Below are 98,198 nucleotides of genomic sequence, written 5' to 3'. Positions count from 1 at the left end.
GTCACGGCTGCTGGTTTATCGCATTGCGAGGGCGAACCACACGCAGGCGGCGAGGAGTACGGCGGTGATCACCCAGACGGCGCGGGTGGTGTAGGTGTGTCGCACGGTCGGGCTCCCGGGTCAGACGAAACTGAAGCGTTCGGTGTGAACGCGGTCGGCAGGTATGTCGAGGGCCGCCAAAGCGTCCTCGACCGCGGTGACCATCGGCATCGGCCCGCAGATGAAGTACTGCTGCCGCGAGTGCCGGTCGGGTAGGTGTCGCTGGAGCAGGGTCCGATCGACGAATCCGCTCTCGCCGTCCCAGCCGGGGGCGGGGTCCTGCACGACCGGCACCACGGTGAGGTCCAGGCGCCGGGTCAGCGTCGTGATCTCGTCGGCGAAGGTTCGGTCGGCGGTGGTGCGCATCGCGTAGATCAGGAGGAACGGTCGGCGGTCGCCGCGGTCGGCCATGGTGCGCAGGATCGAGACCATCGGCGTGATGCCGACGCCGCCGGCGATCAGCACGAATCCCGGCCCTTCGTTGCGGTCGGGGGTGAACACTCCGTGCGGACCGTCGAGGTAGGCGCGGGTGCCGGGGGTGATGTCGGCGACGGTGGAGGTGAAATCACCGAGGGCCTTGATCGTGATCTGGACGCGGTCGTGGTCTTCGGCGCTGGAGGAGAACGAGAACGGGTGCGCGGTGACGGCGAAGGGCGACCGATCGACGGTCAGCCACCCGAATTGTCCAGGAGCGAAACGTAATCCGTCGTGACCGACCGGGACCAGGCTCAGGGTCCAGGCGTCACCACGCTCGGCGGTGACCCGGTCGACGCGCCACGGCCGCCGCAACCGCCGGATCGGTGCGACCACTCGCACCCATACCAGCAGACCCACCAGCGCGACCGTCATCACCGACCACAACCAGACCTTCCAAGCCGAGTCGAGGTAGTAGCCGACCAGCGCCATATGGGCCAGCGCCAGCCCGACCACGGCCACCGACAGCACACCGTGTGCCAATTGCCATGTCTCGTAGCGGATCCGCAGTCGTTGCCGCCACACCGAGGTCGCGACGACGATCAGCAGCAACACGGTGGATGCGACGGCGCAGCGGGCACGCCAGGGTGCCTCGGCGAGGTTCAGCAATGCCGCGATGTCGATGCCTCCGATCTGCAGCAGGATCGGATGAGCCAGGATGAATGCCAGTGCCACATAGGAGATCTGGCGGTGGAACTGCACGAGGGCGTCCTCGCCGAAGGGCGCCGCGACAGCGCGGAACCGGGCGACGAGTGCGAATTGCGCACCGAGCATCGACATTCCGACGAATCCCAGCGCCACCGAGAACTCCACCCAGAAACCTCGCCCGCCCGCGACCGGGCCGACCACGGCGAACACCAGGGGTACTACGGCCACTGCCACATACAGGGCGATCCATCCGACGCCACGAACCACCACAGACACCGCTACCTCCCGATCGGTGGGATGTTCGGCTGTGCCCGCAAGGCACCCGGTCCACGCTAATCCACCGCGAACGGCCACTGACGGTCTCGCGCCGGAGTGTCGATCGGCTACCCCTGGGGGCGGCGCCTCACGCATTATGAAAATGATTATCATTAGCGGTATGAAAGCTTCGATAGGTGAGCGTTTGCCGGTGACCGTGTTGTCCGGGTTCCTGGGGGCGGGCAAGACGACGTTGCTGAATCACATCCTGGCCAACCGGGAGGGCAGGAGGGTCGCGGTGATCGTGAACGACATGAGTGAGGTGAACATCGATGCGGCGTTGGTAGCGGGGCAGGGGCATCTGGACCGTACGCAGGAGAAGTTGGTCGAGCTGACCAATGGTTGTATCTGCTGCACGTTGCGAGAGGATCTGATCGAGGCGGTGGGCCGACTCGCCCGGGACGGACGGTTCGATCAGTTGGTGATCGAGTCCAGCGGGATCTCGGAGCCGATGCCGGTGGCGGCGACCTTCGAGTGGGAGTTCGACAACGGTTTCAAGCTCGGGGACTACGCGCGTGTGGACACCATGGTCACCGTGGTCGACGCGAGCACCTTCTTGGCCGAGATCGTGCGCGGCGAGTCGTTGGCGGAGCGAAAACTCCAAGCAGGAGAAGGTGACTCGCGTTCCATCGCCGACCTGCTGGTGGATCAGGTGGAATTCGCCGATGTGGTGATCATCGGCAAGACGGATTTGGTGAGCGCCAATGCTGTGGGCACCGTCGAGGCTACGGTGCGCCGGATGAATCCTTCCGCACGGATCATCCGCGCCCAGCACGGTCGGGTCCAGCTGTCCGAAGTGCTCGACACCGGCCTCTACGATCCGTCCGCGGCCGCTGAAACCGCGGGGTGGGAAGAAGAGCTCGCCGGCGGTCATACTCCCGAAACCGAGGAGTACGGCATCGGCAGTCTCACCTACATCGCCGATCGTCCGTTTCATCCCGAACGTCTGGACGCGGCGTTGAATCAACTCCGAGGGCTTCTGCGCAGCAAGGGTTTCTGCTGGTTCGCCACCCGGCCGGAGCTGGCCGCGATCTGGTCGCAGGCCGGCCCCAACCTGACGTTCGAACCCGCGGCGTGGTGGTCGTCGCTGGACACTCCGCCGGGGCAGGAGATCGTGCTGATCGGCGTGAAGCTCGACCGGGACCGGGTACGGAAGTTGCTGGATGACGCCTTGCTGACCGAGGCCGAATTTGCTGCGGGGCCGCCGATGTGGGCAAGCTACCCCGATCCGTTCCCGTCGTGGGAAGCTGTCCATCGGCACGGGTGATCGTACGAAGCGCAAACCGGTGCGTCAGCACGTGCTGTCCGAAGGCCCCGCTTACCCCTGCTCTCCGGGAACGGAAGGGCTGGGGCTATTTCGGCAGTTCCCGCAGATTCCGTAGATGTCGAAGCGGCATTCGATGTCGGTGTAGCCGAATTGCCGGCCGAGTCGGACGGCCTGTTGGTCGAGAGTTTCGAGCGTGAACCGCTCGGCATGACCGCATCGCCGGCAGACGAGATTGTGGTGGCGTTCTTCGCGACCGCCTATGCGATACAGTAATTCACCGTCTTCGGAGCGCATGGATTCCACCTGCTGCAGCTCATCGAGCTTATGCAGAATGCGGTACACGGTGGACGGTGCTATCGGCACGGTCTCGGTGCGTAGTTCAGCGTAAATCTGCTGGGGCGTCCAGAAGCGGTCCTCGCGGCTCAGGAGTGCCAACACCGTTCGAGTTCGCCTACTCTCCCGGCGGGACGACTCGAATTCGGACTCTCCGGCTGTGGTCGGCACTTCAGTTCTCGCTCGCGTCGGAGTGTCGGGCGAGGTGGTGGTGGGTGCCGACCTCGCGGATCGGCGGCCACTGTGCTCCCCGCCATGCCTGCGCCGAGGATCGCGACATCGTAGGTGGGGTCGGTCTGCGTCGAGTTTCGGCACTCCTGCTCGGCCCTGGATCGCGGTCCTGAGGGCGTGGCCGCGCATTATTGATAATGAAAATCACTGTCAGTTATGATAGGCCGCAGCCGGTGGCTTTCCAACAATGGGGAGAGTTGTCGATAGCGGCATCCGATGTAACCGTCTCGGTCGCACGGTTTCTCGGCGTCGCAGGGGAGTGATGCCCTCGGCGGCTGCTGCTGGGAATTGTGATTACAGAACATGTCGACGCCCCAGCCGTCGACTGCCGGCGGGGGCGGTGTGTGCCAATGGCGCAGCGCGGCGAGGTGGAGCCGACGGGTGCGCTCGTGGTGTGCGGCTTCTTACTCGGATGCTTGCCTGAGATTAGCCGCCTCGGCCCTGGGGCGTGGTCTGTCAGTGTTCGTCGTAGTGACCGTTGTGTGCGGCGTGCCGGTGTCCGTCGTGGACGTAGTCGACGTGGTCGCCGTGCGGGACGGCGACGTGACCGCACCCCTCGCCATGGACATGGTCGTGTTCACCGGTGTGTGCGGCGTGCCCCGAGGGATCGCATTCGTCGACATGGTCGTCGTGGACACGGTGAAGGTGTCCGTCGTGGACGTAGTCGACGTGGTCGCCGTGCGGGACGGCGACATGGCCGCACGCTTCGCCGTGGATGTGCTCGTGGCTCGGATGGGGATTGTGGACGCTGTCCGTCATCGGATTCGTTCCTTCCTGAAGACATCTGTTCCATCCAATAATTCGTATCCTCGCATATCCTCGGTGCGTTGCCTAGAGATTGCTGACCCCGGCCGACCTACCGGTTTCCATGCGATATGTGGCCGGGAATCGGCAATCGTTATCGCTTAAGGTTGTGGGGGCATGGAACCGGTAGGGAGGGGTGGTGATGGTCGACCATCGCGTTCGGCAGTCGATGCGGTCCAGGGTGTCGTCGACGTATGTTCTCGTCGCGGTGGTATGTGCCGGATTGATCGTTCAGGGGTGGCTTACCGCGACCGTCGATCGCCACGTGCGATTGCAGACCGCTACCACGGTGTTCGTCGGCGTCTTTGTTCAGGCTGTGCCGTTTCTGGTGTTCGGTGTGCTGGTCAGCGGCGGTATCGCCGCTTTCGTTTCCCCGGCGCTGCTGCGAAAGATTCTGCCGCGCAACGAATCCGCCGCGATCGGCGTGGCCGGGGTGGCGGGTATGGCCCTGCCGGGGTGCGAGTGCGGTGTGGTGCCGGTGGCCCGGCGTCTGATCGATCAGGGCGCGCCCAGTTCGGTGGCATTGGCGTTCCTGCTGTCGGCGCCGGCCACGAATCCGGTGGTGCTGGTGGCGACGGCGGTAGCGTTCCCCGGTGAGCCCGGCATGGTCGGCGCACGGTTCAGCGGTTCTCTTGCCACCGCTGTCGTGATGGGCTTGCTGTGGTCGCGGATCGGACGCCCGGCGTGGATGCTGCCTACGGTCGATCGCCACGATCACTGCGCCGGCGGGCGAACCAAGTGGGAGGTATTCACCGAAGCCGCACGACATGATCTGCTGCAGGCCGGTTCGTTTCTGGTCCTCGGTGCGGCGGCCGCGGCGGCGCTGCACGTGCTCGTTCCCCCTGGCTGGTACGAGCAGTTGGGCGGGCGCATGGTGGTGGCGATCGTGGTGATGGCTCTGCTGGCCGTCGTCCTTGCGCTCTGCTCGGAGGCCGACGCATTCGTCGCGTCGAGTATGTCGGCTCTGCCGCTGCTGCCGCGGTTGGTGTTCCTGGTCGTGGGGCCTGCGGTCGACGTCAAGCTCTTCGCGATGCAGGCGGGCAGTTTCGGGCGGCGGTTCGCGGTTCGCTTCTCGCCGTTGACTTTTGTGGTGGCGATCGGCTGCGGCACAGTCGCGGGATATCTGTTTCTCGGGGGTGCGCGGTGAAGCGGGAAACCCAGAACCTGTTGTTGGTGCTGGTCGGTGTCGCGATCCTGCGCACCGCGATGGACGGCAGCTACCTCCGTTACGTCAAACCCGGTCTGCATCCGTTTCTGCTCGTCAGTGGAACCGGATTCGTTGTGTTCGCCGTGATCTCGATCGTGCGTGACATCCGGCGCTCCGGACTCTCCCCTGATCACGATCACGGACGCGAGCAGTGGTTGTTGCTCGCACCCGCCGCGGCGCTGTTGTTGATCACCCCGCCCGCGCTGGGGGCGGACGCGGTTGCGACCTCCTCGCGCGTGCAGGTGTCCGCCCCGGTCGCCGATGAACCCGAGTTACGACCGTTTCCGCCGCTACCGGACGAGCCCGCTCCGACCCTCACGATCTACGATCTGGCCAACAGAGCGGTGTACGACTCCACTCATTCGCTCGATGGACGCGAGATCACCATCAGCGGTTTCGTCCTCGCCCCGGAAGGGGAGAGCTCACCGCGCCAGAATGTTTCGACGATCGACCTCGCGCGTGTGCTGATCACCTGCTGTGTGGCCGACGCGCGATACATTTCGGTTCACCTGTCCGGAATCGGCGAACCGATCGCCGCCGACACCTGGCTTCAGGTTCAGGGCACCGTCGAACCCGGCAGTGCCGGCCGCGACCCCGACAAGATCCCCACCCTCCGCGTCACCGATGTCCAGCGCATCCCGGCACCCGACCATGGATACGAACATCCCTACTGAGGGCTGCTGATCGTGTCGCCTATGAACTCCGATCGCCTGGTCCTCGGTGGTGCCCCGAGGGTCAGCGGTATTCCTGGCCTGGATGTTGTTCGGCTTCCTCGTCGGTGACGGTGGGGAAATCCGCGGCGTGGACTGCGGTGGCGAGTTGGAAGACGCCGTCGATGCGACCGACACGGACGTCCTGGAACCCCGCGGAGTCGAGTAACGCGCGTAGCTCGTCGTCGGTGTGGAATCGCAGACGACGCGCGACCGGGGCGGGCATGGTCGTGCGCGGAGGTTGCGGTGCGACGGTGTGGATGACGAGCCGTCCGCCCGGTTCCAGGACTCGCCGCAGCTCGGCGAGAACATTCGCGGCGTCGGTGAAGAAGAGAGTGTTCATTGTTGTGGCGCAGCTGAAATGCGCGTCGGGCAACGGCAGTGTCTCCGCGTCGGCTTCGAGGACCCGCAGGCGGCCCTCGCGCACGGCGTCGGGGTTGGCGGCCGCGGTGAGCGCCACCATGTCGGCGCTGTGGTCCACGGCGGTGACGCGGCATCCGGTGGCAAGGGCCCGGGTGGCGAATGCACCTCCGCCGCAGCCGATTTCGAGCAGCCGGTCGTCGGGGGAGAGGTTCAGGGTGGCGAGGGTATCGGCGAAGATGCTGTGATGGGCCTTCATGTCCTTCCACATGAGGCGTGCGAGGCGGCCGCGGGGGCGGCGCAGCATGCGGTCGGTGAAAGTGTCGGCGAGGGACATCGGAATGCGCTTCCTGTCGGAGGTGGGAGCTGTCAGGCGCTGGTGCGGTGCTGTATCCGCATGTCACCGAACATGCTCTGGCGGGCCATGGGCCGGGTCAGGACGTTGTGGGGATAGCCCGGTGCGGCGGCGGAGACCGTGTCGAGGCGGTGCAGGTGGTCCTCGTCGAGGGTGAGGTTCAGGGCCGCGAGGTTGTCGATGAGCTGCGCGTGGGTGCGGGCGCCGAGAGTGGGAGTGATGACGCCGGGCTGATGGAGGATCCATGCCAGGGCGACCTGGGCGGGGGTGCCGCCGAGTTGCGCTGCGATGTCTCGCACGGTGTCGGCGATGGTCAAGGATCGATCGGTCAGTGAGCCGTTCGCGTGGATCAGGTGCGCACGGGAACTGCCGGTCGCCGGTGTGCGGCCGGTGCCGGGCAGATCGGCGCGGGTGTACTTGCCGGTGAGCACGCCGCCCGCGAGCGGCGACCAGCCGATGACGCCGAGTCCCAGTGTGTCGGCCATGGGGAGCAGGTCGGGTTCGGCGCTGCGTTCGGCCAGATGGTATTCCAGCTGCAGGGCGATGAGCGGGGACCAGCCGCGCAGGTCGGCGATGGTCTGCAGGCGGGCGATCTGCCAGACCGGGGTGTTGGAGATTCCCAGGTAGAGCACCTTGCCGGCGCGCACGAGATCGTCCATGGCACGCAGGATTTCGTCCACCGGCGTCAGGCCGTCCCACATGTGCAGATACAGCAGATCCAGGTAGTCGGTGCGCAACCGCCGCAGGCTCGACTCGACGGAGGCCACCATGCTTTTGCGGTGATTGCCGCCGGAGTTCGGGTCGCCGGGGCGTCGCAGCATGGTGTATTTCGTTGCCAGCACCAGTGATTCGCGGTCGGAGGCGGCGAACTCGCCGAGCCATTCCTCGGCGGTGCCGCCTGCGTACTGGTTGGCGGTGTCGATGAAGTTCCCGCCGCGCGATACGTAGGCGTCGAAGACGCGCCGGGCTTCCGGCTTGTCGGTGCCCCAGCCCCAGTCGTTGCCGAAGGTCATGGTGCCCAATGCCATAGGGGACACGCGCAGCCCCGACCGGCCCAGCAGCCGGTAGTCGTCGAGGTCGAGCGGGCGGTGGTGCGGGACCGCGGATCGCGAGGTGGTCCGCGCCTGGTCGCTCATCGGGCAATGCTCCTCTCACGCTCGATCGCGGTGGCCGCCGTCGAGCGCTTATTGAAAACCGTTGTCAATATCGTTTACTGTAGGCGCGTTGGTACTGCCGAGCAAGGGCTGGAGATGGCGACAACAGCAGAAGAGGTCCGGCGTTGTGTCGGAACGGTTCTCGGCATCACGCCGGGCGAACTGGTAGCAGACCGCCGATTGCAGGAAGTGGGCCTGGATTCGTTCCTCGCCGTGCGCCTGCATCTGCGACTGGCCGAGCGCACCGGCATTCGCGTGCCCATGGAGTCGTTCGTCGGCGCGACCCTGGCGACGCTGCTCTCCGAGGTCGAGAAGCGCAGCGGTACAACGGAATCCGAATCGGAAGCGCGCACGCACGCCGCAGCGCCGTCCGCGCCGCCGGTGCTGGAGGAGGAGTTGACGCCGATCCAGGCGTCGTATTGGGTCGGGCGGGAGCCCGGCATGCCGCTGGGCGGCGTGTCGACCTTCTACTACTTCGAATTCGACCGTGCCGCAGCGCTGTTCGCACACTCCGATCCGCTGGCCGAAGTGCGGGCGCTGGAGGTGGCGTGGAACCGGGTGGTCGATCGGCACGACATGTTGCGCGCGACGATCACCGACGAGGGCCGCCAGCGGGTGCATCCGCCCGGACAGCGGTATTCGATCGGCATCACCGACCTGCGTGAGCGCCCCGACGCCGAGGCCGTGCTGGCAGAGCTGCGGGAACGGAAATCGCACCAGGTCCTCGACGCCGCGACCTGGCCGTTGTTCGATATTCACGCCGCACTGCTGCCCGAGGGCGGACTGCGGCTGTTCGCGGGCTTCGACATCATCGTGCTGGATATGGCCGGCTGGATCCAGCTCATGCGGGAATGGGGCCGGTTCGTCGCCGATCCCGCCGCCGACCTGCCGGCGCCGAGGTCGTCGTTCCTGCGCATCCTCCGCGATCGGCGCACTGCCGAGAGCGAACGCCGCGAGACCGACCGGGCCTACTGGCAAACCCGCGCGACGACCTTGCCGCCGGGCCCCCGGTTGCCGTATGCCGTTGTCCCGGAGAAGATTCCGGCGGCCAGATTTCACCGCCATCAAGACCGGCTCACCCCGGCCGAGTGGTCGGCGCTGGCCCGTCGGGCTGCGGCGCGCGGTCTCAGCCCGACGGCCGTCCTGCTGGGGGCCTTCGCGGTGACGCTGTCGCGCTGGGGTGCGACCGACCCGTTCTGCCTCAACACGACGCTGTTCGACCGCCCCGATGCCGAAGCCGACGGTGTCATCGGTGATTTCAGCACCACGGCACTGGTCGAACTGCCCGCCCTGGACCCGCTGGCATGGCGCGGATTCACCGACTTCGCGACCCGGGTCAACACCCGCTTCTGGGCTGATCTCGAACACCGCTCCTACAGCGGGGTGGAAGTCCAGCGCGACCGAGTCGGCGACCTGACTCCGCGCTATCCGGTCGTCTTCACCAGCGGTATCGGCCTCGGCCAGGCCGAGGCGGGCGCGGCGGCATGGCTGGGCGTAGAGGCCTTCGGCGTCTCGCAGACGCCGCAGGTGGCGCTGGACCATATCGTCTGGGACGAAGACGGCGGCTTGCGCCTGGCCTGGGATGCCGTCGAGCAGGCGTTCCCGGCCGGATTCGTGGCGCACATGCTCGGCGCGCACATGCGGCTGCTGCGCACCCTCGCCGACGACGACACGGCATGGGACAGCCCGGAATTGGGCTGGAACCCGCATTTCGAGTCGATAGCCGAACTGCCCGCCGGTCGTCGAGGCCACGGCGAACTGCTCATCGACCCACAGCGCCGGGCGGCGCGATCACATCCCGACGCACCTGCCGTCTTCGCCTTCTGGGGCATGCTGACCCACGACGACCTGCAGCGGCGCGCGCGGGCGCTGGCGGCCAAGCTCACCGCGGCGGGCATCGGCCCGAAGGATCGCGTGGCCGTCGTGCTGCCCAAATCGGCTGACCAGGTCATCGCGGCGTACGGAATCCTCTGGGCCGGAGCGGCTTTCGTGCCGATCGAGCCGGATTGGCCGGAACCGCGGATCGCATCGGTGTGCCGACGCGCCGAGATCGCCCACGCGGTGACCTCCACGACCGCCGCCGCGCGCCTGCCCGGCACCGTCACCACGCATCACCTCGGCGCCGGATCGGAAGCCGACCGTGCCCCCGACGCGGGCGAGGTGCCCGACAATGCCGTCGACGATCTCGCCTACGTGATCTTCACCTCGGGATCGACCGGTGAGCCGAAGGGCGTGGCCATCGAGCATCGAGCCGCACGGACCACCCTCGACGACATCAACGACCGCTTCGCCATCGGGCCGCGGGATCGCGTTCTGGCATTGTCGGCGTTGAGTTTCGACCTGTCGATCTACGACCTGTTCGGTGTGCTCGGCGTCGGCGGCGGTGTGGTCGTGCCCGACGCCGACCGGCTGCGCGATCCCGGGCACTGGTGCGATCTGGTTGCGGCGCACCAGGTCACCGTGTGGAACACCGCACCGGCGCTGGCGGAGATGCTCGTCGAATACGCCGAATCCGACCCGGTGGCGGCCGCGAAACTGCGCTCGCTGCGGCTGATGCTGCTGTCGGGCGACTGGATTCCGCTGTCGCTGCCCGACCGGCTGCGCGCGGTGATCGGCGATGTCCGTGTGATCGGTCTCGGCGGCGCGACCGAGGCCGCGATCTGGTCCATTGCCCATCCCATCGACGGCGTCGACCCCCAGTGGACCAGCATTCCCTACGGTCGGGCGCTGCGGGAGCAGCAGTTCCTCGTGCTCGACGACGACGGCCGGCCCTGTCCGGTCGGCGAGCCCGGGGAGCTGTACATCGGCGGGGCGGGGCTGGCGCGTGGCTACGTCGGCGACGAGGAGCAGACTGCGCAACGCTTCGCCTGGAACGCCCGCCTGGGCCGCAGGCTCTACCGCACGGGGGATCTGGGGCGTTGGCGTCCCGACGGTGAGATCGAGTTCCTCGGTCGCGTCGACCGACAGGTCAAGATTCGCGGTCACCGTATCGAATTGGGCGAGATCGAGACCGTGATCGCGCGATTTCCGGGCGTGCGGCGCGGTGTCGCCGCAGCGGTGCCGGGCGCGGATGAGCGACCACGTCTGGTGGCCTATCTCGTCACCGGTGAGGCCGCCCTCGACACCACCGAACTCGCCGCCCACGCGGCGCGGCATCTGCCGCCCTACATGGTGCCGACGAGATGGCTGACCGTCGATTCGATCCCGCTGACGCCGAACGGCAAGGTCGACCACGCTCGCCTGCCGAATCCGTTTCGCCGCAGCGGCATCGACGCTGCCGTGCCCGAAGCGGATGACGGCGAAGCGGTGAACCCCGCTGCCGAGGATGTGTCCGCGGGCTGGCTGGTCGAGGCGGCACGCCATGCCGCCGACCGCGGGCTCGCACTCACGGTGCGAGTCGAACCGGCCGACTCGCACGCGGCGGATCCCGCCACCGGAGCGGAATGGCTGGCCCTGCTGCGCGACAACGCGCGAGCACACGGGTTGACGGTGACCGCGTCCGAGGGCGCGCCGGAACTGACCATCACCCCACCGGCCCCGGTTGCGGGGCGGCAGCACATCGAATCCCTTGTGGCGCAGGTATTCACCGAACTGCTCGGTCCGTCCGTCACCCCGATCACCCCCTTCTACGACCTCGGCGCGACCTCTCTCACGCTGGTGCGCGCCCACCGCAGGCTGCGGCACCTGACCCCGGCGCTGACGGTCCCCGACCTCTTCCGGCACGGCACCGTCCGCCGCCTGGCGGCCTGGATCGCCGCGAACACCGACTCCGCCGATGCCGCGCCCGCGCACCGACCGCCCGGCGTGCGCATCGACCTCACAGCGGCCGTCGCCCGCGGACAACGCCGGCGCGGCCACCGATCGAAAGAGAGGCTCACAGCGCATGGCGCTCACTGACACCGTGCACCGGCTGCGCGCCGCCCTGCTGCGCGGCACCGAACGCCGCCGGCGGTTCGCCGCTCACACTCGGCATCGGCCCGGAACGGCCACCGAAATGAGCGTGCGCGTCGGCGGCCACCGGTTCACCGTCGATGAACCGGTCGCCGCCGGAGGCGGGGACGCCGGTCCCGATCCGATCGGGCTCGCGCTCGCCGCGCTGGGCACCTGCCAGGCGGTCACCTACCGATTCCACGCCGCCCGTCTGGGGATCGCCATCGACACGCTCGCCGTGGACGTGACCGCGGACCTGGACCTGGGGCCGATCTTCGGCGTCGGCGACCCCGTCCAGCCCGGCCGGATCCCGGTGCGCGCGAACCTGAACGGGCCTGCCGCGCCCGCCCGTTACGAGGAACTGCGGCGTCTGGTCGAGCAGTCATGTCCCGTGCTGGCCATGCTGCGCGGACAGGTGGCCATCGAGTCGGAAATGGAGATCGCGGCGTGACCGACGACAACGCCATCGCCATCGTCGGCATGGCCTGCCGCTTCCCGGGCGCACCGGACCTGGCGTCGTTCTGGGAACTGCTCTCATCCGGCCGCGAGGGTCTGACCCACTTCGACGACGCCCACCTGGCGGCCCGCGGCGTCCCGGAAGACGTTCGCCGCCATCGCCATTATGTGCCCGTCGGCGCGATCATCGCCGGACAGGAGCAGTTCGACCCGGCCCACTTCGGTCTGACGGGCCACGATGCCGCCCTGCTGGATCCGCAGCTGCGACTCCTGCTGGAATGCGCCTGGGATGCTCTCGGCGACGCCGGCCACCGCGCCGGTGGTGGTCTCGGTGAGATCGGCGTGTTCACCGGTGCCTCGCACAGCGACTATCGAGAAGCCAACCTCGCCGCGTATCGCCGAGGCGCGCAACAAGATCCGCTGGGCCTGCTGCAGGCCGACATGGGAACACTCACCGACTATTTCCCGCAACAGATCTCCTACCGGCTGAACCTGACCGGTCCCGCGGTGGCCGTACAGGCCACCTGCGCGACCTCCCTGGTCGCGGTGCACATGGCCGTGCAGTCGCTGCTGCACGAGGAATGTGACGCCGCCCTCGCCGGCGGCGCATCTCTGATCGTGCCGCAGGGGCGCGGCTATCTGCATGTGCCGGAGGCCATCTTCTCCGCCGACGGGCACACCCGCTCATTCGCCGCCGACGGCACCGGGATGGTGCACAGCCAGGGTGCGGGCATCGTGGTGCTGCGGCGGCTCGCCGACGCCCTGGCCGACGACGATCCGATCTACGCGGTGATCCGCGGGACGGCGGTCAACCACGACGGCGCCGGGAAGGCCGGATTCACCGCGCCCTCGGCGGCCGGGCAGGCGCGGGTGATCGCCGAAGCCCTTGCCGTCGCCGATATCGACGCGGACGCCGTCGACCTCATCGAGGCTCACGGCACCGCGACGGTACTCGGTGATCAGATCGAATTGGCGGCGCTGGCAGCCGTTTTCGGCGAGCGCACGGTGCCCGATCCGATCCAGGTGGGGTCGGTCAAGAGCAACATCGGCCACACCAACAGCGCCGCCGGCATCGCCTCGCTCATCAAGACCGCCCTGGCACTACACCACCGATGCATCCCCGCCACCCTGCACGCCGACACCGCGCACCCCGAACTGGACAGACATCAGGGAGTGTTCGAGCTGCCCGCACATACCCGAGAATGGCCGGAGCGCAAGGGGACTCGCATCGCAGGAGTGAGCTCGTTCGGCATCGGCGGCACCAATTGCCATGCGGTGCTGGAGCAAGCGCCCACAGCCGTCCCCCGCGAGGCGACGGACGCCGCCGCGCAGCTGCTGCTGGTGTCGGCGGCCTCGGAATCCAGTTGTCGTGCCCAGCTGGACATCTCCCTCCCCGACGGTAGCCACGCCGACTACGCCTTCACCGCCGGCGGTGGACCGCACGCCGAAAGCGGCTGGCGCGCTGCGGCTCTGCTGCGCACCGGCGACGCCGCTGCGCGTGTGATCACCCTGCGGGAAGTACCGCGAGAACGCTCACGAATCGTCTTCGCCTTCCCGGGAGCGGGGGCGCAATACGACGGTATGGGGGCCGGGCTCTACCGCGACGAACCGGTGTTCGCCGGTGTCGTCGACGAATGCGCGAAAATACTGGAACCCCTGCTCGGCTACGACATTCGCGACATCGTGTCCGGCCACGCGGCCCCCGGTGAGGTCGACGACATCCGGCTCGGCCAACCCGCACTGTTCGCCGTCTCCCTCGCGACGGCGAGCACCCTGCGCGCACACGGCGTCGAACCCGACGCCGTTCTCGGCCACAGCCTCGGCGAATACGCCGCGGCCGTCGTCGCGGGCATGCTGACCCTGCCCGACGCCGCCCGGCTGGTCGCGGTACGCTCGCGGGCCCTGGCCGCCACGGCGCCCGGCGGCATGCTCGCCGTCGAGCTCAGCGAAGCCGATACCCAGCGGGAACTCACCACCCATCCGGACCTGACCCTCGCCGCGGTGAACGCCGCAGACTCCTGCGTGGTCTCCGGCCCGGAACCCGCGCTCGACGCCCTGGCCGCACGCCTGACCAGCACGGGAATCCGGACCAGCCGACTCCGCGTGACGGCCGCCCTGCATTCACCGAGCGTCGCCGCCGCGGCGGCACCCCTACGCGCGGCCGCGACCGACATCCCCACCGTCCCCGGCGCTCTGCCGCTCTACAGCACGCTCACCGGCGGGGCCGTGCGAACTCTCGATACCGACCACTGGGCACGGCACCTGGTCGAGCCCGTCCGCTTCAGCGCGGCACTATCGGCCGCCACCGCCGAACCGACCACCATCGTCCAGGTCGGACCCGGCAGCACACTGGCCACGATCGCGCGCCGTGTTCCGTCCGCGCGCCCGATCACAGCCCTCACCACCCTGCCGGACGCCGCCGAATCCGCCGCGGCCGGGGACCGCGAATCCGGCGAAGACCGCTCCACTCTGCTCACCACGCTCGGCGAATTCTGGTGCGGCGGTGTGGATATCGACGTCGAGGCACTGTTCGGGCGGCGTCGCCGGGTCCGCCTGCCCGGCTACCCGTTCGACCGCCGCCGGACGTGGATCGATCCGCCCGGCGAACCCCTTACCCCACCGGCCACCTCGATCCCGGAGCGGGCAGTCGCCACGACCTCGACTGCAGCGGCCGTCGAATCGGTGGCCGCTCCGACCGCGGAGCAACTCTTTCCGGCCACGGACTCGGAGCGGATCGTCGTGACGCTGTGGGAAGAGTTGCTGGGGGAGAGGGTGATGGGGTCGGAGGCCGACTTCTTCGCGCTCGGCGGCACCTCGATGACCGCGACGCGGATGCTCGAGCTGGTCAACGAGAAGGCAGACACCGATCTGCGGATGCGTGAACTGCTCTCGCATTCCACGGTTTCGGCGTTCGCGGCCCTGCTGGACAGTCGCCGCGGCGCGTCCCGTTCGGGCGCGGCCAGGGAGGTGCCGGACGCGGTGTTCCCGGCGGGTACGACGCCGGCGGATTCGGCACCGGCGTCGCCGGCATCGGAATCCCTGGGACCTGCCACCCCGGCCGGTGTGGCGTCGCCGGCCGATTCCGCGCCGTTTCCGCTGACCAGGGTGCAGCACGCGTACTGGGTCGGCCGGTCGGGAGCCTTCGGTCTCAGCGACGTCGCCTGCCACATCTATCTCGAATACGACTGCACCGACCTGGATCTCGACCGATACGAGCGCGCCTGGAACGCGGTGATCGGGCGGCACGACATGCTGCGGGCCGTGATCACCGAAGACGGGTACAACCAGGTGCTCGCGCAGGTGCCCGACTACCGGATACGGCGGCACGATCTGGCGACGATGTCGGCCGACCAGCGGGAGCAGACGCTGGCCGATCTGAGACGCAGGCTTTCCCACCGGGTCCACCGCCCGGACCGATGGCCGCTGTTCGACGTACGGGCCGCGAAGCTCGACGAGCACACGACGCGGCTGTTCGTCGGCATCGACGCACTGATCTGCGACGCGGGCAGCTTCGTGATCCTCGACCGCGATCTGCGCGACCACTACCTGAACCCGGCCGCCGAGAAGGCACCGGTGCGGATTCGGTTCGCCGACTACGTGGCACACGCCGGCAGCCGGGCCGACAGCATGGAATCCCTGCGCGCGCTGAACTATTGGCAGCAGCGGTTGCCCGAACTACCCGCGCCGCCGAACCTGCCGACCCGGACTCGGACCCAGACGCAGCCCTGGTTCGCCCGTCGCGCCGACCGGCTCGTGCCCGGCGAATGGCAGGCCCTGCGGCAGAGGGCAGCCGCTCACGGCGTCACCCCGTCGGCGGTGCTGCTCACCGCCTACGCCGATGTGCTGGCGGCCTGGTCCGGAGACGACCGGTTCACGCTGTCGCTGACCCTGGTGGACCGCCCGGCGGCGCTGCCCGGAATCGAGGATGTGGTGGGTGATTTCACCACCCTGCTCGCTCACGAGGTGGACCGCGCGGGCGGGGGTTCGTTCGCCGAGCGGGTGGCGCGCACCCAGCGGCAACTCTTCGACGACATCGACCACCGTGCCTATTCCGCGCTCGACGTGCTCGCCGACCTGTCCAGCCGCACCGGGCAGCGGCAGCTGCTGCCGGTGGTGTTCACCAGCGCTCTGGATGTGGCCGAGCTGGTCGGCGGTGACCCCGATCTGGAGTGGGCGGGCCGAATCACCCACGGTGTCAGCCAGACTCCGCAAGTGTGGCTCGACCATCAGGCCTTCGTCCAGGCCGGGGGATTGCAGGTGCAGTGGGATGTGCTCGAGACCGTCCTCGACCCGCAGGCCGCCGACGCCGCTTTCGCCGCCTATGTGGCCCGGCTACGCCGGCTGGCCGGCGAGCCCGACGCCTGGACCGCACAAGAAGGCCCGGGATCCGGTGCCGCCGACGACATCTCCGAGGGTGTGAGGCAGATTTGGGAGCGGGTGCTGTCGCTCGAACCCGGAGTGCTACAGCCTGACTCGACCTTCATCGGTTTGGGGGGCGACTCGGTGCTGGCGGTGCGGATGGCGACGCTGGTGCGCGGCCGGTTCGGCGTGGCCGTGCCGGTGGTCGACCTGGTCGGCGATATCACCGTCGCCGACCTGATCGCGGTCGTCACCGAGCGTCGCTCCGAATCCGCGCTGCCCGCCGTCGAATTGGCGCGCCAGGCTGATCCGGACGCCCCGTTCCCACTGACCCCCTTGCAGCAGGCCTACTGGGTGGGTCAGCAGCACGGCTACGCGCTGAGCTACGACTCCGCCCACAACTACGTCGACTTCCGGCTGCGCGGGATCGATCCGGGCGCGGTCGAGCAGGCGGTGCGGCGGCAGGTGGAACGCCAGCCCATGCTGCGCGCGATCTTCCTGCCCGACGGTACCCAGCAGGTACTCGCCGTCACCGATCCACGACTGACGGCCCTGCCCGTCACCACCATCGACCTGCGCTCGGCGCCGGAGGAGGTCCCGCGCGTGCTCGCCGGCATCCGCACCGAGATGCAGCTTGCAGGACCGGGGATGGACCCGTGGCCGTTCCGCATCACCGCGGTCCAGCTGCCCGGCGACGAACTCGGCCTGCACATCGTGTGCAGCCTGCTCGTCGCCGACGGCTGGTCGGTACAGCTCATGTTCACCGAGTTGTTCACCTACCTCGACGATCCCAACACCGTGCTGCCGCCCCTGACCGCCCACTTCGGCGACTATGTGGAAACCATCAACCGCCAGCGCCTCGAACCCGAATGGCAGGCGCAGCGTGACTGGTGGTGGGACCGCCTCGACGAACTGCCCACCGCACCGGCCCTGCCCTCGACGGTCTCGTTCGACACGGTGCGCCCGGACACCCTCGAGCGCAGGGAGTTCCGGGTCACCGGGGACCGGATGGCGATGCTGCGCGCACACTGCGCGTCGTACAACATCACTCCCACGACCGCGTTCGCCACCTGCTACGCCCTGGCGCTGGCCGAGCTGGCCGGGCATCGGCGGTTCCTGCTGAACGTGCTCTACCTCAACCGCCTGCACCTGCCCCGCGACCTCGACTACGCCATCGGCCCGTACGCGGGCACCGTGCTGCTGGATGTGGCGCTGCCCCGGGAGGCCACCTTCGCCGCCATGGCTCAGCACCTGCAGGCGGCCATGGCGACCATGCTCGACCACGGTCAGGTGACGGGCGTGGAGGTGGTGCGCGAGCTGAGCCGTCGGCGTCGCGACACCGCGCCCCAGGCGCCGGTCGTCTTCCACAGCACGCTGGGCCTGCACCCACCGGGCGGCACCCCGGAGACGGTGGATGTGCGCGACTTCTACCAGCGCGTGCGCACACCACAGGTGGCGCTGGATATGCAAGTGTTCCAATGGGATTGGGACGACTCGGTGGCGGTCAACCTCGACGCGGTCGCCGAACTGTTCCCACCGGGCGTCCTCGATGAACTGTTCGCCTCGGTCTGCGACCGCGTCACCGATCTGGTCCACCGCCCCGAGGCATGGACCCGGACCCTCGTGTTGCCGACCGCCGAACAACCGGCCGGGCGCATCGACGCACCGGTGCGCGTCACAGCCGACGGCCCGCCGGTAACCCACACCGAGAAGGCGATCGCCCAGCTGTGGGCTCGGCTGCTGGAACCGGTCACCGAGATCGACCGCGGCACCGACTTCTTCAGCGCCGGCGGCGATTCGGTGATGGCGATCCGGATGCTCGGCCGGTTGCGCGCGGAATTCGGGCTGACGCTCACCGCGCGGGAATTCCTCGCCGATCCCACTCTCGCCGCCGTCGCCGCGGCCGCCGAGCACGTTGTCGCCGAGAGCCCGCGTGACTGTCTGGTGCCGCTGCGCGACGGTACGGGGCGGCCGTTGTTCCTGGTGCACCCGACCGGCGGTGATGTGCTGTGCTACCTCGATCTGGCTCGCGCCCTCACCACCGGCGGACCCGTGATCGGCATCCAGGATCCCGAATTGGCCGGGGTCGCCGGGCCGCAGACCATCGCCGGGCTGGCCGAGGTCTACGAGCGGGTCGTGCGCGAGCGGCAGCCTTCGGGGCCGTATCGCCTCGGCGGCTGGTCCATGGGCGGCATCATCGCCCATGAACTGGCCCGACGGCTGCGCGCGGCCGGGGAAACGGTCGAGTTGCTCGTCCTGGTGGACGCCAACATCGCCGATCGCATCCACCATGTCGACGGCGGTGCGTTCTGGTCGCGGTATCTCGGGTCGCTGGAAGCCTTCCTCGATATCGACCTCGGCACCGATTCGCTCGGCATCGATGTCGACTCCCTCTCCGAAACGGAGCAGCGCGCCGAAGCCGAGTCTCGCTTGGCGGCGGCCGGACTCGCCGAGCGTGGCACGCCGGAGGATGCGCGCCTGCGGGAGAACATCTTCCGTCGCCATTTGCGCGCGCTGGGCGAGCACGCCACCGGCCCGCTCGACGGAGACGGGCTCGAGGTCCTCCTGATCCGCGCCGAACTGCCGGCACCGCGTAATTCCGGTGTCGGAATGGGTGTCGACGACTGCGCCGACCTGCAGGATCTGGGGTGGGCGGCCTACACCGGCGCCGCCATCGACTCGCGGCCGATCGCGGCGCACCATTACGCGCTGCTGCGGCCACCGGCGGTCGGCCTTGTCGCGCAGGCGATGTCGGAGCTGCTGGCACGGGTGAGCGGGGCGGTGAGGTGAGCGAGGAGTACGCGGCCGCCGCCGAGTTCTACGACCTGATGGCCACCCCGTACGTGGCGAGCGTGGAGCCCGCGCTCGCCGCGCTGCTGGCCGAGGTGGACACCATCGCCGGGCCCGTGCTCGACATCGGTGCGGGCACCGGTCTGTCCACCATGCTGGTGGCCGACGCCGTGCCCGACGCGCGGATCATCGCGGTGGAACCGGCCCCGGCCATGCGCGCGGTGCTGCTGTCCCGGCTGGCCGCCCGCAAGGATTTGCGCGAGCGAATCACGGTGCTGCCCAGTGGATTCCTCGACACCGAGCTGCCGGCACAGTGCTCTGCTGTGGTGGGGCTGGGGGTGATCGGCCACTTCGACGCCGCCACCCGGCCCCGGGTCTGGCATGCCCTGGCCACCGCGCTGGTACCCGACGGCACGGCCGTCGTGGAAATACAGCGGCCCGGACGAGTCGAGGTCTCACCCGATCGCCGCTACACCACCGCGCGCGCCGGACTGCTGCGCTATGAGGGCTGGAGCCGGGCCGAGCCGGTGGACGCCGAATCCCTGGTCTGGCACATGACCTACCGCACCTATCGCGACGACCGCCTGCTGCAGGAAGTCACCGCCCGACACCGCGTGTGGCCCGCCGGCGCCGACCGGCTCGCCGGCGAAGCCCGCGCCGCGGGCCTGACCCTGGCGTCCGCCGACTCCGCGACCGGGCTGCTGCGATTCACCAAACATCCCTGAGACGAAGGAATTTCGCCATGTCCGAGACCCATGCCGGTGTCACCGATCACCCGGCAACCGTGCCCGGCGGAGCTGTCGCGTCGGCCGCCGGCAGCGCCACTGTGCTCGCCGCCCTGCGCGCGGTGCTGCCCGCGCTGCGCGAACGCGCGGCCGGAACCGAGCAGGCGCGCCGGATTCCGGTGGAGTCCATCGACGAACTGACCGAAACCGGCATCCTGCGGCTGCTGCAACCCCGCCGTCACGGCGGATACGAGGCGCACCCGGCCGAGTTCTACACCGCCGTCGCGGAAGTGGCCGAGGCGTGTGGTTCCACCGGCTGGGTGGCCGCCGTGCTCGGCATCTCACCGTGGAATCTCGCGCTGTTCGACGCCGCGGCCCAGGACGAGGTGTGGGGCAGCGATCGGGACGCTCGCCTCTGCTCGTCCTACGCCCTGACCGGCACCGCCACACCGGTCGAGGGCGGGTACCGGCTCAGCGGCCGTTGGGGTTTCGCCTCCGGCTGCGACCACGCACAGTGGGCCCTGCTGGGCGCACGCGTCATGGACGGCGACACCGCCGCCGACTCCTGCACCTTCCTGGTCCCGGCCGCGGACTACACCGTTGTCGACGTGTGGCAGGCCGTCGGTCTGCGCGGCACCGGCAGCAACGACATCGTGGCCGAGGACGTGTTCGTCCCCGCCCACCGGGTGCTGGACTCCGGCTCGGTCGGCGCGTGTGAGACTCCTGGGAACGCGGTCAACGACGGCCCGCTGTATCGAATCCCGTTCGGCTGCGTCCACACCAGCGCCATCACCGCCGCCATCATCGGCATGGCCCGCGGCGGCTACCACGCCCACCTCGACCAACAGCGCGATCGGATCCGGGTCGCGCTGCCGGGCGACGCCACCAAGGACAGCGGCTTCACCGGCAGCGCCTTCCGTGAGGACCCGGCCACCCTCACCCGCATCGCCGAAGCCGCCGGTGAGCTCGATGCCGCATGGGTGCTGCTCACCCATAACATCGGCCGCCTCCACCACCTCGCCACGACGGGCGCGCCGATCCCGCCACCGGAACGACTGCGGCTGCGCCGCGACCAGGTGCGCGGCACCGAACGCGCCGTCTACGCGATGGACCGGCTGTTCGAGAACTCCGGCGGCCGGGCCTTGCGCCCGGACAGCGTGATCCAGCGCTGCTGGCGCGACGCCCACGCCGGACGGGCCCACGCCGCCAACGACCCGGAGCGGGTGTACCGCATGTTCGGCTCCGCGGAACTGGGCGCCGCGCTACCGGCTCCGACGGCTGCTTCGCCGGCAGATGCCGCTTCCGAGGCGAAGGCGCGGCGCTCGTGACCGCCCACCTGGCTTCTCTTGCCGCCGCGCATCCGTGGGTTCGGTCCGCCCACTGGGACCCGAACCGGGAGGCGATCATCGTGTATCCGGCCGACAGTGCGCTCGCGGTGCGGCCCGCGCCCGGGCCGCTGCTGAGCGAGCATCTCGAACATTGGCGCCACGTCTACTCCTACGTGTACGCCGCCGCCGAGCAGCGCTACGGCGACAACCTGGACCTGTCCGGGTGGCGCGCCTCCGACACCGGTGCGCCGTTCGATCGTGCGCACATGCTCGAATGGATCGATCACGCGGTGCGGCTCGTGCTGCGGGGCGAACCCGCGACGGTGCTCGAAGTCGGTTGTGGCAGTGGGTTGCTCGCGCATCGCATTCATCCGCGCACCCGAGGCTATGTGGGACTCGATCCGGCCGAGCCCGCGGTGGAGCGGCTGCGTGCACAGGCGCTGCCGGGGGTGCGGGTGGTGCACGCCGCCGCACATCAGCTCACCACCGCACCCGTGGTGGAGGCGCTGCGCTCGGTGGGGGCGACCGCGCCGGACCGCATCGTGTTCAACAGTGTCACCCAGTGCTTTCCCGACTCCGCGTATCTCACGGCGGTGCTCGAGGACGCACTCGATGTGGTGGCTCCCGGCGGAGCGGTCGTCGTGGGGGATATCCGCAATCTGGCGAGCGCTGCCGCGTTCGCGCACTGGATCGAAGCCGCCCGGCATCCCGAGTCCACCGCGGCAGACCTGGCACGGCGGGCCGCGGCGCGCCTCGCGGCGGAAGAGGAATTGCTCTGCGATCCACGGTTCTTCGCGCGCCTGGCCGACAAACACGCTCGGGCGGTTCGCGTCGCCTGCCATGCGAAACCCATCGGCGCGGACACCGAGCTCACCCGATATCGCTATGACGTCGTCATGACCGTGGACGGGCCCGCCCCGGCGACGACCCGCACCGTGGTGTGGGACCAACTGCCCGGCAGCGCGAGCGGGACGTGGCCGACCGCGCTGGCTACCGCCCTGCGCGACCCCGCTGTCCTGGTCACGGGCATCCCGAACGCCCTGCTGGACACACAGAATCCGGCGGCGGTGACGCCCGCGCAACTCGTCACGGCGCTACCGCCCGAGGCGGCAGTGCTCCTCGACTCCGCGGATGCGCGGGTCCTCGCCGCCGGCCGGCCGGAACAGCACGCCGGTGTCGAAGCCGTGAACGACAGCGGAGCCGTCGAGCTGTGCACCGACCCGCTCGCCCGGTTCGTACGTCTGCGCCTGCCCGAAGTCCTGGCCGACCATCTGGAGCAGCAGTCGCGGAACGCGTCGGTGCCCGCCATCGTCGTCGCCGAGGAGTCCGTCACCCGATGACCACCACATCCGATCTCGACATGCTGTCCGCGCTGCGCGCCGCCTGCCGAGGCCCGGTCCACGTACCGGGCGATCCAAGTTACGACAGCGCGCGCCGCCGCTGGAACACGGCCGTGGACCAGCATCCCGCAGCCGTCGTCGGCTGTACCGGGGTGCCCGATATCCGTGCGGCCGTGGCGCTCGCGCACAGGCACGGCGTGGCGGTCTCGGTGCGCGGCGGCGGTCACGAGGTCGCCAACCATGCCACCGCCGACGGCTCTCTGCTGCTGGACCTGTCGGCGTTGCGCACGGTGACCGTCGACCCAGCCGCCCGCCGGGCTGTCGTCTCGGCCGGAGTGACCTGGTCGGAGTTCGACGAAGTATGTCACCGGCACGGGCTCGCGGTGACCGGGGCCGACGTGTCCACCGTCGGGGTGATCGGCACCGCGGTCTGCGGCGGCACCGGCTGGCTGCAACGATCGTTCGGATTCACCTGCGACAACGTGTGTTCGGCACAGGTGGTGCTCGCTGACGGTCGCCTGGTGCACGCCACTGCCGATCACCACGCCGAGCTGTTGTGGGCGCTGCGCGGCGGCAACGGCAACTTCGGAATCGTGGTCGCCCTCGAACTCCAGCTGCACCCGATCACCACCCTGCACGCCGGAACGTTGCTGTTCCGGCTCGACCAGGCGCGCGATGTCTTTCGGCGCTTCCGGGAACTGTGCGCGGAGTCTCCCGACGAGCTGGCGTTGCGCGCCACCTTGCTGCACTGGCCGCCCACCGCGCCCGAGGGCCCGCCCATGGCGGCGATCACCGCCGCCTACCTCGGCCCCCAACGGCAGGCACGCGACGTGCTGGGACGTCTGCGCCGGATCGGCGAGCCGGAACTGGATCTCATCCGGCCGTTGGAATATCCCGAGCTGCAACGCAATACCGAACAGGCATTCCACGACGGGCACGGCACCGCGACGGGCTCGGAGTGGCTGAGCGCCTTCGACGACACCGCCATCGACGCGCTGGTCGATCTGGCCGCACGCATGCCCACCCGGTACTCGCTGATCTCGGTACACCAACTCGGCGGAGCGATTCGGCGAATGCCCGCGCACGCCACGGCCTTCGGGTTCCACGACGCGTCCTATCACATGGTGCTGTTCTCCGGCGGACCGCCGGGCACCGACCTGCGCGCCTCACGGCAGTGGATCACCGAGGTCACCGCGGCCGTGCAACAGTGCTCGGCGGGCGGCCCCTACATCGGAATTCTCGACGACGCCGCGTCGCCGGATCGAGTGCGCAGCGCCTATCCGCCCGCCACCTACGAGCGGCTGCGCCGGATCAAAGCCGAATACGACCCGGACAACGCCTTCCGCTGCAATCACAACATCCCGCCCGCCGACCCGAACGACACTGCGACTGCGTCGACCCCGACGGGCTCGGATCAGCCAGGGCGGCAGTTGCTCTCCGCACGCGACGATCTCGATCTGTTCGGCCTGCGCGCCATGACCGCGGTAGTGAGCTCGGCACTGCCGGAGGGCACGGCCCGCACGGAGGAGCAGATCGTGACCGCGTTGGGCGTCCACCCGCGCCACCGCTGGCTGGTGCGCCGCTGGCTGGCCGAGCTCACCGACCGCCGATGGATCCGTCACGATCCCGCGAGCGGCTACACCGCACTGCGCGAAGCCGACACCCCCGAACGCGCAACCCTCGCTCAGGTCTGCGCGGACTTCGGCTTCCCCGCGCGACTGGCACGGTTCTTCGACGAGGCGAACCGGCGGCTGCCCGAACTGCTGCAGGACCGAATCCTGGCTCAGGAATTGCTGTTCCCCGATGCCGATCTGCTCACCGCCGACGCGGCTTACCGGGACAATCCGATCAACCGCCACTTGAACAACATTGCGGCCGAGCTGATTTCGCGTGCCGTCGACCGGCTGGCGCACCACCGGCAGCCGATCCGGATCCTGGAACTCGGTGCAGGCGTGGGCGGTACGACCGCCGACCTGCTCCCGGTTCTGGACGGCCGGGGCGTCGACTACCACTTCACCGACGTCTCGTCGTTCTTTCTCGCCGCTGCCCGCGATCGCTTCGGTGCCTACCCGTGGGTGCGCTACGGCGAAGTCGATCTCAACAGCGAGCTGTCCGCCCAGCCGCCCTACGACGTCATCGTCGCCGCGAACGTCCTACACAACGCCCACGACTGCGCCCGGACGCTGCGGCAGCTGCACGACCTCCTGAACCCCGGCGGCGAGCTGGTCTTCATCGAGTCCTGTCGCGAACATGCCCAACTCTTGACCTCGATGCACTTCCTCATGTCCGCGCGCCCCGGCCGGACCCGCGCGGGAGAGAATGATTTCCGCGCGGGAACGAACCGGATTTTCCTCACCGAATCAGAATGGCGGCAGCAGCTCACCGCCGCGGGACTGCCGCCCCACGCGGTCTTCCCCGAGCCGAACGAGGCGCCGGCCGTACACGGCCAGCGCGTGTTCGCGGCCGGGAAACCGTCATGACGCACGAGGAGACGATGCGCCCGCCCCCGACGATCGGGCACATCTTCCGCAGCCGCGATCACTATGAGGTCGGGCGCGAGAAGATCCGCGAATTCGCCCGCGCGGTACAGGATTTCCACCCGGCGCACTGGGACGACGCGGACACGCTCGGCTATCCCGGGCTGATCGCGCCGGTCACCTTCGCCTCCGCGACCATATCTGCAGTACAGCGGGATCTGTTGCGCATGGCATTGGGTGGCTACGATCCGGCCCGGCTGGTGCAGGTGGAGCAGGAGATCCACTGCCACCGCCCGGTCGTCGCCGGCGACCGGCTCACCCACGAGGTCACCGTGGACTCGTGGCGGACCGTCGCCGGCGGTGACATCATCGCGCTCACCACCGTGATCGGCGATCTCGGCACCGGACCGGTGCAGACCGTGCACACCACTCTTGCCGGACGCGGCGGAATCGAAGGTCGCCGAGTCGGTGGGATCGCGAAAAACATTGCCTTGCAGGAGCTTCCGATACCGCAGCGGGAGCCACGCCACACCTCGCCGGGCAATCGGCCCTTCCCGGCGAGCCCGGCGAGTGGATTGTCGGGCAAGACCCCTGCGGGATATCGCTTCCCGTCACGGACCTTTCGGCTGACGCGCGGCGAGCTCGTCAACTACGCGGGCGTGTGCGGCGACCTCAACCCGATCCACTGGAGCGACGACATCGCCCGCGTCACAGGGGCTCCCGGCGTCGTGACCCATGGCATGCTCACCATGGGCCTGGGCGCCGCCGCCCTGACCTCCTGGGTAGGCCATCCCGCGGCGATACTCGACTTCTCCACGGTTTTCACCCACCCCGTCCATGTCGTCACCGGCCGGGCCGCAGAGATCGAATTCACCGGAACGGTCACGGCCGTCGATCTCGACGCGTGCCGTGCGACGGTAGCGCTGGCCGCGCAGTGCGACGGGACATCGGTAATCGGCCGGGCCGCAGCCACAGTGGCTCTGGATGATCAGTCCATCATGGTCTGAATACGGAAACTTCGGAACTGTGTGCCGCTGTTGCCCTCGAGGGAGCGGCGGGAGGCGTCACGGCGCGCGGTGTCGAGCGGCGTATCAATGGGATTCCAGTGGAAATTGGTTGCCAATTGGAAACCTGGTCGCATATGGTCGGACCATGCACGATCCGCAGACGCCGCAGCAGGCACTGGCCATCGCTACCGCTACTACCCGGCAGGCGCATGCGGCCGCCGCGCTGCCCCGGTGGCATCCTGTCGCCGCCGCCGTGACGGGAGCTCTGGCTGCGTTGCTGCTGTGCACGGTGATCAGCGACGGTGTCGGCGGCCCAGTCGGTTGGATCGTTCTGCTCGGTGGAATCGGCTCGGGCTGTGTGTATTTCAGACTCGTGCAGCAACAGCGCGGTATCCAGCGCGCCCGCGGCGTCGTCGCCCTTCCGATGGCGGAGTGGAAGGAGTTCGCGGCGCTGCTGGCCGTGCTTCTGGTGGTGCCGTTGGTCGGCTACGCGGTTTCCGGCTCGGACGGATGGGTTCGTGTCGTGTCCAGCGTCGTCATGGGCGGGTGGATCTGGTTCGCGCAGGCACGGCCGCGCATCCTGTCCCGGGAATGGCGACCGTGGAAGCGCTGAACGAGCTGTTCGCGTCCCTGCCGCGCCTGAAACTCGTCGCCTTTCTCGACGGTTGCGGCGAAGCGGAATTTCTCGTCGTCGCCGAGATGTGCGACCTCAGCAAACCCACCCTGTCCAAAGCGGTGACAACGCTGGAGAACGCGGGATATCTGGACGTCACCAAGGGTTATGTAGGCCGCAGACCGAGAACGTGGCTCGCTCTCAACCGGCGGGGCCGCGCGGCCTACCACGATCATCTCGCCGCCCTCGCCGCGCTCACTCGAAAAAGCATGGAGATTGCCCGCGAGTCCTGACCGAAAATTCCCAGTGCGGTTGCCCCTGCCGTCGCGTGAGGGCGGCACTCGAGGAGTCATGTTCGGCATCGGAGATTTCCCCAGGCACGGACATATTTCTGTCCGCATGCTCCGGCGCGACGACGCCATCGGTCTGCCGCCGCCCGGTGGCAGCCTATTCTTTGGCGTCTTCGATGCGGAAACCGACTTTCATGGTGACCTGGTAGTAGGCGACGGTTCCTTCCTCGAGGTAGCCGCGGATCGACTGGACCTCGAACCAGTCGAGGTGGTGTGTTGTCTGCGCGGCGCGCGACAGGCCGCTGCGGATGGCGGCATCGACGCCATCGGGGGAGGTGCCGACGATTTCGATTACTCGGTAGGTGTGATCGGTCATGTCGATGCCTTCCGGTGCAGCGGAGGTGGACGGTTCGACTATGCCACCGGTGCAATCGTCGACGGCGTAATCGAGGCCGGGAGAGTGGCGTCGAGCTCGCTACCGTTACTGCTTGGTTAAATGGTGCTCACGGACCGTTTCACACACCTGTGAGATCGGTAGTCTCAGGTCCGGATGCCACCCGACTTAGGGCACCCCATCCGTCCGATCGATGACTCGCGGAGTTCCGAGGGGCGGTTCGACTTCAGCTTTACGGCGGGAGGGCACCGATACCGACACGATTCGGCCTGCCCGCAAGGAAGACCCGCACGATGACCGGTTACGCCCCCGCCGACCGTCGAATACCGTCCCGCGATCAGCTACCCGACGAGTTCTTCGCGCAGTTCCTCGACCGGACTCGCACCTACAGTTGCGCGTACTGGACTCGCCCGGACGAGACCCTGGAACAGGCCCAGTCCGCCAAGATCGACCTTGCATTGGCCAAATGTGATCTGCGACCGGGGATGACCTTGCTCGACGTCGGCTGCGGCTGGGGTTCGACGATGCTGCGCGCGATGGACACGCACGGTGTCAATGCCATCGGGCTGACGCCGCACCGCAACCAGCACCGGTACGTACGAGACCGCCTCGTCGACCGGCTCGTGCGCGGCTGCCCCTACGGCGGGGTGCGACGGCAAGGCTGGCACCAGTTCGACCGCCCCGTCGACCGCATCGTCTGCATCGGCGTACTCGAACACCTGCCCCCGCAGCGATACCCGGACTTCTTCGACTTCGCCTACCGCGTCATGCCCGACGACGGGGTGCTGCTGGTGCAAACCGTCGTCGCCCACGACCCGCACGCGGCGCAAACGCACCGGGAATCCGGCCCGGCGACCGACACCGACACCGACGTCGCGTTCCTCCGCGGCACCGTCTTCCCGGCCAGCCGGCTCCCGCGTTCAACCGGCCACAATCCCAAGGGAATCACCGAGTACGCGCAGGACGCCGGATTCACCCTCACCCGCATCCAGGAGCTCGGCTCGCACTACACCACCACCCTGGACAGGTGGGCCATCGCTCTGCGTGAGCACCGTGAGCGGGCGATCGAACTGGCCGGGCCACACACCTACGACGCCTACAGCAGCTATCTGACCGAGTCCGCCGACAACTTCCGCCGCGGACACCTCGACGTCATGCAGTTCACCTGCAGCAAACCCGGCGCGGTGCAACCCTCACCGCATTGATCCTGCCAGCACTCGATCGAGTGCCCTTGCCACGCCGGTGTCGATGCGAAAAATTAGCTGTGCCATCATCGCTCTAGCCGCAATTCCTGAAATTCCCTGACATCTGCCCGTCAGTGCCATTGCTGCAAATTTGCCAGACGAATCACCCGCTGTACCCGTGATCCGATCACGACGAGGTGTCCTCGAATCACTACTCCGAGCTATGGGCTCCATGCTCCGCACGTTGCGGGCACGTCCGGCGACGACCGGTCGCGAGGTTCGCATTCGTGGAGTCGCGCAGAGTCCGGTCGCGGTGAGCAGTACGGCCAAGGCTGTGATCGACGAGACGTTCCCCCATTACGTGGGCGTTTACAACGGCGAGGCAAGTGCGCCGTCGACACTCGACGCGATCCAGGCCAGCGCGTGCGGCGTGACCGGGGGCGTAGGCAGGCCATCCACAGCTACATCCGGCCCGGGGATGTGCTCCTGGTCGACAACGGAACCTCCTACGCCCTGTTCGGATTGCAGCTTCCGCCGGGATGCACCTTCGTCGGATCGGTGAATTGGGGTTCGATCGGCTACGCGGTCGCGGCACTGCTCGGCACGCTCACGGCGGCACCGGAGCGGCGTCATCTGCTGTTCGTGGGCGACGGCTCTTTCCAGCTCACCGTCCAGGAGCTGTCCACAATCCTGCGCCGCGATCACAAGCCGGTGATATTCCTGATCAACAACGGGGGATACACCATGCGCCCGGACACCACGGCCCGCTCGTTCGTCGCCGAGACTCCAGCGGACCTGCACAACGCCCTCGCGGCACCCAACGACAGATTGATCTTCGTCGAATCGATCATGGACCGCTTCGATTCCCCCGCCGCGGTCACCTCCAGCAGCAACAGAGGCGCCGAACTCGACTACGGGCCCCGCGGCCCGCAGCACCAGGAAGGCGCCCAACTGCGGCCCGCGTGATCCACGAACGAGCAGTGGGGTTCGAACTGTTTCCTGGCCCGAGGACCACGCTCACGTAGTGGACTACTCGTCTCGGTATGCGGGCCTACCTGTCTTGCGACGATCGCCGCCGGGGCGTGTAATCGATGTGGGTCGGTGGCAAGCACAATGTGGTTGAGCGGGACAGTCCGGCATCGGCGCCGCGGCTGTTCGGACGGCAGATGACCGCTGGGTGCGGTCGAGCCTATGTCATCGGCAGTCGTTCAGATCGGGTCCGCTTCGGTTGGTGTGGGGTTCGCGATCTGGGAACACCTCTGGTCCATATTCGCTGCCATCGGCGTATGTACACCGATCGGCTGAGATAGAGGTTCGTTCCGTAACAAGGGTCGAGAATATGGTGGCGTGGAAGTGGCCGTTGGTCGGAAGGGATGCCGAATTGGCATTCATCTCGGCGGCCATGCGGGACCGAAAGCGTTCGCCACCCGGAGTGGTGATTGCCGGGGCGCCAGGAGTCGGTAAGACCCGGTTGGCGCGCGAGGCCCTGGCCAAGGCCGTCCGCAGCGGTGCCCGGGAGCGTTGGGTGGTCGGCACCAAGTCCGGTCGATCGGTACCGCTCGGCGCGCTGTCCAGACATCTGCAGGAAGACGGCGCGGCGAGTGAATCCGGGCGGCCGGCGATTCCCGCCGCACGCGCACTGGCCGCGCCCATCGATGGTCGCCGCGTAGTGGTCGGCGTCGATGACGCGCATCTGCTCGACGACCAATCCGCCATGGCGGTGCATCAGCTGGTCCTGACGGGCACGACGCCCGTGGTCATGACCGTAGGGGCCACCGACAGCGCTCCGGATGCGATCACGTCGCTGTGGAAGGACGGGTACCTCGAGCGACTCGATCTGCGACCACTCTCGCTGCGGGAGGTCACGGCTCTGCTGGAAACCGCGCTGGGCGGTGAACTGGAGCGTTCGAGCGCCGAGCGCCTGTGGCGACTCGCCGGCGGCACCGTCTTGTTTCTCCGGCTGCTCGTCACCGCCGAACGTGAGGCCGGCCGGCTGCGGCTCGAGTCCGGTGTGTGGCGATGGTTCGGTGACGACATGGGGTTACCCACCACCCTGACCTCGTTGATCGAAGCGCAAATGGGCGCCCTCGACCCGCTCGTCCGCGAGGTCGTCGACATTCTTGCGATCGAGGAACCGCTCACAGTGCGGGCGTTGGAAGAACTCGCGGGACGTCGAGCGATCGAACAGGCCGAGGAACGTGGGCTGGTGACGGTGCAACTCCGGGATGAGCAGGGCATGTCCGTGCGGCTTGCCCATCCGCTGTACGGCGAGGTCCGGCGCGATCGGACGGGGACACTGCATGCCATTCGCCTGCGCGGAAGAATCGCGCGAGCACTCACCCGGCCGCCGTGCACCTCCGCCGCCCGGTTGCGGGCGGCCGTACTGACCATGCAGTCCGACCTCCCACCCGAACCGAGGCTGTTCATGGACGGCGCGCGCATCGCCCTGGGGCGCGGGGATGCGAAACTGTGTGCGCAACTCGCCGGTGCGGCAGCCAACGCGGGAAGCGGTCTTCCGGCGCGATGGTTGCGCGCACACGCGTTGGCGATGAACGGCGACGGCACACAGGCAGAGCACGAGCTGGCGGCGTTGGCGGACGTGGGAGACGACGCTCAGCGGGCGCGGGTCGCGATCGACCGCGTGACGAACATGTTCTGGAGCCTGGGCCGGGTCGGTGACGCGGAGCGGATCCAGGCGCAGGCGCGGTCGTCGATCACCGATCGTGACGCACAGCAGAGCTTGATCGCACTCGGCGCTGTCCTCGATCTGTGCCGTGCCCATCCACGGGTCGCGGCCCGGACGGCGCAAGGTGTTCTCGACAGCGGCTGCGCGGACCCCGTCGCCGTGGCGCCGGCGTGCTATGCCCTCGTCGGCGCACTCGGGGTCCTCGGTAAAACGGACCGGATCGGTCCCTTCGCCGACCGCGGTGCCACCGCAGCGCGCAGTCACGAGACGAGTATTTTGCCGATCGCGGTCCATATGGAGCATGTCCATGCTCTGGTCAACGCCGGATATCTGCATCGCGCCCAGGCATTGGCCGCCGATGTCCGTGCGATGGCCGCCGACGCTCCGGCCCCGATCCGGACCGCGGCGATGTTCGTGGACGGGCGGGTCGCGCTGCGCTGCGGTCGCCTCGCCGAGGCGCTGCGCGCGCTTCGCGAGGCGACCTCCGGCCTGGGTGGGCGCGACGCGTTCGGCATGCGATATGCTTGCCGCGTTGCGCTCGCACAGGCCCTCGCATTCACCGGTGACGCCGAGAAGGCGGCGGAGGCGATGGCGGCAGCGGAGGCCGCCCGGCACCCGGGATTCGCGTTCCTCGACCCCGATTTGATCCGGGTACGGGCATGGGTGGTGGCGACGGGGCAGCGGGCCAGCGCCGAGGCGATCGCCATCGCGCACGAGGCAGCGGACTTGGCCGCGAAGAATGCCCAGCTCTCCCTGGAAGTCCTCGCGCTGCACACCGCAGTCCAGTTCGGCGATGTCTCCTGTGCCGAGCGGCTGTCGCGCCTGGCGTCCTCGGTGGACGGTCCGCGGGCTCCCGCCGCGGCTCATCAGGCCGCGGCGCTCACCGACCGCGACGGGGCCGCGCTGGATGAGGTCGCCGCGGAATTCGAAGGATTCGGCGACCTGCTGGCCGCGGCAGATTGTGCCGCGCAGGCAGCAAGCGCCCACGCGTATCGCGGGATGCGGGTTTCCGCGCTCGCATCGGCGGCACGCGCTCGGCGGATCGCCACCGAGTGCGGGGCGCACACGCCCGCCATCCAGGCGATCACCGCGATCGACGCCCGGCTCACCGAGCGGCAGCGCGAAATCGCGACCCTCATCGGACAGGGCCTGACGAATCAGCAGATCGCGGATCGCCTGATCGTGTCGGTCCGCACCGTGGAAGGCCACATCTATCGCGCCGGGCGGCAACTCGGAGTCAATACCCGTGAGGCGCTCGCCGCGATCGTCTGCGGACGGTGACCGGCCGGCCGGGAAACGGGCGGCTCACGGGCGCGGATCGACGTCGCGTACTCCACTGCCGTCGCTGAGGTAGTCCACTACGTGCGCCATCGTGGTCGGCCGGGCCGAAGATCGATGGTGGCACCCGTGGCGGACGAAGGTCGGGGGATCGGTTCCTCCGCCACCCGCAATGGAGCGCGGGGTCGTCAGCGTCCCCTCGTTCAGCGTCCGGAGTGATCCCCTTGCCCGACAGGTTCATATCGCGTTACCGGTGTGGCTCCTCGCCGCGCTGTGACTCACTGCTGCGCTTCGGCACGAGCGAACTGCGCATGCGTCGTGGTCGGCCGCACGAGCGAACCGAGCGGAATACGGTAGGCGATAGCGAAAGGGATCGGACCGCACAGGCCGCGGCCGGCCGGCAGCCGCAACTCGGTCACCGCGCTGATCGACGGGTTGTGGCGTGGCAGTCGCGCGGCCTGACGGGCCGTCAGGTGGAACGGCATCGGCGGTCGCGGGGAGTCCGTGGCCTGGTGGGAGCGCCTGCGCAACCAGCCCGGAATCGTATCGAAGACCATTTCCCCGCCCGGGAAGGCGTGCGCACACACATCGATCAGGCCGAGCGCCTCCGCGGGCTGCAAATACCCCAGCAGTCCCTGCGCGGTGACCAAGACCCCGTCGTCGGCATCGACGCGCCCGATCCAGCGGGTGTCGACCACCGAGCACCCCATGACCTCGGCCCGAGGGTCCTGCGGCATGACCTGCTCACGGACCCCGATGACGCCGGGCAGATCCACCGACAGCCAGCGCAGCGAATCGGAGTCGCTACGCCAGAATCCGGTTTCGAGTCCGTCGCCCAGCGCCACGACGACACCGCGCGGATGCCGGCGGGCGAAGTCGGCGACGGCACGATCGAAGCACAGCGGCCGAAGCACGTGCGATTGCCGTATGCGCCCGAACTCACCGAAGTCGTAGTCGATTCGCCGATACGCCTCGATCGCCACCGGATCGACGATCAGTGGTCGCGGCCGCATCGCCTCATGTGCGCGGTCGCGCAACGTCCACAGGGTCGTCGCCGAGAGCTGATCGAGTGTCACCGTCACCTTGCGTTCGGACATGAGTTCCTCGCTGGTGCAATCGGGCCGTCGGATATGTCGCGAATTCAGGTGAGACACAACGCCCGGAACAGTGGGGCCCGCGCCGGTACTTCCGTCGGCGTGTTCCGGAGTATTCCACATTCGCTGAACGCGCGACCTCGCGACGGTGCCCGTTCCGACGCGAAGGAATGAGCGCATGACCTGCGAGGATTCGACTGCGAACGCGGTGACCGCATCCGCTCTGCCGCCGGGAGCCTTCGAGCTGTCACCGGCCCAGGCAGGGCTGTGGCATGCCCAGCAACTCCTGCCGTCGGTGCCGCTGTGCGTGGCTCACGTTCTCGATATCGACGCCGAACTCGATGTGGCCCTCCTGCAACGGTGCGCCCTGGTCGCCGGGCACGAACTGGAGTCGCCGTTCCTCACTTTCCTGCGCCACGACGGCCGGGTCGTCCAGCGAGTGGACCACAGCCTGCAGCGCACGATTCAGATCGACGATTTTACCGACCGTCCCGACCCCACGGCAGCCGCCCGGGAATGGATCGACGCCGATCTCCGCGCGCCCATCGACCTCCTCGTCGACGAGCCGGGGTGCTCGCACCTGATCCGAGTCGGCCGCCATCGTTACTGGTGGTATTCGCGTGCCCATCACGTGGGCATCGACGGCATCGGCGCGATGATCTTGTTGCGCCGCACAGATGAGCTGTATTCCGCGGCGTGCACCGGAATCGACGCTCGGCCATCGGGCGCCCTCGCGCTGCCGGACATCGTCGACCGCGAGTGCGCCTACCGTCGCTCCGCACGCGCCGAGCGCGACCGCACCTACTGGCAGGAGTGCCTCACCGGCCTTCGTACGGTGCCCTCGCTCAGCGGCCGGGTGGCCCCGCCGTGCGCCGTCCCGCTCGCCGCGCGCGGCGTACTGCCCCCCGATTCCGTTGCCGCGTTGGCGGCGGCCGCCGGTCGCTTCGATGTGCAGACTCCCGTGCTCATCGTGGCGACGGCGCTGGCGTATCTCGCCCGGATGACGGGGGCGCGCGACGTCGTCGTCTCGCTTCCGGTCGCTGCCCGGACCACCGCGGCATTGCGTCGCTCGGCGGGCATGGTGGCGAATACCGTCCCCCTGCGCGCACACATCGGTTCGGACACGACGGTCGGAGATCTGGTCCGGCAGGTGCGTCTGGCGGTGACCGGGGCACTCCGCCACCAGCACTACCGGCTCGAGGACATCCGGCGCGACCTGGGGCCGGCAGTCGGCGGCCGTGGTGCTCTCGGGCCGGTGATCAACCTGATGCTCGGCGATGAATCGCTGCGGTTCGGTGGCGAGCCCGTCAGTGTGAAGGTGCTGCCTGCAGGTGGTGTCGAAGACGTGGCATTGCATGTCTACCGATTCGGCGCACACGCCCCCTTGGGCATCGACCTGTCGGGGAATCCGGCCCTCTACACCGACGCCGTCGTGACCGACCACCATGCGCGGCTCCTGACCCTGTTGAATGCGGTCGTGGCCGCCGAGCCCGATACGCTGGTGTGCGCCCTGCCGTTGCTGACGCCCACGGACGAGGCGAATCTCCTCGATCGCGCGATCGAGCACGACGAAACATCCTCTGCTGCGGTACTTCCCGACATTCTCGCGGAAGGCGCGGCACACGCACGCGCGACCGCGGTCGAGGAAGACGGGGTCCGGTGCTCCTACGCCGAACTCGATGCCCGGTCCTCGCAATGGGCCCGTGAACTCATCGCCGCGGGGGCGGGCCCCGAAACTGTGGTGGCGGTGCTCATCGATCGGTCGCTCGCTTCGGTGCTCGCGTTCTGGGCCGTCGCCAAGACCGGCGCGACGTGGATGCCGATCGACCCCGCCACCCCGGATGAACGGGTCGCGCGGATGCTCGCCGACGCTCGTCCGGTAGCCGGGCTCACCGTCGGCGACGACGCCGGTAGGCGATCCGGCGGGCTCCGGTGGCTCGTCGTGGACGACCCGGAAACGCGCACCCGGGTAAGCGCGCGTCCGGCCTCGCCGGTTCTCGATTCGGAGCGGACCCGTCCGTTGCACAGCGCACACCCCGCCTACCTGATCTACACATCCGGGACCACCGGCTCGCCCAAAGGCGTGCCGGTCACCCACCGCGGACTGGCGAATCTGACGCGCTACGTGGTGGCGCACTATCGGGTGCGGCCGAGTTCCCGCGTGCTGCTGGCGCACGCTCCCGGCTTCGACGCGGCACTGCTGGAACTGCTCGCCGCGTTCGGCGCCGGTGCCACCATGGTCGTCTGCCCGCCCGGCGTCATCGGCGGCAGCGCGCTCACCCGGCTGCTCTCGGACCGGCGGATAACCCATTACCTGTCCACCCCGGCGGTCCTCGCCACACTGGATCCGGCCGCGCTGCCCGAGTTGGAGACGGTCGTCACCGGCGCCGAAGCGTGCCCGCGAACCATCGCGGCGGCGTGGAGCGCACGCCACCGGCTGATCAACAGCTACGGCCCGACCGAAACCACCGTGATCGCCACCCAGACCGAACCGCTCGGCGTCGAGGGGCCGATCACGATCGGCACCCCGGCCGCCGGTGCGGAAGTGGTCGTGCTGGACCGGCGGCTGCGGCGGCAGCCGCGCGAAGCAAGCGGTGAACTGTATGTGTCCGGTCCGGGCATCGCCCGTGGCTATCACCGCTCCCCGGCCCTGACCGCCATCCATTTCGTCGCCGATCCCTATGGTCCCGCCGGTAGCCGGATGTATCGCACGGGCGATCTGGCACGGCGGCGCCTCGACGGGGCTTTCGACTACCTCGGCCGTGGTGACAGCCAGATCAGCCTGCGGGGTATCCGGGTGGAGCCGCACGAGATCGAATCCGCGTTGGCGGACGATCCCCAGGTCGCCCGCGCGGCGGTGGCGATCCATCCCGGTCCCTCGGGTGACGTGCTCGTCGCCTACCTCGTTCCCGCCGGCGCCGAACTCGCCGCCGATTCGGTGCTCTCGCGCGTACGGCGGGTGTTGCCGCAACCGCTCGTACCGACCACAGCGATCGTGCTGCCGGAACTGCCGCGGACCGCCAACGGCAAACTCGATCGCGCGGCGCTGCCCGCTCCGGCGCTGACCCCGGCGCGCCACCGGGCGCCACAAACCCCCACCGAGGAGGTGGTCGCGTCCACGGTCGCGCAGCTACTCGGCATCGCACGGGCAGGTCTCGACGACGATTTCTTCGCCCTGGGCGGCCACTCACTGGCCGCTACGCAACTCGCGTCCCGGCTGTCCGAATCCACCGGTGCGGTGATCGGGGTGCGTGACGTTTTCGAGCATCCGACCGTCGCTGCCTTGGCACGTCGTATCGATGAGGGATCCGAGGGCTCTGCGCTCGTACAACTCACCCGGCGAGATGATCCACGCCCGGGACGCATCCCGCTCGCGCCCGCGCAGCGACGATTGTGGATCGCCAACCAACTGGATCCGGACAGCCCCGCGTACAACATGCCGTTCGCGGTCCGGCTGGACGGCCCGCTCGACACCGGCGCGCTGACCGATGCGCTGCGCGATGTGCTGGAACGACACGAACCGCTACGAACGGTGTTCCCCGCCGATGCGCACGGGCCGACCCAACGTGTCCTGCCGGTAGACGAGATTCAGCTCGACCTGTCTGCTCAGCCGATCGAACCGGAGGCACTCGACGCACGGCTCGAGGCCCTGGCGTCGGCGGGTTTCCACGCTGACGTCGAGCCGTGTTTCCGGGTCGGGCTGCTGCGGTCGGCGCCCTCCGCGCACGTGCTGGTGCTCGTCCTGCATCACCTGGTGGCCGACGGTTGGTCGATGGGACCGCTGGCCCGCGATCTCTGCGCCGCATACGCCGCTCGCAGTGCCGGGAACCCGCCCGGATGGTCTCCGCTACCGGTCACCTATGCCGACTACGCCCTATGGCACACAGATGTCCTCGGCGATACGGCGAACCCCGATTCCTCTGGCGCGGAGCAGATCCGGGGCTGGCAGCAGCGGCTGGCGGACCTGACCCCGGAGCGCGTGCCGGTGTCCCGTCCCGGGGCGATCCGCCGCACCGCTCGCGGTGATCACATCACGGTCCCGGTGGACCCGGTGTCGTGTCAGCGACTGTGCCGCATCGCGCACGCCGTCGGCGCGACAGATTTCATGGCCTACCAGGCATTGACCGCGGTGTGGCTGCAGCGCCTGTCCGGCGGCGGGGACACCGTCGTGGCCACACCGACCAGCGGTCGTGGCGATCGCCGGCTCGACGCACTGGTGGGCATGTTCGTCAACACGATTCTGTTGCGCGCGCAGGTGAATCCCTCCGATAGTTTTCGCCGAATACTGTCGCGAGTCCGGGATTTCGACGTCGCCGCATTCGCGCAATCCGACGTTCCGTACGAACAAGTCGTCGCGGCGATCGGCGCGTCCGATGTGCCGCCGGCGCAGACGATGCTGATCGTGGAAACGGCCGTCGGCGAGCACCCCACGCTTCCCGGGCTGCGGCTCACGGAGGTTCCCCTCGAATTGTCCGTCGCGCGGTTCGACCTCGACGTCACCCTGACCCAGCGGCGCGACTCCGCCGGGACTCTCATCGGCGTCGACGCCCGATTCGGCTACGCCACAGACCTTTTCAGCCGACGCACCGCCGAGGCGTACGCCCGTGTGTTCTCGACGCTGGCCACGACGCTGGCCGAAGACCCGGACACGGAGCTCAGCCACCTCGCACCGGCCGCGCCGCCGGTCACACCACCCGATCCGCCGCCTCCCGTCCGAACGCTGCCCGAACTGCTCGCCGCCGGCGCCCACCGAAACCCCGACGGACTCGCGATTCGAGATGGCGACCGCGCTCTGTCCTACCGCGCCCTGGAATCGCGGGCAGCCCGCTTGGCGCGCGAGCTGATCGAACTCGGCGTGGGGCCCGAGCAGATCGCCGCCATCGCGATCCCCCGCAGCCTCGAATCGGTCCTCGCCTGGTGGGCCGTCACGATGACGGGGGCCGCAACGCTGATGATCGACCCCGGCCAGCCCCGCGGACGGATCGCGACGGTGATGGGCGACGCCCGACCGGTATCCGGGGTCACGTTCGCGCGCCATGCCGCGGTTCTGCCGCAACCCGTCGGCGGCTGGGTGGTTCTCGACGATCCCGAGACCAGCGCGCGTATCGCCGTCCGGTCCTCGGGCGTGGTGACCGACGCCGAACGCACGGTGCCACTGCACGCCGATCATCCCGCCTACGTGACATTCACGTCGGGCACCACCGGACGACCGAAGGGGGTCACCGTCACCCACCGCGGGCTCGCGGCCCTGACCGCACACCTGATCGACCGCTATCGCGTCGGAGCCGAGGCACGGATAGCGCACGCGCACGCACCCGTCTTCGACGCCTCGTTGCTCGAGCTGTTCGCCGGATTCAGTTGCGGCGCAACCCTGATCGTCGTTCCGCCCGGCATGGTCGGCGGCGCCGAGCTGACCCGGCTCCTCGCGCGCGAACGCGTGACCCACTACCTGTCCTCGCCTGTCGTGCTGTCCAGTCTCGACGCCGGACAACTGACAGATCTCCGAACGGTGGTCACCGGCGGCGAGCCGGTCGACACACGGATGATCACCCGGTGGGCACACCCGCGACGCCGACTGATCAACAGCTATGGACCGACGGAAGCGACCGTGGTGTCCACACAGACCGATCCGCTCACACCGGGCGGGCCGGTGTCCATCGGGGCACCCATACCCGGCGTCAGCGTCCTGCCACTGGACAGGTGGCTCGCTCTGCGCCCGCCCGATGTGCCCGGAGAGCTGTATCTGGCCGGCCCCAGCCTCGCCCGCGGCTACCACGGCGACGCCGCCGCCACGGCCGCACGCTTCGTCGCCAATCCCTACGGCCCGCCGGGCAGCCGCATGTATCGAACGGGTGATCTCGTATGCCGGTGGCAGGACGGGAGATTGGAGTACCACGGACGGGTCGACAATCAGATCAACCTGCGCGGGCACCGCATCGAGCCGGGAGAGATCGAATCCCTCCTCGCCGACCACCCGCAGGTTTCGCGCGCGGCGGTCGCGGTGTACCACCAGGGGCTCCCCGACGCGCGAATGGTCGCGTATCTGGTCCCCGAAAACGGCGCGGTCGATACGGACGACGTGCTCGCCCGGGTCCGCGAGTTGCTACCGAGCCACCTCGTTCCCGCCAATGCGTGCGTGGTTTCCGCCTTGCCGACCAATCAGGCCGGCAAATTGGACCGCGCTGCCTTGCCCGCACCCGCACCCGCGTCGGCGCGCCGGCCCGCCGCCGGCGATTCCGAGAAACTTGTCGTGCGGACCGTCACCGAGCTGCTCGGCGTCGACGACGTCGCCGCGAACGACAACCTCTTCGCGCTCGGCTTACATTCGCTCACCGCCGCCGAACTCGCCGGGCGCCTACGCGCGCGAACCGCGACGCCGATCACCGTGCGGGATATCTACACCCATTCCACACCCGAAACGCTTGCCGCACTTCTCGATCGAGGTGTGGCCGCACCGGACGCGACCGACCCGGATGCCGCACTGCGGACCGTCCTGCCGATCCGTGCGACCGGGACACAACCGGCGTTGTGGTGTATCCACTCCGCGATCGGTCTCTCGTGGTCGTTCGCCGGCTTGACCGCTCACCTCGACCCCGAGACACCGATCTACGGACTGCAACTGCCCCACATCGCCGATCCTGCTGCGGAATTCGACTCCATCGAACAGCTCGCCGACCATTATCTGACCGAGATTCGGGCACACCAGCCCCGTGGGCCGTACAGCGTGCTGGGCTGGTCGGTCGGCGGTTCGATAGCCCATGCGATCGCCGTCCGGTTACGGGCCGAGGGCCAACCCGTTGCGCTCCTCGCGATGTTGGACAGTGCGGTGCTGACCGACGAGGCCTTCGCGGACGACGCAGCGGACGCCGCGCGAATACGGCGCCTGCTGAACCGGTTCGCACTACCGGCCGAATCGCTGGATGACCGCCATCGTGCAAGGCTGTGTCGCGCCGGTGTGCGCGCGATCGAGATGGCCCGGCGCTACAGTCCGGCGCGTTTCCCCGGCGATCTTCTGTATTTCGGTGCCGCAAGGGGATCGGACGCAGATCTCGGCGTGAATTCGTGGCGGCCCTTCATCGAAGGAACCATCACCACACTGCGCGTCCCCGCCGACCACGACGAAATGACAAGTGCCGCAGCCTTGGAATTCATCGGGCCGCGGCTACGGATGCACATGCCGCGCCACGCACATCGTCCAGATGGCCTCGACCCCGGGGAGGCACCATGACCACGCCGATCACCACACTGACCGGACCGCGTTCCGGCGCCGAATGGCTCAACCTGTTCGACCCGGAACGGCCGGAGCCCCGCGCGGCGCGGTTGACGCAATGGTCTCGCGAGTATCTCACTCAACCGCACGACGACCTCGGCAGACCGGGCGCCGTGTGCCCGTTCATCAGCCAGGCAATCACCAAGTGCCTGTTATGGGCGACCTTCGTGGACGGTGATGTCGACGCACCGGCACTCGACCTTCTGGTCAACGATATGTACGACCTGTTCGTCCACCTCACCACGATCTCGGATTGGAAGCGCCCGCACGCACTGATCACGGTCGTCGAGGAGCTTTCCGATCACACCGTCATCGACGAGGTCCACGCTGCCCGCAAGACCCAGTTCGTCGAGCAGGGGTTCATGCTGGGGCAGTTCTACCCCGGCTGCACACATCCCGGGCTGTGGAATCACGACTTTCACCCCCTGGACACGCCCTGGCCGATGATCGTGGCCCGCAACATGATGACAACAGATCTGCCATTCCTGATCGCTCGACCCGACTGGCTGCGGGCCTATTTCAAAACCTTCGCCCCCGCGCTGCCCACTGCCCTCCGATGCCGTCTGGCCGATGATCTGTGCGACCGTGGCGACGCGATAGCGGACATCACCGCCAATCACGCCCTTATCGGATCCGAGCACGCCCGCTGACGGTGCGGAGGTCGAGTCCGGCGGTTTCAGGAGAGTCAGGTCCAGTGCCACAACTGTGCGTAGGTGACGAATGATTCGCCGGGAGGTCCGGGGGTAGGCGGGGGTCATGGGTGTCATCGACGAGGACATGCGCTCGATCGTGGACAGCGCCAAACTGGGGTTCGTCGCCACGGTGTGCGCGGACGGATCACCGAACCTTTCCCCGAAGGGGACCGTGCGGGTGTACGACGACGATCATCTGGTGTTCCTGAATCAGGCATCGCCGGGCACGGTCGCCAACTTGCGGCGTGATCCCCGACTGGAGATCAACGTCGTCGACTTCCTCAAACGACGCGGGTACCGGTTCAAGGGAACCGCCGAATTCCACGGTCCCGGCAGCGCGGTGTTCGAGTGGATTCACGACTGGTTGCTCGCCACCCAGGGGCCGGGATATCCCGCGATCGAAGCAGTACTGGTGACCGTCGACCGCGCCCTGCCGGTGGATTCGCCGGCCTACCAGTTCGGGCATGCCACGGAGTCCGAGCTGCGGGCGGCCTGGGCCGCAACATACGGGATCGAGTAAGTCCGGAGGCCGTGACCGGCGTGGCGGCGCCTGATCGGCCGAAAGGAGGCAGGCGCGATGGCCGGGATACCGGAGGTGATGGACGCGGCCTACGTGGAGGCGCTCGGCCCGGCCGATGCGATCCACTACGGACCGTTGCCCGTTCCGCGGATCGGACCCACCGATGTGCTGGTGGCCGTCCACACGGTCACGGTCGACCCGGTGGACACGTACGTGCGGTCGGGGGCGTATGCGACGCCGACACCCTTCCCGTTCATCGTCGGCCGCGACCTGGTCGGCAACGTCGCGGCGGTCGGCGAGGGTGTCGCTGGTCATGTGGTCGGGGACGCGGTGTGGCGCAACAGTCTGGGCCACGGTGGCCGGCAGGGCTCGTTCGCGCAGTACGCGGTTGTCCCGGCCGACCGGCTGTACCCCCTGCCCGACGGGGTGGATCCGGTTCGGGTGGTCGGCGTCGCGCATCCGGCCGCCACTGCATGGCTGGGGCTGTTCCGGCACGCTCGGCTCGGGCTCGGAGACGCCGTATATATCGGCGGCGGCGCCGGAAACGTCGGCGATGCCGCGGTCCGCCTCGCGTGCGCGGCCGGCGCCCGGGTGATCGCGTCCGCCTCCGGGAACGGGCTCGCGCGTGCCCGGGAGGCGGGGGCCGCCGTGGTGGTCGACTACCGGGACCCCGGCATGGTCGAGCAGATCCGGGCGGCGGCGCCCGACGGGCTGGACGTGTACTGGGACACCTCGGGCCACCACGACATCGACGTCGCGGTCGCCTTGCTGGCCCGCGGGGGCCGGCTCCTGCTGACCGCAGCCGGCCCACAGGCGCGGGTGCCGCTCCCCGTCGCCCGCGTCTACACCCACGACGTCACCGTGGCCGGGTTCGCGATCAGCAACGCCGCCGTCACCGACCTGGCCGCCGCCGCGACCGTGCTCAACCAGAAGCTCGCCGACCGAACACTGACCGCACGGATCGCCGACACGATGCCCCTGGCGCGAGCAGCCGAAGCACACCATCGTGTCGAAAAGGGCGGCGTCCGTGGGCGTCTCATCCTGATGCCATGACGACAAACCAGGACGGTGTGGACCTGCGGTGGGCAAGGGGCGGTCGGGCGGCCGCGTCGTTTCCGCGGCACGATGCCACGGTGTCGCCGCAGCCCTGATCGACGACAGCGCCCGCGGTGCCGGCCGTCGTCGCGTTCCACGGGTGGGATCCATGATCCGAGACGGCGTCGAAACACGTTCGCACGAAACGAACCCCACCCGTGGACGGTGTCAAGCGGATTCGGCGATGTGCCGCCGAGTCATTCGGCTGCGCCCGCGGGTGCCATCGACTGCTGGGCTTTGATGATCGAATCCATCAGCGACGGCTTGTCGGTGGCGAAGGCGAGTTTCTCCATTCCGCCGTACGGGTTCTCGAAACTGGCGACTTCCTCGGGGGAGTTGTCCGCGTACACTTCGAGCTCGTTGCCGTCGGGGTCGAGGAAGTAGACGCTCTTGGTCACCCCGTGATTGACCGTGTAGGCGATCTCGACGTTCTCCCGCACCAGGGTTTCATACGCTTCGATCAGATCGGCTTCGTTGCGAAGCTTGAACGCGAAATGCTCCATTCCGACCTGATAGAAGGTCCCGCCGGGAGCTTCGGTGCCGAGTTCGGCGATGCCGAGTTCGTGGTGGTCGCGTCCCGTGGACAGAAAGACGACACTCGGATCGATTCTGCCCATGACCTTCAGCCCGAGGATCCGCGTGTAGAAGTCGAGCGACTTCTCCAGGCTGCGGACCTTGATGACGACGTGCGCGACCCGCTCGATTTTGATCATTCTGGTTGGCCTTTCAACTTCCGGCTTCGCGTATCTGACGATGTGCCGAGGATACTAGATCAATCTATCTAGAGCTAGGGCGGTCCACGTCCGGATCACGCCGACCGGCTTCCGGTGCTTCGGGGTAACAAGGTGCGGCGGCGACAGGAGGTACCCAGCCGCGAAAAACAGGTACGGGTGTAGGTAGATTTCCCGTCGCCGATCGCGCGTTCTCGAACGAGGCTGGGTGGGACAAATCGACCACTACCGCTCGGGGACGCCATGAATGCACAGCAGCGACAGCGCAGTCGTTCCGTCGGGATCCGCGGTGCGCGCGGGTCCCATCCGCCCCAACCGCCGCGAGCGGGGGCCCGGGAGGCGACGTCGCGAGCGAACAGGGATTACGACTCGTTCTGGGTCCGCTCGGCGCTGAGTCAATGGGATTTTCTCGCCTCCGGCCGCGCTATCGGCGCGGATACGAAGGCGACGATCGAATTCGCGATTCGCTGGGCGCCGTTCGGGGGTGCGAGTTCGGAGGATCTTCTCGTGACGTTCGGTGTCGACAGGCGGCGGTTCCTCGAGCTGGTGATCGAAGGGCTGAAGTCCGGACGATCCGGCAACTCGGAGGAGCGCCGGCTCGAGCGGAGGTTGGCGGACGCGCTGTTGTCGGCGTGGCGTGTCGATGGTGACGTCGCGAGCGGGACCGGGCGTTGCTGACCCTCGCCGAGCACCCTCGGCTGTTGCCCCGGGGTGACGTGCATGTGCGAATCTGGTTGGGCAGAACGGCCTTCGACTACCGCGCAACACTCGCGGCGGCGGTCAACTTGATTCATGATTGCCGCCGGAAGCGGTGGTGTGCGGTCGAAGTGTTCCCGCACAGAATCGATGAAGCGCTGCCCGACAAGCGCTTACCGAACGAACGATTGTTCCTGGATCCGCAACCTCTCCGGCGGCAGGCGTAACGGCGGGGCGAGGTCAGAATTCGGGATGTGCGGCGACCCATGTCGCGATCTGCAGACGCGAGGTGAAGCCGAGCTTGGCGAGAATATGTTCCACATGCCCCTCCGCGGTGCGCTGCGAAATGACCAACCGCGCGGCGATCGCCTTGTTGGACAGACCCTGGGCCACGAGTTCGGCGACCTGGATCTCACGTTTGGTCAGGGTTCCGACGCCACGTCGAGGCGTGCGGACCTCGGACTGTTCACGCAGGGCGAAGGCCACGGCCGAATCGAACGTCATCGCAGCGCCTTCGCCGAGCGCAGTCTCGAATGCCCGCTCACCGAGCGCCTCTCGGCTGTCCCGGACGCAATCCGTGCGGTGCGTGAGCAGATCGGGAAAGACGAAAGCTGCGCTGCCGGCCACGCTGACCAGCGAATCGGCGGCGCCCATCAACACGGCGGCGCGCCGGTGATCGTGGTGTTCGCACACCACCCACGCCAAGGTTTCCGTGCAGGCCGCGGAGACGAGGGGGTCCGGAACCAGCCGGGCCGAGCGGATGCCGTCCTCGAGCAAGCGCGTAGCGCGGTCGGGCTCGCCGCCGCGCCACGCGACATATCCCTCGCCCCACAGGGCCCAGGACCGCAGCATCGTCTCGCCGGCCGCTTCGGTGATGGCCACCACCTGTTCGAAGCATTCGGTCGCGAGGCTTGTGGCACCGAGCAGTGCGCACGACCAGCCGAGGGAGATCAGGGCGTCCAACCGCAGGCTCAGCTCACCGAATTCCTCGTAGCGGTCGATGGCCTCGGTCATGAGGTGGTGGGCGCGGTCCAGATCGCCGTCGCTGGTCATGAGCACCATGGCGCCTCGAGCATGCGCGAGAATCGCGTCGACGACGGGGCTGTCGGTCTGTTCGGCAAGGTGCTCGAGCTGCGTCACTTTGTCTGTGGCGTCGCCGAAGTCGCGTTGTATGACGGCGAGCGACCCGGCGGTATAGAGGGCCTTGGCCCGATCGACGGCCGACGCTGCTCCGGCATGGGTGAGTGCGCGAGCGGTCCAGCGGCGCCCCTCGTCGAGCCGGCCACGCATCATCCAGAACAAATGGAGGGCGATGACCATCCGGATGGCGACGTCGGTCGATTCCGACACGGCGAACTCCAGTGCGGTGCGGAGATTCGGCAGTTCTCGCTCCAGCCGGGCAACCCACCGCAGCTGTTGCGGACCGATCCATTCGCGTTCCGCGTGCTGCGCCAGCGCGAGACACCAATCCCGGTGTCGCCGAGCGAAATCGACGTATTCGCCGCTCTCTTCCGCCTCGTGCCGACCGTATTCCTGAACGGTCTCGAGCATCCGGAAGCGGACGGTGTGATCGACGTCCTCCCGGATCAGAATCGATTTGTCCACCAGAACGGACAGCGCATCGAGCAATTGCGGCCGAGTCGGGCCGTCGCCACACACCTGCTCGACGGCGTCGAGCTCGAAACCGCCTGCGAACACGGATAGTCGGGCCCACAGCCGTTGCTCGTCCGGCGTGCACAGGTCATAGCTCCAGCCGATACACCACGCCAGCGTCTGCTGCCGCATCGGTGCACCGCGCCGGCCTCGGGTCAGCAAACCGTAGCGGTCGTCGAGCCCGGACAGAATCTGCTGAGGTGACATCGCGCGCAGCCGCGCGGCAGCGAGTTCGATCGCCAGCGGCAGCCCGTCCAGCCGAGCGCAGATCCGCGTCACGTCGGCCCGGTTGTCCTCGGTGACTTCGAACCCGGGCACCACCGCGGCGCCTCGTTCGGCGAACAACGCCACGGCGTTGTCGTGGACGACGCGCGGTGCCGGCTCGGCCACCGGATCCGGGATCGTCAGCGGCGGTACGGCGAACACCGATTCTCCGCCGACGTCGAGGGGCTCCCGGCTGGTCGCCAGAATCCGTACGCCCGGACATGTTCGCAACAGTGACTCGGTCAGTGCCGTGGCCGCATCGATCACCTGCTCGCAGTTGTCCAGCACCACCAGCAGTTCACGCGTGGACAGATAACCGATCAGGACATCGAGTATCGGTCCGGCGCCCCTGCTGCGCAGACCGAGTGCGTTGGCCACGACGTCGACCAGGAGGGTCGGATCCCGGGTATCGCCCAACTCGACCAGCCACACGCCGTCGGCGAATTCGTCCTTCAGCTTGTGCGCCACCCGCAGCGCCAGCCTCGACTTACCCACACCCCCGATACCGGTCAAGGTCACCAGACGCGACATCGCGAGCAAATTCTTGACCTCCGCCACCTGAACGCGCCGGCCCACGAAACTCGTCAGCTCGGGCGGTAGGTTTCCCTCGCCTGCCGCAGTGGGGGCCGATGTCGCCCATCTCGACAGTGGGGCTTCGAGTTCATCCCGCAGGGGCATCCGGTCCACGAGCAAACCGTGCCCACGTTGGACTTGCCTGAGCCGGTCCCCGAAGACCGCGGCAGTGGGACGCTGGGCCGGATCATGCGACATCGCCTCTTCGATCACCCGGGCTACGTCGTCGGGAATGCCGTTGTCGCGCAGATCCGGAATCGGCTGTTCGGTGATCCGCAGGAACTGGGCGACCACCTGTTCACCGGCGCGGCGCTCATAGGCGGCATGACCGGTCAGCGCGCAGAAGAGTGTGGAGCCCAACCCGTAGACGTCCGAGGCTTCGCTCGGCGCCTCGCCACGAAGCACCTCGGGCGCGGTGAAGGCCGGCGAACCGGTGACGGTGCCGGTGGCGGTTTCGAAGCCACCGGTGATGTGGGCGATGCCGAAATCCGTCAACGCCGGCTCACCGTAGTCGGTCAGTAATATATTCGCCGGCTTGATATCCCGGTGCAGGACGCCCGCACGGTGTGCCGTTTCGAGCGCTCCCGCGATCATCACTCCGATGTGGAGAATCTCCGGCAGTGGCAACGGCCCGTCGCGGAGGATGCGGTCATGCAGTGAACCATGCGAGTGATACGGCATCACCAGATACGGGTGACCGTTGTCGGTGGCGCCGACCTCCAGCATGTCGACGATGTTCGGATGTCCGGTCAAACGCCCCATCGCCCGCTGCTCGCGCAGGAATCGCTCGCGGTTGTCGTCGAATTCCTCAGTGAGCACCTTCACCGCCACCGTGCGTTCCACGCCGATCTGGCGACATCGATACACCTCTCCGAATCCACCCCTGCCGATCTCCTGCGCGTCCTCGAAACCCGCAGTACGCAGCTCCGTGATGACATCGATCCCGACATCACGCTGGGTCTTGCACAGATCGTTCTCGGCCATCGGCTACTCGTGATCCGTCAGCAGGTACCAGCCAGAGTATCCCCGTCCGCGCGCTCGAGCCGGTGAGGTCAGGGCAGGACGGCCGCGCCGGCGGCACAGCCGTTTCCACGGAGATATTCCATGGAACCCTTTTCCTGTCAGCGTTCCAGTGCGCGCCGGAAGAACGCGGTCCGTGTCGAGAACGACGCCCGAGCGACAGCCGCCTGCGGGATGTTCTCGTACCCGTGGAAACCACCTGCCCAGACGTGCAGATCCACACTCACTCCGGCCCGGCTCAGGTTTCTGGCGTAGTCGATGGCTTCGTCGCGAAAGCCTTCCGCGTCACCGACATCGATGAAGGTGCGAGGTAGCCCGGACAGGTCCTTCGCCCGCGCGGGCGCCGCGTAGTAGGAGACGTCATCGGTCCCGCGCCGATCACCGAGTAACGCCGTCCAGCCGTACAGGTTGCCGTTGCGGTCCCAGCTGCCGTCGTTGTCGAGCATGCGGGAGCTGTGGGTTTCGAATCGGTCGTCGAGCATCGGGCACACGAGCACTTGATGGCTCACCTGCGGGAAGCCCATGTCGCGGGCCATGAGGGTGATGCCCGCGGCCAGGCCGCCGCCCGCACTGGTTCCGGTGACGATGATGTGCGAGGGGTCCGCGCGCAGGTGCGCCGCGTTCTCCGCGCACCAGCGCAGACCGTCGTAGCAGTCGGTGACCGGGATGGGATCGGGGTGTTCGGGGGCAAGGCGGTAGTCGAGCGACGCGACGACCGCGGTGCCATCGGCCACGTGCGACAGCAGATCGTCCAGACCCAGGTGGCGTCCGCCGGCGACCATCCCGCCGCCGTGCACGTAGTAGATCAGCGGCCACGGGCCCCGACCTTCGGCGGGAGTGAGCACGGTGAGCGGCAGCTCGGCCGACGGCGTCGCGACGGTGAGTTCGTCGACTCGAACCCGGCCGCCCGCGGTCAGATCGACGGGATCGCGCCCGGGCACGGTGGCGACGGTGATCTCGCGCATCAGTTCCAGTGTTTCGTCACTCAGCGGTGGCGTGGCCGACCGGATGGCCGCGAGGCCGGGAAGCAATTCGGGATCGTAGGGCGGCCGTACCGGCGCTGGGCCGAAGTCGATTGCGTTCTGGGTCATGAGAACCTCCTTCGGCACTCAGTGAACAGGCCGTATGAGGCGGGACACAGCCGCCAAGTCGACGTGACTCGCGCCGTCGTCCCCGACAAACGGCGGTCAGGACCCCGCAGGCAGGTGCCGTCGTGCGTGGCTACCGGTACACCGCGTGGGCGGGCGTGAGGGACGTGTGCCTGCGTTCGGCCGCCATAGCGATCCGCCAGAGCATCAGCGTCGTGCTCGCGCGCGCATAGCCGCCGCCGCTCAGCGGGGTGTACCCGAGCTGGCGTTCGAGCCAGTCGATGCGCTGGCGCATGGTCGAGTGGTGCAGGTTCTGCAGCCGGGCGACTTCGCGAATACTGCTGTGGCTCAACACGGCCTCGAGCGTGGGAGCGACCCACGGCCGCTGTGCCTGCAGTTCGACGACCCGCCGGACATCGGGTGCCTGCGCGGCCGTCTCCGCATCGATGCTCTCGACGATCGTGGCGATGCTGCCGAGCTGGTCGTAGCGCACGTGCGTAGGTGCGCCCGTGGCGAGATCGACCGCGATGCGCAATGCCGTCAGCGCGTACTCCCGGCCCCGGTGCGCCTCGGCACCTGCGCAGACATGGATGCCGGCCGCGATGGTGCGGGGGATGGTCAGCGAGGGGGGTGATCCGGGGAAGAGGTGGATCTGGTGCTCGTCGACGACGAGCCCCGGCGGCATGTGCTCGGCATCGGCCCGATGGGTGGCCACCACGGTGACGGTCGGTCCCAAGCCCAGCCGCCGCAGCGCGTTCTCCCGATCCACCGAGGCGGCGTCGGGGTCGCAGGCGATGCGGATCGCCGCCGCGGTCGGTGAGCTCTCGCGCGTCTTCTTGACCGCATGCAGGCTGCGGGCGAAGCGTTCGAGGATCAGGTGGTCCAGGGGCCACGGCGTGCCGTCGCGATCGAGCCAGACCGTGATCTCCTCGAAGCGCTGTATCTGTCGCGTTCCGATCTTCGTGTCGAGATCTGTCAACGTCCGCCCGGCGGCGTCGACACCGACTCGAAGGCCACGTTCCGGGTCCTCCAGTCCGACACGGCACTCGGCGAGGACCGCGGCCGCACGCAGCATGGCCAATGCCGAGGACCGCTGGTCGACCAGCATGTCGAAATGTTCGATCACCCGCAGCGCCTCGGCCGCGCCACCGTCGATGGTATTGAGCTTGACTATCCACTCGCGCACGAACGAACTCCTCGATCCTCACGCACAGCCGCCGGGGTCGTGCCATCGGTGCCAGAACTTGTGGGGCGCGTGCCGCCGGCCGCCGGAAACAGGCCGGCTACGGCCGCGACGATCGCGGCGCGGCGCGCGGCGGGGGAGGGGTCGCGAACCTGTCCCTCCGCGAGGTGCACGAGATCGGGGCCCGAAGCCCACGCCAGTGCGAGCTGAGTAACCACGACCATGATGTCGATCGGGTCCCACGACGGATCCAGATGCCCGTCCACCTGGGCCTGCCGCAACTGTTCGACGCCGTTGCGCACCGTCTCCCGCACAGAGTCCTGAAAAGGATCGTCGGACGTCTCGGCGCCGACGACATCCAATCGGCCCCATTGCAGCAGGCGCAGGTGGTCGGGGTGGGCCATGAAATGGTCGTGGACGCGGCCGGCGTAGGCGGGGAGATCGGTAGCGTCCAGGTGGGTGGCCTCCGTCATCGCGGCGAGTTCGCGCTCTGCGACGTACCGGTAGAGCTGTTGTTTGCTGCGAAAGTGCGCATACAGCCGTTCCTTGCTCGTCTTCGCCCGGCTGGCGATCCGATCGATGCGAGCGCCCGCGACTCCGTACTGCGCGAACTCGTCCGTCGCGGCGGTGAGTATGCGTTCGCGGGTGCTATCGGCGTCGTAGGAAGTGGCCACGGTCACAGCCTACCAAACCAAACTGTTTGGTGTGGTCAATGAGCGAAAAAATAGCTGAGCATGGTTCGAGGCGGAGCGCGCCTCTGGGGCCCACCGGTCGGTAGGTGGACCCCAGGGCGATCTCTACGCCGACGGGGGCGCGGCGACGAAACCGCTCGGCCGCCGGGTCAGTGGTTCGAATTCGCCGCGTGCGCGGCGGCCCGATCCAGTCGCGGGACCGGCGGCGGCACCACGTCGGCGAGCCGCGAGACCCCGGGGACCTCGCCGAAATCGGGACCGAGGATTTCCTCCATCACCTGCGCGAAAGTCGTGTCCATGTACATGCGTTCGCCGGCGATCTTATCGCCCTCGAACTCCATCACGACGAAATACTGCCCGGTGACGCGTTTGCCGTCCGCAGTGTCGATGTACACGTATGCCTCTCGGCTGAGGCTGTTTTCGGAAATCGCGTGCACTCGCTTATCGGCCCACATGTTCCGTTCATCGCCGCCCCGCAAAAGTCGTTCGTAGGTTTCCCGCACGGCATCTTTTCCCTCGATGTGCCATCCGAGGGCGGGGAGCTCGTACACGGGATTGTCGACGAGTGTTTCGAGCGTGGCATCCAGATCGAGTTCGAACTCCGCCTTTTCGTGAAGGGCGAGCAACTCTTCCATCTGCTCCCGGGTGAATTGAGACATTTTCAGCACCTCTCCATTGAGGTCGGGCCGGACCGGAGGTTCCGGGCCGGTCGGTGGAATCTGTGCCGACGGCGGTGTCGTGTCGGCGATGTGTAATCGGGCGGCGAAGGAGTTTTACAGACGGACGACGGTCCGGCCCCGGATGGCGCCGGCGAGGATGCCGGACGCGACCGTGGGCACACCGTCCAGGCCGACTTCGTGAGAGATGCTCTCCAGCAGGTTCTTCGGTTTGAGGTCCGTCCCGAGACGCAGCCACACCGCAGCGCGCACATCCTCCGGGCACATGACGGAATCGATCCCCAGCAGGTTGACGCCGCGCAGAATGAACGGCAGCACCGTGGTGTTCACCGCCGGACCGCCGGTGAGGCCGCAGTTGGCTACGGAACCGCCGTAGCGCGTGGTGCGCAGCAAGTAGGCGAGGGTGTCGCCACCCACCGGGTCCACCCCGCCGGCCCACAGTTCTGCCTCGATGGGGGCTGGGCTCTGTGCGGAGACTTCCTCGCGCCCGAGGACCTCGGAGGCGCCCAGTTCCCGCAAGTAGTCGTGCTCGTCGGTCTTGCCGGTGCTTGCGACGACTTCGTAGCCGAGACCGGCGAGCATGCTCACCGCGGTACTGCCCACTCCGCCCGTCGCACCGGTCACCAGCACGCGGCCCTTGCTCGGGTCGAGCCCGTTCTGTTCGAGCCGCTGAATCGACAGCGCCGCAGTGAAACCCGCGGTGCCCAGCGCCATGGCCTCTTTCAGCGTCAACCCCTCGGGCAACGGCTCGAGCACGTCGCCGGACAGTCGCGCGTATTCGGCGTATCCGCCGAAGCGATCGGTGCCCAGCCCACGGCCGATGGCCACGACCTCCTGGCCGACGGTGAAGCGCGGGTCGCTCGACTCGGCCACGGTTCCGGCGATGTCGATACCCGGCACCATCGGGTACGCGGTCACCACGGGGCTCTCCGGGAGGCAGGCGAGGCCGTCCTTGTAGTTGACGCTCGAGAACTGGACGCGCACGGTGACGTTACCTGCGGGCAGGTCGTCGAGGGTGAGTTGCTGTACACCGGCGCTGAAGCCGGCCTCGCTCTTGTTGACAACGAAAGCGTTGAAGGACTTGGACATAACACCTTCCTGGATCGGGTCCCGGTCTCGAGTGCCGCGGCCATGGGGCCTGCAGCGGAGGGATGTCGGGCGAGCTCTCCGATGGCTCGGTTCTGCGATGTCAAACCAGATCTATCGCCGGCACGGGAACCCGTTTCGCTGGGGCGCGGGGAGGAGCCGAGCGAGTAGATAGATTGATCTAATAGAGAATAATCACCTGTCCTGCGCCGCGTCAACGGCTGGAAGCGAGAGGCCGCTCCGATCCCGAGGAGATGGACACCGATGGGCCGCACCGAACACCGGTGCCGCCCATCGGTTTTCAGCGGCGAACCCAGGATCGGCCACGCGGACCGTCGAGATGACGGACCGCGTGGCAGTCTCCCGGAGCTATCCGGTCGCGACCGGAACCTCGTAATCGATTGCGGCGTGGTCGAGTACGATCTCGGCGATCCGGTCGCGGTGTTCTTCCACACTGCCCAGCAGAGCGGCATCGGTGAATGCCCGCTTGAAGTACAGGTGCGTCCGGTGTTCCCAGGTGAAGCCGATGCCGCCGTGCACTTGGACCGTATCGGCCGCGATGCGGGTGTAGGCCGCCGAGCAGGTCGCCTGTGCGATCGACGTCGCGAGCGCAGGGTCGTCGGCGCCGTCCTGCAGGGCCCAGGCGGCGTGGTAGGCGGCGGAGCGGGCGTGTTCCTGTTCGACGAGCATGTCGGCGAGCCGGTGTTTGACGGCCTGGAACGAGCCGATGGGCCGGCCGAACTGCAGCCGCTCCTGGGCGTAGGCGACGCTGCGGTCGAGTAGATGCTGGGCCCCGCCGACCTGCTCGGCGGCAAGCAGCACGGTACCGACATGCAGCGCGTGCCGGCAGACTCGCTCCACCTCGTCCGGGCCGGCGAGGAGCCGAGCCGGAGCGTCGTGGAACCGGATCGTGGCCTGCGGCCGTGTCGAATCCATCGTGGACAGCGCGGTACGTTCCACCCCGGACCCGGCGGCGTCGACGACGAACAAGGCCACCCCGTCCGAGCCCTTCGCCGTCAGGAGCAGGTCGTCGGCCGCACCCGCGTCCACGACGCGTTCGATCGTGCCGGATACGGTCCATGCGCCGCCGGATTCGGTGGCCTCCACGGTTACAGCATCGCCGGCGAAGCGTCCGGCCCGGTCCGGCACCGCGAACGCGGCCGTGCGGGCGCCGGTGACCAGCGGACTCAGTACCTCCCGGCGCACCGGCGTGTGGGGTGCGGCGACCAGCGCCGGGATCGACAACGCGATGGTGCCGAAGACGGGTCCGCAGAACAGGGCGGCCCCGAGTTCTTCGACGGCGATCGCGGCATCGACGATGCCGCCGCCCGAGCCGTCGAGCTCCTCGGGCACGCCGAGCCCGAGTACCCCGAGCTCGGAACCCAGTCGCGCCCAGGCCTTTTCGTCGAACGGGGGAGTGGACTCCATCAGTCGCCGGACGGTCGCCTCGTCGGAATTGTCGGCACAGAAGCCACGGACCGCCATGCGCAGTTCCTGCTGCTCCGGCGTGAACGCGAATTCCTCGGTCTTGTCGTCAGCCACGGGGCACCTCACGCCAGGGTCGTCCGGAGTCGGCGCGCAGGTCACCGGGCAGACCCAGGATCCGCTCGCCGAGAATGTTTCGCAGCACCTCGGAGGTGCCGCCTTCGATGGTGTTGGCCCGCGAGCGCAGGAAGCGCTGCTGCACCGGGCCGAGTTCGTCCTCTCCGGCACCGATGTCGCGCATGGTGTAGTCGCCGTAGAGCAGCCCCTCCGGTCCCAGCAGGTCCATGCAGAACTCGTAGACCTGCTTGTTCAATTCGGCGCCGACGAGCTTGCCGATCGAACCCTCCGGGCCGGGGCCACGGACGGTGGCGGTGGCGCGGGAGCGGTCGGCGGTCAGCCGCTGCACCTCCGAGCGCAGCCAGAGCTGAGTGAGGCGGTCACGCAGCACGGGGGTGTGGCGGTCGGGGCGCTGCGCCCACAGTGCTACGGCGTCGGCGATCGTCCCGTCGCCGCGCCGGGTGCCGCTCGCACCGATCGAGCTGCGTTCGTTCATCAGAGTGGTCATCGCCACCTGCCAGCCCGCGCCGACCGCACCCAGCCGGTGGGCGTCGGGAATCCGGACCTGGGTCAGATAGACCTCGTTGAACTCCGCCTGGCCGGTCATCTGGCGCAACGGGCGGGTCTCGACGCCGGGTGCGCGCATGTCGACCACGAAATAGCTGAGGCCCTTGTGTTTCGGCAGGTCGGGATCGGTGCGGGCCAGCAGCAACGCCCAGCTCGCCCGGTGGGCCAGGGTGGTCCACACCTTCTGCCCGTTCACCAGCCAGTCGTCACCGTCGCGGACCGCCGAGGTCGCGAGCCCGGCCAGGTCCGACCCGGCGCCCGGCTCGGAGAACAGCTGGCACCAGATGTTCTCGTTCGTCGCGAGCGGGCGCAGCCAGGCGCGCTTCAGCTCGTCGGTCTGCGCGTGCTCCTGCACCGTCGGCGCGGCCATGCCGTAGCCGATGGGATTGAGGCTGAACGGATTCGGGGCGCCCGCTTCCTGGAAGATCGCGTCCGCGACGGCTTGCAGTCCGCGCGATACGCCCAATCCGCCCTGGCCCTCGGGGAAATGCACCCACGCCAGGCCGGCGTCGTAACTCGCCCCGAAGAACTCGGTCAGGGGAACGGATCGGGGGTCGTGTTCGGCCACGACCGTGCGCGCGGCCTCCGCGACCCGCGCGGCGTCGGCATCAATACTCACCTTCGGCTCCAGTGATCACGGCGCGCCTGCCGGAAAACTGCATCGGGCCTCCTTCGTTGTCGGCAACACGTAGCCCCTGCGAGCCGCGCGCGGGACCTCGGTCGACATCGTCGAGCTCGGGGTGCCGGGAGCGGCGGTGATCGGCCGGGGCATAATAGATCGCTGTAAATAGAACGATCTAATTGTTCGACGGTAAGGTGCGCGTTCCGCCCTGTCAACGCCGAGGCAACTGCGCCGGTTTTCTCCCCGGCGATCACGGCCCTCGATCGGAACGACGGGTGGGTCGCGGCCGGAGTCGATGCCCAAGCGGGGCCACCCTGGTCTGGGGGCGCTACAACGTCACCGTGAACAGCGTGGCGTTCGGGCTGATCAAGACCCGGCTCACCGAGGCTCCCGCGGGCGGTGACGCCACCATCGAGGTCGCCGGCAACCGGGTCGAGGTCGGCGTCAATCCCGATGTGCTGTCGGCCATGGAGAGCGGGATCCCGCTCGGCCGGGCCGGCACTCCGGACGCGGCCGGATCGGTGTACCTGTTGTGCATCCCGGAATCCGACTACGTCAGCGGCCAAACCCTTGTCTGCGGTGGCGGATTCATGATGTGAACGACGCGGGCCGAGGCGGCTGTCTCCGCCTCGGCCCGAGCGACGGATCGGCCGCCAGGTGGATCGGTTCAGGCTGCGCTGCGAACTACGGTGTGATCGGGTTGCCTCCGGCTACCAGCATCTGCGCCGTCCGATCGGGTCCGTGACGGCCGTCGAATTCGGTGAATGCCTGTTCGACCTCGCGATGTACCTCGTCGACGAGCGGTCCCCATTCGCGATGGGTGATGATCAGGAACTGCCCGTCCTGCATCGCTTGGACGACCTGCTCGCCGACGCGGTCGGGATCGGCGCCCTGGGCGAGCATCGCGCCCGACTGTGCTACGGCGGCGGCATCGGGCGCGTGGCCGAGTACCTTCGTCTCCGCTTGTGCGGCAGTCACATTCAGCCGGGTGGCTACGGTGCCGGGGCACAGCAGCGAGACTCCGATGCCGGTGCCGTGAAGCTCTTTCCGCAACACCATGGTGAAGCCGACGCTGGCGAACTTCGACGAGACGTAAGCGCCCACGTTGGCCATCGGCACCAGACCCGCCATGGAGGCCGTGTTCATGATGTGTGCGCGCCCGCCGCGCTCCTTGAACCGGGGGAGGAAGGTCGAGACCCCGACGAACTGGGCCTCGATATTGATCCGCTGGACCCAGCGCCAGGCTTCGAGCGGTGTCTCGTCGATCGCTCCGCCACCGTTGACGCCGGCGTTGTTGCACAGGATCGAGATCGGGCCGAGCGCTTGCTCGGCACGATCGGCGGCGGCGGTCCACTGATCGGCGTCTGGGACGTCGAGTTCGATCGTGGTGACCACCCCGCCGGCGGCGGTCAGTTCCGCGGCGACGTCGGTGAGTCGCGGGCCGTCGATGTCGGCGAGTGCGACTTTCGCTCCCGCCGCGACGAGTGCTCGTGCGATCCCGAGCCCGATGCCGGACGCGGCACCGGTCACGAAGGCTGCTTCACCGGAGGGCCATACCATGATGTGCTCCTGTCTCCGTCGAATGACGGTGGGGTATAAGGGGATTCGACCTGGACTATCGCGAGGGGATTGTGCCCCGGATGGTTTCGAGGACGGTGGGGTCGAGGAGTGTGGAGGTGTCGCCGAGTTCGCGGCCCTCGGCGGCGTCTCTGAGCAGTCGCCGCATGATCTTGCCCGAGCGAGTCTTGGGTAACTCGGGCACGACGGTGATCGCGCTGGGTTTCGCGATCGGGGAGATCTCCAGCGACACCAGGTCGCGCAGCTCGCCGACGAGGTCGTCCCCGGCGAGTGTGGCGCCGGTGCGGAGGACGACGAAGGCGGCGATCGCCTGCCCGGTGGTCGCGTCGGTGGTGCCGACGACCGCTGCTTCGGCGACGACCGGGTGGCCGACCAACGCGGATTCGACTTCGGCCGTGGAGATCCGGTGTCCGGAGACGTTCATGACGTCGTCGATACGCCCGAGGACGTGCAGTGCGTGGTCGCTGTCGTAGCGGGCACCGTCGCCGGCGAAATACCAGCCCCGATCGGCGAACCGTGACCAGTAGGTCTCGCGGTATCGGTCCGGATCACCCCAGATGCCTCGGAGCATGGCCGGCCACGGCTGGTCGAGGACGAGATAGCCCGCTTCTCCGTCGGTCACAGGATCGCCGTGGTCGTCGACGATGGCGGCGCCGATCCCGGGCAGGGGTGCCATCGCGGCGCCCGGCGTGGTCGCGGTGACGCCGGGTAGGGGAGAGATCATGATGGCGCCGGTCTCGGTCTGCCACCAGGTGTCGACGATGGGGCAGCGGCCACCACCGATGACCTCGTGATACCACCGCCACGCCTCGGGATTGATCGGTTCACCGACCGAGCCCAGCAGACGCAACGAGCTCAAATCGTGACCGTCGGGAATCTCGCGGCCCCACTTCATGAAGGTGCGGATCAACGTGGGCGCGATGTAATAGGTTGTGACGCCGTACTTTTCGATGATCTCGAAGTGGCGGTGTTCGTCGGGAGTGTTGGGTGTGCCTTCGTAGACGACCGTGGTGGCGCCGTTGGACAGCGGCCCGTAGACGAGGTAGGAGTGGCCGGTGATCCAGCCGATGTCCGCCCCGCACCAGAAGACGTCGTGACCCTCCTTGTGGTCGAACACGTAATGGAACGTGTACGACGCCTGGGTCAGGTAGCCGCCGGAGGAGTGCACGATGCCCTTGGGTGTGCCCGTAGTACCCGAGGTGTACAGCAGGAACAACGGGTGCTCGGCGCCGAAGGGCGCCGGTTCGTGCGTACTACTCGCCGCTGCCACGGTGTTGTCCCACCAGACGTCGCGGCCCGCAACCCAATTCGCATCCGAGTCATGGCCGGTACGGCGGACGACCAGGACCTTGTCCACGGAGGTGTCGCCGCTGTCCAGTGCGAGGTCGACATTCGCCTTCAACCCGACGGGACGGCCGCGGCGATACTGACCGTCGGTGGTGATGACGAGTTTCGCCCCGGCGTCGTCGATCCGGGAGCGCAGCGCGCCCGCGGAGAAGCCGGCGAACACCACCGAATGGACCAGCCCCAGCCGGGCACAGGCGAGCATCGAGATGATCGCCTCGGGCACCATCGGCATGTAGATCGCGACGCGGTCGCCTGCCGTCAGGCCGAGGGAGGTGAAGTAGTTCGCGGCCCGGCACACGTCGGCGAGCAATTGCCGATAGGTGAGGTCGCGGGTGTCGCCGGGCTCGCCGGCCCAGTGGATCGCGACCCGATCACCCTTGCCGGCGGCGACGTGCCGATCGAGACAGTTGACCGCGACGTTCAGCGTGCCGTCGGCGAACCATGTCGCGAACGGGGCATCCGACCAGTCCAGCACCTCGGTGAAATCGGTGGCCCAGTCCAGGCGCCGGGCCTGTTCGGCCCAGAACCCGAGCCGGTCGGCCGCGGCTCGGTCGTACAGCTCCGCGCGGGCATTCGCCTGCGCGGCAAAATCTTCGGACGGTGGGTACACCGTCGGTGACGAATTGACGGTCATCCTTACCGTTCCAATGCCCGGCGGATGTATTCGTCGCGCGCCGCGAGCGAAGCCTGGGAGACCGCCGGCTGGCTGATGCCGATGTCGAATCCGTGGAAGCCGCCACCCCACATGTGCAGGTCGACGTTGACCCCGGCCTGGCACAGGCGCTGGGCGTAGTCGAGGGCTTCGTCGCGGAAGCTTTCGACCGACCCGATATCGATGAAGGTGCGCGGCAGCCCGGCCAGATCGTCCGCCCGAGCCGGCGCCGCATACGGGCTGACGTCGTCGGTACCGCGGCGGTCACCGAGCAGCGCGGTCCAGGCCCACAGGTTCTCGTTGCGATCCCACATCCCTTCCCTGTCGAGCATCTGGGCGCTGTGGGTCTCCAGGCGGTCGTCGAGCATGGGGCAGCCGAGGATCTGATGGGTGAGCGCCGGGAAGCCGCGATCACGTGCCAGCAGCGAGACACCCGCCGCGAGGTTGCCGCCACCGCTGAACCCGATGGCGATGATGTGGTCGGCGTCGATGTTCAGCAGGTCGGCGTTCTCGGCGGCCCAGCACAGGCCGGCGTAGCAGTCCTCGACCGGTGCTGGATGGGGATGTTCGGGGGCGAGCCGATACTCGATCGAGGCGACCACGGCGCTGCCGTCGGCAACATAGGCCAGCATTTCGGAGAGCGCGCCGTACCGGTTGCCTGCGACGATGCCGCCGCCGTGGATGTAGTAGAGCAGCGGCCACGGGCCGGTCCCGGTCGCCGGTGTCAGCACCGTCAGCTGCAGCTCCTGATCGGGACCGGGGATCGTCCGTTCATCGACACGTACCTTGCCGCCGGCGGTCCAGTCGGGCATGGGCTGGCCGGGGATGCCGGTGGTCGACAGTTCCCGAACCCGGTCGAGGGTCTCGTCGGTGAGCCAGGGCACGAGGGAACGGAACGCCTGCAACACCGGGACCAATTCGGCGTCGAACGGCGGCCGGGCCGGGGTGGTGCTGGTGAACGGGGTTGTTTGCGTCATGGAAACCAGTCAATCCCTCGATCGCGCGGGGGCGTAGCCACCAAACGACGTTATTGCCGAGCGGAACATCCGCCATCTGGCGGTCCGCGCACCGGCCGGTCGACGTCGTCTGTCAGCCTATTGACGCGCTGGAGACGTACCCCTAGTCTCATGTCTAGATCAATCTATCTAGTGCCGTGGATCACTCTGGGTCGCGGCACCGACGAGGGAGCGGCGCATCGTCGTTCTCGCGGCCGAAATGTTGGGAGAGACTCCGTGAAAACACCAGCTCCCGTTTCCGTCATGGCGAGTTCCGCATCCGGTCCGAACGGAGGGTCCACCGCAACGATGATTGCTTTCGAGGCGATGACCGCCGACTCTGTTGTGCTGCGCCGGGCGTTCGGGTGCTTTCCGTCGGGTGTCACCGCGGTGTGCGCGATGGTCGACAACGAGCCGATCGGCATGGCGGCCAGCGCGTTCACCTCGGTCTCGGTCACGCCTCCGTTGGTCTCGGTGTGCTTCCAGACATCCTCGTCCACCTGGCCACGGCTGCGCGGCTGTGCCCGGCTGGGGATCAGCGTCCTGGCGGAGGGCCACGACGAGATCTGTATGAGCCTGTCCCGCAAGAAGTCCGATCGCTTCGCGGATATCGCCTGGGACCGCACTTCCGCGGGAGGTGTTTTCGTGCACGGCGCTACGGCGTGGCTGGATTGTTCGCTCTACAGCGAGGTCCCGGCAGGCGACCATACCGTCGCACTCTTCGAGATCCATGGTCTGCGAGCCGATCCCGAAGCGGCGCCGCTCGTGTTCCACGGCAGCCGGTTCCGCCGCCTCGCAGCCATCTGATCGGTTCACCATGTGATCGGTCCACGCGGGAATTGCCGCCCGCGTGAACGTCATCGGGCCGGGCCGCCATCGCGGTCGCCCGGTCGTCGGCACCAAGGGCGACGGGTCGGTCGCCGTCGACCCGTCGTCGATGCTCGTGGAGCGGACGTAGGGCCATGAATTGTCTTGCAGCACAGGATAAGTCCAGGAGATGGACAAAACAGCCGGGTGCCGAGGTCCGGCTCGCGGACCTCGGCACCCGGCGGGGGGTGTCAGAAAATGGAGTATCCGCCGTCGACGACGATTTCGTCGCCGGTCTGGAATCCGCCGACACCGCCGGCCAGATAGACGGCCAGCCGCGCGAAATCGTTCGGCTCGCCCCAGCGCCGATGCGGCATCCGCTTCATGACAGCCTCCTCCCACGCTTGATTGTTGAGCTCTCGGGAGATCAAGGGCGTCTCGGTCCAGCCGACGATCAGTGAGTGCGCATTGATTCCGTACCGGGCCAGCTCGACCGCGCAGCCCCGGATGATCGCGGACAGTCCGGCCTTGCTCGCCGCGTACGCCTGACCGCGCGGAGTGCCGTGGATCGAGGAGACGCTCGAGGTGCCCACGAGCACGCCACCGCCCCCGCGCTCTACCATGTGCTTGGCCGCCGTGCGCAGTGTGAGGAACGCACCCTCGAGGTTCACCCGGGTGACCGAGCGGAAATCCGCGAGCGTGGTATCGACGAACCGGATATCGGGAGCGTGGGTGCCGGCGTTGGCGAAGCAGGAGTCGACCCTGCCGAAGTAGTCCAGCGTTTCGGTGAAACTCGCCGCGACGGCGTCCTCGTCACCCACGTCGCAGCGGACCGCGCGGACTCGAGTCCCGTGTTTCGAAAGCTCTTGTGCGGCAGCCTCGTTACGCTCGGCATTGGTGCCCCAGATGCACACATCGGCACCGGACTGTGCCAGCCCGTGCGCCATACCGAGCCCGATCCCGGAATTACCCCCGGTCACCAGGGCAACATGCCCGGTCAGGTCGAACAACGAATTCATGCAAAATCCTCCGAATGGCCCGGCGAGGCCGGGGCAGATGTCGAGATGGCCCGGCGCGTCGCCGGGGAAGCCCCGCGAGGGGGCGGCAGCGTGTCAGCGCAGTTCGGAGAAACCCGTGGGGTCGAGGAACATCGATGACGCACTGGCCGTGACCTGTTCGCCGTCGGACCTGGCGGCGAGCCACTCGGGATCCGCCCAGAAGGCCTCCCACGACTTCTTGGCGGCCTCCCGGCTTTCGTGAGCGACGAGATAGACCAGGGTTTCGGTGGGTTTGCCCTCGTCGTCGCTCGCGACCCAGAAACCGATGTTGGTCATTCCGTGCTTCTCGAACAGTGCCGCCGCGTGCTCACGGAACCGCGTCAGAAGTGCGTCGATTTTGCCTGGTACAGCATCGTATGTGCGGAGTTCGAAGACTCGTTGATTATCATCCATTAGATCAATCTATCAAGAATCCGGTGGGGGCAACAGCCCCGCTATGGCTCCGAAAAAGCCGGAGTCCGCCGGGTTTTGTGTGAGAGGATTCGTGGCCGAGGGGGCGGGATCGGGCCGTTGATCGGACGCTTGACCGACATTGATGCCGGAGAGGATCCCACTAGGTCGAAGGTCACATATCGACAGATTGATCTAGTGGCGTAATCTAGACACATGTCACCCACCTCGTCAACCCTCGGTAAGCGGCCTGAAACACGAGAGCGCCTCGTGGAGTCTGCGACGGAGCTGTTCAGCCGTCAGGGCTTCGGGGCTACCGGCATCAAGGCTGTGCTCGCCGCCGCCGAAGCGCCCTACGGGTCGCTTTATCACTTCTTCCCCGGCGGTAAGCAGGAACTCGGCGCCGCCGCTCTGGCTCACGGCGGCGCCCGGTACCGGGAACTGCTGGAATCGGTGTACCCGCCCGGCGCCGACGTTGTCGAGGCGACGGCCGATTCCTTCGTCCAAGCCGCCGGCATGCTGGAGCAAACCGATTACGGCTATGCCTGCCCCATCGCGACGATCGCGTTGGAGGTCGCCAACAACGACGAACTGATGCGGACCGCTGCCGCGGAGGCGTTCGAGTCGTGGCTGGAGGTGTTGCAGGAACGTTTCACCACGGCCGGTATGACCGCCGAACGCGCGCGCGAAGTCGCCGTCGAAATCTTCTGCCTGATCGAAGGATCGGTGCTGCTCGCGCGCACGACACGGTCCTCGGCACCGCTGCACACCGCCGGCCGCGCCGCGACCAACGCCGTGGCGGCGGGTCTGGCCGCCGGGCGCTACGACCGCCCGGCTCGCGGCGGCCGCGACTGATCCGGCGGTTACACCTCCGGTCCCGCCCATACCCCGCGCCCCGCTCGCCTCCAGCAGGCGAGCGGGGCTTTTTCATGCGCCGTTGGTGGCGTGGGTGTGCAGGTCGTCCTCGACCCGGCAATCGGCGGGTAAGAAGCCTCCACCGCCCGATGCTTGGCGGGTACTGGGCTCGGGCCACGCGGAACAGACTTCTCGTATACGTCGAATCGTCCGCGAGGTGACCAGATGACGCACTCGGCCCCTGTTCGCAGAGCTGTCTCCCGGTCGCGCGTCCGGTTCTGGCGGCGACTCGTCCGGTGGGAGTCGTCAGGGAGGTATCCGCCGCCCGGATGTTCTTCCGAGGGTTGACGGGGTCGGAGAAACCCGTCTACTCTGACCGCACTAGATCAATCTATCTAGTACGACGGACCGGCGGTCGACGGCTCTCGGAAGCCGATCGACGTCGAGGCTCCAGCCCACCGATCTTCTCGTTCCCGTATCGAATCCAGAGAGGCTGCAATGAAGCTGCTTGCGCACGACGTGGACAGTCACGAGATGATTCCCAGTCACCTGCTCGAGGACGTCCTGGGGCAGCCCGGGCGAATCATGGGCAAGGTTTTCGAATCGGCCGACCGTCTCCGGCCGGATCCGACCGACACCAATATGCACCAGCTCGACGTGCTGGGCGATACGAAGGAGATCGACCCCGAGGGCATCTGGAAGATCAAGGGCCCCTCGGCTCCGAGCGCGATCGACCTCGGACGGCGCGCGGAGGTCCTCGATGTCATGGGGATCGACCGCCAGCTGGTCTTTCCGACCACGGCGATCGCCGCGATGATCATCGGGGAGATGACGGACCTCGCTTACGAGATGCGCTTCGGCGGTGACCTTTCGGTGTTCGAGGGCGTGTCGCGGCCCGATTTCGCGAAGAGCTACGTGCGGTCCTACAACGAGTGGGTCAAGGCCAATGCGGTCCTGGCCGACGGCCGGATCCGGATGGTGGGGATTCTCAATACGAGTCCCGATGTGAACGAAATGATCGCCACGGCAAAGGATTTGATCGATGCCGGTGTTCGCGCGGTATACCTGCAGGCGGACGTTCCGCCCGGTGGGGTCTCGCCGGCGCACTCGGCGCTCGACCCGCTGTGGCGGCTGCTCGAGGCCAACGATATCGCCGTAACTCTGCATATCGGAACCGAATTCGCGTTCCTGGACCCGGGATGGATGATCGCCGAAACCTTCGCGGATCTGTTCCAGTCCCCGGAGATTCCGAACACCAATATTCAGCTGTTCTCGACCGTCCACATGGCCATCGACAACTACCTGTCCGCCATGGTTCTCGGTGGCGTGTTCGAACGGTTCCCCCGGCTGCGTTTGGGCCTGTTCGAAGTCGGTGCGCATTGGGTCGGGAATGCTGCCCGGCGAATGGATATGTACATCAAGGTTTTTCCGGGATCGGCCGCCGCCAAATTCCCGCTGAAGCCCTCCGAGTACATCGCGCGCAACGTGCGGGTGTCGCCCTTCAATTTCGAGCCGGTCGACCGCTACTTCCAGGACGACCCGGCGCTGGCCGACGTGTTCTGCTATTCGACCGACTATCCGCACGTCGAAGGCACCAAGGACTCGATGAGGAACATGCTCGCGAAGGTCGAGCCCTTGGGCGAGGAGATCACGACGAAGTTCTTCCGGACGAATGCCGAGTGGCTGCTGCCGTGATCGACACAGCGAGCGCCTGCCGGGCGCTCGCTTCCGACCACCCCGGTCTCGGATCGGTTGATTCAGAACACCAGAGGTTGCAATGAAGCTCCTTGCACATGACGTCGACAGCCACGAAATGATCCCCGGTCACCTCCTCGGAGAGGTGTTCGGCCCCGCCGGGCGGATGCTGGGCGATCTTTTCGAGGTCGCGGACCGGCTGCATCCCGATCCGAGCGCCACCAATATGCACCAGCCCGGCGTGCAGGACACGATGGCCGTGGACCCGGACAATATCTGGGACATCAAGGGGCCGCCGGCGCCGAGCGCGATCGATCTCGATCGGCGCGCGGAGGTGCTGGACACGATGGGTATCGACCGCCAGCTGGTCTTTCCGACCTCGGCGCTCGCGGCGCTGCTGGTCGGCGGCATGAGCGATATGGCGTATGCCGGGCGCTTCGGAGGCGACGTGTCGATGTTCGGCGACCTGTCGCGGCCGGAATTCGCCAAGCGCTTCATGCGTGAATACAACGACTGGGCTCTCGACAGCGCACGACCCGACACCGACCGTATCCGCATGGTCGGGGTCGTCCCCACCAGCCAGGATCTCGGCGAAATGCTCGATACCGCCAAGAGGTTGGTCGACGGCGGGGCGCGTGCGGTGTACCTGCAGGCCGACGAGCCGCCGGGCGGTTTCTCGCCGGCGCATTCGGCGCTCGACCCGATGTGGGATCTGTTCGAATCCGCGAATGTGGCGGTGACGCTGCACATCGGCACCGAGTTCTTCTTCCTGGATCCGCGCTGGACTTTCGCCGAGACCTTTTCCGCGCTCTTCCAGTCCGCCGAGATCCCGAACGCCAATCTGCAGATCTTCTCGACGGTCCACATGGCCATCGACAACTACCTGTCGACCATGGTTCTCGGTGGGGTGTTCGAGCGGTTCCCCCGTCTGCGAGTGGGTCTTCTCGAAGTGGGAGCGCATTGGATCGGTAACGCCGCTCGCCGGATGAACATGTATGTGGACGTGTTCCCGGGGGCCGCGGCGGGCAAATTCCCGTTGAAGCCGTCGGAATACATCGCCCGGAACGTGCGGATCTCGCCGTTCAATTTCGAGCCCATCGATCGCTACTTCCGCGACGACCCGGATCTCGCCGACGTCTTCTGCTATTCGACCGATTACCCGCACGTCGAAGGCACGAAAGACTCGATGAACACGATGCTCGCCAAGCTCGAACCGCTGGGCGAGGAAATCACCACCAAGTTCTTCCGCACGAACGCCGAGTGGCTGTTGCCATGAAATCCGTTGTCACAGCTTCCATCCCACACCTCGGCCCGCTGGGAATCTGGTCCTACCAGCTCGATGTGCAGCCGATGTCCCGTGCCCAGGACGCGGCCGCCGAGCTCGATGACATGGGTTTCGGCGCGCTGTGGGTGCCCGAGGCGATTGCCCGGGAGCCGTTCGCCAACGCCGCGCTGCTGTTGTCGGCCACCGCTCGCATGACGGTGGCCACCGGTATCGCCAGCCTGCACGCTCGCACCGCCATGACGATGAATGCGGGCTGGCAGACCCTCGGCGAGGCGTTTCCGGAACGGTTCCTGCTGGGTGTCGGGGTCAGTCATCAGCCGTTGGTCGAAGGGAACCACCACCGCCGCTACGGTGGCAAACCCTTCAGCACGATGGTCGACTACCTCGACAGGATGGATGCCGGCACCTTCTGGGGGGCGCCCGCGCCGGTCGCCCCCCAGCGGGTGTTGGCAGCGCTCGGGCCCCGGATGCTCGGGCTCGCCGCGCAACGCGGCGTGGGCGCGCACACCTACTTCGTTCCGGTCGAGCACACCGCCGCCGCGCGCGAGGCTATCGGGCGCGAACCGCTGCTGGCGCCCGCCCAGACCGTCGTCTTCGACACCGATGTGACCGCGGCCCGCGAGGTCGCCCGCCGGTTCATGCAGCGGTATCTGGCGCTACCGAACTACACCAACAACCTGCGCCGATTGGGTTGGGGTGACGACGATTTGGGCGGTGGCGGAAGCGATCGTCTGGTCGACGCCATCGTCGCCCGTGGTTCGCTCGAGCAGATCGTCGAGCGGATACAGGCCCACCTCGACGCCGGCGCCGATCACGTCTGCGTACAGGTGCTGACCACGGATCTGCAGACCCTGCCGATGACCGAGTGGCGCGAACTGGCGTCGGTCATCCCGTCCCTGCGCGGCCGACCGGCCACCTGATCTCCGTCTCCGCCTCCAACAGAAAGCTTTCCATGCCGCACACCGCTGCTACCCGTTACCTCACCGCACTTGCCGAGCAAGGCATCGAGTGGTTCTTCGTCAACGCGGGGACCGACTTCGCGCCGATCGTCGAGGCCTACGCCGACAACAAGGCCGAAGGCGGCCCGACGCTGCCGACGCCCGTCCTGTGCGCCCACGAGAACCTCGCCGGCGGTATGGCCCACGGCGCCGCCCTCGTGACGGGTCGTCCGCAGGCACTCATGCTGCACGTCAACGTCGGTACGGGTAACGCGGTGTGCTCCGTCGCCAACGCCGCCCGTGACCGGGTGCCGTTGCTGGTCACGGCCGGACGTTCGCCGATCCTCGAATTCGGCGCGACCGGCGCGCGGGACCTGCCGATCCATTGGTCGCAGGAGATGTTCGACCAGGCGAGCATGGTGCGCGAATTCGTCAAGTGGGACTACGAATTACGGGATCCGCGTCAGGTGGAGGCCGTTGTCGACCGCGCCTTGAGCGTCGCCTCCGCGCACCCCCGCGGCCCGGTGTACCTGTCGCTTCCCCGTGAGGTACTCGCCGAGGCGGCCGACGAACCGGTGCACGCGCAACCGCCGATGCCCGTGCCGGCCACCCTGCAGCCCGATCCGGCAGCCATCGACGCGCTCGCCGACCGACTGGTCGCAGCCGAATTCCCGGTGATCGTGGCGGCGGCGGCCGGCGCCGAAACCGAGTCCGTCGCCGTGCTCGCCGACCTCAGCACGCGGTTCGCGGTCGGCGTCGCCGACCCGTGGGCACGCTATCTGAACATCCCCTTCGACCATCCGCACCGCATCGGGGCCGACGTGGCAACTGTGCTCGAGCGGGCCGACGTGGTGGTATTCCTCGAGTGCGACGTGCCGTGGATTCAGGCCCGTACGGCGCCGGCCGCGAACTGCTTCATCACCCAGGTCGGCGTCGACCCGCTGTTCACCAGCTACCCGATGCGATCGCACCGTTCGGACCTCACCATCAGTGCCACGCCGACCGCGTTCCTGGCCCGGTTGGCCGAGGCTCTGGAGGTCCGGGCCGAGCGCATCGATCAGGCCCGCGCCGAGCAGATCCGTACCCTCGCCACAGCGAATCGTGCTGCAGCGGAAGGACTTCGGCAGACCGAACTCGCCCGTGACGACGATGACGTGATCAGCACGGCGGCCATCTCCGCGGTGCTGGGGGATCTGCTCGACGACGACGACATCGTGTTCAACGAGTACGTGTCGTATCCCGACCTGCTCGGCCGGACGAAGCCCGGCACCTACTACTTCCTGCCCGCCTCGGGTGGTCTCGGCTGGGGACTGCCGGCCGCGCTCGGCGCCAAATACGCCGCGCGGGACCGTACCGTGGTCGCCACGCTCGGCGACGGCGCCTACATGTTCGCCAACCCGGCGGCCTGCCACCACGCGGCGGCGAAACACGAACTGCCGGTGCTGACGATCATCGCCAACAACAGCAACTGGACCGCCGTCGACTCGGCGACCTACCTCGTCTATCCCGACGGCACCGCCGCTACCACCGGCGAGGACCGCTTCTCGAACCTCGCCCCCTCACCGGATCTGGCGGCGTACTGCATCGCGTCGGGCGGCCACGGTGCGACGGTGCACCGCCGCAGCGAACTCGAGGGCGCGATCAAGGAGGCGCTGCGAGTCGTGCGCGACGAGGGACGTCAGGCACTGCTCGACATCCGCTGCAAATGACCGCGTCCCCACCCTTGCCGACCGTTCACCTGATGGAGATCTGATGCGTTACAACCACGCCGAGCTGTTCGCCGGTGTCGCCGCGGCGGCACCGGAGCGCGACTGCATCGTGTTCCGGGATCGGCGGCTCACCTACCGCGAGGTGGCGGGTCGGGTCAACCGGCTGGCCAATCTTCTTCTGGCGCACGGGATTACTGTGCATCGCTCGCGTTCCGAGCTGCAGCCGTGGGAGTCGGGTCAGGATCATGTCGCGTTGTACCTGCTCAACGGCAACGAGTACCTGGAGGGGATGCTCGGTGCGGCGGCCGCTCGCGCGGCATCACTGAACGTCAACTATCGCTACGTCGAAGCCGAGCTGACCTATCTGCTCGACGACTCCGCGCCGCGCGCGATCATCTACCACGCCCGCTTCGCGCCGACTCTCGGAGCGGTTCTCGGCTCGCTGCGTAATCCGCCGGCGCTCCTGCTCCAGGTCGCCGACGAATCCGGCAACGCGTTGCTCCCCGGAGCTCTCGACTACGAGATCGCTCTGGCTGCCTCGAGTGCCGAGACGCCCGGGGCGGCGCCGGACCCCGACGACCTCTACATGGTCTACACCGGCGGCACGACCGGAATGCCCAAGGGAACGTTGTGGTCGCAGGCCGCCATCCTCGAAAGTGCTTTGGCCGCTTTCCTTCCCGAGGGGTTCTTCGAGGTGGCCTCGCTCGCGGAGGGCGTCGATCTGGCCGTCGCGAGCGATCGGCGAGTCGTGCTGCCGTTGCCGCCGCTGATGCACGCCGCGGCGCAATGGATCGCGCTGGCCGGGCTGCTCAGCGGAGGTGCTGTGGTGTTCCCCGATGTGGTCGACCGGCTCGACCCCGCTTCGGTGTGGAAGGTGATCGACGGCGAGGGCGTGCAATTGATGAACCTCGTCGGGAATTCGTTCGCGACTCCCTTGTGCGACGAGTTCGAGCGCGGCGGCTACCACGGGCGGTCGCTGCAGCTGGTCGGCACCGGCGGCGCGGTGGCGAGCGCATCGGTCAAGGACCGCATCCTGCGGCTGCTGCCGCATGTCGCCATCGCGGATGTGGCAGGCTCCTCGGAGACCGGTTCCCAGTTGTCGAACCTGAGTACCAGTGCGGCGCCGGCGGTTTCGGGCGTATTCACACCCGCGGCCGGCACCTGCGTGGTGGACGAGGACCATCGCCGGATTCTCGCACCGGGCGATCCGGAGACAGGATGGTTGGGCCGATACGGCGCCATCCCGTTCGGATACCTCGGCGACCGCGCGAAAACCGAACGCACATTCCCCGTCGTCGAGGGCCGGCGCGTGGCGCTGCCCGGCGATCGGGCGCGACACCTGGCCGACGGCAGTATCGAGCTGCTGGGCCGCGACTCGGTGACCATCAACTCCGGCGGCGAAAAGATCTTCGCCGAGGAGGTCGAAGAGGCGCTGATCGTCCACCCCGCGGTCGCCGACGTCATCGTCGTGGGCCGGCCGAGCGAGCGGTGGGGCAACGAGGTCGTCGCGGTCGTGCAGCTGCGTCCCGGATTCGAACCGACCGACGAGGAACTGCTGGCCGACGCCGCGACGCGGCTCGCTCGCTACAAGTTGCCGAAAGCCGTCGTCCGCGTGAGCTCGGTGGTCCGCAGCCCGGCGGGCAAGGTCGACTACCGATGGGCCGGCGAGATCGCCGCGCAGGACGCGTCCGCACAGAAGGAACTGATCAAATGACTCTCACCACCGAATCGATCGTCGACGTCGCCCCCGAGGAATTGCAGCGTCTGCTCGACGCCCAGCGGGCCGCGCAAGCTCTCGATCCGATCCCTGACGCCGCGACTCGGCGCGACCGTATCGACCGCCTCGTCGCCGCGGTCCTGGAACACCGGGACGAACTCGCCGAGGCCCTGAACGCCGATTTCGGCAACCGTCCGGCGACCACCTCGATGGAGGTCGACATCCTCGGCGGCCTGCCGGAGATCGCCGACACCCGGGAGCAGCTCGAGGCGTGGATGGCTCCCACCGACGTGCCCGCGGCGATGGGCGGCGTCATTCCCGCTTTCGTGCAGAACCGCCCGAAAGGCGTTGTGGGAGTTATCGGTCCGTGGAATTTCCCGCTCGTTCTCGTTTTCGTGCCGGCCGTCGAGGCGCTGGCGGCCGGTAACCGGGTGATGATCAAGTTCTCCGATATGACCCCGCGCACCGGTGCGGTCTTCGCCCGTGCGGTGGCGTCGCGGATGAGCCCGGAGGAGGTCACGGTCGTCAACGGCGGGCTGAAGACCGCGGCCGCGTTCTCCGAGCTGCGTTTCGATCACCTCTTCTTCACCGGCTCACCGAAGGTCGGGCGCCTCGTCGCCACGGCCGCGGGCAGGAATCTGGTGCCGGTGACGCTCGAGCTCGGCGGCAAGAACCCGGCGATCGTCGCACCCGATGCGGATGTCGCCGACGCGGCCGGCCGGATCGCGGCCGCGCGGCTGTTCAACAACGGCCAGGTGTGCCTGTCGCCGGACTACGCCTTCGTGCCCGAAGCGAGCCGGGACGCGTTCGTCGCGGCCTACCGCCAGGCGGTCCTGACCCACTTCCCGACCTTCGCCGACAACCCCGACGTCGTGTCGATCGTCAACGACGCGAACTACGCCCGCGTCACCGGGCTCGTGGCGGACGCGAAAGCCAAGGGCGCCACCGAGATCGTGATCGTGCCGGAAGCGGAGCGGGACCGGGTGCCCGACCCGGACACTCGCCGGCTCCCCCCGACGCTGCTGCTCGACACCACCCCCGACGCGGAGATCAACAACGAGGAGATCTTCGGCCCGGTGCTGGTGGTGCACACCTACTCCGACGTCGACGAGGCCATCGCCTACGTCGCGGCCGGTGAACATCCGCTGTCGGCCTATTGGTACGGCGGTGACACCGACGATTTCCGCCGGTTCCTGGTGCGAACCACGTCGGGTGGGGTGTCGCGCAACGACTTCGGTCTGGCGTACAGCAATCCCGCGGTGCCGTTCGGCGGTGTCGGGATGAGCGGTTCGGGCGCCTACCACGGCAAGGCCGGCTTCGACACGTTCTCCCACCAGCGACCCGTCGCCTCCCACGATCTGCCGAGCGGGTTGGCCGGCACGCTCGTCCCGCCGCTGACACCGGAGCGTGTGGAGGCCGTCGCCGCCGCTGCCGCCGCCGCGGCAGCCGAGGTCATCGCCCGGCTGCGTGGTTCCGAGGGGCAGGGCTGATCGTGAGCGAATTCGACACCATCCGCTACGAGCGGCCGGCCGACAAGGTCGCCCGGATCGTCCTCGATCGCCCCGAGGCGAGGAATGCGCAGAGCATGCGCATGCTGTACGAGCTCAACGACGCGTTCGACCGTGCGGCACAGGATGATTCGATCAGCGTGATCGTCCTCGCCGCGAACGGCCCGCACTTCTCCGCCGGCCACGACCTGCGCGAAACCGACGCACTGCAGGTGGTCACCGATCACCGCCGCGTCGGTACCTGGTGCGGATTCGGTTGCGCCGGAGCGGAATCGCAGATGGCGGTCGAGAAGGAGATGTATCTCGGACTGTCGGAGCGGTGGCGCAACCTGCCGAAGCCGACCATCGCGGCGGTACAGGGGAAGGTGATCGCCGGTGGCCTCATGCTCGTGTGGCCCTGCGATCTGATCGTCGCCGCCGACGACGCGCTGTTCCAGGACAACACGGTATCGATGGGTGTTTCCGGCGCCGAATTCTTCAACCACCCGTTCGAGGTCGGTGTGCGCAAGGCCAAGGAAATGTTGTTCACCTCCGATTTCCTCACCGCGGCCGAGGTACATCGGCTCGGCATGGTCAATCACGTCGTGCCGCTCGACGAGCTGGAAGCGTTCACGCTGCAGCTGGCGACGCGCATCGCCGAAAAGCCGCTCTTCGCTTTGAAACTCGCGAAGGAGGCCGTGAACGTCGCCCAGGACAACCAGGGCCGGGCCACTGCGATGCAGACGTCGTTCGCCTACCACCAGCTGTGTCACAGCCACAACCAACAGGTGCACGGCATGCTGATCGATCCGGGATTCATGGAACGGACGTTCACGGCGAAGACCGGGACGGGGGCGTGAACGATGCGCCGATGATCCGCGGGCGCCCGAGCGCCCCGAACGCTGCCCTCGACTGACTCCCAGTCGTCCCCCCAGTGCTGAAGAAGGCCAAGATGACCAGCGTCGTGCTCATCGATGCAGGCCGGTCAGCAGTCATCCCGGATGATCCAGACCTGCCCGAAACGCCCACAGGGCTCACCGAGGACGTGATCGCGGCTCTGCTGCGAAGAACCTGCCTCGACCGATCCGAAATCGCGGAGTTGTTCCTCTCCGACCCCCGCTGCCTGTCGACGGGCTGCACCGCCGACCAGGTCGGCTGGGTCTTCGACACGCCACCCCTCGGCCTGCGGACCACGGTCGGCACGACCAGCGCGACGAGTCTGGCGCAGGCGGTGCGGGCGATCGAGCGAGATCCGGAAGTCGTCGCCGTCGTCGCGGCTGCCGACTTCGGAACCGGTTCGTGGAACGGGGACGGCGGCGCCGAACTCCAGCGGCGACGGCATACCGCACGTGTCGTCGCCGCCTGGTGGGAGATCACCCCGGACGAGATGGCGGACTGGGCGCGCTCGTCGTACACCCGCGCCGCCGAGTGCGCCGCGGCCGGCGACTTCGCAGCCGAAATCGTTTCGACCACGCCCGGATACGTCGACGACTGCTTCCGTAAGCCGGACGCGATCGACTCCTTCAGCGGCAGGGCGCGCGAAGGAGCCGGTAAGGCGCACGGCTTCGTCGACGAGGAAGCGATCATCACAGCCCGCTGCGCCCGCGGTGCGAGCGCGATCATCCTCACCAGTGAGGCGAACGCGGTCGGACTGGGTCTGCGATTCCGCGCCCGTGTCCGGATCACGCCACCCGTCCCTGCGTCCACCGAGTTCGGCATCGCGCCGCTCGGCACACGCGCGATGAACGAACTGCTCGCGCCCTGCGGCTTCGATGCCGACGGTCTCGACCAACTCGAGGTGCCGGAACAGTGTGCCGTGACGCCGCCGGCCTGGATCAAGGAAACGGGAATCAGTGAGTACCTGGTGAATCCGCGCGGCGGTGACCTCGCCTTCGGCCACCTCCCGCGGTCCGGTCAGCTGCGATCGCTGGTCACGATGCTGAATTCGCTCGAGGACACCGGCGGCCGTGCCGGTGCGCTGGTCGCTGCCGATGCCCACCGAACCACCGCTGTCCTGCTCACCCTCGCCGACTCGATCGCACCGAAGGGGTGGAAGGACACCGTCTCTCCGGCTCCGCCGGCCACCGTGAAAAAGGAGAAAATATGAAGGCCGCTCTGTTCTTCGGCAAGGAAGACATTCGTGTCGAAGAGATTCCGGACCCCGGCCGCCCCGGCCCCGGCCAGGTGAAACTACGCAACGCCTACTCCGGCATTTGCGGCTCCGACCTGCATTTCTATTACTACCCCGAGGCATTGCCCTGGGATGTGCATCAGGCGCATCCCCTGACGGGAGCCACGTTGCCCCAGGTGCTCGGCCACGAATTCTCCGGGACCGTCGTCGACATCGGTGCGGGCGTCACGGATGTGAAGATCGGCGACCGCGCCGCGGTATTTCCGCTCGCGGTGTCCTGTGGTGAGTGCGTGGCGTGCCGGCGCGGCCTGCCGTTCTCGTGCCGGATGATGGCCTCGGTCGGTGCGAGTGCGCCCGGCGGTGGCCTGTCGGAATTCACCACGGTCGACGCGTCGGCGCTGCACCTGCTGCCCGACAACGTCGACCTGCGGATGGGCGCACTCGTCGAGCCGATGTCGGTCGGCTGGCACGCTGTCGCGCGGACCGGCGTCGACAGCGGAGGTACTGCTCTCATCGCGGGAGCCGGGCCGATCGGCATCGGGGCATGGTTCGCGTTCAAGGCGCGCGGCGTCGAGAAGGTGCTCGTGTCCGAGCCGAGCGCGGACCGCCGCGCGATCATCACCGCGCTGGGTGCCACCGTCGTGGACCCGGTGAACGAGGATCTGGCCGCCGCCGTCGCCGAATTCACCGGAGGCGCCGGGGTCGACGTCGCCGTGGAGGCTGCTGGAGCCGGGCCCGCGATCACCGCGGCGCTGGCGAGTCTGGCACCCGGCGGCCGTGTCGTGGTGGTCTCCCTGCACGAGCATCCGATGGAATTCAATCCGACTCTCCTCATGATGGGCGAGACCGAGATCGTCGGTGCCGTCGGCTACAAGCCCGAGGAGTTCGATGCCGTTATCGCCGCGATGGCCAACGGCATCTACGACACCACCGGATGGGTCGAGGAGATTCCACTGACCGGCGTTGTCGATGCGATTCACGCGCTGCGCAACGGAACCGGCGCGAAGGTTCTCATCCGCTCGAATTGATTGCGGAGCAACACAACGCCGAGTGCGTTTCACGAAAGGATCGATGACATGGCTGAATTGACCAAGAAGGAAATGGAAGAAATCCTGCTTGCCCACGAGATCGCGGAGCTGGAGCAGGATGTCGAGGCCACCATGGCGACGTTGGCGCCCAACCCGCACTACGAACTCGCGTTCGTCGGGTTGGCGGTCGACGGCGAAGACGCTGTGCGCGAAACGTATCGGCGCATCCTGGGAGGCAACGAGGGCCGCGATGTCGCCGCCGAGCGGCGCGTCCACGGAATCGCCACCAACACGTTGCTGCGTGAGGCACACATGACGTACACCACGCGGCAAGGGGAACGGGTCAACGGCCTGTACCTGGTGGTGATGTCGTTCGACCCCGAAGCCAAGTTGATCTCCGGGGAGCGGATGTACACCGATCCGGTCTTCGGGGAGATGATGATCGAACAGCTCGGCCCCGACTTCGAGAGCCTGCCCGGGGTCACGCGAATTCGGGACAGCGCGCCGACCATCGCCAAGCACGACGCCTTCCAAGTGGCCGCTTCGCGCGGACTGACCATCAACGCACCCAAGTAGGTCCCCGCGACGCGTGCGGTGTTCGGGCCCGTGATGCCGCCGGCGGCGCGCGCCGGCGGCATCGGCCGAATTCACTCGATTGCACTTCTCGACGAAAGCGATTGACATTTCCCATGACTGAAAACGGACCCTCGGTGTGAGTAACGAGGCGTATATCTACGAGGCGATTCGCACACCGCGAGGCAAGAACAAGGGCGGTTCCCTGCACGGGACCAAGCCGATCGATCTGGTGGTCGGGCTGCTCGACGAACTCCTGGCGCGCCACCCCGGTCTCGATCCCGCCGCGATCAACGACATCATCCTGGGCGTGGTCTCGCCGATCGGGGACCAGGGCGGCAATATCGCCCGCGCCGCCGCGATGGGTGCGGGCTTGCCCGACACGGTCGCTGGCGTCCAGCTCAACCGGTTCTGCTCATCCGGTCTCGAAGCGGTCAATCAGGCTGCGGCGCGGGTGCGTTCGGGCTGGGAGAACCTGATCATCGCCGGCGGTGTGGAGTCGATGTCGCGGGTGCCGATGGGCTCCGACGGTGGCCCGATGTTCAACGACCCGGTGCTGACCTACGACAGCTACACCGCGCCGCAGGGCATCGGCGCGGACCTGATCGCGACCATCGAGGGGTTCTCGCGAGAGGATGTCGACCGTTTCGCGGTACGGTCGCAGGACCGGGCCGAGGCCGCGTGGTCGGGCGGATACTTCGCGAAATCCGTTGTGCCCGTGAAGGATATCAACGGGATCACGATCCTCGACCACGACGAGCACCGCCGGCCAGGCAGCACCGTCGAGTCGCTCGGCAAGCTCCGGCCGGCCTTCGCGGGCCTGGGTGATGTGGGTGGTTTCGACGCGGTGGCGCTGCAGAAGTACCACTGGGTCGAGAAGATCGACCACGTGCACACCGGCGGGAACTCCTCCGGCATCGTCGACGGCGCCGCACTGGTGCTGATCGGCAACGAACAGGTCGGTAAGGACCTCGGACTCACCCCGCGTGCCCGCATCACGGCCGCCGCGATCACCGGGTCGGATCCGACGATCATGCTGACCGGTCCCACTCCGGCCACCCGCAAGGTCCTCGATCTCGCCGGTCTGACCACCGACGACATCGATCTCTTCGAGCTCAACGAGGCCTTCGCCTCGGTTGTCATGAAGTGGATGAAGGACCTGAAGCTGCCCGACGAGAAGGTCAACGTCAACGGCGGCGCGATCGCGATGGGGCACCCGCTCGGAGCCACCGGCGCGATGATCCTCGGCACCATGGTCGACGAGCTGGAGCGGCGACAGGCCCGGCGCGCACTGGTGTCGTTGTGCGTGGGCGGCGGCATGGGTATCGCGACGATCATCGAACGGGTGTGAGGGAAATGACCGACACGATTCGCTGGGACCAGGACGCCGACGGCATCGTCGTCCTGACTCTGGACGATCCGAACCAGTCCGCCAACACGATGAACTCCGACTTCCAGGAGTCGTTCGCGAAGGTCGTGGAAAGGCTTGTGGCCGCGAAGGATTCGATCACCGGCGTGGTGATCACCTCCGCCAAGAAGACCTTCTTCGCCGGCGGTGATCTCCGGGATCTGATCCGCGCCCGGCCCGAGCACGCCGAGGTCGTCACCCGCAAGAGCGAGGCGACGAAGGCATCCATGCGCCGCCTGGAAACCCTGGGCAAACCGGTGGTGGCGGCGATCAACGGCGCCGCGCTCGGTGGCGGGCTGGAGATCGCGCTCACGACCCATCACCGCATCGCCGCCGATGTGCCGGGTACTGTCGTCGGGCTGCCCGAGGTGACGCTGGGCCTGCTGCCCGGCGCGGGTGGCGTCGTGCGCACCACACGACTGCTCGGAATCCACAGCGCGCTGCACGATGTGCTGTTGCAGGGGCAGCGGTACGAACCATTGCGGGCCAAGGAAATCGGGCTCGTCGACGAGGTGGTGTCGTCGGTGGACGAACTGCTGCCCAAGGCCAAGGAATGGATCAAAGCCCACCCCGACGCCGTGCAGCCGTGGGATGTCCAGGGCTACCGGATGCCCGGTGGTTCACCCTCGGACCCGGAGTTCGCGGCACTGCTGGGCAGCCTGCCGGCGAATCTGCGCAAGCAGTTGAAGGGCGCGCCGATGCCGGCCCCGCGGGCGATTCTGGCCGCTGCGACCGAAGGCGCACAGGTCGATTTCGATACCGCGATCACGATCGAGACCCGCTACTTCGTCAGCGTCGTCACCAGCCAGGTCGCGAAGAACATGACCAAGGCGTATTTCTTCGACCTGCAGCGGATCAACGCGGGCGGCTCCCGGCCCGATGGGTTCGAGAAGTACACCGCGCGCAAGGTCGGCGTGCTCGGCGCCGGGATGATGGGTGCGGCGATCGCGTACGTGTCGGCCATGGCGGGCATCGACGTGGTGCTGAAGGATGTATCGCTGGAGAATGCCGAGAAGGGCAAGGGTTACGCGGTCGAGCTCGAGCAGAAGGCGCTCGCCCGGGGCGCGACCATGCAGGCGGCCTCGGAGGCGCTGCTTTCCCGGATCACGCCGACGGCCGACCCCGCGGACTTCGCGGGCGTCGACTTCGTGATCGAGGCGGTGTTCGAAAGTCCGGAACTCAAGAACAAAGTCTTCGGCGAAATCGAGAACATCGTCGAACCGGACGCGGTGCTCGGCTCCAACACCTCCACGCTGCCGATCACCGAACTGGCCCAGGGCGTGCGGCGGCAGGAAGACTTCATCGGCATCCACTTCTTCTCGCCGGTGGACAAGATGCCGCTCGTGGAGATCATCCGCGGCGCGAAGACCTCCGATGCGACACTGGCGAAGGTCTTCGACTTCGTGCTGCAGATCCGGAAGACGCCCATCGTCGTCAACGACAGCCGCGGCTTCTTCACCTCGCGCGTGATCAGCACCTTCCTCAACGAGGCCGTGGCCGCGGTCGGGGAGGGCGTCGAGCCGGCGTCGGTCGAGCGGGCCGGTGCGCTGGCGGGCTATCCCGCTCCGCCGCTGCAATTGTGGGACGAGCTGACCCTGACGCTGCCGCGCAAGGTCCGGCAGGAGTCCCGCGCGGCGCTGGAAGCCGCTGGGGGACAGTGGGTCTCGCACAGTTCGGAAGCCGTCATCGACCGGATGCTCGACGAATTCGATCGCCGGGGCCGCTCCACCGGCGGCGGGTTCTACGAATACGTCGACGGCGCACGCACCCGCATCTGGCCGGGGCTTCGCACGGCGTTCCAGAGCGGCAGCAGGCAGATCCCGCTCGAGGATCTGCGCGACCGCATGCTGTTCGCCGAGGCGCTGGAAACGGTCAAATGTTTCGACGAGGGCGTGCTGAACTCCGTGCAGGACGCCAATATCGGCTCGCTGTTCGGGATCGGCTTCCCCGCCTGGACCGGCGGGGTCATTCAGTACATCAACCAGTACGAGGGTGGCTTGGCCGGGTTCGTCGCCCGGGCACGAGAGCTGGCCGAACGCTACGGTGACCACTTCCTGCCGCCGGATTCGTTGGTGGAGAAGGCCGAAAAGGGCGAGATCTACGAGTAGACGCCTGGATACCCCGCAGGCACCACCGGTGTGCCGGGCCCGGCCGCTACCGGCCGGGCCGCGGGGTCTCCATCCCGAATGCGAGGAAACGTGATCATCTCCGGGTTCATCTGGTCCTTCGTCAACAACCGGAGCCGAAGCACCGAGACGCCGGACCAAGTGCCCGCACCGGCGACCGGATGCGGGCCGCGAATTCGTCCGGACGTCGGGCTCCACGAGGCCGCCGGGGGAGCGCGGGCTGTTGCCGATGACCCGCGTAATCCTTTGGGCACGTAGCTATTTCACTGTCGATCGGCACAACCACACGGAGGCACCGCAGGTGGGCCACTACAAGAGCAACGTCCGCGATCTCGAGTTCACTCTGTTCGAGGTCCTGGGTATCGACCGGGTTCTGGACTCGGGAGCGTTCGGTGACCTGGACGCGCCCACGGTGTGCGCGATGCTCGAAGAAGCGGCGCGACTGGCCGAAGGCCCGGTGGCGGAATCGTTCGCCGACGCGGACCGCAACCCGCCGGCCTACGACCCGGCCACACATGCGGTGTCGCTGCCCGCCTCGTTCATTCGGTCGACGCGCGCCTGGCAAGACGCCGGCTGGCACAAGGTCGGCCTGAAAGCGGAAGTCGGCGGCACACCGGCGCCGTCGGTCGTCAAATGGGCGATCTGGGAACTCGTCCTCGGTGCCCAGCCCGCGGCCTTCGTCTACACGAGCGGACCGCAGAACGCGGAGATCCTGCACGACCTCGGTAACCCCACCCAGAAGCGGTGGGCCGAGATCGCGGCCGAGCGCGAGTGGAGCGGAACCATGGTGCTGACCGAGGCCGATGCCGGCTCCGACGTCGGCGCCGCCCGGACCACGGCGATTCCGCAGGCCGACGGCAGCTGGCACCTCGAGGGTGTGAAGCGGTTCATCACCGGCGGTGACTCGAACGTCGCGGAGAACATCCTGCATCTCGTACTGGCCCGTCCGCGGGGTGCTGGACCCGGAACGAAAGGGCTGTCGCTGTTCGTGGTGCCGAAATTCCATTTCGACTCCGCCACAGGTGAACTCGGCTCGCGCAACGGCGTCTTCGTCACCGGCCTGGAGACCAAGATGGGACTCAAGGCCTCGGCGACCTGTGAGCTGACCTTCGGCGGCCACGGCATTCCCGCCGTCGGCTGGCTCGTCGGCGACTCGCACGCCGGCATCACGCAGATGTTCAAGGTCATCGAGTACGCGCGAATGATGGTCGGTACCAAGGCGATTGCCACGTTGTCGACCGGCTACCTCAATGCGCTCGCATATGCGAAGGTCCGTGTCCAAGGCGCCGATATGACGAAGACGGCCGACAAGGACGCGCCTCGGGTGACGATCGTTCACCACCCCGATGTGCGGCGCAGCCTGATGCTGCAGAAGGCCTACGCCGAGGGGCTGCGCGCCTTGTACCTGTACGTCGCCGCGCATCAGGACGCCGAAACCGCCCGGGCCGTCTCGGGCGCCGACGCCGAATTGGCCTTTCGCATCAACCATCTGCTGTTGCCCGTCGTCAAAGGCGTCGGATCCGAACGTGCGTATCAATACCTGAGCGAATCGCTGCAGACATTCGGCGGATCCGGGTTTTTGCAGGACTATCCGGTCGAGCAGTACATCCGCGATACCAGGATCGACTCGATATACGAGGGCACGACAGCCATCCAGGCGCAGGATTTCTTCTTCCGGAAGATCGCCCGTGACGGTGGTGCGACATTCGCGCACATTACAGGCCAGATCTCGAAATTCCTGGCAGACGGTGGCGACCGTTTGACAGTCGAGCGCACTTTACTGGGTGTCGCTCTCGAGGACGTCGAGGCGATGGTCGCGACTCTGAACGGCTATCTTTCCGCCGCGCAGCGGGATCCGGCACAGCTCTACCGCATCGGGCTGGTCTCGGTGCGGTTCCTTCTGGCCGTCGGCGATGTGCTGATCGGCTGGCTGCTGCTGCGCCAAGCCGACATCGCGCTCGCCGCGATCGATGCCCGGGGTAGTACGCCGTTCTACGAGGGAAAAATCGCTGCCGCGTCGTTTTTCGCCAGAAATGTGCTTCCCGAAATCGGTGTGGTACGCAGGGTCGTCGCCGAAATGGATCCGCACATCATGGATCTCGACGAGTCGGCATTGTGAGGGAAATATCGGTCGTCGTACAGATTTGGAATGCGTTCACTTGCGGAACCATTCGACGTGAAATACGCTCGGCGCCATGACAATTCACGAATTTTCCGTCACTACGGCCGACGGTGGACGTCGCTCCCTGGGCACCTACGCGGGCCGGGTGGTGCTCGTTGTCAACGTGGCCAGCAAATGCGGTTTCACGCCCCAGTACGAAGGTCTCGAGGCGCTGTACCAGAAGGGCCGGGATCGAGGACTGGAAATTCTCGGTTTTCCGTGCAACCAATTCGGCGATCAAGAGCCCGGTTCCGACGCCGAGATTCAGGAATTCTGTTCGGCGAACTACGGTGTCACCTTTCCGGTCTTCGGCAAGATCGAGGTCAACGGCCCGAACGCGGACCCACTGTTCACCTACTTGCGTGCGGAGGCGCCGGGTGGCTTCGGGCCCGCCGCGGGTCCTTTGTACGACCACATCAAGGCCACCCGTCCGGAGTCGCTCGGCGCCGATGAGGTGAAGTGGAACTTCACCAAATTCCTCGTCGGCCGCGACGGCACGGTTGTTCGCCGCTTCGAGTCGATGGTGACGCCCGAGCAGATCGAGGCCGAGATCGACGATCTGCTGGACTGACACCTGTTCGCCGAATCCGGTGGCGCTGATGCCCGATGCTCGGGGTGCCGGATGCTCGGGGTGAACGAATGTCGAGCTGACCCGCTTCCGATCGGCTGCCGCAACACCTCGGCGGTGCTGCGGCAGCCCGGCCGACGCGATCAGCGCAGTTGTGCCCGCCCGCGCTCGATCACTGCCTGTGCGTCCGTGGCGACACCGGCGGCCGCGTCGCCGGCCAGCCAGGCCGCTCCGGTCGCGGCCTCGATCGCGGCCTGCGGCGCCGACACATGGTTCTGGATGCGCCGGTAGGAGCCGAGGAGCGTGGCGACCGCGGCCTGGTTGTTGGACGCGATATCGAGGGCGAGCCGCCGCGCCGCCGGAAGTAGCTCGTCGTGCGGTACGACTTCGGTGACCAGTCCGTGCGCGAGCGCGGTGTGGGCATCGATGAAGTTGCCGGACAAACTCATTCGGCGCGCGAACCCGAAACCGACGGCTTCCGGCAGCCGGACGGTCAGCCCCCACAGTGGCATGACGCCGACACGTGCGTGGGTGTCGGCGAAGCGGGCCCTGTCCGAGGCGACGAGTATGTCGCAGGCCAAGGCGAGCTCGAGGCCGCCGGTCACCGTGGCGCCGTTGATCGCACCGATGATCGGCTTACCGATCGGCGTCCACGGGTCTCCGGCCGGAGCGTCACCCGCGCCGCCGCCCCCACCCATGTTGTCCCAGCCACCTTCGGCACCGATCACGCGCAAGTCGACTCCGGCGCAGAAGGCAGGGTCGGCGCCGGTCAGGATGACCACGGAGACGTCGGGATCGGAGTCGGCCGCGGCGATCTGCGCTTGCAGCTCCCTGATCAACTGCGGCGACAACGCGTTTCGCGCTTCGGGTCGATCGAGGGTCAGCGTCAGGACGGAGTCGGCTTTGTCGACGAGGAGCATAGTCGGATAGTAGGCGACGGAAGCGCGGGTGGCTATAGAGCGATCTACTATGCCGGGCTTTCCGGTTGCCGCAGCCCTTCAGCCTTGGGCCACCACGCGGGTCGGGACGAGCCGCAGGACGACACGGTCGCCGCCGGCGGCGGGAAAGGTGTCGGGATCGTGGCCGTAGTGGCGCACGACCCGTTCGAACACGGCCAGGCCGGGATCGGGCTCGGTGGTTGTCGTCGCGCGAATCTCCAGGGTGCGGAACGGGTTTGCGGGGTCGATGATGAACAGGGTTGCCTTCGGGTGCGCGACCACGTTCTTGTACTTCTGGCGATCGGCCGGCACCGAGATGGCGATCGAATTCTCTTCCGCGAGGTACCACAGCGCGGTGACCTGAGGGGTGCCCTCGGCGCCGACGGTGCTCAGCGTCGCGGTGTGCGGGCTGTCGATGAGGTCGCGATGGGTATCGGGGATCGTGTTCATGATTTCCTTCGGGTCGTATTCCCAGCCGACGGGTCGGAGTCTCGGACCGACCAAGCCTAATAGACCGATCTATTGACCTAGATGTGGCTCCGTGAGACTTCTCCGCACTTCGTCAACGGCTGGTTCGGCATCGCAAGCACCGCGGCCGGGCGGTGTGCGGACCGTGAGACCTGGACCGCTACAGCGGCAGCCCCTGCTCGAGGAGGTCGACGGCGTCGAGCAATGTGGCCAAGGCCTGTGGGTCCTTCGGATCGGCGATGTCGTCGGCGAGGTGCATCAGGACGCCGCGGGATGCGGCGACGAAGACGCGCAGACGCGGATTATCCGGTTCGAGTCCGAGATAGTCGGCGAAGAAGGCGACGCCGCCGAAGAGGGCGCGGTCGGATTCGACCTGAAAGGCGGTCAACAGCACGGGTTCTGCCCGGATCAGCCGCAGCCGTGCGGGGTCGGAGGCCCACGGATCGGAACTGCTGATCCGGAACAGTTCGCGCAGCAGCGCCCGCAGCAGATCGAAGTGGCTGAGCCCAGGAGGGAGGGCGGCGATCGCGGCCTCGCGTTCGGCGGCCAGGTCGTCGCTGATGACGACCTGTTCTTTCGAGGTGAAGTAGCGGAAGAAGGTGGTGTGGGAGACGTCGGCCTCCTTGGCGATCTGTTCGACGGTGGTGGGTGTGTAGCCCTGTTCGGCGAACAGTCGCATCGCGGCCTCGCGGATGGCGTTGCGGGTCCGGATCTTGTGCTTTTCGCGTAGACCGACCCGCCGCCCCGGGCTCTCACCCGGGGCGGTCGTCGACGTCATTCCGGCTCCTTCGTTCGATGCCTTCGTCAGCTCCTCGCGCCGACGGCTTCGGCAGCGGGGGTGGCCTCCGCCTCGACGTCGATGCCCCGGTTGCGCACGGCGCCGCCTTCGATGTCGAAGTTGGGCACGAGCCTATCGAGCCATCGCGGCAGGCCCCAGGCACGGTCGCCGAGCAGTGCGATCACCGCCGGCACGACGATCATGCGAATGATGAAGGCGTCGAAGAACACTGCGATCGCCAGCGCGAAGCCGAGCATCTTCGAGGTGGTGTCGGGGGCGAGCATGAATGCCGCGAAGACGCTGATCATGATGACCGCGGCCGAGGTCACCACGCGGGCCCCGTGCCGGTAGCCGGCGATGATGGCGTCGGTGGCGCTCATGCCGTGGATGTATTCCTCGCGCATCCGGGTCACCAGGAATACCTGGTAGTCCATCGCGAGTCCGAATACCACGCCGATGAGGAAGATCGGCAGGAACGACAGGATCGGCTGGGTGTTGTCGATCAGGCCGAGCGCGCCTTCCTGGAAGATCGCGACGGTGACACCGAAGGTGGCCAGTACCGAGAACACGAATCCGACGGTGCCGATCAGCGGAACCCAGATCGACCGGAACACCGCGATCATGATCAGGAACGCCAGGCCGACCACGACGATCAGGTAGGGGAGCAGTGCCTTGTCGAGTTTGGCCGACAGATCCGACATGATCGCCGTCTGCCCGCCGACGTGTAGTTCCGCACCGCCGTGAGCCGCGGTGGGTGCGTAGTCGCGGATCCGTTCCATCAGGTCATGGGTAGCCTGTTCGGCCGGGCCGCTGTTGGGCGTGACCATGATCAACGCGGTGTCCGCGCCGGTATTCGGTTGCTGGGTGCCGTTGCCCATCCAGGTCAACGTGTCGGCGTTTGCTACGTCCGGGAGCGTTTTGATGTGTGTGACGGTGGCCTCGGCGGCTGCACTCACGTCTCCGTGGTCGGTGTGAACCACGGCCAGCAGCGGGCCGTTGACGCCCTTGCCGAATCCGCGCTGCAGCAACGTCATCGCGCGTGCTTCGTCCGGGCTCGACATCGACAGGCCGAGTTCGAGTTTGCTCATCGGCAGCGCGGCGAGCACCAGCACGGCCAGTCCGGCGACGATGAACGGCAGCGGCCGGCGCACCACCGTCCGGCCGAACCGCACGCCGTTGGTGTCGGCGGTCTCGGACTGCTCGGCGTGCCTGATCCACGGGATGCGCGGGGCGAACGCGAACCGTCCGACCGCGCCGAGCAGCGCCGGAATCAGCGTCAGCGCGGCGAGGACCGCGATCGCGACCGCCACGGCCGCGCCGGCGCCCATCTGGGTGATCAGCGGGATCCCGATCACCATCAACGCCACCACGGCGATGATCACGGTCAGTCCGGCGAACACCACCGCCGAACCCGCGGTGCCGACCGCGCGTCCGGCGGCCTCCGCGCGTGTGCCGCCGCGTTTCACCTCACTGCGGTAGCGAGAGACGATGAACAGTGCGTAGTCGATCGAGACGGCGATGCCGAGCATGGTCACGATGCCGGTCGCGGTCTCGTTGACGCTCAGGAATTTCGCGCTCAGGGTGACGAGCAGGATCGTGATCAACACTCCGACCAACCCGGTCACGAGCGGGATGAAGGCGGCTACCAGCGCGCCGAAGGCGACGATCATCACCACGAAAGCGATGGCGAAGCCGATCATTTCGGCCTTGCCGCCGGTCTCCATGACCTGCATCAGCGAGCCGGTCGCCTCCACCTGCAATCCGTGCCCGTTGTGCTTGGCCAGGATGTCCTGCAGCTGGTGTTTCTGATCCGCCTTCAGGTCCATGATCTCGATGTTCTGGCGCACCTGGATCAATCCGACCTTGCCGTTGTCGCCCAGCACCGATGCGGCGATCGCCGGATCGACCTGGGCCGCGAGCACCGGATCGACCACCGTCTGCGGATCCGACACCTTCGGGAGCGTCTTCAAATCGGCCACCAGCGCATCGATCTGGGCCGTGTGGTTGGCGATCCCGTCGTCGGCGGCGACCAGGATGCTGGTCGATGCATGCTTCTGCTGCTCCATGACCTGGGGGAAGTACTTCTCCACCTGGTTGGTCGCCGTGCCCGAATCCGTGCCGGGCAGATCGAAATCCTTCGCGAACTTCGGATTCAGCGCCCCCACCAGCCCGGCCACCGTCACCGCGGCGATCACCCAGGTGGCGATCACCCACCACTTGTGACGAAACGAGAACCGGCCGAGCCGGTACAACCACGCCGCCATCACACACTCCAATCCGTATTCGTCTCATCGAAGGAGGTCATCGAAACTGTTAGTGACTAACAGTTGTTATTCGATAACACGGTATCGCGGGCGAAAAGCATCGGACCAGGGATGTAACGAGGATCGCGGTCCACCGCTCGGAGTGACGTCGGTCATGACGTGTGCGGTCGCCTGCCGCATCGACCGTCTCCGAAACCGGAGAAGGCCGGGCCTCGGGTCGCCTTCGGTGGTCAGGCCGGGACCTGGTCGGCGGCGAGGAAATCGTCGACGAACCTCAGCGCCCGGTCTTCGAAACCGGCATAGTGGGCCTCGCGAACCGCACCGGTGAGCGCATCGTCGAGCAGCAGATTTCCCGCGGCATCCAGGCGCTGTCGCTTTTCCTCCGCGCCCGGCAACAGCCCCACCGACGACTGGGTGAGGCCGCAGTAGTAGGCGATACCGTCGTCGAGTTGCGTGCTGAGCGCCTCCTGCATGGGTTCGACGACCGCGTCGTCGTCTGCTACGCCCGCCAGGCCCAGCCACAGCATCCGCTTGCCTGCGAGTCGCGGTGTGCTTCGACCGTAAGCGAATCCGTAGTTCCATACCCGATCGATCCAGCCCTTGAGAATCGCCGGAACCTGCATCCAGTACACCGGGAACACCGCGACGATCACATCGGCGGCGAGGATGCGTCGCATATGGTCCTCGACTTCGGGTGAGTAGGGCTTCTCGCGGTTGCCCCACTCCGGGAGGTCGGCGGGGGTCATCCGGGGATCGAAGTTCTCGGCGTGCAGGTCCAGCAGGTCGATTCGGTAACCGGCGGCGGTGAGCCGTCGGGTCGCCAGGTCGGCGATATGGGCGGTCAGCGACTCGGGCCGGGGGTGGGCGACGACGACCAGTGCGGTGCGGGCGGTCTCGGTGTCCACGGTCGGGTCGTGCTGCACGGGGTCTCCTGAATGTGGGGTGTTCGACGCTCGGTTGTGCGTTCCGGGATCAATTCCACACCCAGGCCCATGGACGATCTATGGGTAGAAGTCCATATTCGATAGGAGTTCGTCTACGCTCGATCGGGTGGACCCACTGAGCAAACTGCTGGGCGGTATTCGTGCCGAGGGAGCCGTGCTCACCACCGCGGTGCTGGAAGCGCCGTGGCGCATCCGGTTCGCCGACCAGGCGCCGTTGACGATGGTCACCGTGCTGCGGGGTGGGGGCACACTGCTGCTGCCGGACGGTCCCGAACGTCGAATCACGGTGGGGGACACCGCCGTCGTGCGCGGCCCGGAAACGTTCGTCCTCGTCGACACTGGTGATAACGCCGCCCTGCCGCACGAGGAATACGAGGTCGCCTGCTTCGCGCCGGACGCGAAATGCGATCCCGAACTGGACGGCGTTCGCTGGGACGCGGACCCCGCCGACGAGACCGCTCTGATCGTCGGCGCCTACCGGGCGTCCGGCCGTCGCCACGAACGGCTGCTGCGAGCGGTGCCCCCGGTCCTGGTCGTCAACGATGACGTGGAGGTGTGCGCGTGGATGGAGTCGATGGCCGCGGACGCGGCCCGGCGTCCGGCCGGAGCGCAAGCGATGATGGACCGGCTACTCGACTGGGCCCTGGTGTGCACACTGCGTGACTGGTTCGACGGGCTGGACGCGGCCGCGCCGGGGTGGTATCGCGGGCCGGCCGATCCGGTCGTGGGCCCAGCGTTGGAGGCCATGCACGGAAAGCCGGCCGCCGGTTGGACGGTCGCGACTCTGGCTGCCGAGGCCGGGGTCTCGCGGGCGCTGTTCGCGCGACGGTTTTCCGAGGTCATGGGCCAGTCGCCGATGGCGTATCTCACCGAATGCCGCATGGATGAGGCGGACGAACTACTGGCCGACCGAAGTCTCACCGTGGCGCAGGTAGCGAAGGCCGTCGGCTATGCGGACGCTTTCGGTTTCAGCGCGGCGTTCAAGCGCCATCGCGGCATCCGCCCCAGCGATTTCCGCGCCACCGCCGATATCGGAGCGTGAGCCGGTTCCCCGGGTTACCTGGTCTTCACCATTCGGAAGGGCCTTCTGCCGCGGGGAAGAGGATGGGGCTGATCAGGTAGCGGGAGCGTTCCGGGGTGGGCTCGTTGGCCATGTGGGGGAGCAAAGCCTCGCGCAGGTCGCCGATGAGGGTCTCGAGTTCGGCGGGATCGAGCCAGAGGGCGTGTTGGCGGTAGCCGACGGGGTCGTGTGCCGGATCGGCGTCGTCGCGGGACAAGTAGGCGTTGAATTCGGCGATCAAGACGGTCATGGCGGTGGCGAAGACGCGGCGGTGATCGTCGATGGTCGCGGCTGCGGCGGTGTCACCGTCGATGACGGCGCGTTCGGGGCGCAGGCGGTAGTGGCGCTCGACCGCGCCGCGGACCCGCCGTTCGTCGGCGACCTCGAGGACTCCGGCGCCGACGAGAGCGTCGACGTGCCGGTACACCGACGCTTTCGACAGGTCGGGCAGCACGCGGCAGAGGTCGGTGGTGGTCAGCGTGCGGTCGCCACGCAGTGCGTGGATGATCCGGATTCGGGCGGGGTGGGCCAGGACCTCGAGAGTTTCCACTGGTCAATGATCGCACAGGCTGCTACCGTTCTCACCAAACGATAACAATCGCAAAATTAGAGAACGGTAGAGGGCGATGGCGACAGTGACCGATCCGACCCAAGTTGCGACGGCTGTGCTGGAGTTGTTGCGAGAAGACCGATTCGACGAGCTCGCGTCACTGTTCGGTTCCGCGTTGGCGGCGGCGGTATCCGCCGATACCGTTCGCGTCGCGTGGACCGCGGAGACTGCCAAGATCGGCGGGGTCCGGGCGGTCGGGCAGACCGTTCTCGAGCCGGCCGACGAGGGAATGGTGCGGGCCAAGGTGCCGGTCACCGGCAGCGCCGGCGGACTGGTGGTTCGAATGGTCGTCGACTCGAGTGGTCTACTGCAGGGCTTCCGGCTCGCGCCGGCGGAGGAATCGGCGTGGACACCGCCGCGTTATGCCTCCCCGCGCCGCTTCACCGAACGCGAGGTGAGCCTGGAGGCCGGGGCGTACACCCTGCCAGGGACCCTGACCATGCCGAAGGGGCGCGGGAGGAAACCGGCGGTGGTGCTCGTGTCCTCCGGTGCGATGGATCGGGATGTCACGACCGGGCCGAACAAGCCGTTCAAAGATCTCGCGTGGGGATTGGCGAGCCGGGGAATCGCGGTCTTGCGATTCGACAAGGTCAACCACGTGCATCCCGAGGTGAATCACGAACACGGCTTCACCATGGTCGAGGAGTACCTGCCTTCGGCGACGGCCGCGGTGCGGTTGTTGCGGCAGGAGCCGGAGATCGACCCGGAGCGGGTGTATGTCGCCGGGCACAGCGGCGGCGGCAAGGCCGCTCCGCGGATCGCGGCGGCCGAGCCGGGCGTCGCGGGAGTCGTCATCCTCGCCGGCGACACCGTTCCGATGACGCGTGCCGCACTTCGCGTTACCGACTACGTCGCCGGTCTGGACCCGCGGCGGGACTCCAGTGCGCAGGTGGCGGCGGTGTCTCGAGCGGTGGCGATGACCGAGAGCCCCGCGCTCTCGCCGGAGACACCCGCGGCCGCGTTGTTGTTCGGAATGCCGGCGTCGTACTGGCTGGATATGCGCGCCTACGACCAGGTCGCGACGGCCGCGGCGCTGAACAAGCCGATCTTGATCCTGCAGGGCGGGCGCGACTATCAGGTGACCGTCGCCGACGATCTGCCCAAGTGGGAGCAGGGCCTGGCGGGTCGCGCCGATGTCACTATCCGGGTCCTCGACGCCGACGACCACATGTTCTTTCCGGGTACCGGACGGTCGGTGCCGTCGGATGTCGAGCGGCCGAACCATGTCGACGCGGCGGCCGTCGCTGCCATCGCGCAATGGATCGCGCCGGAACACAAGCGCGGCCTGCTGTCCGGACTCCTGAACCGTGGCTGACCCATCCGGCGACTCTTGCGGCCCGGTCCCAGGCGGTGTCGTTAGCGGGCCGGCCGCCGAGAACACACACGTTGCCGCAGCCGACCCGGCCTCGAAACACGGCCCCGCGCCGCGCGCGATCATGTCGACAAGCCTCCATCGGTCCGGCGTGCGGGTCCGGCACCTCTCGCGGACCCGCACGGTGGTCGCTACCGCCCCGCGTGCACGGCCGGACGGCGGCCCGCCCACGGCATGGCGCGCTCGAGATCCCCGGCCAGCGCCAGCAGCGTGGCCTCGTCGCCATGGCGTCCGGCGAACTGGATGCCGATCGGCAGCTCGGCGGCGGATTCGGCCAGCGGCAGGGAGATGGCGGGCATGCCGGTGACGTTGAACAGCGCGGTGAAGCTGCCGTAGTCGAAGATCCGGTCGTACCACTCGCGGGCGCTCAGCGAGGCGTCGTCGGCGTCGAGGTGGCCCAGCGGGATCGGCGGCGCGCTGGTCGTGGGCGTCAGCAGCACGTCGTAGCGGGTGAGGAAGCCCGCGACCGCGCGGGTCGTCTGGTTGAACACCCGGTCGGCGGCGTAGATGTCGAAGGCGGACAGCGTCTTTCCGTATTCGACGCACGCCAGTGTGGTCGCCTCCAGGTACTCCCGGCCGGGCTCCACGCCCAGCTGCGCCGAGGCCCCCAGCACGGCGTCGGCGAGGAAACTGCACCACGCGTCGAGGTTGGCCTTGTCGAAGGCCGCCACATCGAGCTCGGGCGCGGCTTCCTCGACGATGTGCCCCATCTCCGCCAACCGCTCGGCCACCTGGTTCACCGCGGCCACGCACTCCGGGTCGACGACGCGGGCGGCATCCATCGGGGTGGCGGAGAGAGCGATCCGCAGCGGCCGGGATCCGGCGGCGGCGTGCTCGGCGTAGCTGCGCACCGGACCGGGCAGCAGGTAGCGGTCGCCGGGCTCGGCGCCGTGCACCGCGTCGAGCAGTCGCGCGCAGTCGCGCACGGTGCGGGTGACGGCGAATTCGATACCGAGTCCCAGCAGCGGATCGGCGAAGTCCGGGCCGGGTGTGGTCCGCCCACGGCTCGGCTTGAGGCCGACCGCACCGCATGCGGCGGCGGGGATGCGGATCGAGCCGCCGCCGTCGTTGGCGTGCGCCATCGGCAGCGCGCCGCTGGCGACCAGCGCCGCCGAGGCGCCGCTGGAACCGCCGGGGCTGCGGTCGGTGGCCCAGGGGTTGCGGCTCGGTGCGCCGTAGGCGAGGGCTTCGGTGGTCGCGTTGAACCCGAACTCCGGGCTGCGGGTGATCGCGCCGATCGCCAGGCCCGCGCGGCGGAACCGCGCCACCAGATGGGTGTCCTCCGGGTAGGCCACCCCCGCACCGAACAGCCTGCTGCCGCTGCGGCTCGGCACGCCGCCCGCGTGCGCGATGAGGTCCTTGAGCGCGAACGGCACACCGGCGAACGGACCGGACTCGTCGTAGTCGAGCGGCTTGTCGAAGCGCTCGCCCGCCACGGCGGCCAGTTCGGGCTCGACCGCGTCCAGGGCGGTCGCGGCGGCCGTCCACACCTCGGCCGCGCTGACCTGACCGTCGCGGATCAGCTCCGCCAGACCGGTGGCGTCGTGGGCGGCGTATTCGGCGACATCCATGTGATTTCTCCTCGTGCTTCGCGGGCAGATGGGCGAAGGGTAGGAGCGAACATCACGGCGCGTATCGGCAGAATTGCGGAGGCGGAATCGCGGATAAGTCGCTAGCCGCGCACCTACCATGACCGCATGAGCGAGTCGGCGGTACGTGCACGTCTCGCCGCCGCGCTCGAACTCCGGGACGCGGCGGCCGGATCACCCGGCGGCGAACCGCTCAAACAGCAGGCCGCCCGTCTGCTGTTCGCGCTGCGCCGGGTGGTGGCCTACGACCATGCCGCGCTGTCGATCCCGGACCCGGTGACCGGCGAGCACACCACCTACACCAACTTCGGCTACAGCACCCCGACGCTGGATCTGATCAACGACGCCATGCCGGATATGGAGCTGTACGACGAACTCCGCGAGACCAGGCTCCCGGTACTGCTGCACGACGTGGACCGGCGGCGACGGCGCGGTGTCGTCTTCGACATCATCCGGCGCAACGGCTTCCGCGACGGGCTCAGCCACTGCCTCTACTCGCCGCACGGCCGCTACCTCGGCTTGCTGAACCTGAGCACCTACACCCCGCTCGACGAGCACACCCTGCCGCTGGTGACCCTGGTCTCCGACGCACTCGCCGCCGCTATCGACCCGCTGCGCCCGGCCGCCGGCGGCGCCATCGCGATCGGCGCGGGGGAGCAGGCCCTGCTCATCGATCACGACGGCACACCGCGCCCGTTGACCGCGGGCGCCCGCACGGACCTGGCCGCCCTGATCGGTCGCGCCCGGCCTGCAGCGCCGGTGACGGTGATCCACGGCGGGCAGGTGTACGAGGTCCGCGTGGACGAGGTGCGCGGTGGCACCCTCGTGCGGCACCGCCCCGTGCCGCCGCCCGCGGGACTGACACTGCGAGAACTCGAGGTCCTGGAACTGCTTTCGCACGGTGCCGCCAACACCGAGATCGCCCGCACCTTGCGGATCGGCGCGTCGACGGTCGCCACCCACGTGGAGGCGATCCTGCGCCGCACCGGATCGGCCAACCGGACCGCCGCGGCCGTCTACGCGACGCGCCTCGGACTGTGCCGTTCGGCGTGATTCGATGTCCGCGTGGCGATCTCACCTCGGCTTGCATGTGCGAAGGTGGGCGCTGTCACGGCCGAAGTGACGACCGAATCTGAATCTGTTCGGGCGCAGATGTTTTCGATTCACCGCTGGGCAGGCCGCAGTTGCAGGAATGTGGTAGTCGTGCGAGCCTGTTCATCCGTGGAGATCGGACCGCGGCTTCGCCGGCAGACACCGAGGGTAGAGCCGCAATCGAACGCGTCTGCGTCGGTGACGGATGCGCCTGTGGCATGGCACGACGTGATCGGTGCCCTCGATCGCCTCGCGCCCGAAATTGCGGCGACCTGCCGCGCGCGGCAGGTCCCGTCCCTCGAGCGTTCACTGCTGACCGGACGGGGATGGCTGCTCGACTTCTATCCCGGCGCGCGCCTGCAGGTCCGCATCGATTGGACCGGCGGCTGGGCGTTCATGCACCGCCCCATCCCGCAACCCGGCGCATACCGGGCCCTTCCCGGTCACGGCGCGAAGAGGATCTCCAAGAACGACGCTCGTCTCCACTGGGAGAGCCGGGTGGCCCGAGAGCCCAGCGACCGTTCGCAGTTCACGGAAACCGCTCTCCGGGAGAGCTTCCGGAATCAGCTCGCACGTCTGTGACTCGGGTACGAGCGGGTTGCCGCTCGCGAATCAGGGAAGCGACGGGGCGGCTTCGGCGCGGATGACCAGCTCGCCGAACCGGCGGGAGAGGTCGGGGTCCAGGCCGGAATCGGTGATGGCTCCGCTGATTTCGTCGAATCCGGCGACTTTGGCGAGCGCCCGCCTGCCGAATTTCGAGCTGTCGGCGACGACGAGGGCGTGTGCGGCGGCGGCGATCATGGCGCGCTTGAGGGGCACTTCGAGGGTGTTCATGTTGGTGATGCCGGCCTCGAGATCGACCGCGTCGGCGCCGAGGAAGGCCCAGTCGGCGGTGTAGTCGGACAGGAAGGCTATCGCGCGCTCGCCGACGAGGGTGAAAACCGAACCCAGCAGCTCGCCTCCGGTGACCAGCAGGCGCACGCCCGGCGTTTCGGCCATGTATTTGGCGATGCGCAGATCGTTGGTGATCACCGTCAGATCCGTGTGGTTCCGCAGGGCTCGCGCGATCTCGTAGGTCGTGGAACCGCTGTCGAGGATGACGGTCTGGCCGTCGCGCACGCGTGCGGCGGCCGCGATGCCGATCGCGGCCTTCTGATCGAGGTGCTCGCCTTCTTTCATGGCGTAGGGCAGCTTCGCGGTGGCTCCGGGAGCCGGGCGTGCGCCGCCGTGGGTGCGCTGTGCCTGGCCGGCTCGTTCGAGCGCGTCGAGGTCACGGCGGATCGTCGACGCGTCGACGCCGAGCTCGTCGGCGAGCGTCTTGGCCTCGACATAGCCGTCGGTGACCAGCCGGTGCATGATTTCGCGCCGTCGGGTGCTCGCGAGCAACGGTGCCTCCCGGAACTTCTGGTCGGTGCATCGGCGAAGTGTCGTGCGGTTTCTGCATCGTAGTCAAGCATGGTGTTGACTTGTTCGCGCATGCATGTGCATGATTCCGAGCATCAAATGCGCGATTTCGCGCGAACCGAGTTCGAGGGATCGATGAACCTCACACTGAAGCGCTCGACCGACGAGGAGATGCCGGCGAGCCCGTCCGCCTTGCCGGTGTGGCACGAATTGGCAACTCACCGTGCGGAGTTGGCCGCGACCTCGATGAGGGAGCTGTTCGATCGCGATCCCCGGCGCGGAACCGAGTTGTCCGCCGAACACGACGGCGTGGTGCTCGACTATTCGAAGAACCTGGTCACCGACCGCACCATGGGCCTGCTGATGCGTCTGGCTCGCGATCGTGGCCTGGCGGCGGGCATCGAGGCGATGTTCGGTGGCGCGCGGATCAACACGACCGAGGATCGGGCGGTACTGCACACCGTGTTGCGAACGCCCGCAGCGGAATCCGTTCTGCTGGACGGTGCCGATGTCGTCGGTCCGGTGCACGAGGTGCTGGATCGGATGAGTGATCTCGCCGAGGCGATCCGGTCGGGGCGGTGGTGTGGCGCGACCGGTCGCCGTGTGCGCACGGTGGTCAACATCGGTATCGGCGGTTCCGATCTGGGGCCCGCGATGGCCTGCCACGCGTTGCGCGAATTCGCGCAGCCCGGGCTCGAGGCGCGGTTCGTGTCGAACGTCGACGGTCACGACATCGACCGGGTCCTGGATGAGCTGGACGCCGAGACGACCTTGTTCGTCGTCTCGTCGAAGACGTTCACCACGATCGAGACGTTGACCAACGCCCGCACCGCCCGCCGGTGGCTGGTGGATCGCCTCGGCGCCGAAGCGGTGGGAAAGCACTTCGTCGCGGTGTCGACCAATGCCGACGAGGTGGCTGCCTTCGGGATCGATCCGGCCAATATGTTCGAGTTCTGGGACTGGGTCGGCGGGCGGTATTCGCTGCCGTCGGCGATCGGTCTGTCGCTCATGATCGCCATCGGCCCCGGACAATTCCGGGAACTCCTGGCCGGAGCCCACAGCGTAGATCAGCACTTCCGCACGGCCCCGTTCGAGGAGAACCTGCCGGTGCTGCTGGGCCTGTTGGGTATCTGGCACCGAAACTTCTGCGGCGCACAGGCTTTCGCGGTGCTGCCCTACGATCAGCGGCTGGCGTTGCTGCCGGCATATCTGCAGCAGCTCGACATGGAGAGCAACGGCAAATCCGTCGACCGGCACGGACGTCCGGCCGGTGTCGATACCGCGCCGGTTCTGTGGGGCGCGCCGGGCACCAACGGGCAGCACGCGTTCTTTCAGATGCTGCATCAGGGAACGACTGTGGTGCCGAGCGACTTCATCGGTGTGCTCGAGCCCGCCCATACCCATCGGGACCATCACGACCTGCTGATGGCGAATCTGTTCGCCCAGACCCGGGCGCTGGCGTTCGGGGATCTCGAGAGCTCGGGTGAGCGGCCGCCGCATCGTTGGTTCCCGGGCGGTCGGCCGAGCAACACGATCCTGCTGCCGCGTCTGAGTCCCTATACGCTGGGGCAGTTGATCGCGTTGTACGAGCACAAGGTGTTCGTGCAGGGCTGGATCTGGGGAGTGAACTCGTTCGACCAGTGGGGTGTCGAACTCGGCAAGAAGCTCGCGACCGGTATCCATGACGATCTCGAATCCGAGCGTGCGCCCGGCTGGGACAGCTCCACGAACGCGCTGATGATGCGCTACCGACGCGTCCGTCACGCGGGTGGGGCCGACACTGCCACCGCTACTACTGATGAAATGATCTGAAATATGACTTCCTCCTCTGCAATCGCTCAGATCGGTGTGACCGGCCTTGCCGTGATGGGCAGCAACATCGCCCGCAACTTCGCCCGGCACGGCTACACCGTGGCCCTGCACAACCGCAGCGTCGCCAAGACCGATGCGCTGCTCGACGCTCACGGGGACGAGGGTGAGTTCGTCCGCACCGAGACCATCGAGGAATTCGTCGGCGCGTTGGAGAAGCCCCGGCGGGTGCTGATCATGGTCAAGGCGGGCGAGGCCACCGACGCGGTGATCGAGGAACTGGCCGCCGTCATGGAGCCCGGCGACATCATCATCGACGGTGGCAACGCCCTCTACACCGACACCATCCGCCGCGAGGCGGCGATGAAGGCGCGGGGACTGAACTTCGTGGGGGCGGGCATCTCCGGTGGTGAGGAGGGCGCGCTGAACGGTCCGGCGATCATGCCGGGCGGGCCGACGGAGTCCTACGAGTCGCTGGGCCCGTTGCTGGAGTCGATTTCGGCGAAGGTCGACGGCGTTCCGTGCTGCACTCACATCGGCCCCGACGGCTCCGGTCACTTCGTGAAGATGGTGCACAACGGCATCGAGTACGCCGATATGCAGCTCATCGGCGAGGCCTACCACCTGCTGCGCGATGCCCTCGGTTTCGACGCGGCCCGCGTCGCCGGGGTGTTCACCGAATGGAACTCCGGTGACCTCGAGAGCTACCTGGTCGAAATCACCGCGCAGGTGCTCCAGCAGGTCGACGCCACCACCGGCAAGCCGCTCGTCGATGTCATCGTGGATGCCGCCGAGCAGAAGGGCACCGGCCGATGGACGGTCAAGTCCGCGCTCGATCTCGGCGTCCCCGTCACCGGGATCGCCGAGGCCGTCTTCGCCCGCGCCCTGTCCGGATCCCGTGACCAACGCAAGGCGGCACAGGGCCTGGCCTCGGGAACGCTCGCCGAAAAGCCCACCGACGCAGCACAATTCACCGAGGATATCCGCAGGGCTCTGTACGCGTCCAAGATCGTCGCCTACGCGCAGGGCTTCGATCAGATCGCGGCCGGCAGCGCCGAATACGACTGGAACCTGCGCCCCGGTGACCTGGCCACCATCTGGCGCGGGGGCTGCATCATCCGGGCCCGCTTCCTCAACCGCATCAAGGACGCCTACGAGGAGAATCCGGAGCTGCCCAGCCTGATCCTGGCCCCCTACTTCCGCGAGGCGATCGAGCAGGCCGTGGACAGCTGGCGTCGCGTCGTCTCCACCGCGGTCCAGCTGGGGATCCCGGTGCCGGCCTTCGCGTCCTCGCTGTCCTACTACGACGCCCTGCGCGCCGAGCGCCTGCCGGCGGCTCTGACGCAGGCGCAGCGGGACTTCTTCGGCGCCCACACCTACGAGCGTGTCGACGCCGACGGCAAGTACCACACCCTGTGGAGCGGGGACCGCAGGGAAATCTCCGCGTAATTCAGGGCGCGTGCCGAACGTCGCCGCGTGAGACCATGCGGCGAACGCGCGCTGCCTGCATCAACCTCAACTGAAAGGTGTTCGCCCACAGTGG

General features: G+C 67.8%; 72 protein-coding genes and 1 pseudogene. 44 read left to right on the top strand and 29 right to left on the bottom strand.

Annotation, left to right across the window (positions count from 1 at the left end):
• Positions 1 to 120: 120 nt before the first annotated feature.
• Complete coding sequence (locus tag NA3_RS31770) at positions 121 to 1,437, bottom strand: ferredoxin reductase family protein (RefSeq protein WP_062968008.1); 1,317 nt, start codon at positions 1,435 to 1,437, stop codon at positions 121 to 123.
• A gap of 160 nt (positions 1,438 to 1,597) precedes the next feature.
• On the opposite strand from NA3_RS31770, the gene NA3_RS31765 reads away from it, so the two are divergent.
• Positions 1,598 to 2,743 (top strand): GTP-binding protein, encoded by a 1,146-nt coding sequence (locus NA3_RS31765; RefSeq protein ID WP_128145350.1) that lies wholly within the window; start codon positions 1,598 to 1,600, stop codon positions 2,741 to 2,743.
• A 51-nt stretch (positions 2,744 to 2,794) separates the two neighbouring features.
• Here NA3_RS31765 and NA3_RS39375 read toward each other — a convergent pair whose 3' ends face one another.
• Positions 2,795 to 3,181, bottom strand: coding sequence for a Fur family transcriptional regulator (locus NA3_RS39375; protein WP_062968006.1), 387 nt, complete (start codon positions 3,179 to 3,181; stop codon positions 2,795 to 2,797).
• Between the two features lie 582 nt (positions 3,182 to 3,763).
• Positions 3,764 to 4,066 carry a hypothetical protein gene (locus tag NA3_RS31755; RefSeq protein ID WP_062968003.1) on the bottom strand — a complete coding sequence of 101 codons (303 nt, stop codon included), beginning with the start codon at positions 4,064 to 4,066 and terminating at the stop codon, positions 3,764 to 3,766.
• Between the two features lie 187 nt (positions 4,067 to 4,253).
• Between NA3_RS31755 and NA3_RS31750 the strand changes: the two genes are divergently transcribed.
• Both NA3_RS31750 and NA3_RS31745 read left to right on the top strand, forming a co-directional pair.
• On the top strand, positions 4,254 to 5,258 hold the full coding sequence (locus NA3_RS31750) for a permease (RefSeq protein ID WP_062968022.1): 1,005 nt from the start codon (positions 4,254 to 4,256) through the stop codon (positions 5,256 to 5,258).
• Positions 5,255 to 5,992, top strand: a complete 738-nt coding sequence (locus NA3_RS31745) for a TIGR03943 family putative permease subunit (protein ID WP_062968001.1) — start codon at positions 5,255 to 5,257, stop codon at positions 5,990 to 5,992. The genes NA3_RS31750 and NA3_RS31745 overlap by 4 nt, the downstream gene beginning before the upstream one ends.
• A 61-nt stretch (positions 5,993 to 6,053) precedes the next feature.
• Here NA3_RS31745 and NA3_RS31740 read toward each other — a convergent pair whose 3' ends face one another.
• Both NA3_RS31740 and NA3_RS31735 read right to left on the bottom strand, forming a co-directional pair.
• A complete protein-coding gene (locus tag NA3_RS31740; RefSeq protein WP_062967999.1) occupies positions 6,054 to 6,725 on the bottom strand; it encodes a class I SAM-dependent methyltransferase in 672 nt (223 codons plus the stop codon).
• A gap of 32 nt (positions 6,726 to 6,757) precedes the next feature.
• Complete coding sequence (locus tag NA3_RS31735) at positions 6,758 to 7,879, bottom strand: aldo/keto reductase (protein WP_062967997.1); 1,122 nt, start codon at positions 7,877 to 7,879, stop codon at positions 6,758 to 6,760.
• Between the two features lie 30 nt (positions 7,880 to 7,909).
• Between NA3_RS31735 and NA3_RS31730 the strand changes: the two genes are divergently transcribed.
• The 10 genes from NA3_RS31730 to NA3_RS31685 all read left to right on the top strand — a co-directional run bounded on the left by NA3_RS31730 (position 7,910) and on the right by NA3_RS31685 (position 27,215).
• Complete coding sequence (locus NA3_RS31730; protein WP_167355068.1) at positions 7,910 to 11,794, top strand: non-ribosomal peptide synthetase; 3,885 nt, start codon at positions 7,910 to 7,912, stop codon at positions 11,792 to 11,794.
• A complete protein-coding gene (locus tag NA3_RS31725; protein ID WP_062967994.1) occupies positions 11,781 to 12,278 on the top strand; it encodes an OsmC family protein in 498 nt (165 codons plus the stop codon). Before NA3_RS31730 ends, NA3_RS31725 begins: the two co-directional genes overlap by 14 nt.
• Positions 12,275 to 19,432 (top strand): type I polyketide synthase, encoded by a 7,158-nt coding sequence (locus tag NA3_RS31720; protein ID WP_062967992.1) that lies wholly within the window; start codon positions 12,275 to 12,277, stop codon positions 19,430 to 19,432. The genes NA3_RS31725 and NA3_RS31720 overlap by 4 nt, the downstream gene beginning before the upstream one ends.
• Positions 19,429 to 20,157 (top strand): class I SAM-dependent methyltransferase, encoded by a 729-nt coding sequence (locus NA3_RS31715; RefSeq protein ID WP_062967990.1) that lies wholly within the window; start codon positions 19,429 to 19,431, stop codon positions 20,155 to 20,157. The genes NA3_RS31720 and NA3_RS31715 overlap by 4 nt, the downstream gene beginning before the upstream one ends.
• 17 nt (positions 20,158 to 20,174) lie before the next feature.
• Positions 20,175 to 21,485 (top strand): 3-hydroxy-9,10-secoandrosta-1,3,5(10)-triene-9,17-dione monooxygenase oxygenase subunit, encoded by a 1,311-nt coding sequence (hsaA, locus tag NA3_RS31710; protein ID WP_063917839.1) that lies wholly within the window; start codon positions 20,175 to 20,177, stop codon positions 21,483 to 21,485.
• Positions 21,482 to 22,825 carry a class I SAM-dependent methyltransferase gene (locus NA3_RS31705; protein WP_062967988.1) on the top strand — a complete coding sequence of 448 codons (1,344 nt, stop codon included), beginning with the start codon at positions 21,482 to 21,484 and terminating at the stop codon, positions 22,823 to 22,825. Before hsaA ends, NA3_RS31705 begins: the two co-directional genes overlap by 4 nt.
• A complete protein-coding gene (locus tag NA3_RS31700) occupies positions 22,822 to 25,305 on the top strand; it encodes an FAD-binding protein (protein WP_062967987.1) in 2,484 nt (827 codons plus the stop codon). The genes NA3_RS31705 and NA3_RS31700 overlap by 4 nt, the downstream gene beginning before the upstream one ends.
• Positions 25,302 to 26,309, top strand: coding sequence for a fused (3R)-hydroxyacyl-ACP dehydratase subunits HadA/HadB (locus NA3_RS31695; protein WP_062967985.1), 1,008 nt, complete (start codon positions 25,302 to 25,304; stop codon positions 26,307 to 26,309). Before NA3_RS31700 ends, NA3_RS31695 begins: the two co-directional genes overlap by 4 nt.
• Positions 26,310 to 26,454: 145 nt before the next feature.
• Positions 26,455 to 26,922, top strand: a complete 468-nt coding sequence (locus tag NA3_RS31690; RefSeq protein WP_062967983.1) for a hypothetical protein — start codon at positions 26,455 to 26,457, stop codon at positions 26,920 to 26,922.
• Complete coding sequence (locus NA3_RS31685; protein WP_218021928.1) at positions 26,910 to 27,215, top strand: transcriptional regulator; 306 nt, start codon at positions 26,910 to 26,912, stop codon at positions 27,213 to 27,215. Before NA3_RS31690 ends, NA3_RS31685 begins: the two co-directional genes overlap by 13 nt.
• A 154-nt stretch (positions 27,216 to 27,369) precedes the next feature.
• Here NA3_RS31685 and NA3_RS31680 read toward each other — a convergent pair whose 3' ends face one another.
• Entirely contained in the window at positions 27,370 to 27,588 is a 219-nt protein-coding gene (locus tag NA3_RS31680; protein ID WP_062967979.1) for a dodecin, read from the bottom strand.
• A 311-nt stretch (positions 27,589 to 27,899) separates the two neighbouring features.
• Between NA3_RS31680 and NA3_RS31675 the strand changes: the two genes are divergently transcribed.
• The 3 genes from NA3_RS31675 to NA3_RS31665 all read left to right on the top strand — a co-directional run bounded on the left by NA3_RS31675 (position 27,900) and on the right by NA3_RS31665 (position 32,757).
• Positions 27,900 to 28,811, top strand: coding sequence for a class I SAM-dependent methyltransferase (locus tag NA3_RS31675; RefSeq protein ID WP_062967977.1), 912 nt, complete (start codon positions 27,900 to 27,902; stop codon positions 28,809 to 28,811).
• Between the two features lie 402 nt (positions 28,812 to 29,213).
• Positions 29,214 to 29,756, top strand: coding sequence for a thiamine pyrophosphate-dependent enzyme (locus NA3_RS38290; protein ID WP_218021927.1), 543 nt, complete (start codon positions 29,214 to 29,216; stop codon positions 29,754 to 29,756).
• A gap of 373 nt (positions 29,757 to 30,129) precedes the next feature.
• Positions 30,130 to 32,757 carry a LuxR C-terminal-related transcriptional regulator gene (locus NA3_RS31665; RefSeq protein ID WP_062967973.1) on the top strand — a complete coding sequence of 876 codons (2,628 nt, stop codon included), beginning with the start codon at positions 30,130 to 30,132 and terminating at the stop codon, positions 32,755 to 32,757.
• A gap of 275 nt (positions 32,758 to 33,032) precedes the next feature.
• Here the strand turns inward: NA3_RS31665 and NA3_RS31660 are convergent, their stop codons facing one another.
• Positions 33,033 to 33,851 (bottom strand): class I SAM-dependent methyltransferase, encoded by an 819-nt coding sequence (locus NA3_RS31660; protein ID WP_062967971.1) that lies wholly within the window; start codon positions 33,849 to 33,851, stop codon positions 33,033 to 33,035.
• 175 nt (positions 33,852 to 34,026) lie between these two features.
• Between NA3_RS31660 and NA3_RS31655 the strand changes: the two genes are divergently transcribed.
• The 4 genes from NA3_RS31655 (at position 34,027) to NA3_RS31640 (ending at position 43,383) form a co-directional block, all read left to right on the top strand.
• On the top strand, positions 34,027 to 41,076 hold the full coding sequence (locus NA3_RS31655) for a non-ribosomal peptide synthetase (RefSeq protein ID WP_062967969.1): 7,050 nt from the start codon (positions 34,027 to 34,029) through the stop codon (positions 41,074 to 41,076).
• A complete protein-coding gene (locus NA3_RS31650) occupies positions 41,073 to 41,768 on the top strand; it encodes a DUF6875 domain-containing protein (RefSeq protein ID WP_227995061.1) in 696 nt (231 codons plus the stop codon). The genes NA3_RS31655 and NA3_RS31650 overlap by 4 nt, the downstream gene beginning before the upstream one ends.
• 106 nt (positions 41,769 to 41,874) lie before the next feature.
• The gene (locus tag NA3_RS31645; RefSeq protein WP_062967967.1) at positions 41,875 to 42,330 is read left to right on the top strand and encodes a pyridoxamine 5'-phosphate oxidase family protein; all 456 of its coding nucleotides are present in this window, start codon (positions 41,875 to 41,877) and stop codon (positions 42,328 to 42,330) included.
• A gap of 57 nt (positions 42,331 to 42,387) precedes the next feature.
• Positions 42,388 to 43,383: an NADPH:quinone reductase gene (locus NA3_RS31640; protein WP_062967965.1), complete on the top strand. Its 996-nt coding sequence runs from the start codon at positions 42,388 to 42,390 to the stop codon at positions 43,381 to 43,383.
• Positions 43,384 to 43,622: 239 nt separating this feature from the next.
• Here NA3_RS31640 and NA3_RS31635 read toward each other — a convergent pair whose 3' ends face one another.
• Entirely contained in the window at positions 43,623 to 44,138 is a 516-nt protein-coding gene (locus NA3_RS31635; RefSeq protein ID WP_062967964.1) for a VOC family protein, read from the bottom strand.
• 525 nt (positions 44,139 to 44,663) lie between these two features.
• Here NA3_RS31635 and NA3_RS37270 point away from each other — a divergent pair.
• Complete coding sequence (locus NA3_RS37270; RefSeq protein ID WP_157126614.1) at positions 44,664 to 44,834, top strand: hypothetical protein; 171 nt, start codon at positions 44,664 to 44,666, stop codon at positions 44,832 to 44,834.
• A 258-nt stretch (positions 44,835 to 45,092) separates the two neighbouring features.
• Here NA3_RS37270 and NA3_RS31620 read toward each other — a convergent pair whose 3' ends face one another.
• The 8 genes from NA3_RS31620 to NA3_RS31585 all read right to left on the bottom strand — a co-directional run bounded on the left by NA3_RS31620 (position 45,093) and on the right by NA3_RS31585 (position 55,816).
• Positions 45,093 to 48,326: a protein kinase domain-containing protein gene (locus tag NA3_RS31620; RefSeq protein ID WP_062967958.1), complete on the bottom strand. Its 3,234-nt coding sequence runs from the start codon at positions 48,324 to 48,326 to the stop codon at positions 45,093 to 45,095.
• Positions 48,327 to 48,463: 137 nt separating this feature from the next.
• A complete protein-coding gene (locus NA3_RS31615) occupies positions 48,464 to 49,453 on the bottom strand; it encodes an alpha/beta hydrolase (protein ID WP_062967956.1) in 990 nt (329 codons plus the stop codon).
• Between the two features lie 130 nt (positions 49,454 to 49,583).
• The gene (locus NA3_RS31610) at positions 49,584 to 50,636 is read right to left on the bottom strand and encodes a hypothetical protein (protein WP_062967954.1); all 1,053 of its coding nucleotides are present in this window, start codon (positions 50,634 to 50,636) and stop codon (positions 49,584 to 49,586) included.
• Positions 50,621 to 51,307: a TetR family transcriptional regulator gene (locus NA3_RS31605; protein WP_062968018.1), complete on the bottom strand. Its 687-nt coding sequence runs from the start codon at positions 51,305 to 51,307 to the stop codon at positions 50,621 to 50,623. The genes NA3_RS31610 and NA3_RS31605 overlap by 16 nt, the downstream gene beginning before the upstream one ends.
• Before the next feature lie 167 nt (positions 51,308 to 51,474).
• Entirely contained in the window at positions 51,475 to 51,984 is a 510-nt protein-coding gene (locus NA3_RS31600) for a nuclear transport factor 2 family protein (protein WP_084492045.1), read from the bottom strand.
• Between the two features lie 114 nt (positions 51,985 to 52,098).
• A complete protein-coding gene (locus NA3_RS31595; protein WP_062967950.1) occupies positions 52,099 to 53,091 on the bottom strand; it encodes an acrylyl-CoA reductase family protein in 993 nt (330 codons plus the stop codon).
• 366 nt (positions 53,092 to 53,457) lie between these two features.
• On the bottom strand, positions 53,458 to 54,630 hold the full coding sequence (locus NA3_RS31590) for an acyl-CoA dehydrogenase family protein (RefSeq protein ID WP_084492036.1): 1,173 nt from the start codon (positions 54,628 to 54,630) through the stop codon (positions 53,458 to 53,460).
• Positions 54,623 to 55,816 (bottom strand): acyl-CoA dehydrogenase family protein, encoded by a 1,194-nt coding sequence (locus NA3_RS31585; protein ID WP_062967948.1) that lies wholly within the window; start codon positions 55,814 to 55,816, stop codon positions 54,623 to 54,625. The genes NA3_RS31590 and NA3_RS31585 overlap by 8 nt, the downstream gene beginning before the upstream one ends.
• A gap of 323 nt (positions 55,817 to 56,139) precedes the next feature.
• On the opposite strand from NA3_RS31585, the pseudogene NA3_RS31580 reads away from it, so the two are divergent.
• A pseudogene (locus NA3_RS31580) lies at positions 56,140 to 56,418 on the top strand (SDR family oxidoreductase); the annotation flags it as partial.
• Between the two features lie 85 nt (positions 56,419 to 56,503).
• On the opposite strand, the gene NA3_RS31575 reads toward NA3_RS31580, so the two are convergent.
• The 3 genes from NA3_RS31575 to NA3_RS31565 are packed head-to-tail and all read right to left on the bottom strand — an operon-like array spanning position 56,504 to position 60,373.
• Positions 56,504 to 57,379, bottom strand: coding sequence for an SDR family NAD(P)-dependent oxidoreductase (locus NA3_RS31575; RefSeq protein WP_062967946.1), 876 nt, complete (start codon positions 57,377 to 57,379; stop codon positions 56,504 to 56,506).
• Positions 57,380 to 57,434: 55 nt separating this feature from the next.
• Positions 57,435 to 59,378 (bottom strand): acetate--CoA ligase, encoded by a 1,944-nt coding sequence (gene acs / locus NA3_RS31570; RefSeq protein WP_062967944.1) that lies wholly within the window; start codon positions 59,376 to 59,378, stop codon positions 57,435 to 57,437.
• 2 nt (positions 59,379 to 59,380) lie between these two features.
• Positions 59,381 to 60,373, bottom strand: coding sequence for an alpha/beta hydrolase (locus NA3_RS31565; protein WP_062967942.1), 993 nt, complete (start codon positions 60,371 to 60,373; stop codon positions 59,381 to 59,383).
• 327 nt (positions 60,374 to 60,700) lie between these two features.
• On the opposite strand from NA3_RS31565, the gene NA3_RS31560 reads away from it, so the two are divergent.
• Complete coding sequence (locus NA3_RS31560; RefSeq protein WP_062967940.1) at positions 60,701 to 61,198, top strand: flavin reductase family protein; 498 nt, start codon at positions 60,701 to 60,703, stop codon at positions 61,196 to 61,198.
• A gap of 251 nt (positions 61,199 to 61,449) precedes the next feature.
• Here the strand turns inward: NA3_RS31560 and NA3_RS31555 are convergent, their stop codons facing one another.
• Both NA3_RS31555 and NA3_RS31550 read right to left on the bottom strand, forming a co-directional pair.
• Complete coding sequence (locus tag NA3_RS31555; protein WP_062967938.1) at positions 61,450 to 62,217, bottom strand: SDR family NAD(P)-dependent oxidoreductase; 768 nt, start codon at positions 62,215 to 62,217, stop codon at positions 61,450 to 61,452.
• A gap of 93 nt (positions 62,218 to 62,310) precedes the next feature.
• A complete protein-coding gene (locus NA3_RS31550) occupies positions 62,311 to 62,649 on the bottom strand; it encodes an NIPSNAP family protein (RefSeq protein ID WP_062967936.1) in 339 nt (112 codons plus the stop codon).
• Between the two features lie 267 nt (positions 62,650 to 62,916).
• Between NA3_RS31550 and NA3_RS31545 the strand changes: the two genes are divergently transcribed.
• From NA3_RS31545 to NA3_RS31475, 15 genes are all read left to right on the top strand, one after another.
• On the top strand, positions 62,917 to 63,501 hold the full coding sequence (locus NA3_RS31545; protein WP_227995065.1) for a TetR/AcrR family transcriptional regulator: 585 nt from the start codon (positions 62,917 to 62,919) through the stop codon (positions 63,499 to 63,501).
• Between the two features lie 498 nt (positions 63,502 to 63,999).
• Positions 64,000 to 65,196: an amidohydrolase family protein gene (locus tag NA3_RS31540; protein ID WP_062967932.1), complete on the top strand. Its 1,197-nt coding sequence runs from the start codon at positions 64,000 to 64,002 to the stop codon at positions 65,194 to 65,196.
• A gap of 82 nt (positions 65,197 to 65,278) precedes the next feature.
• The gene (locus NA3_RS31535; RefSeq protein ID WP_062967929.1) at positions 65,279 to 66,472 is read left to right on the top strand and encodes an amidohydrolase family protein; all 1,194 of its coding nucleotides are present in this window, start codon (positions 65,279 to 65,281) and stop codon (positions 66,470 to 66,472) included.
• On the top strand, positions 66,469 to 67,401 hold the full coding sequence (locus NA3_RS31530; protein ID WP_062967927.1) for a TIGR03620 family F420-dependent LLM class oxidoreductase: 933 nt from the start codon (positions 66,469 to 66,471) through the stop codon (positions 67,399 to 67,401). The genes NA3_RS31535 and NA3_RS31530 overlap by 4 nt, the downstream gene beginning before the upstream one ends.
• A gap of 32 nt (positions 67,402 to 67,433) precedes the next feature.
• The gene (locus NA3_RS31525) at positions 67,434 to 69,128 is read left to right on the top strand and encodes a thiamine pyrophosphate-requiring protein (RefSeq protein WP_062967925.1); all 1,695 of its coding nucleotides are present in this window, start codon (positions 67,434 to 67,436) and stop codon (positions 69,126 to 69,128) included.
• Positions 69,129 to 69,171: 43 nt separating this feature from the next.
• The gene (locus NA3_RS31520) at positions 69,172 to 70,842 is read left to right on the top strand and encodes an AMP-binding protein (RefSeq protein ID WP_062967923.1); all 1,671 of its coding nucleotides are present in this window, start codon (positions 69,172 to 69,174) and stop codon (positions 70,840 to 70,842) included.
• Complete coding sequence (locus NA3_RS31515) at positions 70,839 to 72,335, top strand: aldehyde dehydrogenase family protein (protein WP_062967921.1); 1,497 nt, start codon at positions 70,839 to 70,841, stop codon at positions 72,333 to 72,335. The genes NA3_RS31520 and NA3_RS31515 overlap by 4 nt, the downstream gene beginning before the upstream one ends.
• A 2-nt stretch (positions 72,336 to 72,337) precedes the next feature.
• Positions 72,338 to 73,192 (top strand): enoyl-CoA hydratase, encoded by an 855-nt coding sequence (locus NA3_RS31510; RefSeq protein WP_062967919.1) that lies wholly within the window; start codon positions 72,338 to 72,340, stop codon positions 73,190 to 73,192.
• Positions 73,193 to 73,284: 92 nt separating this feature from the next.
• Positions 73,285 to 74,439, top strand: a complete 1,155-nt coding sequence (locus NA3_RS31505; protein ID WP_128145347.1) for an acetyl-CoA C-acetyltransferase — start codon at positions 73,285 to 73,287, stop codon at positions 74,437 to 74,439.
• Positions 74,436 to 75,491 (top strand): 2,3-butanediol dehydrogenase, encoded by a 1,056-nt coding sequence (locus tag NA3_RS31500; protein WP_062967916.1) that lies wholly within the window; start codon positions 74,436 to 74,438, stop codon positions 75,489 to 75,491. Before NA3_RS31505 ends, NA3_RS31500 begins: the two co-directional genes overlap by 4 nt.
• 48 nt (positions 75,492 to 75,539) lie before the next feature.
• Positions 75,540 to 76,067: a hypothetical protein gene (locus NA3_RS31495; RefSeq protein ID WP_062967914.1), complete on the top strand. Its 528-nt coding sequence runs from the start codon at positions 75,540 to 75,542 to the stop codon at positions 76,065 to 76,067.
• Between the two features lie 136 nt (positions 76,068 to 76,203).
• Positions 76,204 to 77,415, top strand: a complete 1,212-nt coding sequence (locus NA3_RS31490; RefSeq protein ID WP_062967912.1) for an acetyl-CoA C-acetyltransferase — start codon at positions 76,204 to 76,206, stop codon at positions 77,413 to 77,415.
• 5 nt (positions 77,416 to 77,420) lie between these two features.
• Positions 77,421 to 79,580: a 3-hydroxyacyl-CoA dehydrogenase NAD-binding domain-containing protein gene (locus NA3_RS31485; protein WP_062967910.1), complete on the top strand. Its 2,160-nt coding sequence runs from the start codon at positions 77,421 to 77,423 to the stop codon at positions 79,578 to 79,580.
• Positions 79,581 to 79,899: 319 nt separating this feature from the next.
• Positions 79,900 to 81,717 carry an acyl-CoA dehydrogenase gene (locus NA3_RS31480; protein ID WP_062967908.1) on the top strand — a complete coding sequence of 606 codons (1,818 nt, stop codon included), beginning with the start codon at positions 79,900 to 79,902 and terminating at the stop codon, positions 81,715 to 81,717.
• A gap of 76 nt (positions 81,718 to 81,793) precedes the next feature.
• Positions 81,794 to 82,330: a glutathione peroxidase gene (locus NA3_RS31475; protein ID WP_062967906.1), complete on the top strand. Its 537-nt coding sequence runs from the start codon at positions 81,794 to 81,796 to the stop codon at positions 82,328 to 82,330.
• A gap of 140 nt (positions 82,331 to 82,470) precedes the next feature.
• Here NA3_RS31475 and NA3_RS31470 read toward each other — a convergent pair whose 3' ends face one another.
• The 5 genes from NA3_RS31470 to NA3_RS31450 form a co-directional block, all read right to left on the bottom strand.
• The gene (locus NA3_RS31470; RefSeq protein ID WP_062967904.1) at positions 82,471 to 83,247 is read right to left on the bottom strand and encodes an enoyl-CoA hydratase; all 777 of its coding nucleotides are present in this window, start codon (positions 83,245 to 83,247) and stop codon (positions 82,471 to 82,473) included.
• Positions 83,248 to 83,325: 78 nt separating this feature from the next.
• Positions 83,326 to 83,715 (bottom strand): PPOX class F420-dependent oxidoreductase, encoded by a 390-nt coding sequence (locus tag NA3_RS31465; protein WP_062968014.1) that lies wholly within the window; start codon positions 83,713 to 83,715, stop codon positions 83,326 to 83,328.
• 178 nt (positions 83,716 to 83,893) lie between these two features.
• Entirely contained in the window at positions 83,894 to 84,511 is a 618-nt protein-coding gene (locus tag NA3_RS31460) for a TetR/AcrR family transcriptional regulator (RefSeq protein ID WP_062967902.1), read from the bottom strand.
• Between the two features lie 26 nt (positions 84,512 to 84,537).
• Positions 84,538 to 86,775 (bottom strand): MMPL family transporter, encoded by a 2,238-nt coding sequence (locus tag NA3_RS31455; RefSeq protein ID WP_062967899.1) that lies wholly within the window; start codon positions 86,773 to 86,775, stop codon positions 84,538 to 84,540.
• A 230-nt stretch (positions 86,776 to 87,005) separates the two neighbouring features.
• Positions 87,006 to 87,698, bottom strand: a complete 693-nt coding sequence (locus NA3_RS31450; protein ID WP_128145346.1) for an NAD(P)H oxidoreductase — start codon at positions 87,696 to 87,698, stop codon at positions 87,006 to 87,008.
• Positions 87,699 to 87,825: 127 nt separating this feature from the next.
• Here NA3_RS31450 and NA3_RS31445 point away from each other — a divergent pair, with 127 nt between their 5' ends.
• Positions 87,826 to 88,761: an AraC family transcriptional regulator gene (locus NA3_RS31445; protein ID WP_062967897.1), complete on the top strand. Its 936-nt coding sequence runs from the start codon at positions 87,826 to 87,828 to the stop codon at positions 88,759 to 88,761.
• Positions 88,762 to 88,786: 25 nt separating this feature from the next.
• Here the strand turns inward: NA3_RS31445 and NA3_RS31440 are convergent, their stop codons facing one another.
• A complete protein-coding gene (locus tag NA3_RS31440; RefSeq protein ID WP_062967895.1) occupies positions 88,787 to 89,329 on the bottom strand; it encodes a helix-turn-helix domain-containing protein in 543 nt (180 codons plus the stop codon).
• 76 nt (positions 89,330 to 89,405) lie between these two features.
• Here NA3_RS31440 and NA3_RS31435 point away from each other — a divergent pair, with 76 nt between their 5' ends.
• On the top strand, positions 89,406 to 90,704 hold the full coding sequence (locus NA3_RS31435) for an alpha/beta hydrolase (protein ID WP_062967892.1): 1,299 nt from the start codon (positions 89,406 to 89,408) through the stop codon (positions 90,702 to 90,704).
• Between the two features lie 188 nt (positions 90,705 to 90,892).
• Here the strand turns inward: NA3_RS31435 and NA3_RS31430 are convergent, their stop codons facing one another.
• Positions 90,893 to 92,332 (bottom strand): amidase, encoded by a 1,440-nt coding sequence (locus NA3_RS31430; RefSeq protein ID WP_062967890.1) that lies wholly within the window; start codon positions 92,330 to 92,332, stop codon positions 90,893 to 90,895.
• Between the two features lie 126 nt (positions 92,333 to 92,458).
• Between NA3_RS31430 and NA3_RS31425 the strand changes: the two genes are divergently transcribed.
• On the top strand, positions 92,459 to 93,403 hold the full coding sequence (locus NA3_RS31425) for a helix-turn-helix transcriptional regulator (RefSeq protein ID WP_062967888.1): 945 nt from the start codon (positions 92,459 to 92,461) through the stop codon (positions 93,401 to 93,403).
• A gap of 252 nt (positions 93,404 to 93,655) precedes the next feature.
• Positions 93,656 to 94,024, top strand: a complete 369-nt coding sequence (locus tag NA3_RS31420; protein WP_062967885.1) for a hypothetical protein — start codon at positions 93,656 to 93,658, stop codon at positions 94,022 to 94,024.
• Between the two features lie 30 nt (positions 94,025 to 94,054).
• On the opposite strand, the gene NA3_RS31415 is transcribed toward NA3_RS31420, so the two are convergent.
• A complete protein-coding gene (locus tag NA3_RS31415) occupies positions 94,055 to 94,828 on the bottom strand; it encodes a DeoR/GlpR family DNA-binding transcription regulator (protein WP_062967883.1) in 774 nt (257 codons plus the stop codon).
• A gap of 189 nt (positions 94,829 to 95,017) precedes the next feature.
• Here NA3_RS31415 and pgi point away from each other — a divergent pair, with 189 nt between their 5' ends.
• Together pgi and gnd are read left to right on the top strand one after the other, a co-directional pair.
• Complete coding sequence (gene pgi / locus NA3_RS37265) at positions 95,018 to 96,658, top strand: glucose-6-phosphate isomerase (RefSeq protein ID WP_128145769.1); 1,641 nt, start codon at positions 95,018 to 95,020, stop codon at positions 96,656 to 96,658.
• Positions 96,659 to 96,661: 3 nt separating this feature from the next.
• Complete coding sequence (gene gnd / locus NA3_RS37260; protein WP_062967881.1) at positions 96,662 to 98,104, top strand: NADP-dependent phosphogluconate dehydrogenase; 1,443 nt, start codon at positions 96,662 to 96,664, stop codon at positions 98,102 to 98,104.
• The last annotated feature ends 94 nt before the right edge of the window (positions 98,105 to 98,198 follow it).

The sequence above is a fragment of the Nocardia africana NBRC 100379 genome (genome assembly GCF_001612635.1).
In the GTDB taxonomy this organism is placed as follows: domain Bacteria; phylum Actinomycetota; class Actinomycetes; order Mycobacteriales; family Mycobacteriaceae; genus Nocardia; species Nocardia africana.
The sequence above is the reverse complement of the archived record's forward strand: the minus strand, read 5'-3'. Positions and strand labels throughout refer to the sequence as shown.

Excerpts from the sequence above, each read along its gene's own strand:
- NA3_RS31700 (WP_062967987.1), top strand. The coding sequence starts at position 22,822 with ATGACCACCACATCCGATCTCGACATGCTGTCCGCGCTGCGCGCCGCC.
- NA3_RS31550 (WP_062967936.1), bottom strand. The coding sequence starts at position 62,649 with ATGGATGATAATCAACGAGTCTTCGAACTCCGCACATACGATGCTGTA.
- NA3_RS31530 (WP_062967927.1), top strand. The coding sequence starts at position 66,469 with ATGAAATCCGTTGTCACAGCTTCCATCCCACACCTCGGCCCGCTGGGA.
- NA3_RS31640 (WP_062967965.1), top strand. The coding sequence starts at position 42,388 with ATGGCCGGGATACCGGAGGTGATGGACGCGGCCTACGTGGAGGCGCTC.
- NA3_RS31675 (WP_062967977.1), top strand. The coding sequence starts at position 27,900 with ATGACCGGTTACGCCCCCGCCGACCGTCGAATACCGTCCCGCGATCAG.
- NA3_RS31495 (WP_062967914.1), top strand. The coding sequence starts at position 75,540 with ATGGCTGAATTGACCAAGAAGGAAATGGAAGAAATCCTGCTTGCCCAC.
- NA3_RS31660 (WP_062967971.1), bottom strand. The coding sequence starts at position 33,851 with ATGTCCGAACGCAAGGTGACGGTGACACTCGATCAGCTCTCGGCGACG.
- gnd (WP_062967881.1), top strand. The coding sequence starts at position 96,662 with ATGACTTCCTCCTCTGCAATCGCTCAGATCGGTGTGACCGGCCTTGCC.
- NA3_RS31455 (WP_062967899.1), bottom strand. The coding sequence starts at position 86,775 with ATGGCGGCGTGGTTGTACCGGCTCGGCCGGTTCTCGTTTCGTCACAAG.
- NA3_RS31750 (WP_062968022.1), top strand. The coding sequence starts at position 4,254 with ATGGTCGACCATCGCGTTCGGCAGTCGATGCGGTCCAGGGTGTCGTCG.
- NA3_RS31650 (WP_227995061.1), top strand. The coding sequence starts at position 41,073 with ATGACCACGCCGATCACCACACTGACCGGACCGCGTTCCGGCGCCGAA.
- NA3_RS31645 (WP_062967967.1), top strand. The coding sequence starts at position 41,875 with ATGGGTGTCATCGACGAGGACATGCGCTCGATCGTGGACAGCGCCAAA.
- NA3_RS31430 (WP_062967890.1), bottom strand. The coding sequence starts at position 92,332 with ATGGATGTCGCCGAATACGCCGCCCACGACGCCACCGGTCTGGCGGAG.
- pgi (WP_128145769.1), top strand. The coding sequence starts at position 95,018 with ATGCCGGCGAGCCCGTCCGCCTTGCCGGTGTGGCACGAATTGGCAACT.
- NA3_RS31655 (WP_062967969.1), top strand. The coding sequence starts at position 34,027 with ATGACCTGCGAGGATTCGACTGCGAACGCGGTGACCGCATCCGCTCTG.
- NA3_RS31555 (WP_062967938.1), bottom strand. The coding sequence starts at position 62,217 with ATGAATTCGTTGTTCGACCTGACCGGGCATGTTGCCCTGGTGACCGGG.
- NA3_RS31565 (WP_062967942.1), bottom strand. The coding sequence starts at position 60,373 with ATGACGCAAACAACCCCGTTCACCAGCACCACCCCGGCCCGGCCGCCG.
- hsaA (WP_063917839.1), top strand. The coding sequence starts at position 20,175 with ATGTCCGAGACCCATGCCGGTGTCACCGATCACCCGGCAACCGTGCCC.
- NA3_RS31735 (WP_062967997.1), bottom strand. The coding sequence starts at position 7,879 with ATGAGCGACCAGGCGCGGACCACCTCGCGATCCGCGGTCCCGCACCAC.
- NA3_RS31725 (WP_062967994.1), top strand. The coding sequence starts at position 11,781 with ATGGCGCTCACTGACACCGTGCACCGGCTGCGCGCCGCCCTGCTGCGC.
- NA3_RS31575 (WP_062967946.1), bottom strand. The coding sequence starts at position 57,379 with ATGGTATGGCCCTCCGGTGAAGCAGCCTTCGTGACCGGTGCCGCGTCC.
- NA3_RS31540 (WP_062967932.1), top strand. The coding sequence starts at position 64,000 with ATGAAGCTGCTTGCGCACGACGTGGACAGTCACGAGATGATTCCCAGT.
- NA3_RS31505 (WP_128145347.1), top strand. The coding sequence starts at position 73,285 with ATGACCAGCGTCGTGCTCATCGATGCAGGCCGGTCAGCAGTCATCCCG.
- NA3_RS31460 (WP_062967902.1), bottom strand. The coding sequence starts at position 84,511 with ATGACGTCGACGACCGCCCCGGGTGAGAGCCCGGGGCGGCGGGTCGGT.
- NA3_RS31680 (WP_062967979.1), bottom strand. The coding sequence starts at position 27,588 with ATGACCGATCACACCTACCGAGTAATCGAAATCGTCGGCACCTCCCCC.
- NA3_RS31560 (WP_062967940.1), top strand. The coding sequence starts at position 60,701 with ATGATTGCTTTCGAGGCGATGACCGCCGACTCTGTTGTGCTGCGCCGG.
- NA3_RS31515 (WP_062967921.1), top strand. The coding sequence starts at position 70,839 with ATGACTCTCACCACCGAATCGATCGTCGACGTCGCCCCCGAGGAATTG.
- NA3_RS31485 (WP_062967910.1), top strand. The coding sequence starts at position 77,421 with ATGACCGACACGATTCGCTGGGACCAGGACGCCGACGGCATCGTCGTC.
- NA3_RS31765 (WP_128145350.1), top strand. The coding sequence starts at position 1,598 with ATGAAAGCTTCGATAGGTGAGCGTTTGCCGGTGACCGTGTTGTCCGGG.
- NA3_RS31520 (WP_062967923.1), top strand. The coding sequence starts at position 69,172 with ATGCGTTACAACCACGCCGAGCTGTTCGCCGGTGTCGCCGCGGCGGCA.
- NA3_RS31470 (WP_062967904.1), bottom strand. The coding sequence starts at position 83,247 with ATGCTCCTCGTCGACAAAGCCGACTCCGTCCTGACGCTGACCCTCGAT.
- acs (WP_062967944.1), bottom strand. The coding sequence starts at position 59,378 with ATGACCGTCAATTCGTCACCGACGGTGTACCCACCGTCCGAAGATTTT.
- NA3_RS31695 (WP_062967985.1), top strand. The coding sequence starts at position 25,302 with ATGACGCACGAGGAGACGATGCGCCCGCCCCCGACGATCGGGCACATC.
- NA3_RS31600 (WP_084492045.1), bottom strand. The coding sequence starts at position 51,984 with ATGTCTCAATTCACCCGGGAGCAGATGGAAGAGTTGCTCGCCCTTCAC.
- NA3_RS31740 (WP_062967999.1), bottom strand. The coding sequence starts at position 6,725 with ATGTCCCTCGCCGACACTTTCACCGACCGCATGCTGCGCCGCCCCCGC.
- NA3_RS31690 (WP_062967983.1), top strand. The coding sequence starts at position 26,455 with ATGCACGATCCGCAGACGCCGCAGCAGGCACTGGCCATCGCTACCGCT.
- NA3_RS31635 (WP_062967964.1), bottom strand. The coding sequence starts at position 44,138 with ATGATCAAAATCGAGCGGGTCGCGCACGTCGTCATCAAGGTCCGCAGC.
- NA3_RS31595 (WP_062967950.1), bottom strand. The coding sequence starts at position 53,091 with ATGTCCAAGTCCTTCAACGCTTTCGTTGTCAACAAGAGCGAGGCCGGC.
- NA3_RS31535 (WP_062967929.1), top strand. The coding sequence starts at position 65,279 with ATGAAGCTCCTTGCACATGACGTCGACAGCCACGAAATGATCCCCGGT.
- NA3_RS31620 (WP_062967958.1), bottom strand. The coding sequence starts at position 48,326 with ATGGCCGAGAACGATCTGTGCAAGACCCAGCGTGATGTCGGGATCGAT.
- NA3_RS31425 (WP_062967888.1), top strand. The coding sequence starts at position 92,459 with ATGAGCGAGTCGGCGGTACGTGCACGTCTCGCCGCCGCGCTCGAACTC.
- NA3_RS31755 (WP_062968003.1), bottom strand. The coding sequence starts at position 4,066 with ATGACGGACAGCGTCCACAATCCCCATCCGAGCCACGAGCACATCCAC.
- NA3_RS31665 (WP_062967973.1), top strand. The coding sequence starts at position 30,130 with ATGGTGGCGTGGAAGTGGCCGTTGGTCGGAAGGGATGCCGAATTGGCA.
- NA3_RS31465 (WP_062968014.1), bottom strand. The coding sequence starts at position 83,715 with ATGAACACGATCCCCGATACCCATCGCGACCTCATCGACAGCCCGCAC.
- NA3_RS31615 (WP_062967956.1), bottom strand. The coding sequence starts at position 49,453 with ATGACCCAGAACGCAATCGACTTCGGCCCAGCGCCGGTACGGCCGCCC.
- NA3_RS31525 (WP_062967925.1), top strand. The coding sequence starts at position 67,434 with ATGCCGCACACCGCTGCTACCCGTTACCTCACCGCACTTGCCGAGCAA.
- NA3_RS31500 (WP_062967916.1), top strand. The coding sequence starts at position 74,436 with ATGAAGGCCGCTCTGTTCTTCGGCAAGGAAGACATTCGTGTCGAAGAG.
- NA3_RS31435 (WP_062967892.1), top strand. The coding sequence starts at position 89,406 with ATGGCGACAGTGACCGATCCGACCCAAGTTGCGACGGCTGTGCTGGAG.
- NA3_RS31475 (WP_062967906.1), top strand. The coding sequence starts at position 81,794 with ATGACAATTCACGAATTTTCCGTCACTACGGCCGACGGTGGACGTCGC.